Source organism: Hymenobacter algoricola, from assembly GCF_039539525.1.
Classification (GTDB): domain Bacteria; phylum Bacteroidota; class Bacteroidia; order Cytophagales; family Hymenobacteraceae; genus Hymenobacter; species Hymenobacter algoricola.
Map to the genome: position 1 here is coordinate 1 of NZ_BAABDH010000038.1, position 115,288 is coordinate 115,288.

General features: G+C 62.2%; 84 protein-coding genes and 2 tRNA genes. 40 read left to right on the forward strand and 46 right to left on the reverse strand.

Features of this window, described 5'->3' with window-relative positions; genetic code table 11:
- Nucleotides 1-106: 106 nt before the first annotated feature.
- The gene (locus ABD842_RS10435) at nt 107-985 is read right to left on the reverse strand and encodes a hypothetical protein (protein ID WP_345113229.1); all 879 of its coding nucleotides are present in this window, start codon (nt 983-985) and stop codon (nt 107-109) included.
- Between the two features lie 92 nt (nt 986-1,077).
- On the opposite strand from ABD842_RS10435, the gene ABD842_RS10440 reads away from it, so the two are divergent.
- Nucleotides 1,078-1,716 carry a hypothetical protein gene (locus ABD842_RS10440; RefSeq protein ID WP_345113231.1) on the forward strand — a complete coding sequence of 213 codons (639 nt, stop codon included), beginning with the start codon at nt 1,078-1,080 and terminating at the stop codon, nt 1,714-1,716.
- Between the two features lie 19 nt (nt 1,717-1,735).
- Here ABD842_RS10440 and ABD842_RS10445 read toward each other — a convergent pair whose 3' ends face one another.
- Both ABD842_RS10445 and ABD842_RS10450 read right to left on the reverse strand, forming a co-directional pair.
- Nucleotides 1,736-3,340 carry a glycerol-3-phosphate dehydrogenase/oxidase gene (locus tag ABD842_RS10445; RefSeq protein ID WP_345113233.1) on the reverse strand — a complete coding sequence of 535 codons (1,605 nt, stop codon included), beginning with the start codon at nt 3,338-3,340 and terminating at the stop codon, nt 1,736-1,738.
- 166 nt (nt 3,341-3,506) lie between these two features.
- Nucleotides 3,507-3,860: a HesB/IscA family protein gene (locus tag ABD842_RS10450; protein WP_073108987.1), complete on the reverse strand. Its 354-nt coding sequence runs from the start codon at nt 3,858-3,860 to the stop codon at nt 3,507-3,509.
- Nucleotides 3,861-4,012: 152 nt separating this feature from the next.
- On the opposite strand from ABD842_RS10450, the gene ABD842_RS10455 reads away from it, so the two are divergent.
- Complete coding sequence (locus ABD842_RS10455; RefSeq protein ID WP_345113236.1) at nt 4,013-4,549, forward strand: DUF7935 family protein; 537 nt, start codon at nt 4,013-4,015, stop codon at nt 4,547-4,549.
- Between the two features lie 167 nt (nt 4,550-4,716).
- On the opposite strand, the gene bshA is transcribed toward ABD842_RS10455, so the two are convergent.
- Together bshA and ABD842_RS10465 are read right to left on the reverse strand one after the other, a co-directional pair.
- A complete protein-coding gene (gene bshA, locus ABD842_RS10460; protein ID WP_345113237.1) occupies nt 4,717-5,853 on the reverse strand; it encodes an N-acetyl-alpha-D-glucosaminyl L-malate synthase BshA in 1,137 nt (378 codons plus the stop codon).
- A gap of 132 nt (nt 5,854-5,985) precedes the next feature.
- Nucleotides 5,986-8,901 carry a serine hydrolase domain-containing protein gene (locus ABD842_RS10465; protein ID WP_345113239.1) on the reverse strand — a complete coding sequence of 972 codons (2,916 nt, stop codon included), beginning with the start codon at nt 8,899-8,901 and terminating at the stop codon, nt 5,986-5,988.
- A gap of 323 nt (nt 8,902-9,224) precedes the next feature.
- Between ABD842_RS10465 and mutL the strand changes: the two genes are divergently transcribed.
- The 3 genes from mutL (at nt 9,225) to ABD842_RS10480 (ending at nt 12,951) form a co-directional block, all read left to right on the forward strand.
- The gene (mutL, locus tag ABD842_RS10470; protein WP_345113241.1) at nt 9,225-11,168 is read left to right on the forward strand and encodes a DNA mismatch repair endonuclease MutL; all 1,944 of its coding nucleotides are present in this window, start codon (nt 9,225-9,227) and stop codon (nt 11,166-11,168) included.
- Between the two features lie 89 nt (nt 11,169-11,257).
- Nucleotides 11,258-12,043, forward strand: a complete 786-nt coding sequence (locus ABD842_RS10475; RefSeq protein WP_345113242.1) for a rhomboid family intramembrane serine protease — start codon at nt 11,258-11,260, stop codon at nt 12,041-12,043.
- An 11-nt stretch (nt 12,044-12,054) separates the two neighbouring features.
- Nucleotides 12,055-12,951, forward strand: coding sequence for a rhomboid family intramembrane serine protease (locus ABD842_RS10480; protein ID WP_345113243.1), 897 nt, complete (start codon nt 12,055-12,057; stop codon nt 12,949-12,951).
- 83 nt (nt 12,952-13,034) lie between these two features.
- On the opposite strand, the gene ABD842_RS10485 is transcribed toward ABD842_RS10480, so the two are convergent.
- The 7 genes from ABD842_RS10485 to tilS all read right to left on the reverse strand — a co-directional run bounded on the left by ABD842_RS10485 (nt 13,035) and on the right by tilS (nt 22,173).
- Entirely contained in the window at nt 13,035-14,780 is a 1,746-nt protein-coding gene (locus ABD842_RS10485) for a S41 family peptidase (protein ID WP_345113245.1), read from the reverse strand.
- Between the two features lie 184 nt (nt 14,781-14,964).
- A complete protein-coding gene (mdh, locus tag ABD842_RS10490) occupies nt 14,965-15,903 on the reverse strand; it encodes a malate dehydrogenase (protein ID WP_345113247.1) in 939 nt (312 codons plus the stop codon).
- 124 nt (nt 15,904-16,027) lie between these two features.
- The gene (locus tag ABD842_RS10495) at nt 16,028-16,495 is read right to left on the reverse strand and encodes a hypothetical protein (RefSeq protein ID WP_345113249.1); all 468 of its coding nucleotides are present in this window, start codon (nt 16,493-16,495) and stop codon (nt 16,028-16,030) included.
- A gap of 124 nt (nt 16,496-16,619) precedes the next feature.
- The gene (locus tag ABD842_RS10500; protein ID WP_345113250.1) at nt 16,620-19,292 is read right to left on the reverse strand and encodes a carboxypeptidase-like regulatory domain-containing protein; all 2,673 of its coding nucleotides are present in this window, start codon (nt 19,290-19,292) and stop codon (nt 16,620-16,622) included.
- A 148-nt stretch (nt 19,293-19,440) separates the two neighbouring features.
- On the reverse strand, nt 19,441-20,271 hold the full coding sequence (locus ABD842_RS10505; protein ID WP_345113252.1) for a GLPGLI family protein: 831 nt from the start codon (nt 20,269-20,271) through the stop codon (nt 19,441-19,443).
- Nucleotides 20,272-20,330: 59 nt separating this feature from the next.
- Complete coding sequence (locus ABD842_RS10510) at nt 20,331-20,573, reverse strand: hypothetical protein (protein WP_345113254.1); 243 nt, start codon at nt 20,571-20,573, stop codon at nt 20,331-20,333.
- A 274-nt stretch (nt 20,574-20,847) separates the two neighbouring features.
- Nucleotides 20,848-22,173: a tRNA lysidine(34) synthetase TilS gene (gene tilS / locus ABD842_RS10515; RefSeq protein ID WP_345113256.1), complete on the reverse strand. Its 1,326-nt coding sequence runs from the start codon at nt 22,171-22,173 to the stop codon at nt 20,848-20,850.
- A 165-nt stretch (nt 22,174-22,338) separates the two neighbouring features.
- Here tilS and ABD842_RS10520 point away from each other — a divergent pair, with 165 nt between their 5' ends.
- From ABD842_RS10520 to ABD842_RS10555, 8 genes are all read left to right on the forward strand, one after another.
- A complete protein-coding gene (locus ABD842_RS10520) occupies nt 22,339-24,057 on the forward strand; it encodes an OstA-like protein (protein WP_345113258.1) in 1,719 nt (572 codons plus the stop codon).
- Between the two features lie 56 nt (nt 24,058-24,113).
- Nucleotides 24,114-24,941: an outer membrane protein assembly factor BamD gene (locus ABD842_RS10525; protein ID WP_345113260.1), complete on the forward strand. Its 828-nt coding sequence runs from the start codon at nt 24,114-24,116 to the stop codon at nt 24,939-24,941.
- A gap of 111 nt (nt 24,942-25,052) precedes the next feature.
- The gene (locus ABD842_RS10530; RefSeq protein WP_345113262.1) at nt 25,053-25,400 is read left to right on the forward strand and encodes a DNA-directed RNA polymerase subunit omega; all 348 of its coding nucleotides are present in this window, start codon (nt 25,053-25,055) and stop codon (nt 25,398-25,400) included.
- A 16-nt stretch (nt 25,401-25,416) separates the two neighbouring features.
- Nucleotides 25,417-25,965 (forward strand): flavoprotein, encoded by a 549-nt coding sequence (locus ABD842_RS10535; RefSeq protein WP_345113264.1) that lies wholly within the window; start codon nt 25,417-25,419, stop codon nt 25,963-25,965.
- A gap of 3 nt (nt 25,966-25,968) precedes the next feature.
- Nucleotides 25,969-26,622, forward strand: coding sequence for a phosphopantothenoylcysteine decarboxylase domain-containing protein (locus tag ABD842_RS10540; protein ID WP_345113265.1), 654 nt, complete (start codon nt 25,969-25,971; stop codon nt 26,620-26,622).
- Nucleotides 26,615-27,529: a type IX secretion system protein PorD gene (gene porD / locus ABD842_RS10545; RefSeq protein ID WP_345113267.1), complete on the forward strand. Its 915-nt coding sequence runs from the start codon at nt 26,615-26,617 to the stop codon at nt 27,527-27,529. Before ABD842_RS10540 ends, porD begins: the two co-directional genes overlap by 8 nt.
- Before the next feature lie 250 nt (nt 27,530-27,779).
- Nucleotides 27,780-29,453 (forward strand): DNA repair protein RecN, encoded by a 1,674-nt coding sequence (gene recN, locus ABD842_RS10550; RefSeq protein ID WP_345113269.1) that lies wholly within the window; start codon nt 27,780-27,782, stop codon nt 29,451-29,453.
- Between the two features lie 164 nt (nt 29,454-29,617).
- Entirely contained in the window at nt 29,618-30,442 is an 825-nt protein-coding gene (locus ABD842_RS10555; RefSeq protein ID WP_345113271.1) for an enoyl-ACP reductase FabI, read from the forward strand.
- Nucleotides 30,443-30,515: 73 nt separating this feature from the next.
- On the opposite strand, the gene ABD842_RS10560 is transcribed toward ABD842_RS10555, so the two are convergent.
- The 8 genes from ABD842_RS10560 to ABD842_RS10595 all read right to left on the reverse strand — a co-directional run bounded on the left by ABD842_RS10560 (nt 30,516) and on the right by ABD842_RS10595 (nt 45,549).
- A complete protein-coding gene (locus tag ABD842_RS10560; RefSeq protein ID WP_345113273.1) occupies nt 30,516-31,430 on the reverse strand; it encodes a carboxypeptidase-like regulatory domain-containing protein in 915 nt (304 codons plus the stop codon).
- Between the two features lie 68 nt (nt 31,431-31,498).
- Entirely contained in the window at nt 31,499-32,182 is a 684-nt protein-coding gene (locus ABD842_RS10565) for a metallophosphoesterase (protein WP_345113274.1), read from the reverse strand.
- Between the two features lie 90 nt (nt 32,183-32,272).
- The gene (locus tag ABD842_RS10570; RefSeq protein WP_345113276.1) at nt 32,273-32,971 is read right to left on the reverse strand and encodes a hypothetical protein; all 699 of its coding nucleotides are present in this window, start codon (nt 32,969-32,971) and stop codon (nt 32,273-32,275) included.
- Nucleotides 32,972-33,342: 371 nt separating this feature from the next.
- Entirely contained in the window at nt 33,343-35,064 is a 1,722-nt protein-coding gene (locus ABD842_RS10575) for an OmpA family protein (RefSeq protein ID WP_345113278.1), read from the reverse strand.
- A 616-nt stretch (nt 35,065-35,680) separates the two neighbouring features.
- Nucleotides 35,681-36,067 (reverse strand): hypothetical protein, encoded by a 387-nt coding sequence (locus ABD842_RS10580; protein ID WP_345113280.1) that lies wholly within the window; start codon nt 36,065-36,067, stop codon nt 35,681-35,683.
- 916 nt (nt 36,068-36,983) lie between these two features.
- The gene (locus tag ABD842_RS10585; protein WP_345113281.1) at nt 36,984-37,685 is read right to left on the reverse strand and encodes a hypothetical protein; all 702 of its coding nucleotides are present in this window, start codon (nt 37,683-37,685) and stop codon (nt 36,984-36,986) included.
- Nucleotides 37,686-39,078: 1,393 nt separating this feature from the next.
- Nucleotides 39,079-40,890, reverse strand: coding sequence for an ABC transporter ATP-binding protein (locus ABD842_RS10590; protein WP_345113282.1), 1,812 nt, complete (start codon nt 40,888-40,890; stop codon nt 39,079-39,081).
- Between the two features lie 393 nt (nt 40,891-41,283).
- Nucleotides 41,284-45,549, reverse strand: coding sequence for a T9SS type A sorting domain-containing protein (locus tag ABD842_RS10595; RefSeq protein WP_345113284.1), 4,266 nt, complete (start codon nt 45,547-45,549; stop codon nt 41,284-41,286).
- A gap of 347 nt (nt 45,550-45,896) precedes the next feature.
- Here ABD842_RS10595 and ABD842_RS10600 point away from each other — a divergent pair, with 347 nt between their 5' ends.
- Entirely contained in the window at nt 45,897-47,462 is a 1,566-nt protein-coding gene (locus ABD842_RS10600; protein WP_345113285.1) for a M28 family metallopeptidase, read from the forward strand.
- A gap of 6 nt (nt 47,463-47,468) precedes the next feature.
- Here ABD842_RS10600 and ABD842_RS10605 read toward each other — a convergent pair whose 3' ends face one another.
- Nucleotides 47,469-47,780 (reverse strand): hypothetical protein, encoded by a 312-nt coding sequence (locus ABD842_RS10605; RefSeq protein ID WP_345113286.1) that lies wholly within the window; start codon nt 47,778-47,780, stop codon nt 47,469-47,471.
- A gap of 224 nt (nt 47,781-48,004) precedes the next feature.
- Here ABD842_RS10605 and ABD842_RS10610 point away from each other — a divergent pair, with 224 nt between their 5' ends.
- Nucleotides 48,005-50,062, forward strand: a complete 2,058-nt coding sequence (locus ABD842_RS10610; protein ID WP_345113288.1) for a tetratricopeptide repeat protein — start codon at nt 48,005-48,007, stop codon at nt 50,060-50,062.
- A 16-nt stretch (nt 50,063-50,078) separates the two neighbouring features.
- Here ABD842_RS10610 and ABD842_RS10615 read toward each other — a convergent pair whose 3' ends face one another.
- The 4 genes from ABD842_RS10615 to ABD842_RS10630 all read right to left on the reverse strand — a co-directional run bounded on the left by ABD842_RS10615 (nt 50,079) and on the right by ABD842_RS10630 (nt 52,616).
- Nucleotides 50,079-50,936, reverse strand: coding sequence for a dienelactone hydrolase family protein (locus ABD842_RS10615; RefSeq protein WP_345113290.1), 858 nt, complete (start codon nt 50,934-50,936; stop codon nt 50,079-50,081).
- Nucleotides 50,937-51,028: 92 nt separating this feature from the next.
- On the reverse strand, nt 51,029-51,925 hold the full coding sequence (locus ABD842_RS10620) for a hypothetical protein (RefSeq protein WP_345113292.1): 897 nt from the start codon (nt 51,923-51,925) through the stop codon (nt 51,029-51,031).
- Nucleotides 51,926-51,978: 53 nt separating this feature from the next.
- Nucleotides 51,979-52,359, reverse strand: a complete 381-nt coding sequence (locus ABD842_RS10625; RefSeq protein ID WP_345113293.1) for a cupin domain-containing protein — start codon at nt 52,357-52,359, stop codon at nt 51,979-51,981.
- Between the two features lie 11 nt (nt 52,360-52,370).
- The gene (locus ABD842_RS10630) at nt 52,371-52,616 is read right to left on the reverse strand and encodes a Kazal-type serine protease inhibitor family protein (protein WP_345113294.1); all 246 of its coding nucleotides are present in this window, start codon (nt 52,614-52,616) and stop codon (nt 52,371-52,373) included.
- A 252-nt stretch (nt 52,617-52,868) separates the two neighbouring features.
- Here ABD842_RS10630 and ABD842_RS10635 point away from each other — a divergent pair, with 252 nt between their 5' ends.
- Both ABD842_RS10635 and ABD842_RS10640 read left to right on the forward strand, forming a co-directional pair.
- Entirely contained in the window at nt 52,869-53,303 is a 435-nt protein-coding gene (locus ABD842_RS10635; RefSeq protein ID WP_345113295.1) for a YtxH domain-containing protein, read from the forward strand.
- Between the two features lie 150 nt (nt 53,304-53,453).
- Entirely contained in the window at nt 53,454-53,819 is a 366-nt protein-coding gene (locus tag ABD842_RS10640; RefSeq protein WP_345113296.1) for a YtxH domain-containing protein, read from the forward strand.
- A gap of 318 nt (nt 53,820-54,137) precedes the next feature.
- On the opposite strand, the gene lysS is transcribed toward ABD842_RS10640, so the two are convergent.
- The 6 genes from lysS to ABD842_RS10670 all read right to left on the reverse strand — a co-directional run bounded on the left by lysS (nt 54,138) and on the right by ABD842_RS10670 (nt 62,254).
- Nucleotides 54,138-55,694 carry a lysine--tRNA ligase gene (lysS, locus tag ABD842_RS10645; protein WP_345113297.1) on the reverse strand — a complete coding sequence of 519 codons (1,557 nt, stop codon included), beginning with the start codon at nt 55,692-55,694 and terminating at the stop codon, nt 54,138-54,140.
- 171 nt (nt 55,695-55,865) lie between these two features.
- Nucleotides 55,866-56,906 (reverse strand): hypothetical protein, encoded by a 1,041-nt coding sequence (locus tag ABD842_RS10650; protein WP_345113299.1) that lies wholly within the window; start codon nt 56,904-56,906, stop codon nt 55,866-55,868.
- 241 nt (nt 56,907-57,147) lie between these two features.
- Nucleotides 57,148-59,298 (reverse strand): carboxy terminal-processing peptidase, encoded by a 2,151-nt coding sequence (locus ABD842_RS10655; RefSeq protein WP_345113301.1) that lies wholly within the window; start codon nt 59,296-59,298, stop codon nt 57,148-57,150.
- 330 nt (nt 59,299-59,628) lie between these two features.
- A complete protein-coding gene (locus ABD842_RS10660; protein WP_345113302.1) occupies nt 59,629-60,387 on the reverse strand; it encodes a hypothetical protein in 759 nt (252 codons plus the stop codon).
- A gap of 190 nt (nt 60,388-60,577) precedes the next feature.
- A complete protein-coding gene (locus tag ABD842_RS10665) occupies nt 60,578-60,946 on the reverse strand; it encodes a hypothetical protein (protein ID WP_345113303.1) in 369 nt (122 codons plus the stop codon).
- 117 nt (nt 60,947-61,063) lie between these two features.
- Nucleotides 61,064-62,254, reverse strand: coding sequence for a proline dehydrogenase family protein (locus tag ABD842_RS10670; protein WP_345113305.1), 1,191 nt, complete (start codon nt 62,252-62,254; stop codon nt 61,064-61,066).
- Nucleotides 62,255-62,422: 168 nt separating this feature from the next.
- On the opposite strand from ABD842_RS10670, the gene ABD842_RS10675 reads away from it, so the two are divergent.
- The 3 genes from ABD842_RS10675 (at nt 62,423) to ABD842_RS10685 (ending at nt 65,918) form a co-directional block, all read left to right on the forward strand.
- The gene (locus ABD842_RS10675) at nt 62,423-63,520 is read left to right on the forward strand and encodes a chorismate mutase (protein ID WP_345113307.1); all 1,098 of its coding nucleotides are present in this window, start codon (nt 62,423-62,425) and stop codon (nt 63,518-63,520) included.
- A gap of 38 nt (nt 63,521-63,558) precedes the next feature.
- Nucleotides 63,559-64,605, forward strand: coding sequence for a 3-dehydroquinate synthase (gene aroB, locus ABD842_RS10680; RefSeq protein ID WP_345113309.1), 1,047 nt, complete (start codon nt 63,559-63,561; stop codon nt 64,603-64,605).
- Nucleotides 64,606-64,826: 221 nt separating this feature from the next.
- The gene (locus ABD842_RS10685; RefSeq protein ID WP_345113310.1) at nt 64,827-65,918 is read left to right on the forward strand and encodes a 3-phosphoshikimate 1-carboxyvinyltransferase; all 1,092 of its coding nucleotides are present in this window, start codon (nt 64,827-64,829) and stop codon (nt 65,916-65,918) included.
- Between the two features lie 9 nt (nt 65,919-65,927).
- Here the strand turns inward: ABD842_RS10685 and ABD842_RS10690 are convergent, their stop codons facing one another.
- The 6 genes from ABD842_RS10690 to ABD842_RS10715 all read right to left on the reverse strand — a co-directional run bounded on the left by ABD842_RS10690 (nt 65,928) and on the right by ABD842_RS10715 (nt 73,400).
- Nucleotides 65,928-66,728 carry a helical backbone metal receptor gene (locus ABD842_RS10690; protein ID WP_345113312.1) on the reverse strand — a complete coding sequence of 267 codons (801 nt, stop codon included), beginning with the start codon at nt 66,726-66,728 and terminating at the stop codon, nt 65,928-65,930.
- A 112-nt stretch (nt 66,729-66,840) separates the two neighbouring features.
- Nucleotides 66,841-67,911, reverse strand: coding sequence for a M42 family metallopeptidase (locus tag ABD842_RS10695; RefSeq protein ID WP_345113314.1), 1,071 nt, complete (start codon nt 67,909-67,911; stop codon nt 66,841-66,843).
- A 35-nt stretch (nt 67,912-67,946) separates the two neighbouring features.
- Entirely contained in the window at nt 67,947-68,261 is a 315-nt protein-coding gene (locus tag ABD842_RS10700) for a hypothetical protein (protein ID WP_345113316.1), read from the reverse strand.
- Nucleotides 68,262-68,277: 16 nt separating this feature from the next.
- Entirely contained in the window at nt 68,278-69,846 is a 1,569-nt protein-coding gene (locus ABD842_RS10705; RefSeq protein ID WP_345113318.1) for an acyl-CoA carboxylase subunit beta, read from the reverse strand.
- A gap of 182 nt (nt 69,847-70,028) precedes the next feature.
- The gene (locus ABD842_RS10710) at nt 70,029-72,647 is read right to left on the reverse strand and encodes an ATP-dependent Clp protease ATP-binding subunit (protein WP_345113319.1); all 2,619 of its coding nucleotides are present in this window, start codon (nt 72,645-72,647) and stop codon (nt 70,029-70,031) included.
- Nucleotides 72,648-72,767: 120 nt separating this feature from the next.
- Nucleotides 72,768-73,400 carry a WbqC family protein gene (locus ABD842_RS10715; RefSeq protein ID WP_345113321.1) on the reverse strand — a complete coding sequence of 211 codons (633 nt, stop codon included), beginning with the start codon at nt 73,398-73,400 and terminating at the stop codon, nt 72,768-72,770.
- A 270-nt stretch (nt 73,401-73,670) separates the two neighbouring features.
- Between ABD842_RS10715 and ABD842_RS10720 the strand changes: the two genes are divergently transcribed.
- Entirely contained in the window at nt 73,671-74,552 is an 882-nt protein-coding gene (locus tag ABD842_RS10720) for a hypothetical protein (protein ID WP_345113323.1), read from the forward strand.
- Complete coding sequence (locus tag ABD842_RS10725) at nt 74,549-75,454, forward strand: lysophospholipid acyltransferase family protein (protein ID WP_345113325.1); 906 nt, start codon at nt 74,549-74,551, stop codon at nt 75,452-75,454. The genes ABD842_RS10720 and ABD842_RS10725 overlap by 4 nt, the downstream gene beginning before the upstream one ends.
- Before the next feature lie 173 nt (nt 75,455-75,627).
- Here the strand turns inward: ABD842_RS10725 and ABD842_RS10730 are convergent, their stop codons facing one another.
- Both ABD842_RS10730 and ABD842_RS10735 read right to left on the reverse strand, forming a co-directional pair.
- Nucleotides 75,628-76,260, reverse strand: coding sequence for an L-threonylcarbamoyladenylate synthase (locus ABD842_RS10730; protein ID WP_345113328.1), 633 nt, complete (start codon nt 76,258-76,260; stop codon nt 75,628-75,630).
- Nucleotides 76,261-76,448: 188 nt separating this feature from the next.
- On the reverse strand, nt 76,449-78,293 hold the full coding sequence (locus ABD842_RS10735) for a T9SS type A sorting domain-containing protein (RefSeq protein ID WP_345113329.1): 1,845 nt from the start codon (nt 78,291-78,293) through the stop codon (nt 76,449-76,451).
- A 323-nt stretch (nt 78,294-78,616) separates the two neighbouring features.
- Between ABD842_RS10735 and mltG the strand changes: the two genes are divergently transcribed.
- The 5 genes from mltG to ABD842_RS10760 all read left to right on the forward strand — a co-directional run bounded on the left by mltG (nt 78,617) and on the right by ABD842_RS10760 (nt 81,723).
- The gene (mltG, locus tag ABD842_RS10740) at nt 78,617-79,693 is read left to right on the forward strand and encodes an endolytic transglycosylase MltG (RefSeq protein ID WP_345113331.1); all 1,077 of its coding nucleotides are present in this window, start codon (nt 78,617-78,619) and stop codon (nt 79,691-79,693) included.
- 90 nt (nt 79,694-79,783) lie between these two features.
- A complete protein-coding gene (locus tag ABD842_RS10745; RefSeq protein ID WP_345113333.1) occupies nt 79,784-80,284 on the forward strand; it encodes an acyl-CoA thioesterase in 501 nt (166 codons plus the stop codon).
- A gap of 116 nt (nt 80,285-80,400) precedes the next feature.
- On the forward strand, nt 80,401-81,351 hold the full coding sequence (locus ABD842_RS10750) for a YihY/virulence factor BrkB family protein (protein ID WP_345113335.1): 951 nt from the start codon (nt 80,401-80,403) through the stop codon (nt 81,349-81,351).
- A 141-nt stretch (nt 81,352-81,492) separates the two neighbouring features.
- Nucleotides 81,493-81,579: transfer RNA gene (locus ABD842_RS10755), tRNA-Ser, on the forward strand.
- A 59-nt stretch (nt 81,580-81,638) separates the two neighbouring features.
- Nucleotides 81,639-81,723, forward strand: a tRNA-Ser gene (locus tag ABD842_RS10760).
- A 225-nt stretch (nt 81,724-81,948) separates the two neighbouring features.
- Here the strand turns inward: ABD842_RS10760 and ABD842_RS10765 are convergent.
- Entirely contained in the window at nt 81,949-82,242 is a 294-nt protein-coding gene (locus tag ABD842_RS10765) for a hypothetical protein (protein ID WP_345113337.1), read from the reverse strand.
- A gap of 501 nt (nt 82,243-82,743) precedes the next feature.
- Between ABD842_RS10765 and ABD842_RS10770 the strand changes: the two genes are divergently transcribed.
- From ABD842_RS10770 to ABD842_RS10820, 11 genes are all read left to right on the forward strand, one after another.
- Nucleotides 82,744-84,621: a cellulase family glycosylhydrolase gene (locus ABD842_RS10770; protein WP_345113339.1), complete on the forward strand. Its 1,878-nt coding sequence runs from the start codon at nt 82,744-82,746 to the stop codon at nt 84,619-84,621.
- 88 nt (nt 84,622-84,709) lie between these two features.
- The gene (locus ABD842_RS10775; protein WP_345113341.1) at nt 84,710-86,740 is read left to right on the forward strand and encodes a 7TM diverse intracellular signaling domain-containing protein; all 2,031 of its coding nucleotides are present in this window, start codon (nt 84,710-84,712) and stop codon (nt 86,738-86,740) included.
- 286 nt (nt 86,741-87,026) lie between these two features.
- Nucleotides 87,027-89,516 carry a beta-glucosidase gene (locus tag ABD842_RS10780; protein ID WP_345113342.1) on the forward strand — a complete coding sequence of 830 codons (2,490 nt, stop codon included), beginning with the start codon at nt 87,027-87,029 and terminating at the stop codon, nt 89,514-89,516.
- A 72-nt stretch (nt 89,517-89,588) separates the two neighbouring features.
- Nucleotides 89,589-92,687, forward strand: a complete 3,099-nt coding sequence (locus ABD842_RS10785; protein WP_345113344.1) for a SusC/RagA family TonB-linked outer membrane protein — start codon at nt 89,589-89,591, stop codon at nt 92,685-92,687.
- Between the two features lie 67 nt (nt 92,688-92,754).
- Nucleotides 92,755-94,254, forward strand: a complete 1,500-nt coding sequence (locus ABD842_RS10790; protein WP_345113346.1) for a RagB/SusD family nutrient uptake outer membrane protein — start codon at nt 92,755-92,757, stop codon at nt 94,252-94,254.
- A 20-nt stretch (nt 94,255-94,274) separates the two neighbouring features.
- Nucleotides 94,275-95,567: a PKD domain-containing protein gene (locus tag ABD842_RS10795; RefSeq protein ID WP_345113348.1), complete on the forward strand. Its 1,293-nt coding sequence runs from the start codon at nt 94,275-94,277 to the stop codon at nt 95,565-95,567.
- Nucleotides 95,568-95,606: 39 nt separating this feature from the next.
- Nucleotides 95,607-96,482: a glycoside hydrolase family 16 protein gene (locus ABD842_RS10800; RefSeq protein ID WP_345113350.1), complete on the forward strand. Its 876-nt coding sequence runs from the start codon at nt 95,607-95,609 to the stop codon at nt 96,480-96,482.
- Nucleotides 96,472-97,284 (forward strand): sugar-binding protein, encoded by an 813-nt coding sequence (locus ABD842_RS10805; protein ID WP_345113351.1) that lies wholly within the window; start codon nt 96,472-96,474, stop codon nt 97,282-97,284. Before ABD842_RS10800 ends, ABD842_RS10805 begins: the two co-directional genes overlap by 11 nt.
- A 134-nt stretch (nt 97,285-97,418) precedes the next feature.
- Nucleotides 97,419-98,834: a T9SS type A sorting domain-containing protein gene (locus tag ABD842_RS10810; RefSeq protein ID WP_345113353.1), complete on the forward strand. Its 1,416-nt coding sequence runs from the start codon at nt 97,419-97,421 to the stop codon at nt 98,832-98,834.
- 162 nt (nt 98,835-98,996) lie between these two features.
- A complete protein-coding gene (locus ABD842_RS10815; protein WP_345113355.1) occupies nt 98,997-100,307 on the forward strand; it encodes a sugar MFS transporter in 1,311 nt (436 codons plus the stop codon).
- Between the two features lie 160 nt (nt 100,308-100,467).
- A complete protein-coding gene (locus tag ABD842_RS10820) occupies nt 100,468-101,691 on the forward strand; it encodes a zinc dependent phospholipase C family protein (protein ID WP_345113357.1) in 1,224 nt (407 codons plus the stop codon).
- Between the two features lie 602 nt (nt 101,692-102,293).
- Here the strand turns inward: ABD842_RS10820 and ABD842_RS10825 are convergent.
- From ABD842_RS10825 to ABD842_RS10840, 4 genes are all read right to left on the reverse strand, one after another.
- Nucleotides 102,294-103,706, reverse strand: a complete 1,413-nt coding sequence (locus ABD842_RS10825) for a TolC family protein (protein ID WP_345113359.1) — start codon at nt 103,704-103,706, stop codon at nt 102,294-102,296.
- 65 nt (nt 103,707-103,771) lie between these two features.
- Entirely contained in the window at nt 103,772-106,861 is a 3,090-nt protein-coding gene (locus tag ABD842_RS10830) for an efflux RND transporter permease subunit (protein ID WP_345113361.1), read from the reverse strand.
- 102 nt (nt 106,862-106,963) lie between these two features.
- Nucleotides 106,964-108,133: an efflux RND transporter periplasmic adaptor subunit gene (locus ABD842_RS10835; RefSeq protein WP_345113363.1), complete on the reverse strand. Its 1,170-nt coding sequence runs from the start codon at nt 108,131-108,133 to the stop codon at nt 106,964-106,966.
- Between the two features lie 174 nt (nt 108,134-108,307).
- A complete protein-coding gene (locus ABD842_RS10840; RefSeq protein ID WP_345113365.1) occupies nt 108,308-108,811 on the reverse strand; it encodes a YciE/YciF ferroxidase family protein in 504 nt (167 codons plus the stop codon).
- Between the two features lie 141 nt (nt 108,812-108,952).
- Here ABD842_RS10840 and ABD842_RS10845 point away from each other — a divergent pair, with 141 nt between their 5' ends.
- Nucleotides 108,953-109,309: an MGMT family protein gene (locus ABD842_RS10845; protein ID WP_345113367.1), complete on the forward strand. Its 357-nt coding sequence runs from the start codon at nt 108,953-108,955 to the stop codon at nt 109,307-109,309.
- A gap of 8 nt (nt 109,310-109,317) precedes the next feature.
- Here ABD842_RS10845 and ABD842_RS10850 read toward each other — a convergent pair whose 3' ends face one another.
- Both ABD842_RS10850 and ABD842_RS10855 read right to left on the reverse strand, forming a co-directional pair.
- Entirely contained in the window at nt 109,318-110,715 is a 1,398-nt protein-coding gene (locus ABD842_RS10850) for a hypothetical protein (RefSeq protein ID WP_345113370.1), read from the reverse strand.
- A 33-nt stretch (nt 110,716-110,748) separates the two neighbouring features.
- Nucleotides 110,749-112,149: a hypothetical protein gene (locus ABD842_RS10855; RefSeq protein WP_345113371.1), complete on the reverse strand. Its 1,401-nt coding sequence runs from the start codon at nt 112,147-112,149 to the stop codon at nt 110,749-110,751.
- Between the two features lie 211 nt (nt 112,150-112,360).
- Here ABD842_RS10855 and ABD842_RS10860 point away from each other — a divergent pair, with 211 nt between their 5' ends.
- On the forward strand, nt 112,361-115,150 hold the full coding sequence (locus ABD842_RS10860) for a TonB-dependent receptor (RefSeq protein WP_345113373.1): 2,790 nt from the start codon (nt 112,361-112,363) through the stop codon (nt 115,148-115,150).
- Nucleotides 115,151-115,288 lie beyond the last annotated feature (138 nt).

Below are 115,288 nucleotides of genomic sequence, written 5' to 3' on the forward strand. Positions count from 1 at the left end.
ATTGCCGAAGTTGTGCGGGCGCTGCCGTGGAGTATTTGTCCCATAAGTGTGTACGAAATTCCAGCCCGGAAAATACACCATCTCTCCCTGGGACTATACAACTAGGCTACGCCAGCTCGAGCCCGCCCAGGCAAGCGGCATCGTGTAGCTCGGCCAACTGCCGGGCTTCGGGGCAGGAAGGAGCCAAACCATATTCTCCCACCCATTCGCAAACCGAGAAGCCTTGGCTGCGGAGGACATATTCCTGCTCCCAGTGCTGCTGCTGCTGCTGCTGCGGCGTATCGAACGGAAACGGGAGAGGCGGCCGGTGCCAGCCGATGCGCCAGGGCTTTGGGGTGAGCCGGGCGCGGTAGCAGTCTTGGGTCTGGCACAGACGCACGTACAGCAGGTCGGTGCGCATGGCCTCAAATATCCCCCGGGCTTCGGGGCTGTTTGGTGGCAGCAGTTGGTGCATGACCAGCAGCCGGAAGCCCAGCCGGGTGCGGTAAAGCCGGAACTTCCACTCGGGATGTAGCTGCAGCCAAGCGGCCAGGCGCAGCTGCAGCTGCTCGTGGGGAACGAGTGGCGGCGGCATGGGCACGGGCGTAAACAGGCCGCTAAAAAAGCGTTTCAGGCTAAACGGCTCTGCCGGGGCCGGCAGCGGACGCCGCAGGTCGGCGTCGTCCACGTCCAAGAACATCACGCGCGGCGCGTTGAGCACCAGGCTGCCGTACCGGTTACGTGTCAGGGCAGCCAGTAGCTCGCCCCGGCTGTCGTAGAGGCGTTGCTCCAGGTGCTCGCGCAGCGGCGCAGCACCGGTAGGGTATTCTCTCAAGGGCTCGTTGGCCAGCAGGTGAGCGTGTCGGGTGCGGAGCAGCGCCTGGCCGGCGGCCTGCGCGGCGGCTGGGCTTTCGTCGCTGCCGGCATAGGCTACCAAGTGGTAAGAGGCGCCCCCGGCATCTTGGCACGCCAAGGTAGTACGCGCCCAGTGGGAGTAGATCTGCATGAGAAGAAGTAGATGGAGGCGTAAGCGCGGGGTGTCCCATCTCTACCGTAAGTAGTAACTTGCCTGCGCTCTACTCCCAATTTTCGCTTCCTATGCTCTCCACCCAAAACCTGGCCGCCCTGCCCAAGGAGCTCGACCTGCAGCGCGTCTGCAAGGCGCTGGCCGTGCTCGACGCCATCATTTCGCCGGAAGAAGAATACCGCTACCACACCTACGACGCCAAGTGGGGCGAAGGGGAGGAGGTGTTTGAGCTCAACGACGGCGAGGGCGACCAGCTGCTGGTGCTGTTTGCGCCCGAAGGCGCCGTCATCAACGGCTACGCCGACGGCCTCGACCCCGCCGACAAGGCTCCGCTCACCCAGCGCCTGCCCCAGCCTTTCCACGAGTTTGTCTTCGGTGAGCCGGTCAATTCCATCGGCACCACCTTCTGCCTCTGGACCATCGACAACGAGCCCTGGCAGCTCGGCCCGGGCGCGGCCGAAGAAGATGGCTCCGACGAGCTGCTCCACCTCCTCGACGGCCACCCGCGCACCTACATCGACTGGGCCCAGGAGTACTTCGAGGAGGAGCGCCTCCCCAAGGATGGCCTGCCCCCAACTACCGTCGCCCAGCTGTACTACGGCGAAACCCTGACCCGGCCCATGGTGCTGGCCCTGGTAAAGCACATTGCCGACTGGGAAGCCCTGCGCCGGGACCTGGACGAAATCAACTACCCCTACGACTTCGATTAGCGGCGGCCGTTGCCATCAGCTACGCCACGGGCGGCGCCGACGGCAGGTAGTGCCGGGCCACCAGCTCAAAATCCGTGACCTGCTGCTGCTGCCAGGCGGCATCGCGGCCCAGCTCGGCGGCCAGCAGCGCGGCCACCCGGGGCGCGACGCGGATGGCGGCGGCAGCATCCAGAAACAGCACCCGCACCCGGCGGGCCAGCACGTCTTCTACCGTGCGCGCCATTTCGGCCCGCGCCGCCCATACCACCTCCGCCTGCAGAAACTCCAGCGCCTCGTCCAGCTTTTCGCCCAGCGCGGGCTGCCGGGCAATGAGTGCGAGCAAAGCGGCCTGGTCGGTGCCGTAGGCGGCCAGGTGGCTGCGCCGGTCGGGAGTGGGTTGGGCGCCGTGCACGGGCTGGTGGGCCGTCTGGCTGACGGCCGGGGGCAGCTTGCCCAGGGCAATGACCCGGTCCACGGTATCCTGGCCCATGCGGCGGTAGGTGGTCCACTTGCCGCCGGTGATGGTAACCAGCCCCGCCTCCGACACCAGAATCTTGTGGCTGCGTGATATTTCCCGGGTCTTGGCTGAGCCCCCGGTGGGCGCCGCCAGGGGCCGCAGCCCCGCGAAAATGCTCAGCGCATCCTGACGCCGGGGTGGTCGGGTGAGGTAGCGGCCCGCGGTGCGCAGGATAAACTCTATTTCCTCCTCCAGCGCCCGGGGCTCCGCACTGGTAGCCGACAGGGGCGTGTCGGTGGTGCCCAGCACCACGCGTCCGTGCCAGGGCACGGCAAACAGCACCCGCCCGTCGTCGGTCTGCGGAATCATCAGCGCGTCGGGGCCGGGCAGAAACGACTGGTCGACGACGATATGCACGCCCTGGCTGGGCTGGACCAGCCGCGGCGCGCCGGGCTGATCCAGCACCCGGATGTCGTCCACGAATACGCCCGTGGCATTCACCACCGCCCGGGCCTGCACCGGATAGGTGCGGCCCGTCTCGGCGTCGGTAGCCGTAACGCCCGTAATCTGGCCCTGGGCATCCTTGAGCAGCCCGTGTACCCGGCAGTGGTTGAGCAGCGTGCCGCCCCGCTCAATGGCCGTCTGGGCCAGGTTGATGGCCAGGCGCGCGTCGTCAAACTGGCCGTCGTGGTAGAGGACGCCGCCGCGGAGTCCCGCGGGCCGGAGGTTGCCGAGGCGGCGCAGGGTTTCGGCCTGGCTCAGGTGAACCGAGGCACCCAGGCTCAGCCGGCCGGCCAGCAGGTCGTAGAGCTTCAGGCCGATGGTGTAGAACGGGCCGCCCCACCAGGTGTAGCTGGGAATGATGAAGTCCTGGTTTTTGACCAGGTGGGGCGCGTTTTTGAGCAGCAGGCCCCGCTCGTACAGCGCCTCGCGCACCAGCCCTAGGTCGCCCTGGGCCAGGTAGCGCACCCCGCCGTGCACCAGCTTGGTGCTGCGGCTGCTGGTGCCCTTGGCAAAGTCGTCGCGCTCCAGCAGCAGGGTTTTGTAGCCCCGGCTGAGGCCGTCCAGCGCCACGCCCAGCCCCGTGGCCCCGCCGCCGATTACGACCAGGTCCCAGTGGGGAGTAGTGGTCAGCGGCCGCAGCAGCGCAGCGCGGGAAAAGAGGTGGGTAGGCTGGGAATCGGGCATAGCGGGGGGGGGCGCCTGCTGGGCAGCCGCTACGCTTACGCAGCCAACCGGAGTTCGGGCCGGCCGCCGCCGCCAATTCGGTTGGGAACTGGGGGCGGGCAACGCCTAAACGCAAAAGAGCCCCGGCCGTAAGACCGGGGCTCTTTCATCTGAACCGAGTCGGAAGCTACGCCGAAAACGACGTGCCGCAGCCGCAGGTGCTCTTGGCCTGGGGGTTGTTGAACACGAAGCCGCGGGCGTTGAGGCCGTCCTGAAAGTCGACTTCCATGCCCAGCACGTACATGGCGTGCTTTTTATCCATGATCAGCTTCAGGCCGTCGAGGTCATAGACCTCGTCGTTGTCCTTGGCTTTGTCGAAGCCGAGCAGGTAGCTCATGCCCGAGCAGCCGCCGCCCTGCACGCCGATGCGCAGGCCGTAGTCCTGGGGTACTTTCTTGTCTTCGATGATATTTCTTACCTCAACCAAAGCCCCCGGCGTGAGGGTGATGGGAGCAGTCTTGGTGGAAACGGCGGTAGCCATAGTACGTTCGGAGTTAGAAGAGGAAGCGCAAAGATACGAAGCCAGCGGTATACGCCGTTAGCCCCGACCCGTACACAACATCGGCATCCGGCATCCGGTTCAGAGAATATTTGCCGACCTTGCCGCCGCCAAAAAGCCCGTTTTACCCCCGCATGGATACTACCGCGTACGTTTTCGAACTGCTCAAAATCATTCTGCCCGCCCTCATCGTGGCCGGCTCCATCTTTTACCTGATCCAGCAATACCTGGACAAGGAGCAGCAGCGCCGCCTGATTGAGCTGCGCCTGCAGAGCACCAAGGAAACGCTGCCCCTGCGCCTGCAGGCCTACGAGCGGGTGACGCTGCTGCTCGAGCGTATCACGCCCAACAACCTGCTCGTGCGCCTGAGCAGCGCCGGCCTCACCGCCCCCGACTACCACCGCGTGCTGGTGTCGGAGCTGCGGGCCGAGTACGAGCACAACCTCAGCCAGCAGCTCTACATGAGCTCCGAGGTGTGGGAGCAGGTGAAATCGGCCAAAGAAGGCATCCTGACGATGGTCAACAAAGCCTACCACAGCTTGCCCGCGCCCCAGCAGGCCCGCGGTACCGACCTGGCCAAGCGCATCCTGGAAACCATCATCACCGACGATGCCGACCCGGTAGCGCAGGCGCTGCACGCCCTGAAGCGCGAAGCAGCCGGCCTGTTTTAAAGGGGTTTTTGGTTGGTTGTTTTTGGGTTTTGCCCTCAAACGTCATAGCCTGGCCTTCAAGCGAAAAGCCCGTCCAGAATTCCGGACGGGCTTTTCGCTTGAAGGCCAGCTAGTGAAAACTCAGGCCTAAAAAGCCAAAAACCAAAAACGACCAACCAAAAACCAGCTTACACCGAAGCCAGCACGGCGCTGATGGCGCGCTGGTAGCAGGCTTCATAGAGCGGCACGATCTTGTCGACCTCGAACTCCTCGGCCCGGGCCCGGGCGGCGGCCTTGAAGCGGGGCAGGTTGTCGTCTTCGAGCACGTAAAGGGCGTTTTTGACCATGTCGGCCACGTCGCCGATTTCGCTGAGCATGCCCGTAACGCCGTGCAGGTTCAGCTCGGGGATGCCGCCGGCGTTGGTGCTGATAACCGGCACTTCGCAGGCCATGGCCTCCAGGGCGGCCAGGCCGAAGCTTTCCTTCTCGGAAGGCATCAGAAACAGGTCGGCGATGCTGAGCACTTCCTCCACGGCTTCGAGCTTGCCCAAAAAGCGGATGTCGTCGCAGAAGCCGATGTCGCGGCAGAGCTTCTCGATGCGGGGCCGGTCGGGTCCGTCGCCGACGAGCAGCAGCTTGGCCGGAATCTGCTTGCGCACCCCGGCGAAGATGTTGACCACGTCGTCGACGCGCTTCACCGAGCGGAAGTTGGAGGTATGCACCAGCAGCTTTTCGCCGTTGGGGGCAATGGCGGCCTTGAAGTGGCCCTTATCCTGCTTTTTGAAGCGCTCCAGGTTGATGAAGTTGGGAATCACCTCAATGTCCTTCTCGATGGCGAAGTACTCGTAGGTTTCCTTGCGCAGGTCCGCCGACACCGCCGTCACGCCGTCGCTCTGGTTGATGCTGAAGGTAACCACCGGCTCGTAGCTGGCGTCCTTGCCCACGAGCGTAATATCGGTGCCGTGCAGGGTGGTGATAACCGGGATGGTAATGCCCTTGGTGCGCAGAATCTGCTTGGCCATGTACGCGGCCGAGGCGTGGGGAATGGCGTAGTGCACGTGCAGCACGTCGAGCTTCTCGTTCTGGGTGATGTCGACCATCTTCGAGGCCAGGGCCAGCTCGTAGGGCGGAAACTGGAACAGCGGGTAGGGCGGAATGTAGACCTCGTGGTAGAACAGGTTCTCGTTGAAGAAGTCGAGACGCACGGGCTGGCTGTAGGTGATAAAGTGCACCCGGTGGCCTTTGAGGGCCAGGGCCTTGCCCAGCTCGGTGGCCACCACGCCGGAGCCGCCAAAAGTAGGGTAACAGACAATTCCGATGTTCATGGCAGTGGGAGAGGCGGGGGGCACGGGAGAGAAAAGAAAGGAGAGGAAACGAAAATTGGCGGCCGGCATCCGTGAGAAATGCCCAACCGCCAATTGCAGGTCAGAAAGTCAGAGAGAGTTGCAGACAACAAATCATGACTTGACTAAGGACTTGTAAATAACGTCGTGGATGCGCGTGCGGATGTTGTACTGGCGCAGTTTGTTGTTGCCGCCGTCGGGATACACCCGGTTGGAAAGAAAAATGTAGAGGATTTTGTTTTCCGGGTCCATCCACACGCAGGTGCCGGTGAAGCCCGTGTGGCCAAACGTGCTTTCCGGCGACAGGTTCGAGGTCGGGCCTTCCGGCTTCTCGGGGTTGCCGTGGTCCCAGCCCAGGCCGCGGCGGTTGCCGGCCGTCTGGGAGCGGGCAAACTCGGTCACGACCGGCGTCTGGAAGTAGCGCTGCCCGCCGTAGCGGCCGTTCTGGAAGTCCATCTGCATCAGGATGGCCAGGTCGTTGGCGTTGGCAAACAGGCCCGCGTGCCCGGCCACGCCGCCCAGCAGGGCCGCGGTCTGGTCGTGCACAGTGCCCTGGAGCTGGGTTTTGCGGTAGTACGTGTCGTTTTCGGTGGGCGCGATGCAGGCCTTCGGGAAGCGCTCCAGCGGGTTGTAGGTCATCGACGCGAGGCCCAGCGGAGCGTAGAAGGTGCGCTGCAAAAAGGCGTCGATGGGTTCTTTCAGAATCTTTTCGCTCACCCGCTTCAGAATCATGAAGCTCAGGTCGCTGTACTCCACCGGGTACTTACCCTTCACCTTAGGCAGCAGGCTGCTGCGCGTAATCCAGGTCCAGACCGAGTCGCCGACGGCTTTGGTGCTGAAGGTGCCGGGGGCTACTTCGTTGGGGAACTCGTCGGAACGGGCGCTGGCGTAGAAGGTAGGCTTGAGGCCGGCTTTGTTCACGGTTTTCTCCCACGTCGGAATGCCGGGCTTCAGGCCGGCCTGGTGCAGCAGCACGTCGCGCACGGTCATGTCCTTCTTGTTGGACGTGCGCAGCTCGGGCAGGTAGTCGGCCACCTTGGCGTCCAGGTTCAGCTTGCCCTGATCCTTGAGGTACATTACCGCCTGCAGCGTGCCGGCCACCTTGGTTATCGACGCCAGATCGTAGAGCGTGCTGGCTTCCACGGGCCGCGACTTATCGTAGGTGCAGTAGCCGTAGCTCTTGTCGAACACCACCGCGCCATCCTTGGCCACGAGCACCTGGCAGCCCGGGGCTGCCGCGTAGGCCACCGACTCCAGCGCGATGTTGTCGATCTGGGCCAGCACTTTGGAGTCCAGCCCTTCGCTTTCCGGGGTGGCGTAGCGCAGGCGGTGGAAATCCGGGGTCGGCAGGCCCAGGCCGGCTTTCAGCTCCGGCGACACCGTGACGGGCAGCTGGCCCTTGGCGGGCAGCGCCCCGAACAGCACCTGCGGCACCACCAGCTGGGACGCGTAGTTGTCTTCGTAGCCGCAGACCAGCGTACGGGCCTCTTCGAGGTACTTCAGGCCGTAGGCGTTGCCCATGGCTACCACCACGGTTTTCAGCTTCGGGTTGGCCTGCAGATTTTTGATAAAGGTAAGCGCGCCGCTGCCCAGGCCGTAGCTGTGGGTGGGCGTGTTGTTCATGCCGTGCAGGCTGACCACCACCACATTATAGGGCGTCAGGCGGCTGGCAATTCGCTCGAAAGTCGAATCCGGGGCGTAGCGGTTATCCACGGCGTACACCGCCCCGCCCTGGTACTTGTTCATGATGGTGCCGAAGGTGCTGCCGGTTTCGGTGCCCACCGTGATGGTGGCAATGCGCAGCGTATCGAGGCGGTGGAAGGGCAGCAGGTCGTCCTGGTTTTTGACCACCGTCACGGCGTGCTCATAAATCTGCTGCTGCACCGTGCGGCTCATGGGCCGGTTCAGGTCCGCGGTCAGGGTGGCCTGGTCGATGGGCTGGTAGCGGTTCAGGCCGGCCCAGAACTTGGCCCGCAGAATCTTGCGGACCCGGCCGTCGATGTCTTCCTGGGTGATTTTGCCGGCGGCCACGGCCTCGCGGATGCGCTGCAGCCCCAGCGGCACATCCTCGGAAAACAGCAGCACGTCGTTGCCGGCCACCAGGGCCAGCGCATCCAGCTCGCCGGGCTTGTAGAGGTTCGTGACGCTCTTCATGTTCAGCGCGTCGGTGAACACCAGCCCTTTGTAGGCCATCTTCTCCTTGAGCAGCCCCGTCACCAGGTTCCGCGAAATAGTGGCCGACACGGAGCGGACCGTATCGAACAGCGGCATGTAGAGGTGGCCTACCATCACGCCCATCACGCCGGCCTCAAACGACTTCTGAAACGGGTACAGGTCCACGTTGGTCAGGCGGGCCAGGTCGGAGTTGATAACCGGCAAAGCCACGTGGGAGTCGGTATCGGTGTCGCCGTGGCCGGGAAAGTGCTTCACTACGGCCATAATGCCATGGTCCTGCAGCCCGCGGATGTACGACACGCCGCGGCGCGCCACCTGCTCCTTGTTCTCGCCAAACGAGCGGTTGCCGATGACGGGGTTATCGGGGTTGGAGTTGACGTCGATAACCGGCGAGAAGCTGATGTGGACGCCCAGGGCCTTGAGCTTAAGGGCAATTTCGCGGCCCATCTGGTACACATACTGCTCGTCGTCCATGGCACCCAGCGTCATCTGCTTGGCGAAGTGCATGCTGGAGTCGAGGCGCATGTCGAGGCCCCATTCGGCATCCAGGGCAATGAGCAGCGGCACTTTGGCCTGGGCCTGGTAGCGGTTGGTGAGCGTGGCCTGGCGGTGGGGGCCGCCCTGCAGAAACATCAGGCCGCCCACGCCATAGGTGCGCACCAGCTCGTCGATGCGCTGGGCGTGCTTTTTATCCTTGTTGGAATACGCCGCCACCATAAACAGCTGGCCCAGGCGCTGGTCCGGCGTCAGGGAGCTGAACACGCTGTCGACCCAGCTCTGCTCGGCGGCCGACATAGGCCGGGCGCCCAGGTCCCGGGGCGCCGCCGACGTGATGATCAGACCTGTAACGGCCAACAGAAGCAGTAAAAGTCTAATCCGGAAATCCTTGAGCATCGGCTCTCGTGGTATCGTCGTAAAGTTGAATCAGAGCGGAAATAGCCCTACTTTTGCGTGCCTCAGCGGGAGGTTTTCAGCCGGGGCGGCGACCGGTTTTGCTGGCCTTCAGCCCCCTGCTTCCTTACCTCCTAACGTGCCGGACCAGAATTTAGTCCGGCCCGGCGCACACTAAAGTTGGGCGCAAACTTACGGAGAAAATCCCGGGGCGTTGTTTCGACGGGCTGCGGGCAGCGAATTTTTCAGCGGCTAACCTCTTCATACTCAACTTCAGTTCGTGGCCGATGGCGGATGTGATTCAGTTGCTCCCCGAGTACCTTGCCAACCAGATTGCGGCGGGCGAGGTGGTGCAGCGCCCGGCATCGGTGGTGAAGGAGCTGCTCGAAAACGCCGTGGACGCGGGCGCCACGCAGGTGCAGCTTATCGTGAAGGATGCCGGCAAGCAGCTCGTGCAGATTGTGGACAACGGTACGGGCATGAGCCCCACCGACGCCCGCATGAGTCTGGAGCGACACGCCACTAGCAAGATTCGTTCCACCGAGGATTTATTCCGCATCCGCACCCTGGGCTTCCGCGGGGAGGCGCTGGCCTCCATTGCGGCCGTGGCCCAAGTGGAGCTGCGCACCAAGAAGCGCGACCAGGATACCGGCACACTGCTGCTCATCGAAGGCTCCCAGGTGACCAGCCAGCAGCCCGTGGCCTGCCCCGACGGCACCAGCATTGCCGTCAAGAACCTGTTTTTCAACGTGCCGGCCCGGCGTAATTTTCTTAAGACCAACGCGGTGGAGATGCGCCACATCCTGGACGAGTTCCAGCACGTGGCCCTGGCCAACCCCCAGATTACCTTCTCGCTCTACCAGAACGACCTCGAGGTCTTTAACCTGCCGGCCGGCAAGCTCAGCCAGCGCATTGTGGCCCTGCTCGGCAATGGCTACAAGGAGCAGCTGGCGGCCTGCGAGGAAGTGACGCCGTTTATCACCGTGAAGGGCTTTATCGGCAAGCCCGAGTCGGCCAAGAAAAGCCGGGGCGACCAGTTTTTCTTCGTCAACAACCGCTTCATCCGCTCAGCCTACCTCAACCATGCCGTGCTGGCCGCCTACGAGGGCCTGCTGCCCCGCGACACCTTCCCGTTCTACGTGCTGTTTCTGGAGCTGGACCCCAAGGCCATCGACATCAACGTGCACCCGACCAAGACGGAAATCAAGTTCGAGGACGAGAAAACCGTGTACGCCATCGTGCGGGCCGCCGTGAAGCAGAGCCTGGGCATTCACAACATGGCCCCGTCTTTGGACTTCGAGGGCGACGTGAACTTTGCGCCCATCCAACCCCTGCGCTCCTCGCCGGGCGGCAATTCCTTTGCCGACGACTTCCGCCCCGACGCGCTGGCTTCGGCGGCAGCCCGCGCGGCTTCGCCGAAAGGCCAGGCCGGGCAGCACCCGCGCAGCCCCGCGGCGGGCACGGCCCCGGCCCGGCCCACCGAGCAGGCCAAGCGCGACCTGGAAGAGTTTTACCGCTCCCTGGGCCAGACCGTCGTGCCCGACCTGCCGGCTGCCGCGCCCCAGATTCCGGACTTTGGCCCGGACCAGCACAGCGCGCCGCCGGTATCCGCCATTCTGGCCGCGCCCGAGCTACCGCTGCGCGAGGCCAGCAGCGGGCCGGGCAGCCGCGTGATTCAGGTCAACCAGCAGTATCTGCTGGTGCCGGTGAAGTCGGGCGTGATGCTGATTGACCAGGTGGCGGCGCGGGAGCGAATCCTGTACGAGCAGTACGCGCTGGGGCTGGAGCGCGAAAGCGCCGGCTCCCAGACGCTGCTGTTTCCGCGCACGGTCACGTTCACGCCCCAGGACTTCGCCATCCTGCGCGAGGTGTCCGACGATCTGCACGCGCTGGGCTTCCGCTTCGCCGAGTTCGGGCCCAACACCATTGCCGTGGAAGGCCTGCCCGCCGACGTGCCCAACCGCGACGAGAAGGAGCTGCTGGAAGGCCTTATCGAGCAGTTTCGCACCCACGCCGGCCCCGTGCGGCTCGACCGGCGCGAGAAAGTAGCCCGGGCCCTGGCCCGCCGCGTGGCCGGCAGCAGTGACAATGCCCGCCTGTCCGATAAGGAAATGGCCGCGCTGGTCGACCGGCTGTTTGCCTGCGCCGTGCCCAGCTACACGCCCGACGGCCGCCGCACGCTGGTGCTGCTGGAGCTGAGCCAGCTGCAGGATTTTTTCCGCAAACCCTAGCGCCGCCGCGCAGTTTGCGTACTATCGGCTCCGGCGCCGGCCGGCGCTTTCTTTCCCGCGGACACCCGATTCGCGCTACCTTGCACTCCATGTTTAATCTGACCCCCACGGTTCGGACGCTGCTTTTTATCAACATCGGCGTCTTTCTTCTGCAAACCCAACTGGCCAGCCGGATGAACTTTCTGGCGCTGTATCCCGTCGGCTCCGCCTACTTTCAGCCCTGGCAGTTCGTCACCCACATGTTTATGCATGGCGGCTGGGGCCATCTGCTGGCCAACATGTTCGGCCTGATTTCCTTCGGCCCGCTGCTGGAGCAGCGCTGGGGCGGCAACCGCTTTCTGGCCTTCTGGCTGATCTGCGGCCTTGGGGCCGGCGTGCTGTATTCGGGGGTGCGCTACTACGAGGTTAACCGCATGCGCCAGGATATTGAGGTCTTCCGCCAGCAGCCCACCGACGTGCACCTGCAGGATTTTGTGGAGCACAACATGCCGGAGTATGCCGAAGCCTTTGCGCCCAATATCCGGCAGCTGCACGCTACCCCCGACGACCAGCAGCTCATCCAAAGCGCTCTTGTTTCGCTGGAAGATATGTATGCCAGCAGCCTCAACTCGCCGATGCTGGGCGCTTCCGGGGCTTTGTTCGGCATTCTGTTCGCCTTTGCCTACCTGTTTCCGAATACGGAGCTGATGCTGCTGTTTTTCCCGTTTCCCATCAAGGCCAAGTACTTTGTAGCCCTGTACGCGTTGTATGAGCTCTACAGCGGCGTGTACCGCACGCCCGGCGACAACGTGGCGCACTTCGCCCACATCGGCGGAATGTTGATTGGGTTTATTCTGTTGAAAATCTGGGAGCGAGGCCGCGCCCGGTTCTACTGAGTTTCTGCCGCATGAGTATCGTAAACGACATCCGCGCTGCCTTCAGCCGCCGCGACAACGCGCTGAACCAGCTGCTGCTGATCAATGTGCTGGTTTTTGTATTTCTGGTGCTGGTGAAAGCCGTGCTGTGGCTGTCCGGCTTCTCGCCCTACTTCGCCAACGTGCTGCGCCAGTTCGTGCTGCCCTCGGATCTGCCTTCGCTGCTGCGCCACCCCTGGACGCTGCTCACCTACGCCTTTACCCACGAGGGCTTCTTCCACATCTTGTTCAACCTGCTCAACCTGTACTGGTTTGGCGCGCTGGTCCGGGAGTACCTCGGCGACCGGCGCCTGGTGAGCCTCTACATTCTGGGCGCCCTGGTCGGCGGAATCGTGTTCGTGGCGGCCTTCAACCTGATACCCACGCTGCGGCCGTATGCGGCGGCCGGCACGCCTTTGCTGGGGGCCTCCGCCGGCGTGACGGCCATCGTAATGGCGGCCGCCACGCTGCTGCCCGAGTACACGTTCAGTGTGGTTATCATCGGGCCGGTACGCATCAAGTACATTGCCGCCTTCGTCATCCTGATTTCGGTTATTGCCATCAACCAGGGCAATCCGGGCGGGGGCATTGCCCACATCGGCGGGGCCATTCTGGGCTATATCTTCATCAAGCAGCTGCAGGCCGGCCGCGACCTGGGCCGCCCCGTGCAGGCCATCGGCGACTGGGTGGGCAACCTGGTCTCGGGCCGGCCAAACCTGCGCGTAACGCACCGCAGCCGCGCGGCGGAGGCCCCGGCCACCAAGAAGGCCGTCCCCATCAAGCCCGAGCAGGAGGAAATTGACGGCATTCTGGATAAGATTTCCCGCTCCGGCTACGAGAGCCTGTCGAAAGACGAAAAGCAGAAGCTGTTCAAGGCCAGCCAGAAGTAAGGGGATGTTACAACCCAAAAGGCCCCGTCAACTGTAAGTTGGCGGGGCCTTTTGAGGTTTTTAGCGCGGGTAAATGAACGAGCTTACGGCTTGCTCTCAATCAGTTGGCGCGCTTTCTCCAGCAATTCATCCTGGCCTTCCCGCATGCCTTGAGCGGTAGGGCGCATTTCCACGTCCGGCACGATACCAACACGTTGGGTCTCACGGCCATCAGGGTAGTACACGCCTATGCCCGACATGCGGGTGGTCAGGTTACCCGGCAGTACAATGCGCGAAACGTCGCCATCGGCGCCAGCCGTTTGGCTACCCAAAATGGTGCAACGAGGCGTAGATCTCAGCGCCATGGCGTTGAACTCAGCCTGACTGAGCGTTGATTCATTCACCAGTACCACCAACTGGCCCGCATAGGTTAGAGTGCTATCCGGCGGTAAGGCCATGGGTGGTTCTTCGATGAAACGGCCCGGATACGTAGGATCGAAGGCCGTGAACTTGACGAACGGCGTGGGCTGCGTGATAAAGTAAGTGGACAATACGTAGCTGACAAATTCGCCCGGATAGTTTCGCATATCGACCACTATGCCCTTGGTCTGCTGAAAGGCTTTGAGAATAGCAGGAAGCTTGGCTTTGGTAATGCTGGCCATGGTGAAATACCCTACCGTTGGCGTCAGAAAGCGGTAAGTGGTGTCGTCCACGGCTGGGCGGACGGGTGGTTGGGTTCCAAGCTTAAAGCGCGGGGCCATGACGGTAAGCGGCTGGTTGGCGCGCAGTATTTTCAGCTGAACCTGTGGCGTGGCACCCCGCAACAACCCAGAGGCGATAGTGGCCAGCTGAGCGCCTGGGTTGGAGCCCGCCGCCCGTGGCAATCGTTGCTTGAGCAAGGCACCCACCGAAACGCCATCTACTTGTTGAATAATGTCGCCGGGCTCCAAGGGCGGCCGGACGACCAAACCATCCTTGCGCACGCGCACTACTACGGGTTGGCCGCCAATAAACTGCAAAGCCGCTGCTACTGCGTACTCCCCAGCATAGGCCGTGAGCAGCGGGTCGGGTATTACGGTCGCGTGGGTGTCGTGAATGCGGGCAAACAACGTCAGCGCCACCAGCCGATACTGCAGCGCATCGGTGGCCTCTATAAAACGGGGCAAAAACTCGGGGAGCACCTGCTGCCAGTTTTCTCCGATGGCGTATTTGTAAGGGAAGTAGTACTGAATGACGTTCCAATAGCGGTACAAGCCCAGGATGCGCAACCCAGCATCCGGATAGGTTTGCTGCGCACAAGGAGCTTCCTGGGGAAAGGTTGGATTGCCGGGGCCTCCTGGTACCACGTAGTAGGGCTTGCCCTGGTAGCGGTTGGCTTGGATGTGCTTCAGCTGCCGCTGCAAAGCCTTGCTGTATAGCTTTTTGTCCTCCATCCAAGTAAGGTCGGCTGCCATCCGTACGGGGTTGGCAGGCGCTGCGGCGCAAGGGGCACAGGCCGCCACCGGTCCCAGGCTCGTCACCCAGTTGCTTAGCGTTTCGCTCCGCTGTTGCTGGTTGGAGCTGGCCAGAACTTTGGGGAGCAACCGAAAAAGCTCCGCATCCCAATTGTACTGCCCACCGGCCACGGCCGGGTGATAGTACTTCAGAAAGCCCCACACCTGACCCAGGGCCGTGAGGTTTTTCACCTGTTGCGGCGTGAGCTTTGACAAGCGAAACCGGGAGCCGTTCTGGAAAGCCGTGTCTGGTGCCGTTTTCTCCAACGGGGTCGAAGAAGCCGCTGATTGGGCCAGAAGCAAGTGGCCCTGGAAGCAGAGCAATAAAACAAGTAACAGTAAGCGGGAACGAAGCATCAGGACGATAAAATAAGTAGCGTAAGAAAGATCTGGCAATACTACGCGAATTCGCACGGAACCTCAACGGGTGGAACAAAGCCCGCGCGTAGCCAGATGAACCTGTCAGACAGCACTAGGCACCAAGAAAAAAGGGCCGCTCTGCCCGGCAGAACGACCCTTTTAAAGAACTGGGGCGGAAGAATTAGGCGTTAGCCGTCATCTTGTCCAGAGCGTCCATCACTTCCTTCACGTGGCCGCGGGAGGTTTCGAGCAGCGCCTTCTCCTCGTCGTTGAGCTGGAGCTCAATCACTTTCTCGATACCGTTTTTGCCCAGGATAACCGGAGCACCCAAATACACGCCGTCGATGCCGTACTCGCCTTCGAGCTTGATGCACACGGGGAACACGCGGCGCTGGTCGCGTACGATGGCTTCCACCATCTGGGCCGCCGCCGCGCCGGGCGCGTACCAGGCCGAGGTGCCCATCAGCTTCACCAGCTCACCGCCACCCTGGGCCGTGCGCTGCACAATGGCGTCCAGCTCGGCCTTGCCAATCAGCTCCGTTACCGGAATGCCGCCCACCGTGGTGTAGCGGGGCAGGGGCACCATCGTGTCGCCGTGGCCGCCCATGAGTACGGCCTGAATGTCTTTCGGGCTCACGTTCAGCGCTTCGGCCAAAAAGGCGCGGTAGCGGGCCGTGTCGAGGATGCCGGCCATGCCGAATACCTTCTCGCGGGGCAGGCCCGAGGTGAGGTGGGCCTGGTAGGTCATCACGTCGAGCGGGTTCGAGACGATGATGATAATAGCGTTGGGCGAGTATTTCACCACCTGCTCGGTCACCGACTTCACGATGCCGGCGTTGGTCGAAATCAGGTCGTCGCGGCTCATGCCGGGCTTGCGGGGCAGGCCCGAGGTGATGACCACCACGTCGGAGCCGGCGGTGCGTGCGTAGTCGCTGGTGACGCCCACCGTGCGGGAGTCGTAGCCGATAATGGGGGCTTTCTGCCAGATATCCAGAGCTTTGCCTTCGGCGAAGCCTTCCTTGATATCAACGAGGACGATTTCGTTGGCAATTTCGCGGGTGGCCAATACATCAGCGCAGGTAGCGCCTACATTGCCAGCTCCAACAACGGTTACTTTCATCGGGTGGAAGATTGAGTTTGAAGAGTTAGAATCGGAGTTGTAAAAGTAAGCGAAAACGCGTAGCCCGCTAACACAACTTCCGGGAACGATGCCAGGGCGGGTTATTCCAGCTAAGGTTTGCGGATCAGCAGCTCCGGCACATACGTGTGTCGCTGCCCTCATACACTTTAGCCGCGTTATAAAACACCTGCAGGCTCCTGACCTCGGGCCGGTTGCAGTCGTTTTTGAACAGCTCGTACTCCACCCGCACCGTGTCCTGGTCGGTTCGCTTCAGATACAGGATAAACCGGCGGGTGGTGAGGGCATTCAGTTTCGGCGTCTGGTTACGTTCGAGCAGCAGAAACGCAACATTCTCGGCAGGTAAGGTAGGCCCGGATAACAGGGCAACGGTACTGCTCTGCTCGTCGAACACCCGTACGGAGTCGCGGAAGTAGCCCCTGGAAGGATTGAACAACGACTGGGTTCCGGCGGAGTTCAGCAGCCTGATGTTAAGAACGGTGCTGCCGGCATCCGCCGCGCCCTCACACTTATCATTGTTGCAGCCATACAAAAATACCTGGGCCCATACGGAGGCCAGAAGCACATATTTCATCTTGTAAGATAAAGGAAAAGGCCAAAGCCAAGGCGTACGGGCGCTTCGCCCTTATGCTCTGCTCTTGTCGGCTTAGATTCCTGAACGAACAAGAGCGGAAGGGACTTAAATAAGGCTTGGCCGCTTAAAACGAAACCCGCACCGACGCCAGGACCTGGCGGGGGCGGAGCCGGTAGTCCTCCTGAACCAGGATAAAATCGGTCAGGTAAGTGCTCTGGTAGTGCTGGATGTCGCGCAGGTTGCTCACCTTTATTTCCACGTCTACTTTACGGGCAACCGGCAGCGTGTAGCGGTAAGTGGCATCTACGAACGTGCCGCGCACCGGCATTCTCAGGCCGTTGCTCTGGTAATAATCGGCTGATACCAGCACCAGATGACCCGCGCCGGGATACCACGACAGGGCCAGCCGCTGCTCCTGCAGCGTGGTGCCGGCCCCGAAGCCACCCGACCCCACCCGGCTGCGCAGCCCGGTCAGGGCCGCTGCATACTCCAACCCTCCCCATACAAAGGTGCTCAGGTTGGCTCTGAGGCGCAGGGTGCCCGTCTGGTTGTAGGCAGTGGTTAGCCTGGCATTCAGATAGAGTGGCTGGGACCGGAAGCTGGCGTTGAGCTGCAGGTGCAGGTTGGTTTTCCAGTCGCGCACAAACTTACCCACGCTGCCCGCCACCGCATGGGTTTGACCCCGGTTGAACTGCGCCACGGCCACCGTCGTCAGCGTGCCGTCGGGCCGTACCACGCTACGCGACAACTGGTTGCGGGCCAAGGCGGTGGCGCTGTACGTAGCGCGGTAAAACCAGGAGGTCAGCGGGTTTTCATAGAACAGCCCGGCGTTGAAGTTCCAGCTGCGGGCCTGGGTGAGCGGAGCGTCGTTGCGTTGCAGGGTACGGTAGTCGCGCAGCAGGTAGGCGTAGGAAAGCGGCTGCGGAGAACCAAGCTCGTTGGCAAAGCTTGCTCCGCCCGTGGCGTGCCAGAGGCTGCTCAGCTCGTAGCGTCCCGAAAACAGCGGCTCCAGGGCCACGTAGCGCCGTTGCTGGCGGGCAGCCAGGGCCGCATCGGCGGCCGAAACCGTGCGGTAGCTGACCGGTACTTCCAGCTCCAGGTGCCAGCGGGTGGTTTTGTAGCCGATGCCGCCTTGCACGTAGTAGCGCCCCAGTTGGGCCGTAAGGGCGTTTTGCAGGGTGTCGGCGGACGGTGGCGGGCCAGTTGGCAGCAGGGTCAGCTCGGAGGTAAGGCGCTTCACTTCCCGGGTAAAGCCCACCGTGCCGGTATAGCGCCAAGGCTGGCGGCTGGCGAGCAATGCCACCGAGTTGGCCGTGTAGAAGGTGCCCGCGCGGGCCTGCTGCCGGGCCTGCGCATAGGCGTTGCCGCCGGTGAGCACCGCCGCCAGCGGACCGGGACTCACGGTGAGCTGTTGCGGAGTGGTGGCCAGCGTCAGCACCGAGCTTACCTGCACCGTGCGCTGCCCTCCCACGGGCCGTACCAGCCCCAGCCGGTTGGTGAGCGAATACACCGGGTTGATGGCGCGTTGCTGAATGGCCTGCTCCTGCGTCGCGCGTTGCACGCGGCCGTCCTGGGCCTCCCAGGTGCCGGCAAAGCTGAACGTATTTTTCAGGTAGTAGCGCTGCACATTGCGGATGTAGGCCAGATCCGTCGTCAGCTGGTTTACATACAGGGTGTTGGTTTTCTCTTCGTGCAGCGTCACGGCCTCCCCATCAGGCAAGGAAAAACGGGTGCGGGTGCTACCGGCCTGGGTTTGCTGGTCGTGGAGATAAGCAGCGTTCAGGCGCAGCTGCGACTCCTTGCCGAACGGAACCAGGTGGTTGGCGCTCAGTAGGTGAGCCCGGTTGAAGAGGTAGCGAGCGGAAGCCAGCGGGGGCAGACTCAGGGCCCGGATACCGGTGAGCTCGGGCTTACGGTTGCCGGGTTCGGTGAGCTGCTGAAAATCGTCGATTCCCAGCGGCTTTAGCTCAGCCGCTACGTCCTGGCCGGTATTGTTGGTCTGGTAAGTGTCGATGAGCTGCTGGCGCGGGACAAACAGCATAGGAGAGAGGTTTCCGTCCCACAGGGCCGGGGCCGCGCCTGCACCTACCCGCGCTTGCCCGGTGGCCGTGACCTTGTTTTTCAGCTGCAGGTTCAGCGAGGCCTGCTCCGTGGGCTGTACGTCCCGCAGGGCTTTCACCGGCTGGTGGCGCTTCAGTACCTGCACGTCCTGCACGGCCTCGGCGGGCAGGTTGTTGCTGGCCAGACTATACCGGCTTTCCAGCAGGTCGGCGCCGTTGATATAGAATTTCTGGATAGGCCGGCCTTCGTACAGAATGCGCCCGTCGGCTTCCACTTCAATGCCGGGCAGCTTGCGAAGCACATCGGCAATCACGCGGTCCTTCTGCTCGGTGAAAGCCGACACGCGGTAGCTCAGCGTATCGCCTTCGCGCCGGATGGGCGGGGCTTTTACCACTACTTCCCGCAAGGCCGTCGCGGCCGGCCGCAAGGCAAAGGCCACTATCTGATTCTGGTTGCGCACCCGCCGCACCTGCTCGGCATAACCCAGGGCGCGGGCGCTCAGCCGCAGAGAGTCGGCGGCAAGCTGAACGCGTAGGGAAAAGCGCCCGTCTTCGGCCGTTATGGCTACTGCCGAGGTGGAAAGGAGCGGGAGCGGCTGCACTTCTACCAGGGCGCCCGGTACTGCCTGCCCTTGCGCGTCGCGCACGATACCGGTGATAGTAGCCTGTGCCATCAGGCGGCGGCTGGTGCATATGAGCAGCAGGGTGATGCAGCACGTCAGCAGGTGTTTCAGCACGCTGAGGAATAAGACAACCGGCGGCGGTAGTACATGGTGTAAGCTAAAAGGATAGAACTAGTATCAGGTACCCAGACCGGTAATGGAGGCTCCCGACGCGTGGGAAGAAAGACCCGCGGCAATGCCGAAAAGCCAGGCTATGCGCCGCTTACCGCAGTTCCAGCGGGTTATTCCGTTTTTTTAGCTTCAGCTGGTATTCGCGGCGGTCCTGCTCCGACACCTGATGGCCTTTGGCGGCCAGCTTCTCAGTCAGAGTCGCCTCATAATCCCGCTTGCCTTCCCGAAACAGGGCTTTGGTAGTCCGGATAGCGGCATCCGCTGCGGGGAGCTCAATGGTTTCCGGCGTCGGCGGCGTCACCAGCCTGGTCAGCTCAAACACGTAGTAATGGCGCGTATCGCTGATCTTGACAATCAGCCCGGGCAGGCCGGAGAATTTGTACGGACCCTCGGCTACCGGTATTTCCCGCGTAAACCACGCCTCAAACTGCCGTCCGGCGAAGGTTGTGCTGGCCCGTTGGCAAGCATAGCCGGCGATGGTGCTGGTGGCTGAGGTGATGGTCCAGCGCAGCAGCGGTGCCGGCTCCTCATAGCTGTAGAGAGCCTGCCCGATTTGGTCATAGTAGTGCACCCGGCCACTGGCGGCTTGCTTGTAGATTTTGTACTTGAAGCCGGATTTAGGCTGAGCCATAAACCGGTTGCCTACACTCTGCATGTTGGCCGGGGTAGCCGGCAGCCAGCGCGCTTCCTTCGTGAGGGAGTCAGCCAGGTACGCACCCACACTCTCAAACCTAGACAGGGTCTTGCCAACCAGGAGCTGCATGGACTCGCTCCGCGTTTCAGGGGAAGTGGAATCAGGCTGATAAGTCAGCCGGTAGGTGACAACGAGCTTTGTTGGCTCAGCCGCAGGCAGAATAGGTTTCTGCGCCTGGCTGGTCCGGGTTGAAAAGGAAAGAAAAAGCAAAAGAAAAAAACAGCGCATTGAAATAAAAAAATGTCGTGGGGCAGGGCAATACTGCCCTGCCCCACGACAAGTTGAAACTAGCCGCAATACATATCACTCAGCATGTTTAGAATCTCCAAACAGCCATCTATGCCTTCACCACAGGCATTGCCTGAGTGCCCGCACATTGAATACTGATAGCAAACTTGTGGTGCCGGCAGAACGACTGCGGCAGAGGCTTTTTTAGCCATTGCCGGGTTGCTGCTACGCGAAACAATATTTGCCTGGGCAGACAGGGATGTCAGACAGACAAGTGCCAGGAGTGCAGTAATCTTTTTCATAAAATCAATGATTTAGGTGCATTGACACGTCAAAAGTGTAAAATTATCTGGTAATCACCAGTAATGCGGTAACGGACGAAAATTATTTTTTAGGCATTTTTATTATAGCGGTTTTACAAATAGTTGCCAGATTTTGTAGAGAAGCGACACTTTGTACCTTCTCGTCCGGGCCGTCATACGATGTCGTTCAACGTAGAGACGCGAAGGTACAAAGTGTCGCTTCTCTACACCGTTCTGGGAACCGTGGTAGCAGGTGTTTTCGGATTCTGTTTTCTCACATCCGCTTCACCACCAGTACCCGCTCGGTTTCCTCACTCACCTTAAACCGCTCGTCGGGCCGGAAGCCGACCACCCAGGCAATCTTGCCATCGGCGGACACCAGCACCCAAACGCTGTCCTTGAGGTTGAGCGGTACTTTCTGGTCGATGAGGAAGTCGGAGAGCAGCTTCTTGCCCTTCATGCCGATGGGCATAAACCAGTCGCCTTCCTGCCAGGGGCGCACGGTGAGCGGGAACTTGAGCTTGTCGGCGTCGAGGGCGGCCACGGCCTTGCCCTTAGGCACGTCGAAGCCGGCCGCCTCGGCCAGCTCCAGGCGCAGGTGGAGCCCATCGATTTTGAGCACTTCCTGCCCGGCCATAATCTGGTGGGTGCCGAACCTGGTCAGGCTGCGGCGGGTGATGACCAGCTGCTCCCGGTCCTTGACCAGCAGGTGCGTCGGCGACTCGAACCGGCGGCCGGAAGGCGCGGGGAAGGCCGCTACGATGTCCTTCACCACCAGGTAGGAGAAGCCAAACGGGCGCAGCAGCTCGTGGAGCACCAGGGCCGTGGCGGCCGTGGCCTGCAGGGTGGCAATGTTCAGATACGTTACCTCGCCTTCCTCGTGCCGGGCGGCGCGGGCGGTGTCGGCCACGTAGCGGCGCACGATTTCCTCGGCCCCGCCCACCCGCTCGGCGGTAATCTGCAGGGTGTGGTCGAGGCTGGGGTTTATTTCGCGCAGCACGGGCAGCACGTCGTGGCGCAGGCGGTTGCGCTGGTAGAGGGTGCTGTCGTTGGAGGCGTCTTCGCGCCAGATCAGGTGCTGCTCCACGAGGTAGTCGTACAAATCCTCTTTGCCCATGCCCAGCAGGGGGCGCACCACGCGGCCGTTTTTGGGCCGGATGCCGTGCAGCCCGGCCAGGCCGGTGCCGTGGGTAAGGTTGAGCAGCATGGTTTCGGCCGCGTCGCGCCGGTGGTGGGCGGTGGCCACGTAGTCGAGCTGCTGGGTGTGGCGGATCCGTTCAAACCACTCGTAGCGCAGCGTGCGGGCCGCCATCTGGGTCGAGATGCCTTCCTGCTCGGCAAAGGCTTTAGTCTGGAAGAACTCGGCGAAGTAGGGCACGTCGTACTTCTTGGCCAGCTTGCGCACAAACTCCTCGTCGGCGTCGGCCTCGGCGCCGCGCAGCCCGAAGTGGCAGTGGGCCATGGCAAACGGCACTTCCAATCGGTGCAGCACATCGGCCAGCACCACCGAGTCCATGCCGCCGCTGACGGCTACCAGCAGCTGGTCGGTAAGCGTGAAAAGCTCATTTTCCTGGATGTATTGGCGGACACGGTCAAGCATAGGAGGGAGGATAAGCTATAAGCTACAAGCTGCAAGCTGCAAGTCTCAAGTCACCGGCGTATAACCGGAGGCTTACAGCTTAAGGCTTGTAGCTTGCAGCTCCAAAAAGGCACTACAATGCAAAGATGGGCGTTACCGGCGGGCCTTCCGTACCTTTGCCTGGAAATGCCGTTCATAAAGTCACTTTTTCTGTTTCTGGCCGCGCTGCTGCCGCTGTGGTCTTTTGCCCAGCAGCGGCCCAAGCCTACTCCGGCCCCGCCCCCGAAGGGCCAGCGCATCGAGCTGCTGCCCGGCACCCGGGAGCTGGTGGGCGGCACCTTCAACGGCGTGGAAATCCGCAAGCTGCTGGGTAACGTGAGCTTCAGGCAGGAAAACACCTTTCTCTACTGCGACTCGGCCTACCAGTACCTGGACCGCAACGCCATTGAGGCGTTCAGCAACGTGCGCATCGTCGACAACGACACCATCACCATCACCGGCGACCGGGGCACCTACGACGGCGACACCCGCAAGGCCCGCATGACCGGCAACGTGACCATGCGCGACCCGCGCATGACGCTCACCACCCAGGTACTCGACTACGACCTGAGCAAAAACCTGGCGTACTACAGCACCGGCGGCCACCTCGTCGACCCCGAAAACACGCTCGACAGCCAGTACGGCTACTACAACACGACCAGCAAGGTATTCAGCTTCAAGCGCAACGTGCACCTGGTGACCAAGGAAAACGACATCACCACCGACACGCTGCAGTACAACACGGTGGCCAAGATTGCCTACTTCTTCGGCCCCACCCGCATCAAGGGCAAGCAGGGGAACATCTACGCCGAAAACGGGAATTACAATACCCTGACCAAGGTTTCCAACTTCCAGCGCAACGCCAAGATTGAAACCCCGAGCTACCTGCTCGGCGGCGACAAGCTGGTGTACGACGAGGTGCGGCAGTACGGCGTGGCCACCGGCCACGTGTCGATGACCTCCAAGAAGGACAACGTGGTGCTGCGCGGCGACGTGGGCCGCTACTGGCGGGCCCTGGGCCGCACCAAGGTGTACGGCAGCAGCCCGGTGATGCGCAACATCTCCGACGGCGACACGCTCTACCTGGCCGCCGACACGCTGATCAGCGTGGAGGGCCGGGCGCCCCAGAACGCGGCCGGTGTGCTGTACGCCTTTCCCAGGGTGAAGATCTTCCGCAAGGACCTGCAGGGCCGCTGCGACTCGCTCACCTACGACCGGCAGGATTCCATCATCTACCTCAACAAGCGGCCGGTGCTGTGGGCCGACCAGAACCAGCTCACCGCCGACAGCATGCAGCTGCGGCAGCGCAAGGGCAAGATTGACCAGATGCGCCTGTACGCCAACTCCTTTATCATCGGGCAGGATACGCTGCTGGACTTCAACCAAGTGAAGGGCCGCAACATGGTGGCCTACTTCGTGGACAGCAAAATAAAAAAAGTGAACGTGCTTGGCAACGCCGAGAGCCTCTACTTTGCTCTTGATGGCGACACGGCCGTGACGGGCATGAACAAAGCCGTGAGTGCCAACATGACCCTGCGCTTTGCCGACAGTAAGCTCCAAACCATTTCCTACCTGACCAATGCCGACGCCAGCTTCATTCCGCCCCACGAGCTGAAGGAGGAAGACAAGAAGCTCAAGGACTTCAACTGGCGCCCCACGGAACGGCCCACGCGCCGCCTGGTGTTAGGCAAGCACTTCGCCCTGCCGGCGAAAGCCAGGCGCAAGCCGAAGGCCAAACCCAGATCGACTTCCAAATCCAGACCCGCGCCGGCCAAAGCCAAGCCGGTGAAACGGAACGCGCCGGTCAAAGCTACGCCGCCCGCCCGCCCGGCCGCGCCGGCCAAACCCGCTCCCAAAACCCGCTAGCCCCGTTTTGGCTTACCTTTGATTCGGCTTCGCAATCCGTTACCTTTGCGCCCCTTATGCTGCAATTACGCCCTGCCCTTTTTATTCTGTTCCTGAGCACGCTGCTGCTGGCATCCTGTACCGGCTACCAGAAGCTGCTCAAGAGCGGTGACGTGACCAAAAAGTACGAAGCTGCCGTGCAGTACTACGAAAAGGGCGACTTTTTCAAAGCCGGCACCCTGCTCGAAGACCTCGTGCCGCTGCTGCGGGGCCGGCCCGAAGCCGAAAAGGCCCAGTTCTACTTCGCCAACACCAACTACCAGCAGCGCAACTACGTGCTGAGCGCGTACTACTTCAAGCTGTTTTCCGAAACCTACCCCAACTCCACCTACACCGAGGAAGCATCTTTTCTGTACGCCAAGTCCCTGTTCCGCGACTCCCCGGAGTTTGAGCTGGACCAGACCAATACGTACACGGCCATCGAGGCCATCCAGGATTTCCTGAACCGCTCGCCCGAAAGCAAGTTCCGGCCCGAGGCGGAAAGTATGTCGCAGGAGCTGCAGAAGAAGCTGGAGGACAAGGCCTTTTCCAGTGCCCGGCTGTATTACCAGGTGCGCTACTACCAGTCGGCCGTCACGGCGTTTTCCACGTTTCAGCAGCAGTTTCCGGCCTCGGCCTACAACGAGCAGGCTGCCTTTATGAAGCTCAGCGCCCAGTACAGCCTGGCCAAGGAAAGCGTGCCGGAAAAGCAGCTGGAACGCTACCGCGAAATCATCCCGCTCTACCAGTACCTCATCGACACGTATCCGCAGAGCAAAAACCTGAAGGCCGCCGAAACCATGTACGTGGCCGCCCAGGCCGAAATCGCCAAGCTGAAGCCGGCCGATACGGCCGCCGCCAAGTAATGCCCTGAGGGAGTAAGCGGCGGCGCAGGGGCTGACAGCTGCCCCGGCCCGCGCCGGACCCCGGAAAATCAGCCCATCAGCATCTCAACACATCAGTAGTACCTTCCCCTTATGAAAACTCCGAACAACGTATCCGCCTCCATCGTGACCCGCAACATGTCGGACTTCACCAACGAAACCGGCAATGTGTACGAGTCGCTGGCCATCATTTCCAAGCGGGCCAATCAGATTTCCGTGAAGCTGAAGGAAGAGCTGAACGGCAAGCTGGCCGAGTTTGCCACGACGGTCGACAACCTGGAAGAGGTATTTGAAAACCGCGAGCAGATCGAGATTTCCAAGCACTACGAGCGCCTGCCCAAGCCGACCAACCTCGCCATCGAGGAGTTTCTGGAAGGCAAAATCTACTTCAGCACGCCGTCGGAGTTCGACGAGAACGGCAACCTGCGCGTAGTCGAGTAAGCCGCCGGGTCTGCTGATGCCGCTGCAGGGCCGCAAAATTTTGCTGGGAGTATGCGGCAGCATTGCCGCGTACAAATCCGCCATGCTGGTTCGCCTGCTGATCAAGGCCGGAGCCGAGGTGCAAGTCATTCTGACGGCCTCGGCTTCGGCCTTTGTTACGCCTCTCACCCTGGGCACACTGTCCAGAAAGCCGGTGCTGACGGGCTTTCTGAAGGATGAAGCCGCCGGCGAATGGCACAACCACGTGCACCTGGGCCTCTGGGCCGACGCGCTGGTAGTAGCCCCGGCCAGCGCCAACACCGTCGCCCAGCTGGCCAACGGCCACTGCGCCAGTTTGCTGGAGGCCGTGTACCTGTCGGCCCGCTGCCCGGTGTTTCTGGCCCCGGCCATGGACCTGGACATGTATGCCCACCCGGCCGTGACGCAGAACTTTGCCCGCCTGCGCAGCTTCGGCAACCACGTGCTCGAATCCCCGGCCGGGGAGCTGGCCAGCGGCCTGTCGGGTCCGGGCCGTATGCTGGAGCCGGAAGCCATCGTGGCCGAGCTGGAACGGTTTTTCAAGTAACCCATGCGCGTCCTTATCACTGCCGGCCCCACCTACGAGCCCCTCGACCCGGTCCGGTTTATTGGCAACCACAGCACGGGCAAGATGGGCTACGCCCTGGCCGAAGCCTTTGCCGAAGCCGGCGCCGCTGTCACGCTCATCAGCGGCCCGACCAACCTGGCGGACCCCGCCCACCCACGCATCCAAACTACGCGCGTGGAGACGGCTGACCAGATGTACGCCGCCGCCGCCGCCGTCGCGCCTGCTGCCGACGTGTGGGTGTTTGCCGCCGCCGTCGCCGACTACAAGCCCCGGGAAGTGGCCCTGAACAAGATCAAGAAGGACGGCGACACGCTCACCCTGGAGCTGGTCAGGAACGTGGACATTGCCGCCACGCTGGGCCGCACGAAGCGGGCTGAACAATTTTCGGTGGGTTTTGCGTTGGAGACAAACAACGAGGAAGCCCACGCCCTGGACAAGCTGCGCCGCAAGAACTTCGACCTGGTGGTGCTCAATTCCCTGCGCGACCCGGGCGCGGGCTTCCGCCACGACACCAACAAAGTGACCCTGCTGGAAGCCGGAGGCCAAACCACTATCTTTGAGTTGAAGCCCAAGGCCGCCGTAGCCCACGATATTGTCCGCACCGTTTTAGCCCGCCTAGCCCATTCCCATGCGTAAACTTCTGATTCCGCTGCTGTTTCTGCTGCTGCTGGCCACGCCGCCGGCCCGGGCGCAGGAAATCAACGCGCTGGTGCAGGTGACGGCCGAGAATGTGGCCATAACCGACCGGCAGCTGCTGCAGCAGATGCAGAACGATATGCAGACGTTTCTTAACAACCGCCCCTTCACCAGCCAGACCTACCGGCCCGACGAGCGGATCAACTGCCGCGTGTTTATTGGCATCAACAAGATTCCGGAAAACGGCCTCTACGAGGCTACGGCCCGTATTATCACTACGCGTCCGGTGTACGGCACGGGCTACGAAACCAACCTGCTCTCCTTTGCCGACAAGAGCTGGGTGTTTCGCTATACGCCCCAGACGCCGATTGACTACTCCGAAAATGCCTTTGTGGGCAACCTGTCGTCGCTGCTGAGCTTCTACGCCTACCTCATCATCGGCATGGACCAGGACAGCTTTGCCCGGCTTGGCGGCTCGCCCTACTACGACCGGGCCCGCAATATTCTCAACAACGCGGCCTCGCAGAGCAGCACCAATGAGAGCGACAAGGGCTGGAAGGATACCGAGTCGAACAACCGCTACTGGCTGCTCAACAACCTGCAGGACCCCCAGCTGGAAGCCATGCGCTCCGGCAGCTACGCCTACTACCGCCAGGGCCTCGACGTGTTCATCACCAAGCCCGATGACGCCCGCACCAGCATCTTTACGGCGCTGCAGGGCCTGCAGCAGGCCGCCATCCGCCGCCCCGGCACCCTGCTGGCCCGCTCGTTCTTTACGGCCAAGGCCGAGGAAATTGCCAACATCTTCCGCACCACCCAGGACGTGCAGCAGAAGCAGCAGGTCGTGACGATGATGTCGGAAGTGGACCCCACCAACTCGGCCAAATACCAGGCCCTGCTGAAGTAGCGGGCCGCTCCATTGCCAGCCGCGTTCTGCTTCGGCCGGGCGCGGCTTTTTCGGGCCCAGGTGGTTTAGGGAATATAGCCGCCCCACGGCTGCATTTTGCTAAAATGCTTGGACGCTGTTTGCGATGTTATCGGGAATGACTAATTTTATTAGTCGAAATGCCTCTGGAAGCCGCACAAAGGCTTTGGCAGTTGCCGCAACGGCTTCTGCCCAGACCGATTGGGGCCTTACTCCCGTTAACTGACGAGCTATGCTGGTTGATCTGCGCATAAAAAATTACGCTCTTATTGAGCAGCTGGAGCTGCGGCCCTCGGCGCTGCTCAACATTATCACCGGCGAAACCGGGGCCGGCAAATCCATCATGCTCGGCGCTATCGGCTTGCTGCTCGGCAACCGTGCCGACTCCAAGATGCTGTTCGATACCCAGCGCAAGTGCGTTATCGAGGGGCAGTTCGACATTTCCAACTACCACCTCCAGGATATCTTCGAGTCGGAAGACCTGGACTACGACGCGCAGTGCATTCTGCGCCGCGAAATCAGCCCCACGGGTAAGTCGCGGGCCTTTGTGAACGACACCCCCGTCACGCTGGACGCGCTGCGGAAAATCGGGGCCAACCTGATGGACATTCACTCCCAGCACGACACGCTGCTGCTCGGCGACGCCGTATTCCAGCTCAACCTGCTCGACCTCTACGCCGGGCTGGTGCCCGCCCGGGCCCAGTACAGCAACGCCTACCGCCAGTACCGCAAGCTGGAAGCCGACCTGAAAGGGCTCGAAAACCAGGTGGTGCAGGCCAACAAGGAGCTCGACTACCAGAGCTTTCTGCTCAGTGAGCTGGAGGAAGCCCGCCTCGACGATGAGGACCAGGACGCGCTGGAGCAGGAGGTGAAGCAGCTGGAGCACGCCGAGGAAATAAAGTACAAGCTCACCCATGCTTTTCAGAGCTTGAGCGAAAGCGAGTACTGCGCCACGGGCAGCATGAAGGAGGCTGCCACCCTGCTGGGGCAGATTGCGGGCTACGCCGACCAGTTCGGGGTGCTGAAAGCCCGCCTCGACAGCTGCCTGATTGAACTCCACGACATTGCCGACGAGGTGGAGGCGGCCGAGCGGCGCACCGAGGGCGACCCGGCCCGCATCGACGAGCTGCAGGGGCGTCTGAACGTGCTCTACAACCTGCAGCGCAAACACCAGGTGCGCGACGCGGAAGCCCTGATACTGGTGCGCGACGAGCTGCGGCGCAAAGTGGGCTCGGTGCTGAACCTGGACAAGGAAATAACCCGCCTGCGCAAGGATGCCGAAGGGGCGCTGGCCACCGTGCAGCGGCAGGGCGCCAAGCTCTCGGAAAGCCGGCTGAAGTCGTTTCCCAAATTTGAGAAGGAGCTGGGCGGCCTGCTCGCGGAGCTGGGCATGCCCCACGCCCGCATCGTGGTGCAGCATGCGGCCGGAGAGCCCGCCGCCAGCGGCCTCGACGTTATCAGCATCCTGTTTACGGCCAACAAGGGCGCCCAGCCCCAGACGCTGAGCAAGGCTGCCTCGGGCGGAGAATTCTCCCGCCTGATGCTGTGCATTAAGTACATGCTGGCCGACAAAACCGCCCTGCCGACGATAGTGTTCGACGAGATTGACACCGGTATTTCCGGCGAAATTGCGGTGAAGGTGGGCCGCATGATGCAGCAGATGGCCAAAAAGCACCAGCTGATTGCCATCAGCCACCTGCCCCAGATGGCGGCCGCCGGCGACGCCCACTACTTCGTGTACAAGGAAGACCGCGCCGACCGCACCGTGAGCTGCATCCGGGAGCTGAGCACGGAGGAGCGAATCCGCGAAATTGCCCACATGATTGCGGGAGCCAAGCCCAGCGAAAATGCCTTCCAGAGTGCCCGCGAGCTGCTGGCTATGCGCGGCGAGGAATTGGTGGGGTAAAGCTGGTTTTTAGTTTTTGGTTTTTAGTTTTTGGTTATTCGTAAACTTGGGGCGCCGTAACGGTAAAGCCAATTTGCCTGAAACGGCTTGGTTGTTTGAACGGGCCAAAAACCAAAAACGACCAACCAAAAACCAATACCTAAAAACGAACAACCAAAAAAACAATGTCCAATAACCTACTTGCTGGCAAAGTCGGCATCATCTCCGGGGCGCTCAACGAAGATTCTATTGCCTGGAAAGTAGCGCTGAAAGCCTACGAGCAGGGCGCCCGCTTCGTGCTGACCAATGCCCCGCTGGCCATGCGGATGGGCGAAATCAACAAGCTCGCCGAGCAGTGTGAGGCCCTCATCATTCCGGCCGACGCCACCTCGATGGAGGATCTGGAGAAGCTGTTCAGCGGCGCCCAGGAGCACCTCGGCGGCAAGCTCGACTTCGTGCTGCACAGCATTGGCATGAGCGCCAACATCCGTAAGGGCAAGCACTACGGCGAGCTGAACTACGAGTGGTTCCAGAAGACGCTGGACGTGTCGGCGCTGTCGTTTCACAAGATGCTGGCCGTGGCCGAAAAGCAGGACGCCTTCAACGAGTGGGGCTCGGCCGTCGCCCTGAGCTACATTGCCGCCCAGCGCGCCTTTCTCGACTACACCGACATGTCGCAGGCCAAGGCCGTGCTCGAAAGTATTGCCCGCAGCTACGGGCAGCGCCTGGGCAAGCTCAAGAAAGTGCGCGTGAACACCATCAGCCAGTCGCCGACCAAGACCACGGCCGGCACCGGCATCAGCGGCTTCAACGCCTTCTACGACTACGCCGACAAACTCTCGCCCCTGGGCAACGCCCCGGCCGAAGCCTGCGCCGACTACTGCATCAGCCTGTTTTCGGACCTGACCCGCTACGTGACCATGCAGAACCTGATGCACGACGGCGGCTTCAGCACCACCGGCATTTCGGAGGAAATCGTGGAGGCCATTACCCAGTACAGCGCCGAGTAAGAAGTCCTTGCTGTATAAATAGAAAAGCCCGGCCGGATGGTCGGGCTTTTTTGTTGGAGGCCGAGCCAGCCGGCTAGTAAAAATAACGGCTGAGCGTCAGCGAAACTTCCTGGTAGCGGCGCAGCTGCTGGTAGCTGACGCCGGCGGAAAACTTACCAAACACGGCGCGGCTGGCGCTGCCCTGCAGTTGCCAGAAGTCCGGCCAGCGCGTGGCCTGCACCAGCACCAGCGCCCGGAGCGGATAGCCGAAGCTGCGGCGCAGCCCCACGATATAGCCGTAGCCGGTTTCCGCCGCTGCCTCCGGGCGTTGCAAGGTTTGGTAGCGGCTGTGGCCGGCTCCTACTAGCAGGTCCGGGACGCGTACGGAGCCAATGCGGTAGACGCCCAGCCCGACAGTAGCCGAGTAAGCCCGGAACTGCAGTTTGGCTGGTGCTGCCTGGAACTGCTGGTAGCTCACCTGTTCAGTGATAGTGAACTGATTGTGGCGCAGCAAGGGTGGCAGCTCCACGCCAGCTATAAACGCATGGTTTTGGCGCAGATTGGTTTGGTAATCGACGTGCAGCTTCAGGGAGGAGGGAATATGATGAGAGCCAAGAAAGTGGATGCTGGCCCCAAGAGGAGCGTAGCGCACCCCGGATGACAGCCCGGCTTTCCAGCTCGGATTGATAGTCAGGTCGCATAGGGTTTTATAGCTAACAGATAGTCCGAAGAAGACACTGTCCCCAACCTCTACCTGTCGTTGAACTGTCTCATAGCCGATAGAAGAAACCGTAAGTGTGACAATCTGCAGGGAACCGGGCACCGACAAGTAAAATGAGCCGTCAGCATTAGAGCTGACCCCATTCGTGGTGCCCACCTGTAGAACCGTACACCCGGAAAGCGGCTGACCATTTGCGCGGTCGGTAATGCGGCCCGTAATAACAACTTGCTGAGCTTCCGCGGACGAAGCTAGTAACAGGCAAAAGAGAAGCAGTAGAGTTGATTTCATCGGCCGAGTAAGAATTACTCTAGCCTGATGCCGTCAGTCCGCCTATTCCACACGCTCCCGAGAAAATATCAGCCCCGTCCTTTCACTCCCGGGTACAGGCCCGGCACCTCGTCGCTCTGCACAAACTCCTTGGTGCGCACGTTCAGCATACTCAGCCGGCCCGCATAGCCGGCGCCCTGATCGATGTTCCACACGTTGGTGCGCCGGGCCGGCTCCGTGCTCCACGACCAGGTGGGGGTGTGCCCGATAAAGCCTTCGGTGTAGCCCAAGGCTTCCCAGCCGTTTTCCCACAGGTCCCGCGACCAGATCAGGTCATAGGGCTCCTGCTGGGTAATGGGCGCGGTGGGGTCGTAGCCGGCGTGTACGTACAGGTTGTTGTCCTCGTCTTCGAAGTAGGGCAGCTGCTGGCCGAAAAAGGCGGTGAAGTGCCGGCCCAGCTGCTCGGGCGGGCTGCGCTGGTAGGCTTCGTAGGTCGCCTGCCCACCCTGGGTATACCAGCCCTGGTCGAGGTCTTCGGGCGGCAGGCGGGTGGCCAGCCACTCAGCCGTCCACCAGTCGTGGTTGCCCTGCAGCCAGATGCTGTTGGGAATGCTTAGCAGCCGCTCGACGCACTGGGGCGTGTCGGGCCAGCCGTCGGCCACGTCGCCGAGCTGAATGAGCCGGTCGATGCCGGGGCGGAAGGGGCTGCGCTCCAGCACCTGTTCCAGAGCGCGGAAGGCCCCGTGAATATCGCCAAGTACGTACGTTTCCATACCGGCAGTACGCAAAACTTCCGCGGGGCAGCCAGGGCTACCCCGCGGAAGTTTTGCGTACTGCCGCTCTAATGGCAGCAGTGTCGGAGCTTACTCGGCCTCGACGGCCGGCTCTTCGGCCTCCGTAGCGGCCTGGTAGGTGTCGGCATACTTGAAGTCATCGAGCCAGTAAGCCGAGCTGACGACGTCAAACGAAATGGCGTTTTCCGTCCTGGCACCGGGCTGCAGCTGCCAGATGATGTGCTGTGCTTCGGGGAAGCGGGTACCGGCCAGCTGCTCGCTGAACAGGCGCTTGAGCAAGGCATTGTCGGGCATGCCCTGGGCCAGCAGGCGCAGCAGCGGGGCCTCGGGCAGGGTATCGAAAATAGCCAGTCCGGCGGGGTCAGCCGCAGTAAGCTGCACCTGGAACTGTACGGCTTCGGCCCGCGGAAATTTGCCGTTATAAGCTTCGTAGAGCAGCTGGGTGGCTTTGAAAAAGCCCTGGTGGTGTTCCAGCTCGGGGTTTTCCTCCCACAGCTTTTCGGTGAGCATGTTGTGGGCCAGGTTCTGAATCTGACCGGCGTTGAGGTCGTCGGGAAACAGGTAGCCCAACACCAGCTCGGCGGCTTCGGTGGGTTCCAGGTCGGTGAGGGCCATCTGGCACATAGCCTTCAGTTCGGCCGGCTCAATGGCCTCAGGGCTGTCGAAGTTCAGCAGGCTGAGCAGGGCAAGGTAATCCTGGTTGGTCCAGGAGTTGGGCAGCTCACTGAGCGAGTTGAAGGAAAGGCGTTCTACGGTGAAGTCAGGCATGGTTGGGGAAGAAGTGGGCTGCCACCAGGGCAGCAGGCCGCGGCGGAAAGCCCGCGCGGCGTAGGGCAGTGTACGGCTGAGTAGGGCAAACGCGCATAAAGCCGCAAACTATTGTCGGGCTGAAGACCGTACCGGCATCCCACAGCACCGGGCCAACTGCCGCCTCATCGTCCGCGCTCCAGGCTCTAAATCCCGGTAGGCGCGCGCGCAGTGCCGCGTCATGCGGCGGCATTCCGCCGGGGTAGTCGGGCCTGGCTCTACCGGCAGCTGATCTTAGGGGCAGGTCCGCTATGGCCCGCCATCCCCGGGGTCGAGCTGACCTGTCGGGGTAGACGCCGCAGGCAGAGCCTAAGGGGCTCGAACAAGGCCTGCTACCGGCGGGAAGGCTTCTTGACCGGCGCTGCCGTGGCTCGTTGCTGCGGCGCTGCTCCCGGCTTGGCGGCAGGAGCGGCGGCTTTGGGGGCTGCTTTTAGCGCAGGCCGCTTTCTGACGGCGGCTTTCCGGACGGGGGCCTTCTTTTTATTCATCGCCGCTTTCAGGCTGGCCGCCGTTGGCTCGGGCCCGTATTTTACCTCGGCGGCATTCCGGTCCTTGGTGATGAACAGGTCGAATTCCACCCGGCGGTTGCGGGCCCGGCCGGCTTCGGCAGCGTTGCTGACCAACGGGTGAGTGGCACCGTAGCCGCGCAGCTGGAGGCGGCTTTCCGCGACGCCTTTGCTGAGCAGGTAGCGGCGGGCAGCTTCAGCCCGCTCCCGGGACAAGGCCAGGTTGAAGGCGACCGGGCCCCGGCTGTCGGTGTGGCCGGCGATGCTCAGGCTATGGTCGGGGTAAGCCGTCAGGATCGGGAGCAGGGCGGCCAGGGTGGGGTAGGAGGCGGGCAGCAGCGTGTCCTTGTTGGGCTCGAAGCTGATGGCGCGGGTAGCGTCCTGCAGGGTCTGACGGGTTTCGTCCTTGATGACCGGGCAGCCGCGGCGGCTGGCCGGACCCGGGCTGCCGGGGCAGCGGTCCTGGGCATCGGGCACCCCGTCGCCGTCATTATCCAGCGGGGCACTGGCGGCGAGGGCCGCCGGCGTAGCCGTGGTATCGGCGGGAGCCTCGGCTTTTACCGGGCAGCCCGTGAAGTCAACCGGGGTACCGGCGGCGGTACCGGGGCATTTGTCTTCCTGATCTACGATGCCGTCACTGTCGGTGTCAGGGCAGCCGCGCAGCTCGGCTTTGCCCGCCACCTCGGGGCAGGTGTCCTCGGCGTCGGTGATGCCGTCACTGTCTTTGTCGGGGCAGCCGAGCAGCTCGGCGGTGCCGGCCTCAGTAGGGCAGGTGTCGAGGTGGTCAGGCACGCCGTCGGCATCGCCGTCGAGCGGACAGCCCTGCAGGCTGACGGCAATGCCCTGAGCCGTGTTCGGGCACTTATCGAGGCGGTCGGTCACGCCGTCTTCGTCCGCGTCGTTGGCCTGGCCCATGTTGAAGTTCAGCCCCACGCTGTGCTGCAGAAACCGGTCGGCCCAGCGCGGGGTTTTCGGCTCCTGGGTGCCGTCGAGGTTGGCATTGAGCGGCAGGTGCTGACCGGTCTGCACAAACAGGCTGGTGCCACCGCCCAGCCGGAAGCTGATGCCGGCGGCCGTGAATACGTCGACGTAGCCCTTGTCCACGTCGGTGCGCCGGCCCATAAACTGGCTGGAGCGGCTGGCGTAGGTCCAGCCCGAGGCAGCCAGCAGGTAAGGCTGAAAAAAGGCGTTTTCCTTGAGGGCCCAGCCGTTATTGAGCTTGACCTTGAAGCCCAGGTTCAGATTGACAAGCGTGGTGACGAAGCGGGTGTCGGTGCCGTGGCTGCCCTCCAGCCGCCCGTAGAAGGCCTGGCTGTTCAGATCGAGGCCGCGGCTGAGGTACTGGTTGATGGCCAGCCCGACGGCGGGCCGGGTCGCGTCCTGCTGCCAGTAGTCGGAGCCGAAGTCGCCCTCATACTGCAGGCCGCTGCCGACCAGGCCCAGGCTGGTGCGGCGCTCCGCGGTTTGGGCAGTGGCTACGCCGGCAGGCAGGCACAGCAGCAAAGAAAGACCGGCCAGCAGCCGGAAGGGGGGTAGCAGTAGCGTCATTGAAGCAAGGCGGTGTGCCGGCGCACAAGGTGCCGGAGCGGGCAAATAAAATGGGGTGGCAGCCCGCGGTTCTACGAAAGCAAGGCTCTTATGATACGCTATCCGGCGGCGGTTGGCCCAGCCCGGGGCTAAAAATATTCGCAACGTATAGTCGCGGCCCGCGCCTGCCGCCTAAGCAGCGGCGCTGCTGCCCCACCGGCCGCTTTTCCACCCGTTTTTCAGGGTCATCCCGCCAGTGGCTCGGGGCGTCGGCCGCGGCCGCGGCGCCTGCCCAAACCAGACCCCAGCGCTAAAAGGTGGCTGAGGTTATTATGAAATAAAGGGCGGCCAGGAAAAGAAGGGGGATACTGGTTACGATGATTTTGGCCTTGGTTTCAGTCGTGGAAGACCAGATCAGTGCGATACCAACAACGTGAAGCGGAATGGTAAAGATGATGAGGTAAGGGCTGAGGCGAAGCAGGCAGGCAATGCTCAGGATTATAACGCCGGGTATAGGCCGCCGGCTTTGTTGTTTTGGCGCCATATTCCAGTGGGGTTTCTTCGCCGGTGCTGGCGCGGGATGGTCGCGCGGGAGCTGCCGGCAGGCGACTGTGCTGCCCCCAACCCGCACCCCCGGTTAGCGCAGCGGCCCCTTTTGCGCCGCCAGCAGGGTAGAATCCGGAATCAGCAGGAACCGCCGCTGCACGTAGCCCTGCCGGCGCGGGTAGCCTTGCTCGGGCAGAGACACCCGGCACCAGCCGTCGGCCTGCACCGTATGCAAATCTACCGTGCCGCCTGCGTACACCGTCTCGACAGCAACCGAAGCCCGGGCCGTGTCCGTGGCCAGGGAGAAGACGACCGCGCTTTTTGCCGTAACGGTTACCGGATGCCGGATAGGGCCCACCTGGTACTTAATCCAGAGCAGCAGGCCGGCGTTGAGCAGCAGCGTCCAGACGACCAGCTGCGGCCAGTTTACGCGCAATGCCCCATTGCGCAGTTCTACGGGGGTGATTTTAAGAGCCATGCCTGCTGAACGGGGTTGGAGTAGCAGCAAAACTAGCTGATCAGCACGGTAACTAGCTACCGGTGCTAAAAGCCCCAGTCACTGGGCCGGACCGGGCAACTGCAACGCGCGGCTTAGGCAGTCGGAAACACTATTTCCCCTGATCAGGCGCTTGGCCTCCGTCGGGTCGTCATCGAGGAAAGAGCCTTGCCTCCTCATTCCACACCCCTGGCTCAAGGAAGTATAGCAATTTCGTGAACGGTATACCCACCGGTCGGACGGCTTTTTCCGCCGTCCGACCGGTCGCTTCAACCACGATANTGGCACCGGGCACACCCCTGGCTCAAGGAAGTGAATGACTTGTGCAGGGAGTGAGGGGTAGGCTCCAGCAGTTGACTTGTTGTTTTGCGCTTGTCCGCTCCGTCTATTTTCACGACATGGGGCTTGTACTGCGGGCCGATCTAATGGTTCCAAACAGATTGCCGGCTTGATCTGAAAGAATAATTCTTACGGTCCGGCCTTTCAATGAACTCATCAGCAGCGAAGTGTAACGGAGTATCGTTGGTCGCATCGGATTGTCTGCTTGCTCCCGAAATACAGGGCCATGCTGAGGGTCGCCGAAACAGCACTGCGGCTTCGGTTGCTTTGATGCCAAGGCTGTGGCAGCAATGCTTCGTGCGGTACCCTGCATGAAGAAATGCCGTCTGCGTACTCAGCAGCCCCTGAGCCAACCGCTTTATCCCTGTCCGAGTACTCGGCAAGGACGGCATAGTTCCCGTCAGGGGCCGCCGAGCACGCAGAACTACTTTCCTGATTCCCCAGCGGCCTTTTCGAGTACCCGGCGGCCCCATCTGATTGTAAGAAAGCCGCTGCTGAGTACTCGGAGCCGACCATCTGCGACTGATACAACGGCTTGGGCACCGTGGCAGAGCTGCCATCAGGCCTCGGGCTGGGGTAGCCCGGAGTCCTGCTTCTTTTTGGAGGTAGTGTATTTATTCGCCTTCCCGAAATCAAAGAAGCTGTACACCTCCAGCGGGCTGTCGAACTTCAGCTCCAGCTGGGCCTTGAAGCGGCGCAGGGCGCGGGCCAGGGCCTGCCAGTCGGCGGCCAAGTGGATGCGGGCCTGGGAGATGCCGCCTTCGGTTTCGCTGCGGGTGGTTTGAGCCTTGGCCAGGAGCTGGTAGGCTTTCTGAGCCTCGGCCGCCAGGGTAGGGGAGCCCAGCGCCGTGGCGTGCTCGGTGTAGAGGGGCAGCAGCAGCTTGGAGTCGTCGAGCAGGCGGGTCTGGTCGCGGCCGGCGAGCTTGGTTTTGGTGTACTTCTTAAAGTCGGCGTAGATGGGAAGCTTACGCAGCCTGGGCGTCACGTAATCCTTCATGGTGTCGTCCACGAAGTCGAGCCACTTGGCGCGGGCGGCGCCAAATTCCAGCGTGTCGCCGCTGGTCGACTCGTTGGCGTCGCGCAGGCTCTCGTCGAAGCCGCCAAGGGCCGATTCGAGCTCGGTGAAAATAGACGTAAAGGCCGCGCCCAAATCGGCTTTGCGCCCCTTGGTGAGGGCGCTCGTGCCCAGGGCTTTAAAATTATGGCGCGACATGGGCAGCGTTGCAAAAAAATTGTCGAAGTAAGATTGGTAAGCGGGCATGATGAATGGAAATAATGATTAAAAGATAGCCCGGACCGTCGGGTGCGGGCCTGGGGTTAAGGTATTTAATTAAAGGGATAATAAAATATAAATGAATAAATAGTTGCGTTGCTGGCGCGAGTTTAGCGCAGCGTAACTCGTGCCGAACATTCGGGCGAGGCTGAGCCTCGCAGCACAACAACACGCTCGAACAAAAACGGGCGGCGCGGCTCCGGTTTGCCGCGGCTGCGGCAGGGGAGATACAATCTCCCCCTCATAACTGGTCACGAGTTACGCTACGCTAAGAGCCTGTTAAAAATTAGCGAAGTACTATGTTGCACAATGCCATTTATGGCGTCTAGTGACACTTTTGTAGCAGTGAGTCTATTGGGCTGACTACGAAAAATGGCTCTTTTTGTCTGTTTGAGCGAGGTAATCATTCAGAAACTCTAATTTTTAACAGGCTCTAAACTCGCGCCAGGCGCGGGGCCAGGCGCGATACTTCGCGTCTCCCCATCCGCGTCATTTGCACCGGGTTTGTTTAGAACAGTTTACAGAACGAGGTAGAGACGCCTACTTGCGTCTCGTCGTCCGCGCCATAGCCCGATTATCGTTCAACGAGGAGACGCAAGTAGGCGTCTCCACCTCGTCCGGGCAGCAGCGGCCGGCCCGACGTCGCTCGGCGGGGCCGCGAGAGTCCCGCGCCGGGTGGGGCCATTGTCTCGGCGCGGGCGGATTCGTAGCACAGCTGCTCAGTGCGTAGGCGTCACTCGGCACAGCCGAGCGGCGGGGTAGAAGAAAGCCGATATCATTTACATGAAACTCGAAAAGATTGCCAGAAGTTAGATTGGCTTTGACATTCCAATAATAGCTGCCCCCATGTATCGCGCCCTTGTATTGGTGCTTCCATGTTGTATCCTGCGCATACAAGTTTATTAGGTTGCCTATTCTTTCGGAGAGAGAATAAGGTTCCCAACTGGCGTTTATGAATATTATCTCCTCGTTGTTAACTGTGGTAAAACCGAAGTACTGACGTCGGTATTTGCGAAGTCTCCGATGAACGATAGGGGCTGCTCCTTGCCCTTGGTAACGGCTTCTGGAGTCTTCCTGTCGTAATTTTTTTTGTAGAATATACTCTGCTGATTCTATCTGGGCAAACGAGGGCGTGAACCGACGTGATGCCCCTTGTTTGGGTTGATCAAGAGATGGAAAGATGAACTCAGAACTATAGCCACTGGAGAAAATAGTGCCTTCAAAGTTGTTACCCTTGACATAGGTAGACGCTGAAGAAACTTTAGCAGAGGAGATGATACGCTGCCCTTTACAGATCTGAGCAGAGTAAAGACTTAGGATGACGACGCAGAGGAGTTTCTTCATGTAGGTTCAGATGCCAGTAGGCGGGCATTTCCACATCTTACCCCGCCGTATCCTCCACCTCATCCCCATCATCGACCATCACCTTGGCCAGCTTCTCGATGTTGAGGCTGCGGGCCGAGGCGTCGAAGATTTCGCGGTAGGTGCCGCGCAGCTCGTAGAGCTGCTCGTGGGTGCCGCTTTCCACCATGCGGCCCTGCTTCATCACGTAGATGCAGTCGGCGTCCACGATCTGGGCCAGGGAGTGGGAGATGATGACCACCGTGCGGCCCTGCTTGATGGCATCGAGCGAGTTTTTGATCTGCTCGGTGGCAATGGCGTCAAGCGAGGCGGTGGGCTCGTCGAGAAAGATGATGGGCGGGTTTTTCAGAAACAGCCGCGCAATGGCAATGCGCTGCTGCTGCCCGCCGCTGAGCTGCTGGGCATCACTCTGGTAGCCCTTGGGCAGCTCCAGAATCTGGTCGTGGAGGTAGGCCTGGCGGGCGGCAGCTTCAATCTGGGCCAGGGTGGCGTCCATCAGGCCGTAGCGGATGTTTTCCTCAATGGTGCCCTTGAAGATGTGGTTTTTCTGGAGCACCAGCCCGATGCGGTGGCGCAGGGCGTGGGTGTCGTAGGCGGCCAGGGGCTGGCCGTCGAGCAGCAGCCGGCCGCGGCCCGGGGCGTAGAACTTGCAGAGCAGGTTGATAATCGTGCTTTTGCCCGCCCCGGAGAGGCCCACCAGGGCGGTGGTTTTGCCCGCCTCGATGGTCAGGCACACGTCGTGCAGGGCCTGGATGCCGCTGGGGTAGGTGAAGTCCACGTTGCAGAGGTCGAAGGTGCCCTGTACCCCGTCGGGTAGCAGGGGGCCGGTTTTCTCCACCGCGTCGTCGGCGTCGAGGATGTCGAAGAAGCCCTCGGAGTAGGTCAGCGCCTCGTTCATCTCGTCGTAGATGCGGTGCAGCTGGCGGATGGGCGCCGACACGTTGTTGAACAGCAGGATGTGGAACATGATGGCGCCGATGGACATCTGCCCGCCCAGCACCAGATAGGCCGTCAGGATGATGATGAACACCACGCCCACCTGCTCGACGAAGGTTTTGAGGCCGTCGTAGAGGAAGTTGGTTTTGCGGGTTTCGAGCTGGGCGGCCTGCAGGTTCTGCTGCAGCTGGCCCTGCTTTTCCTCCTCGTAGGTTTCCCGCACGAAGCTCTTAATCACCACCGCCGAATCGATGATGTTCACCAGGCCCTGACTTTTCAGCTCGCGCAGGCTGCGCAGGCCACGGCGGGTGCCGTTGAGCTTGTCGGCCTGCCGGTAGCTGATCCAGAAGTACACCGGCAGCACGGCCACGGCCACCAGGCCCACGTACACGTTGGCCGTAAACATGACCACCAGGGCCACGATGGCGTTGGCAAACAGCGGCAGGATGTCGATAAAGAAGTTCTGTACCAGCTTCATCAGGCTTTCCACACCCCGGTCTACCCGGGTCTGGAGCTTGCCGGTCTGGTTGCCGCTGTCGGAGTAGAAGCCCAGCTCGTAGTTGAGAATCTTGTGGATGGCATCCTGAGACAGGGTACTGCTCACGCTGATGCGGATTTTCTCGCCGTAGAACTTCTGCCCGAACTGGATGAAGGTGTTGATGATTTCCTTGCCCAGCAGCAGCCCGCTGACCAGCAGCAGCAGGTCGGCGCCCTGGCGCAGGCCCTGGTTGCGGTCCAGCATGCTCTGCACCGTATCCACGGTGTAGCGCAGCACGAAGGGGTTGACCTGGGCGGCCAAGGAGCCCACCAGCGTGAGCAGCAGCGTGAAGAGGACGAGGCGCCGGTGCGGCAGCACGTAGGGATACAGGCGGCGGATAATCTCCCAGAGACTCATGAACAGCGGCAGGCGGACGGAGGATGTCCGGGTTAGACGCGGGGAGTGGGGGTGGGGTTATCCGAAAAGCCGTACCGCTCGACCACCACGGTTTTGGCGGCCTTGTCTGTGCCAGGCCCGCGCCGGCGTCAGCGGCTCTCCTGGTAGGTTCACCGCTTTGAGGCCCATCAGGTGCTGGCCCAGGCTGCCGGCATACGCCGTAGTTTCCATGAACGCGCTGTAGAGGATGTAAACCACCAGAGCCAGGTTGCGGATGAGGGTGCGCCGGACAAGAAAATTCTGGAACGCCGCGGGATTATGCCGGTCATTATTAATGGGCGCTGACTACCTGATTAAACCCAAAAAAGCCCCGGCATCGGGCCGGGGCTTTTCCTGAGAATACATAGTGGAAAACTATTCCAGCACCACTTTGCGGGTCATGATTTCCGGCCCGGCCTGCACGCGCAGGGTGTAGAGGCCAGCGGCCAGACCACGGGTCGAAACCTGCTGCTCAAGGGTGCTGGTCAGCGGCTGCCGGAGCACCGTCTGCCCCAGGGTGTTGACCAGCTCAGCGGTGCCGCTGCCGCCCAGTGTCTGGGCCAGGCGCAGCGTAAACTGGCCGCCAGCACTTGGGTTCGGGAATACCGACAGGGCCGCGGCGTTGAGCTGCGGCCGGCTGCTGAGCGGAATTGGGCTCAGGCTGATGCGGAAGGGACCCGTGGCATCATTGGAGCCGTTGCCCGATACGGCCACGTAATACTGCTGCCCACTGGTCAGGCCCGTCACCGTCACGGTGCCCACGTTCGTGTTGTTGATGCCGCTGGCAGCGCAGAAAACCGGGGTGAAGGGGCCGTTGGCGCAGCTCGCGCTGCTGAACACCCGAACCATGCCGGCCGGGGCGCCGCTGGTGTAGATGGTCAGGCTGGGGCCGGTAGCCGTAGCGGTAAACCACACGTCCTTGGGCGACAGCGCCGGCGAGCAGGCGGGCAGCACGATGCCGGGCAGGCGGGTGGTGGTGGAGCTGCCATTGGAAGCCGTCAGCACGGCCGGAGTCAGCACCAGGGCCGCGCAGGGCTCGTCGTTGGGCGGCGTCGGCTGGTCGAAGGTAATGGTCTGGCTGTTGTTGCTGGCGTTGCCATCGGCCTGGCCGTTGGGCAGGCTGCCGGTAACGGTGAGCGTGAAGGTGCCGCTCATCGTGAGCACCAGCGGCGCGGTAAACGTGAGCTGCTGGGTGGCGCCAGGGGCCAGCGTCAGGTTGCTGAACAGCTGGCTGACCGGCGTGCCGCTGGCCAGCGAGTGCGTCAGCGTGACGGAAGTCAGCACCGTGGTGCCGCCGTTGCGGATGGTTACGGCCACAACGTTGTTGCCGAGTACGGCCGGCGTAGTCGGCGAATCAATGCTGACGACGGCCACGTCGTTGGAGACGATGACCAGCTCGTAGGCGCCCAGATCGGGTGGATTGCTGCGGCTGACGCCGGCAAAGTCGAGCGGTACGCGGGTCAGCGTCGCCGGAGTGCCCGCCTCGTTCAGCAGCACGGAGGTCGGGTGCAGGTCGGAGGCGGGGTTGACAAACAGCGGGGCCGTCTGCAGGCTGTTCTGGTCGTAGGCGCCGTTGTTGGCGGCTTTCCAGGCGGCCAGGGTGGTGAAGTCGGTGACGTAGCGGCCGGTGAAGAAGTTGCTGCCCGTACCGAGGTAGAGGTCGTTGGAGTTCGAGCTGATGGTGGAGGCCGCCGTCGCGAAGTACAGCGCGTAGCGGTTGCCGGTGCCGCCGCGGGTCACGCTGATCAGGTTGTTGCGCAGCTCGATGCCGGTGGCGGAAGTAACCTGGTAGAAGCCGTAGCTGACGGCCGTGGCCGTGGCCGCCGTGTTGTCCAACGACACCGTGTTGTGGTAGTAGCGGACGAAGTCGGCGCTGGTGTTGTACAGGCCGTACTCCGTGCCGGCGCCGGTGAAGTTATACACCAGGTTGTTGACGATGTCATTCTCGTTGCCGGCCGTGGCGTCGCCCGAGGTGTAGATGCCATACGCGGCGGAGGTGCTGGTCGGAACGGCCGTGGCGTTGTCGTGAATGCGGTTATTTTCCACGGCCGCGCTCTGCGTGCCGAGCAGGTAGATGCCGTAGAAGGTGCTCACGGCCGCGCGGTTGGTGCGGTGCACGTTGTTGCCGATCAGGCGGGCGCCGCTGCTGTTTTCCACGTCGAGGCCGTAGAGGTAGAAGTCCCGGATTTCGTTGCCCGTCACGCGCACGCCGGTGCTGCGGACCGTGGTGCTGGTGCCGGTCAGAATCACGCCGTAGTAGCCGCCGCTGACCACGTTGTTGATGATGCGCACGTTGTTGGCGTCGCCGGCCGTCGTCGCCGAGGTGATGCTGCCGCTGGCGGCAATGCCGGCGCTGGTCGTAGACGTAGACGTCAGCGAAGCGCGCACCACGCAGTTGCTGATGCGGTTGTTGTTGGCCTGATCGACCAGCAGGATGCCGATGCCGGCCGTAACGCCGGCCGTGGCGTCAATGGTCAGGTTGTTCAGCGTCACGTAGTCGGTGCCGTTGAGCACTACGGCCGCCGGCTGGGCCGTGGTGCCGGAGTAGTTCAGCTCCTGCTTGCCGGTTCCGCCGTCGATTACAATCGTGTCGGTGGCGCTGACGCCGGGAATTACGCCCAGCACGAACTGCTCGGTGTAGGGGCCGTTCAGCACATTCAGGCGCAGCGAGGCCGTAATGCCGGCCGCATTCAGGGTTGTGGCCGCATCAGCGAAGCTGGTGAAGTTCGTGCCGCCCGTAGGCTGGCTTTTGTTGATGGTATAGGTGCCGGCCAGGGCCGTGTACAGCGTCGTGCTCAGGGTATTGTTGGCGGCGTTGGTGTCCGCGTTGCCGTTGGGCAGGCTGGCCGTTACCGTCAGCGTATTGGCGCCGCTCACCATCGTGCCCAGCGTAGCAAACGACAGGCTGCGGGTAGCGCCCGAGGCCAGGCCGCCGGCGAGGGTGAAGTTCTGCGTAACGGAGTTGCCGTTCAGCGTGTACACCAGCCGCACCGAGTTCAGGGGCGTGGCGCCGTTGTTGAGAATCGTCACCGTGATGGTTCGGGCGCCTACGGTCACCGGTGAAACCGGCGAGTCGATGCTGACCAGGGCTACGTCGTCGGAAGCCGGGGTGAATTCGTAGGCGCCGATGTCGGGCGTGGCGCCGCGCGCGGCCCCGGTGAAGTCGTCCGTCACGCGGGTCAGCGGCGTGGCCGCGCTGTTCAGCGGGGTGGCCGTGGGCCGCAGCGAGCCAGCGGCAAACTGTGGCGCCGCGTCAACGCTGTTCTGGTCGTAGGCGCCGTTGTTGGCGGTTTTCCAGGTGGCCAGCGTGGCGAAGCTCGTGCCGGTGTAGTAGCCCGTCACGAAGTCGGTGCCGCTGCCGCTCAGGTCGTTGAAGTTGGAAGCCAGCGTGCCGGTGGCCGAGCTCAGGTACAGCGCGTAGCTGGTGCCCGTGCCCGCGCGGCTGAGCTGCACGATGTTGTTTTTGAACTCCACGCCCAGGCCCGTGGTCTGGTACAGGCCGTAGGTGGCGCTGGCACTCGTGTTGGTCTGGTCGTCGATGCTGACCGTGTTGTGGTAGTAGCGGACGTTGCTGGACGAGCCGTTGTAGAGCCCGTACACGGCGCCGTTGCCGTCCAGGTCGTAGAGCAGGTTGTTGATGACCTCGTTGGGCGCGGCCGCGGTGGCGGCGGTGCCCGTGGTCATGTACAGGCCGTAGGTGGTGGAGGTAGCGGTGTTGTTGGCCGTGAAGGCCTGGTGAATACGGTTCTTCTCAATGGCCGCGCCGCTGACGCCCGTCGTCAGGTAGATGCCATAGAACGTAGTAATGGCCGCCCGCGTAGGGCGGGCAAGGTCGTTGCCGATCAGCTGGGGCGCGCTCAGGTAGCTGCCGTAGATGCCGTAGGAGTAAAACTCGCGCACCGTGTTGTTGCGCACGATGATGCCCGGGTTGGGAGCGGCCGTCGTGGCCCCAATCACGGTGATGCCGTAGTAGCCGCCCGTGATGGTGTTGCCGGTCAGGGTCAGGTTCTGGCTGGAAGCGGCGCCCGCCGTCGTCGAGGACGTGGTGGACGCACTCGAGACGATACCGGCGAAGTTGGTGCTGGTAGAAACGGTATTGGAGATGACGGTGCAGGCGTTGATAACGTTGTTATCGGCGTTGTTGACCAGCTGCATGCCCCAGCCATAGGTGGCCGTGGACGTGCCGCCCACCGTGGCATCCACCACCAGGTTGTTGAGGGTCACGAAGTCGGCGCCATCCAGCGTGACCACGGCCCGCTGGGCGGAGGTGCTGGAGCCAAACTGAATCGTGCGGCCGCCCCCGTCGAAGGTCACCCGGTTGGCGGCGCTGGCCCCGGTGATGGTCGTCAGCCGGAGTTGCTCGGTGAAGGGGCCGCCGGTTACGGTGAACGTGACGGGCCCGCTGACGCCGTTGGTGGTCAGGGCCGTGGCTGCTTCGGTGAAGCTGGCAAAGTTGGTACCGCCCGTCGTCTGGGCGCTGTTGATGGTGTAGGAGCCGGTCAGGGGCGTCGTCTGGGCCCAGGCACTGGCGCTGGTGAGCAGCAGCAGGAGCAGCACCCACAGGCTGGGCTGGCGGCCGGCGGCCCGGGGGCGGGGCCGGGACGGACGGCAAGGAAGACAAGCAAGTAAGGGTGTTTGCATTGGGCGGAGAAGGTGGAAAAATGGTGGAAAAACGGACTGTGCCTTCACCCCGCAGAAAAGCCGTAGCCTAGACTGGCTCCGGTAGGGCAAAGGCACGAAGAATGAAGAAGTTAGGCAGTGTGGGTGGCGCCTGACTCCAAGGACGGAATGCTCGGGCAAAATATGAAAAACACATGAACAAAACTGGTATACCATAATTTTCTCCGGAATCAGGCGGGGCAGTGCCAACGGGATATTGCCCGGCCGGAGGGGCCTGGCGGCGGACGGCGCGCCAATCTGGTGGGCCGCCGGCGCGCAACGCCCGCGCTATTTCGGTTACTTTAGGCAGGCCTAACCAACTTTAGCCGATGAACAGACTACTCCTGCTGACCCTGACCGGGGTCTTCGCCCTAAGCGCGCCCGCCTTCGCCCAGACCGCCGAAAAGCTGGACCCGGGGGCCATGGCCAAAATCAAGGATGAGGGCCTGAACCGCTCCCAGGTGATGGCCACGGCCTTTTACCTCACCGACGTGTGCGGCCCGCGCCTGGCCAATTCCGACGGCCTGAAGCGGGCCAACGAGTGGACCAAGAGCCAGCTCACCAAGTTTGGTCTCGCCAACGCCACCATCGAGCCCTGGGGCGACTTTGGCCGCGGCTGGGATATTGAAAAGTCGTACGTGGCCCTCACCGCGCCCTACTACCACGCCATGATCGGGGCCCCCAAGGCCTGGACGCCCGGCACGGCGGGTGCTCTGCGCAAATCGGTGGTGTATGTGAAGGCGACAACCGAAGCCGAGCTGGAGCAGTTCAAAGGTCGCCTGCGCGACAAGATCGTGGTGCTGCCCGTGCCTGTGGTGCCCAAGCCCAGCTTCGAGCCCGATGCCAAGCGCTACTCCGATGAGGAGCTGCAAAAGCTGGCCGCCGCCAAGCCCGCGGCCCCGGCGGCCGCCGCCGATCCGGCCGCCGCCGAGCGGCTCAGCCAGCGCCGTGCCCAGGCGGCGCTGCGCACCAAGATGGCCGAGTTCATCCAGAGCGAAGGCGCGGCCGCCGTGTTGAGCAACCGCGGTGGCACCGACGGCACCTTCAACACTTCCAACGGCGCGCCCTACGCCGCCGACGCCAAGCCTGCGCTGCCCGAAATTGAGATGTCGACCGAAGACCAGCTGCGGCTGATCCGGCTGGCCGAGGCCGGCGTGCCGGTAGAGGTGGAGATGGAAACCCGCACCCGCTTTCAGACCCAGGACCTGAAAGGCTACAACGTCATTGCCGAAATTCCCGGCTCCGACCGCAAGCTCAAAAGCGAGGTCGTGATGCTGGGTGGCCACCTCGACTCCTGGCACGCCGCCACCGGCGCCACCGACAATGCGGCCGGCTGCGCCGTGATGATGGAGGCCGTCCGGATTCTGCAGGCCAGTGGGCTGAAGCTGCGCCGCACCATCCGCATTGCGCTCTGGGGCGAAGAGGAGCAGGGCCTGCACGGCTCCCGCGGCTACGTGAAAAACCACTTTGCCGACCCCGCCACCATGGTGCGGCTGCCCGCCCACGAAAAGCTCAGCGCCTACTTCAACCTCGACAACGGCGGGGGCAAAATCCGCGGCATCTACGCCCAGGGCAACGAGGCCGTTGCGCCCATCTTCACCGACTGGCTCCAGCCCTTTGCCGACATGGGAGCCACCACCGTCACGCTGCGCAACACGGGCAGCACCGACCACATTGCCTTCGACGCGGTGGGCCTGCCCGGCTTCCAGTTTATTCAGGATGGCCTCGACTATGGCTCGCGCACCCACCATACCAACCAGGATACCTACGACCGGCTCGTACCCGAGGACCTGAAGCAGGCATCGGTGGTGGTGGCGGCCTTCGTGTACAACGCCGCCATGCGCGACCAGAAGCTGCCCCGCAAGGCGCTGCCCGTCGTGGCCAAGCCCCAGTAGCCGGAGCTATCTTCTGCCGTTCAGCTTCTTAACCCAGCTGCGGGGCATGGGAATCGAAAACATCACCGTGGGCGTCTCGTTCGCCTTTTTGCCCCGCTCGGTAAGGGCTTTTACCTTGTCCTGGTCCTGCGAGATAAGAATGGCGGTATAGTCCTTAATAGCGTCGAGGGCGGAGGGCAGAATCACGCGCACATTCAGCTCGGAAATATCGTTGTCCGCCGGGGCCGACTTGCGCTGGCTCTGGGCCCGGGAGCCCTGGCTACCGAGCAGGAAGGTAGCCAGCAGGATAACTGTTTTTAACGGAGTAACGGTAGACATTGAAGCTATAAGTAAGGCTCAAAGATGCTATTCTGGCCGTAGTTTCCCTAGCTTTTGGGCAAACAAAACCAGCCGGCCCAGGAATTTTTGCGCCAGTAGCTACCCGATTCAGCCCCGCCCGGATGCGGCTGGCGCGGCCCGGGCCGGCCGGTAACGGGGGCCACAGGAGAAATTATTGTTGAGCTGCATAACGGTTGGGCCGTGGGGGTTCTTTACTTTCGCACATGAAGCAAGTTTTTCCTGTTATACTTCTATTAAGTATCCTGCTGTCTGCCAGACCCCTTCTTGCCCAGAGTCCGCAGACGGCGAGGCTCAAGCAGGCCCTGGCCCGGGCCACCACCGATACCAGCCGGGTGTTGCTGATGGCCGACATCAGTGCTTCCTACCGCTATTCCCGCTTCGACTCGGTAATGGCGTACGCCTGGCGCGGGCTGAGTCTGGCCCAGCGCATCAACTACAAAAAAGGCGAAGGCCGCTGTCTGTCGCGCATCGGCATTCTGGTCAGTGAGCGGGGCAACCTGCCCCAGGCCCTGCGCATCGACCTGAACGCCCTGCAGCTCAACGAAGCCAGCCACGACTGGGAAGGCATGGCCCGCACGCTCAACCAGACCGGCCTGCTCTACCACGCGCTGGAAGATTTTCGCCCGGCCCTGGCGTACTTTTTCCGGGCCCAGGCCATTTATGAGCGCAACCACATCAAGGACGACTCGCAGCTGATCAGCGTGCTGGCCAACCTGGGAGCCGGCTATGAAGGACTGGGCAAGCTTGACTCGGCCGCCTATTTTCTGAACAAGGCCTGGGCGCTGAACCGGCAGTCGAAAAACGTGCACCAGAGTGCCTGGGGCAACCCGGCACCCTACGTGCTGCGGGAGCTGGGCCTGCTGCAGGCGGCCCAGCAGCACAATGCTGAAGCCCTGCAATACTACCGCCGTAGCGCCCAGGCTGCGGTGCCCGAAAACGACGTGCGCAGCGCCTGCCGGGCCTATCAGTACATGGCGGAGCTCTACGGCGCGCGCGCCCAGCCCGATTCGAGCGTGTACTACGCCCGCAAGGCGCTGCGGCTGGGCCAGCAGCTGCCCTTCGTTATTGCCGTGGTGCGCACCAGCAGTTTGCTGAACGAGGCCTTTCAGGCCCAGCAGCAGGCCGACAGCGCCCTGAAGTACATGCGCATCATGCTCACGGCCCAGGACAGCCTATACAATCCTCAGCGCATCAAGCAGCTCGACGCCATTGGCTTTGCCGAGCAGCAGCGCCTGCGGGAACTGGAAGCGGAGCGGCTGCAGTACACCGCCAGAGTATGGACCTATGCGCTGGTGGCGGGCCTGGCCGTGCTGCTGCTGGTGGCGCTGCTGCTGTGGCGCAACAATCATCACAAGCAGCAGGCCAACAAGCGCCTGCAGGTGATGAACGAGCAGATTACGGAGCAGAAAGAGGAGCTCACTACCCAGCGCGACAGTCTGGGGCGGACGCTGCTGGAGCTGAAAGCCACCCAGAACCAGCTGTTGCTGCGCGAGAAGATGGCTTCCCTGGGCGAGCTGATGGCCGGCGTAGCCCACGAGATTCAGATGCCCGCCCTGGCCATCAAAGACCTGGCTGGCATCAGTGTGGGGCTGTGCCAGGAGCTGAGCGAAGAGCTGGCCAAGGGCGCCTTCACCATCGACGACCTGGAGCTGATGGACGAAATGCTGCGCAACCTGAGTCAGTACCAGGCTAAGATCAGCCAGCACAGCCAGCGCGCCGACTCCATCGTCAGGGGTATGCTGGAGTATTCCAGCGCCACGCCAGGCCCGCGCCAGCCCACCGAGCTGAACGTGCTGGCCGAAGACTACCTGCGCCTGACCTACCACGACCTGCGGGCCAAAAACCGGCTTTTCAACGCGGCCCTGCTACCCAGCCTGGACCCCGCCGTGGGGGTGGTCGACGTGGTGCGCCAGGATCTGGGCCGGGCGCTGGTCAGCCTTTTTGCCAACGCCCTGTACGCCGTGCAGCAGCGGCAGCGCCTGGGCGAGGAAGACTACGTGCCCCAGGTAGCGCTACTCACCAGAAGGACTGCCGACGCCATCGAAATCCGGGTGCGCAACAATGGCTACGGCATTGAGGAGGAAGCCCGCGCCACCGTCTTTCAGCGGGTATACATTACCCAGACCGAAGGTGAAGCCAGCAACCTGGGCCTGGCGCTGAGCTACGACATCATTACCAAGGGCCACGGTGGTATGCTTACGCTGGAGCCCGCCACGGATGGCTTCACCGAATTTCTCATTACGCTGCCCGTACGCAGCTAGCCGGGCCCGGGCGGGCTTAGCTCAGCTTTTCCGCAAACAGCCGCAGCGTCCGGTTCCAGGCCAGCTTGGCTATTTCCGGGTTGTAGCGGGCCGGGGAAGTGTCGTTGTTGAAAGCGTGGTTGGCGCCTTCGTACACGTACAGCTCGTACTGCTTGCCGGACGCTTTCAGGGCCGCCTCGTAGTCCGGAATGCCGGCATTCACCCGCTCGTCGAGGCCGCCGTAGTGCAGCAGCATCGTGGCTTTGATCCGGGGAACCTGCTCGGCTTTGGGCTGGGTGCCGTAATAGGCCACGGCCGCGGCGAGCTGCGGGTCGTGCACGGCCAGCTGGTTGGCCATGGCCCCGCCCCAGCAGAAGCCCACGCAGCCGGTGCGCCCGTTGGAGTCGGGGCGCTGGCGCAGGTAGGTGAGGGCCGCCAGGTAGTTGTTCAGATTCTTGATCATGTCGAGCTTGCCAATCAGGGTGCGGCCCTCGTCCTCGTTGGCCGGAGTGCCGCCCGCGCCCGACAGCGCATCGACGCCCAGGGCCAGGTAGCCCGCCTTGGCCACGCGGCGCGTCACGTCTTGGATGTGGGGCGTCAGGCCCCGGTTTTCGTGAATGACGACCACGGCCCCGCGCTTCCTTTTTCCCTTCGGATGCGCCAGGTAGCCCTTCATGGTGAGTCCGTCGCCGGGCCAGGTCACTTCTTCCGTCAGCAGGTCATCATCCTTATCGGCAATGGTAGCCGCGCTGGCGTAGCCGGGCTCCAGCACCGAGAGGGCCGTCATGGCCAGGGCCATCCCGCCGGTCAGCTTGACGAGCTGCTCCATAAATTCCTTGCGGGAAAGCGGGCGGTGGGTGTACTCGTCGAAAAGATTGATGATGCGCTGATCCATGGGGCCGGAGGAAGACAAACGTAGAGCTGACGGGAATATACCGCGAAAAGCGCCGCGCCGCGGCTTGGGTTGGCCCAATGCCGAAATGCTGTTTACTGCCCGCCCGCCGGCGAGTCCGCGTCGCCGATAAAAACGACCTGTTTGGGGGGAAACAGGCGGCCCACCAGCTTCTCAAGCCGGTAGCGGGTGTTTTTCATTTTTTTGACCACCGGCACCGCCCGAAAGTCAAAGTCGGCCAGCGCGGCCGCCTCCTGGGCCACCGTGCGCCGGGTGAGGTGCGACTCCAGCAAAAACGCGGCAATCAGCTCATTCCACTCGTCCTTGTTGCTCCAGTAGTGCCCGATGTGGGGCCGGGCCGCCTGCAGGCCAAAGGTTTCGGCCAGTGCCACCGACAGCGCAAACTGCTCAATCAGCCGGGGCGTGACATGCTGCCGGCTGAGGTCGTCGCAGATGCGCAGCGCCAGGGCAATGGCTTCGGCCCCGCGCGCCGCCGGAATGCCCACCACGCCCGCGTTCCACATCACGTGCTGCTCCGTCAGGGCCACGCCGCCGTAGGCCTGGCCCTGGGTCTGGCGCCACATCAGCTTCTCGGTTTTGCTGCCCAGCGCCGACAGCCGGCCTTCCGGCTCGTGCATAAAAGCCATGCCGCTCCGCAGCGCCGCCTCCAACGCCGGCAGGGAGCCGTGCAGGAAGGTGTCGGTGTCCAGGTACAGAATCGGCACGTCGGGCTGCTGCCGGGCCACGTACTCCAGCGCCTTGATCTTGATGCGCCAGAAGAAGTTGAACTCGCCCTTCCACTCCTGCAACGTCGGCTCGTCTATCGGATGCACCGTCACGGCCCCGCCCAGGTGCTGGTAATAAGCCGGCGCGTCGGTTACGATGGTGATGCTGGTGAGCCCGGCCCGGTGCTTTAAAAAGGAAAGAATGGAGAAGTTAGCCTGGAAGTGGTTCTTAATGTTGGAGCCAAATACCAGATACAGCAGATTCATGGGTGGGAGCTAAGGCAAAGAAAGGGAAGTCCGGCACGGCGAAGGGCCCCTGGCTAGGCCGGGGCTTCGTCTTCGCGGTTTACCGAGTCCATGGTAAAGGCCGGCACGCAGATCGACCAGTACTCCACCTCCGCGTCGAAGGGGTTGGAGTAGCGCACCCGGGCCCCGGCTTTGATGAGCAGCGACTCGCCGGCGCCCAGCTCAATGACGTCGCCATCGACCTCAAACTGCTTGCGGCCCCGCACCACGATGGTGATTTCGTCGAACTCGGGGTTCTGGTGGGGCTCACCCCAGTGGGGCGGCGCCACCATGTGCGCCACGCTGTACTGGCTGGTCTGGGTGCTGGCCCAGCCGATGTGCTCCTCGATGAGCTTGCCATCGGTGGTGGGGACGCGGAAGGGACTCTGCTGGCGGAAATAGCGCTTTTCAGACATGGTAGGGAAAGTTACTTGGTTTTGCTGCCCGGGCACTCGCCCGGGGTAAAGGAGGTGACGCCAGCATTGGCAGCAGCGCAGGCGTTGCCGTACGTCTTGCCGTCGCAGCCGCACACGGGCGTGTAGTCCATGGGGCACATGGCGTCCTGGCGGATTTTGCTGGCGTCGATGCAAGCCGTGGCGGCCGGTGCCGCTTTAGGCGTGCAGGCCGGCAGCAGAAACAGGAGCAGCAGGGCGGAAAAGGCGGATTTTTTCATGGCCGAAAGAAAGGACTGGAGCGCAGTCATAACGTAAAGGTAGCCGGGCCGGCTGACGCGCCACGCCGCATATCTGGTTTGAACTATTTTTTAGCGCCCCGCTATAACCCCCGCCGCCTTGCTTCGTATAGGCAGGCATACCGGTTTGCTAGCGGACGAGCTTCCACTCATTGCTTCGCCAAACTTACCCTAATCCCGGGAGCCGGTCCAACTCACGCTGTTTTATCATTCACCCTTCTCTCCCTCAACACCATGTCCTATCACGAAGAAGACAACTCCGGTAAAATCCTCCTCGCTGTTCTTGCCGGTGCCGGCGCTGGCATCATTGCTGGTATGCTGATGGCTCCCGATAAGGGTGCTGCCACCCGCGAAAGCCTGAAAAATGCTGCTACCAAGTACAGCGGTACCCTCGGTGAGCAGCTGTCGAAGTACGGCGAAGAGCTGGACACCAAGTTCAAAGGCTACGTGAGCAAGCTCGAAGATATGGGCGTGACCATGCCCGGCAGCAGCCTGAACATGAAAGGCGACTGGAACGAATCTAAAGGCAAGCTGAAGCAGCAGTACGCGCAGCTCACCGACGAAGACCTGACCTATGCCGACGGCAAAGGCGACGAGCTGGTGGGCCGCCTGCAAACCAAACTCGGCAAAGCCAAAAGCGAAGTCGTGAAAATGCTGAACGACCTGTAAGCGTAACCGCTTACTATAAGCTTGAGCGGCCTCTTTTCTGCGGAAAAGAGGTCGTTTTTGCGTAAAACATTCGTTGGCACAAACCGTTACAAATAACCACTGGTGCCCGCGGTGCCGGTTTTTGCACCTTTCATTTTGCTTTTTCTTCCCATGAACGACACCAACGGTAAAGTCATTTTGTCCCTGCTGGCCGGGGCTACGGCCGGCATTGTGGCCGGTCTGCTGCTGGCCCCCGAAACCGGCGACCAGACGCGCGCGGGCCTCAAGAAATCGGCCACCAAATGGGGTGGCGACCTGAGCAAGCTTCTGAAAGACGGCCTGGGTAAGTTCGGCGAAATGCAGGGCGCTGCCAGCGCGGACCCGGCCGGCCGCAGCGCTGCCGACGACCTGCTCAGCGCGATGAATAAGGAGGCCAGTGGTAGCACCGCCAGCGTGGACCGTGACGACTACGACTCGGACTACGACGGAGTGGGCGGCGACGCCCGGCACTCGGCGCGGTATGGTCGGTCCCTGTAATTTTTTTCCGAAATTTTGTAACCCTATGAGGGCTTTGTCGTTAGAGACTGTACAACGCGCTTGAAAGAAGATTTGGAGAAACCGTTGAAGTAAAATTGCCGACAGTAGGAGCTTCTAATTCGAACAGGTTATCGTCGCTTTAGCAAAATCAGACTCGTCCATCGCACATTTCTTGAACGAACCCTAATCGGAAGGGTAAGCGAGTTGAAAAGAAAAGCCTCCCACGATGTACGCGGGAGGCTTTTTGACGTCTACTGTTTTCGTGCCCGTGCCAGGGGTGCGGCCGCCGGCGGGGCTAATCCGGCACGTAGGAAGCCCTTACGCTTCGGGCTTCGGCGCATTCTCCGACTTGGTGAACTCGGGCTTCATCTGCGGGAAGAACAGCACATCCTGAATTGAGTTGGAGTTGGTCATGATCATGCTCAGGCGGTCGATGCCGATGCCCAGGCCGGCCGTCGGCGGCATGCCGTACTCCAGCGCCCGCAGAAAGTCCTCGTCGAGCACCATGGCCTCGGTATCGCCGCGCTTGCCCAGCTCCAGCTGGTCCTCGAAGCGCTGCCGCTGGTCAATCGGGTCGTTGAGCTCGGAGAAGGCGTTGCAGATTTCCTTGCCGTTGCAGATGGCCTCAAACCGCTCCACCAAGCCCGGTTTCGAGCGGTGCTTCTTCGCCAGCGGCGACATTTCCACCGGGTAGTCGGTGATGAACGTGGGCTGAATCAGCTTGGGCTCCACGTGCTCCCCGAAAATCTCGTCGATAATCTTGGCTTTGCCCATGCTCGGGTCGAGGCCCACGTGCAGCTGCTTGGCCGCCTCGCGCAAACCTGCTTCGTCGAGGTCGGAAATATCCACGCCGGTGAAGTGCTGGATGGATTCGGCCATGGTGTAGCGCTTCCAGGGACGCTGGAAGTTGATCAGGTTGTCGCCGACCTGCACCTCGGTTTGCCCGTGCAGGGTCATGGCTACCCGCTCCACCATTTCTTCCACCAGATCCATCATCCAGTAGTAGTCCTTGTAGGCCACGTAGAGCTCCATCTGGGTGAACTCGGGGTTGTGAAACCGGCTCATGCCCTCGTTGCGGAAGTCCTTGGAGAATTCGTACACGCCATCGAAGCCGCCCACGATGAGCCGCTTCAGGTACAGCTCGTTGGCAATGCGCAGGTAGAGCGTCATGTCCAGCGTATTGTGGTGGGTGGTAAAGGGCCGGGCGGCCGCACCACCGTACAACGGCTGCAGAATGGGCGTTTCTACTTCCAGGTAGCCTTTGTCGTTCAGGTAGTTGCGCATGGCCTGCACCAGCTGGGTGCGCTTCACGAAGGTGTCGCGCACGTGCGGGTTCACCACCAGATCCACGTAGCGCTGCCGGTAGCGGGCTTCGGGGTCGGTGAAGGCGTCGTAGGTTTTCTTTTCGCCGGTCGCCTCATCCACGGCCTCGCGCACTACGGGCAGCGGGTGCAGTGCCTTGCTGAGCAGGGTCAGCTCCTTTACGTGGATGGACGTTTCGCCCACCTGGGTTTTGAACACGTAGCCTTTCACGCCAATAAAGTCGCCGAGGTCGAGCAGCTTCTTGAACACGGCGTTGTACAGCGTCTTGTCTTCGCCGGGGCAGATTTCGTCGCGGTTCACGTAGAGCTGGATGCGGCCCGAGGCGTCCATCAGCTCCGCAAACGAGGCCTTGCCCATCACCCGCACCGACATCAGCCGGCCCGCCAGACTCACTTCCTGGAAGTTGTTGAGCTCCGGATGGTAGTTGTCCTGAATTTCCTTGGCGTAGAAGTTCACGTCGAACAGCTCGGAAGGGTAGGGGTCAATGCCAAGGTTCCGAAGTTCATCGAGCTTGTTACGACGTATCTGCTCCTGTTCGCTGAGGTGCTGCATGGGAAGGGTCTTAAAAAGAGGCCGCAGGGGCCAGAAAAGTCAAGCTGCAAAAATAGGCTGATTCGGGCAGTGTTAAACCACGCCCACCGTAAAAACACAAAAAGCGCTGCTCCAGGGGAGCAGCGCTTAGGTCTATAGGCAGTAAGGCGTTGAAAAAAGGAGCGGGCAGCTTTAGGCTGCAATGCTCATCTGCTGAGCCGGCTCCTGGCCGGTGAGCTGGGGCTCTACGCGGGTGCGCAGGCGCTCAGCCACAAAGGTGTTCTGCAGATGCTTGGGCAGCTCTGCCACCAGCTGCTGGTAGCGCTCCAGGCCCATGGCCTTGGCAATGTAGGTTTCGTGCACCCCGTTGAGGTAGCTGACGATGTTGAGCAGCGACTGGTGAAAAAGCTTGAAGTCAATCTCCGCTTCCACATAGCGCTCAATCTCACGGCTGGTCTGGGAGATGCGCAGGCGGCCCAGCAGATCGAAGATGGTGGTATAACCCAGGCGCCAGGTAATCTGCTGCCAGTGCGAGGCGGTCCATTTGTCGAGGACTTTGCCGGTTTTCTGGCTGCGCAACGCCGTGTTGGGGTTGCCCTGCACCTGCTGCCGCGTCCATTGGGCCTTCATTTTGCGGGTAGTGCGCAAAAACTGGCCAATCTGGGCCTGGGCCTCAATCTCTTTGCCGGCAATGTGCAACCCGGGCTTGTAGCCGGCCAGCGGCAGCCGGTGGATGCTGAAGTCGCCGTGGGCGCCGGCCGCGTAAAACGATACCGGCCGTGGATACGCGTTGCGCACTACCAGCCGGCCCACCTCCCGCCGTACCAGCGAAGGGTTGTTGGATCGAACCCCCGTGGTGTACAGGAATCCCTGCAGCCCCGAAAGAATGGTATGGTAAGCCTGCGGAAACGTCCAGTGCAGGGCGTTGCGCAGGTATTCCTCGTCGCCCAGCTCGGCCGTGGCGCGCAAGGCGTACTCAGTGCTCCAGCACGAATGCAGCAGCTTGGTAATAGCCTGCACGTCGGTGTCGGTCAGCTCGGCCAGGTGAGCCCGGAAGAAGGGCAGATGCTGCAGGCCGCCGGTTGCATCGTCCTGCTCCTGGATGTGGTAGTTGATGGCAAAGAAGTAGTTGAGAAAAACCTGGGCGGGAATGGATTTACGCCACGTTTCCTCAGCTTGCTTCTGCTCGTCCGTCACGAGCGGGAAGATGTTGTTCTCGGTTGTCGTTGTCATGCTAATTAAACAGCGCAAGGTTAATTTGAGTTGCATGATTTGCTAAAAATATTCGCCAAATATATGGTCATTTAAAATGTTGATAATAAGAATTTTGCAATGTAATAATGCGGCGTTTTTAGTTAGGTAAAACAAGGTCTGTTTGCTAACGCTCAATGGGTGCGGTAGAAGTAATAAAAAAGCCCCTGCTCCGTAAGGGAAACAGGGGCTTAGCAAGCTGCCGCTTTGGAGCAGCGATAGGTTAGATCTGGTCTTTGATTACCGAAATGGCTTCGTGCAGGGTAATGTCTTTCTTGAGGTTCTTGGTGAAGCGCGAAGCGCGGTTGACCTGCACCGTATCGGAGCCCAGCAGGCGGACGTCAGCCATGAGCGGCGCAATATCGAGCGGGGTAGCTACCTTCTGCACGGCCTCGTATTTGTCCGACTCCATTTTGGCCTGCGTCTGCTCCGCGCGGAACTTGGTCAGGTTCAACGATACCATCGTCTCGTCCTTGCGCTTGCGCATCCGTTGCACCATCTCGTTCATCAGCTTAAAGCTCGGGCTGCTGGCTACGCGGGCCTGGCTGGCAGTACGGAGCTTGTCATAGGCCGGAGCGTTGCTCCAGGCGCGGTAGCGGGCGGGGGTAATTTCATCCCACTTCAAAGGGTAGTCCGACTCTTTTTCGCCCTGGTCGAGGTAGCTGTAAGCATCAGGAAGGATGATGTCGGGAACTACGCCCTTGAACTGCGTAGAGCCGCCGTTGATGCGGTAGAACTTCTGCGTGGTCAGCTTAAGCGAGCCAAAAGGCTTCAGGGAGTTGAAGTCGCCGAGCATGTCATCGAGGTCGACGATACGCTGCACGGTGCCCTTGCCATAGGTGCTGGCCGAACCCATCACCACGCCGCGCTTGTAGTCCTGAATGGCCGCGGCCAGAATCTCGGAAGCCGAAGCGCTGTACTTGTTGACCAGCACCACCAGCGGACCGGAGTACTGCACGCGCGGGTCCCGGTCGTTGAGGATACTGGGAGCACCCTGGCCCGAACGAACCTGCACTACCGGACCGCTGTCCACAAACAGGCCAGTCATGTCGACGGCGTCCTGCAAGGAGCCGCCCCCGTTGAAGCGCAGGTCGAGTACTACGCCCTGTACGTTTTCCTTGGTCAGCTTCTCGAGCTCTTTTTTCACGTCATCGGCCGAGCTGCGGCCGCCGTTGTCGTTGAAGTCGGCATAGAAGCCGGGCAGGCGCAGGTAGCCGATTTTCTTGCCGCCTTCGTTTACCACGGCCGATTTGGCGTAGGTTTCCTCAATCACGACCACGTCGCGAATAATTGGAATGACCTTGGTGCTGCCGTCGGGCTTGCGGATAGTCAGACGCACTTCAGTTCCTTTCTTGCCCCGAATCAGCACAATGGCTTTATCCAGGCGCCAGCCCTCCACCGAAACCGGTACTTCGGCGGCCTGAGCTACGCGCAGGATAACGTCGCCGGCTTTCAGCTCGCCCTGACGGTAGGAAGCACTGCCGGGCACGATGTCGGCCACTTTAATCTGGCCATCCTTTTCCTGCAGCGTGGCGCCAATACCCTCAAAGCGGCCGGTCATGGCCTGGTCGAAAGCATCTTTGTCGCGGGGTGCAAAGTACTCGGTGTGTGGATCGTAGGTATTGGCAATGACGTTGGCGTAAGTTGCCAGCCGCTCATTGGCGTCGGTTTGCTTGAGGTCCTTGAACTGGTCGTCGAAGTACTTCAGCACCCGCTTCCGGGCTTCCGCTTCCATCTCAGCGGGAGTCCGGGTGGGCGCGGTAATGACGGCCGACGATGGCTTGGCGGAAACGGAAGCCAGCGGCTTGTCTTTCTGCCTGGCCTGCTCGTCCATGATTTCCGACATGCGGATCAGGGTCTGGTACTTCAGATACTTGCGCCATTCCTCGCGCTGGGCGGCGGCATCGGCGGCGAAAGTCATCTTATCCGGCTCCGTCTCAAACGATTCCTGGGTCGTGAAGTCAAACGGCTTGGCGAGAATGTCGCGGTACAGGGCCTGCACATCCTCGGTGCGCTGCAGCATAAGCTTGGAGCTAAGGTCCAGGAACTCGTGCGTCCCGCGCTTCACCTCGTCGTCGATATCCGTCTGGAATTTGCGCAGCTGGGCAATGTCCGACTGCAGCAGGAACTTCTTGTTATAGTCGAGGCGCTTAAGACTCAGATCAAAAACCCGCTTGGAAAAATTATCATCGATTTTTTCGGGCTGGTAGTGAGCCGCGCTCAAACCCTGGAGCATGGCTTTGATGAGCACCTCGTCTTTCTGGGGCGAGCCGCTACCAGTATCACTGCGCCGGTACAGCTTGTATGATGCCAGTACGAAGACTACCATCACCAACGAGGCGTACAGGCCTATTTTCAGGCGGGGAGAAGACATGGAATCGGAATGAAATGGAGGAAAATCAAATGTAAGCAAAAGCCACCCTCAGGCTACGCGCCGCAACAGCCAACGGTTTTATCTGAAACGCCGGTGAAGCTAAAATAAGTGCCCCGACGCGCATTTCTGTTGCTATAAGGCACAAGCTGACTGCTAAAGGTTGCACGCATTTCACAATCCAAAGCCGTACTATCCTGCAAAACTTCTGCTACGTTCTGTATCGTGTTAACCAAGAACAAGGCAGCCAGACCGCAGAGCGTTGATGCTGAAAAAAGAAAAGGCCTTCTCTGGGCAGAGAAGGCCTTTTCTGACTACTTACGTGCTGGACTACTAGTAGCGACGAACACGGTCACCGTTGCTGCGACGGAACTCCTCTTCGAAGTACTTCGCATCTTCATCGTTACGGGGTTTTACGCCCATCACGATACCGCCGTTTTTCACGTCGCTCTCATATTCAGCAGCATGCTCTTCCGGAATGCCGGAGCCTACCAAAGCACCTACCAGACCGCCGGTCAGACCACCAGCACCAGCGCCAGCCAGAGCGGCAGCAATTGGACCGGCAATGATGAGGCCCAGGCCGGGCAACGCTACCGAAGTACCGATGGCAGCAATAGCGCCAATGATAGCACCAGCCGTGCCACCGATAGCGGAACCTACGCCGGCACCTTCCATAGCTTTGTCGCCGAGGTCAGAATGGGCCGTGTCATCACCGAAGTGGGTCTTACGAGTCTCATCCGACATCAGCAGGTTTACGTCTTCCTTGCCATAGCCCCGCGAAGAAAGCGAGTTGTAGGCGCGCTCAGCGCTGTCGCGGTCGCGGAACGAGCTAGTCAGCATGCCCGAGCCGGAAGCGTTGCGGTAAGGCTGACCGGTGGCAGCATGAGCCGTCTCGTCGGCGGCGTTCTGTACGGCATCGATGCCACGGCCTACTACGGCACCGGGAGTGCCAGCCATGGCAGCGCCTTTGGCAGTGGCGCTGAAGTCATCACCACCAGCATTACCGGAGCCGGTGCCAGTGTTAGTCGTGCCGTAGTTAGCGCCTGCGCCGGTACCAGTATTCTGCGGGTTGTTCGAATCGTTGGTGTTCATAGGAGTGGTTGAGTGGGGAAAGGAAGTTGATATTAAGAAGTGAAGCAGGTCCCGATTTGCACCGGATTGCTTCAGCTTCGAGTTCCTTAACGGCTCGACCGGAATAGGGGTTACAAAAAAATGGGTGACCATCCAAATTGTATTGCCCTTTATTCGATTAAAAATCGAAAACCAACATTCATTCAGGCGCTTACGCGAACTGCTGGTACTGCTGTTCGTCCTGCCAGAAAGCGCGGCATTCGCGCCGAAGGGTTTTCAGGAAGTCGGGGTCCTGTTTGAGCAGTCGCCATTCGCCCAGCCCCAGTCGTTCGCAGAGCTTGTAAAAATTATCTCCCTGCCCTTTGGAGCCTTCTACTTTTACCAGGCAGCTTAGCAGGGGGCGGCCGGCGCGGAACTCGGTTTCGGAGAGCTCCGCCAGCAGCTCATTGAGTCGGGCCTTTTCGTGGGAGATTTCCAGATTAAGGCCGAGTTCGGCTTCCTGCACGAGGTTCAGGTAGCTGGTAGTGCCGACCTGATGGCGGGCAAAGCGGATTAGATGGGTGCGGACTCGTCCGTTCATTGAGCTGGCGGCGTGGGAATAAGTGCGGAAATTAGCAAAAAAAAGCCCGCGGCCCCGGATTATGCTTCCAGGGCCGCGGGCGGCGGCGAGCTAAAATTATGCCGAGGCTGTAAAACGTTATTTATGAGCCTTGCGCCGCGCCATTTCTTTTTGGATCAGCAAAAACTCCCGGCTGCTCTGCCCGGATATGGCGGTGTTCTCGTCGGCCCGGCGCAGCAGGTAGGGCATTACGGCTTCTACGGGGCCGTACGGGACATATTTGGCCGTGTTGTAGCCGGCGTTGGCGAGGTTATAGCTCAGGTTGTCGCTCATGCCGTAAAGCTGGGCAAACCAGATGCGCGGGTCGCCGGGCCGCAGGCTATATTCCTGCATCAGCTCGGTGAGCAGCAGAGAGCTATCCTCGTTGTGGGTGCCGGCGCAGATGCTGATCCGGTCGGCCTGGGCCACGCAGTAGCGCAGGGCTTCGTTGTAGAGCTGGTCGGTCGCGTTCTTGCTGGGGTTGATGGGATTCTGGTAACCGCGCTGGTTGGCCGTGCGGGCCTCTTTTTCCATGTAAGCCCCGCGCACGAGCTTGCCGCCGAGAAAGTAGCCGCCTTTTTTAGCCGCCTCATACGCTTCCTTGATAGCGTCAAGGCGGTCGTGGCGGTATAGCTGGTAGGTGTTCCAGACGATGGCCGCCTCTTTGTTGTACTTGGCCATCATCTCGTAGGCGAGGTTATCGATGGTCTGCTGGAACCAGCTTTCCTCCGCATCGACGAACACGCGCACCCCGTACTGGTGGGCGCGGGCGCAGATGGCCTCCACGCGGGCCCGGGCGCGGTCGTAGCTGGCCTGCTCGGGCGCGGCAAGCGCCTTGCCGGCCTGCACTTTTTCCAGCAGAGCACTGTCGGCGACGCCGCTTACCTTGAAAACTGAGAAGGGAATGTGCGTCGAGCGGTGGGCCATGTCGATGGTGGCCAGGATTTCGTCGCGGGTGTGGTCAAAGCTCCGGTCGCTGCCTTCGCCTTCCACGGAGTAGTCGAGAATGGTGCCGATACGGTAGCGGCCCAGCTCCTCGATGACCGGCAAGCACTCGCGAATGGTTTCGCCGCCGCAGAACTGCCCGAAGATGGTTTCCTTGATCAGGAATTTCACCGGCAGGTTCCACTTCAGGGCCGCTTTCATCATGCCCCCGCCCAGCTTCACGAGCCCGTTGTTGTTCATGGCGGCGAACAGGGCGTACATCTTGCGCAGCTCCCCATCCGACCTGGAGGCGAAGGCAACGGCAGTGTCGTTGAAGGAAATGGGCGGGGCTTGGGTTAATGCCATGGGGGTGGGTAGCTTTGAGCAGCTGGTTGGGGAAGCAAAGATAAAGGTTAAACATCGTTTTGACCGGCGGAGTTACCTTGCTGCCCCGCTTTATGGCGCAGCCCGAACCTAACCGGGCCAGCCGTTGGGCCTGACTTCCTAGTTCCCCGTTATTCTTCTCCTTCTCGCATGGAAATTCCTGCTGCTATCGATACGTATTTCACCCGTCTGCTGGCGGCCAAGGGGCAGCCGCTGCTGATTGCCGGGCCCTGCAGCGCCGAAACGGAAGAGCAGGTGCTGGCTACCGCGCATGGGCTGAAAGCGCTGGGTAAAATCGATCTGTTCCGTGCCGGTATCTGGAAGCCGCGCACCCGACCGGGCTCATTTGAAGGCGTCGGCGCCGGAGGGCTGGCGTGGCTGCAGCGGGTACGGGCCGAAGTCGGGCTGCCGGTGGCGGTGGAGGTGGCCACGCCGCGCCACGTGGAAGAGGCCCTGGCCCACGGGGTGGACGTGCTCTGGATTGGCGCCCGTACCACCGTCAACCCCTTTGCGGTGCAGGACCTGGCCGACGCGCTGGCTGGTACCGGCGTGCCGGTGATGGTGAAAAACCCGGTCAACCCCGACGTGGCGCTGTGGGCCGGGGCGCTGGAGCGGCTGGAGCGGGCCGGACTGCACGATCTGGCCGCCATCCACCGCGGCTTCAGCACGTTTGCGCCCTCGCGCTACCGCAACGCGCCCACCTGGCAGCTGGCCATTGAGCTCAAAACACGCTTCCCGCACATTCCGCTGATCTGCGACCCCAGCCACATCGGCGGGCGCCGCGACCTGCTGCTGCCCATTGCCCAGAAAGCCCTCGACCTCGACTACGATGGGCTGATGATTGAAAGCCACCCCGACCCCGACCACGCCCTGAGCGACGCCGAGCAGCAGGTGACGCCCCAGCGCCTGGACGAAATTCTGCGGGAGCTGAAGTACCGCCGCCGCTCCAGCGACGACGCCAACTACCTGAACAAGGCCGAGGAGCTACGCCAGAAGATGGATGTGGCCGACCGCGAAATCCTGGAAACTCTGGCCCGCCGTATGGCGCTGGTGGAGGAGCTGGCGGGCTACAAGAAGGAGAATGACGTGAAAATCCTGCAGCTGGACCGCTGGAACGAGATTTTTGCCTCACGGCAACAGTGGGCCGGCAAGCTGAACCTGAACGAGAAGTTTGTGGCGGAGCTCTACAAGCTGATTCATCTGGAAAGCATCCGCAAGCAAACCGAGATTATGCAGGGGCCGCAATAGGGCCTGCCGTTCCCGCTTCCCAAGCCTTACCTTTGAGCATGACTGATTCCACCCTGTCGATTGGGCCGCAGAGCCTGCCCGCGCTGGCCGAGCTGCTGCGGCAGCCGGCCGTAAGCTACGTGCTGGTACTAGCCGATTCCAACACGGCCCGCCTGTGCTATCCGCTGCTGAAGCCCCACCTGCCGGCCGCGCACGAGCTGGTTGAGATTCCGGCGGGGGAAGAATACAAGACTCTGGCCACCTGCGAAACGGTGTGGGGCCACCTGACCGAAAAGCGTGCCGACCGGTTTGCGGTAGTTGTAAATCTGGGCGGCGGCGTGGTAACGGACCTGGGCGGCTTCTGTGCGGCCGTATACAAGCGCGGGCTGCGCTTTGTGCAGGTGCCCACCACGCTGCTCGCGCAGGTCGACGCCAGCGTGGGCGGCAAAACCGGCGTCGACTTCATGGGCTTCAAAAACCAGCTCGGCTTGTTTCAGGAGCCCGCCGGGGTGTTTATTGAGCCCGATTTTCTGACCACGCTCGACCCGCGCCAGCTGAAGTCCGGCTATGCCGAAGTCGTGAAGCACTGGCTGATTGCCGATGCGGCAGCCTTTGAAACCCAGCGTCACCAGGGCCTGTTCGTGGACGACTGGAGTGCCATCATTCGCGAGTCGGTGGCTACCAAGCAGCGCATTGTGGCCGCCGACCCGCTGGAAAGCGGGCTGCGCAAGGTGCTCAACTTTGGCCATACGGTGGGCCACGCCCTGGAAAGCTACCTGCTGCTGCAGCCCGGCCGCGAAGTGCTGCACGGCGAGGCTGTAGCCGCCGGTATGGTGTGCGAAAGCTGGATTTCGCACCAGCGCGGCCTGCTCAGCGACTTGGAGCTGGACCGCATCGAAACCTTCCTGTTTTCGACTTACGACAAGATTCAGTTCGTGACGCTGGAAACCGACGCCATTGCCGAGCTGGCCCTGCAGGACAAGAAGAACAGCGGCAGCACCATCAACTGCACGCTGCTCGAAGGTATCGGCCGCGCCATCTATGACCAGCCCGTGACCTTGGCTGAGCTGGCTGAGGCGCTGCGGTATTATCATCGCCTGTCGTAAAAAGCCTATTTTTCGGCTGTTATGCCGTTTTTTCTTCGCTTCAAACGCTTACGCTTATCAACGCTTCTTCGTCTCTGCTGCTGGGCTGGCCCGGTGGCCCGCTCCGGGGCATCGCCCAACTGCCCGCTTCCAAAAGTGAAAGCAACCGGGCCCTCATCATTCAGGCTCTGGCCGGCGGTGGGGAGCTGGAAAATCTGTCGGATGCCAACGATACGCAGCTCATGCAGCGCCTGCTGGCCAACCCGCGGGCGGAGGTGTTCAACGCCGAGGATGCCGGCACCGTCATGCGCTTTCTAACCGCATATCTGGCCGTTTCGGGCCAGCCAGCCCAGCTCGTAGGCACGGCCCGCATGTACCAGCGGCCCATCGGCGTACTGGTCGAGGCGTTGCGGCAGCTTGGGGCGGAAATCGAGTATGCGGGGCAAGAAGGCTACCCGCCGCTGCAGCTCAGGGGCTGGCACCCAAGGCTGGCTGCCGCCGAGCCCGACGAGCCCGCCGAGCTGACCATCCGCGGCGACATCAGCAGTCAGTACATTTCGGCGCTGCTGATGATCGGACCGGTGCTGCCCGCGGGCCTGCGCCTGTGGCTGACCGGTAAGGTCGGGTCCCGCCCCTACATCCGGATGACCCAGAGCCTGATGCAGCACTTCGGGGCCACCTGCCGCGACCTGGGCACGGTGCTCGAAGTGCGCCCCGGCGCCTACCAGCCCGCTAATTATACTGTTGAATCGGACTGGTCGGCGGCCAGCTACTGGTATGCTATGGTAGCTTTGGCCCCGGCGGGGTCCACCATCATTCTGCCCGGTCTGCGGGAGCATTCCTGGCAGGGCGACCAAGCCATTGTCGGCATCATGGACCAGCTGGGCGTGGCCACCGAGTTCTTCCCCGACGGCGTGCAGCTCACCCAGCAAGCGGTTTCGGCTCCGTTCGAGCAGGATTTTTCCGACTGCCCCGACCTGGCCCAGACCGTAGCCGTGGTGGCTGCCGCCCTGGGCGTACCCGTGGCCATGACCGGCCTGGAAAGTCTGCGCATCAAGGAAACCGACCGGATTCTGGCTTTGCAAACCGAGCTGGCCAAATTCGGGGCGGGGCTGGTCGAAGAAGGCGAGGAGCGGTTTGTGGTGCAGCCCGGCGAGTTTGAGGTCAGCGGGCAAATCATTGAAACCTACCACGACCACCGCATGGCCATGGCCTTTGCGCCCTTGGCTGTGCGCGGTCCGCTCACGGTGCTGGCGCCGGAAGTGGTGCGCAAGTCCTACCCGCGGTTCTGGAAAGAGCTGGAGCGCGCCGGCTTCACCACGGCCAATCAGTAAAAGCGCCGTTCAGGGCTGCAGCGTCCGAAAATAGGTGGCCGAGTGCAGCAGGCGGCTGCCGTACCAGCTGAACAGCTCCCCATCGACGATGTGCACGGCTGCCGCCGGGCAGATTGCCTGAAACTCGGCCACGTGCTTTTCACCGAACGGGTAAGGCTCCGAAGACAGCAGAATGGTGTCGGGCGCCGCGGCAGCCAGCTGGGCAGCCGTAACTTCGGGGTAGCGCGCTTGGGTAGCAAAGACATTCGTAAAGCCGGCCCGCCCCAACAAATCATCAATAAAGGTGCCGCCCGCGGCCACCATGTAGGGCTTGCGCCAGATAAAGTAGGCGGCAGAGCGGGGTAGGGCGGGAAGCTCCAGGTCGGCAAAAGACGCCTGGAGGGTAGCGGCCAGCTGCTCGGCCCGCGCCGGGGCGCCGGCCACCATCCCCACCTGCCGGATCATGCGCAAGGCCTCTTCCAGGGTAGCAATGTCGCTCATCCAAACGGCGTGCTTCTCGGCCAGCTGCTCGATACCCTCCCGGTAGTTTTCCTCTTTGTTGCCCAGAATAAGATCCGGCTTCAACGCGTCAATCCGGTCGAAGTGGAAGTTCTTGGTACCGCCGATAATTACGGCTTTGGTTCGCGCTGCCGCCGGGTGGATACAGAATTTGGTGACCCCCACGACTTTCTCGCCCAGACCCAGCTCAAACAGCAGTTCGGTTTGGGAGGGCACCAGGGACACAATGCGCTGGGGCGGATATGGTACCGCCACGCGCCGGCCCATCTGGTCGGTTACGGTGAGGGGTGGGAAGAGGGGTGGGAGCAGCATGGGGGAAACGGGATGTAACGCGAAATTGCCCTGCGCGACACGTTGAACGAAGCCGTTATTATGGCGCGTACGTGTCGCGAAGGGCAACTCCGCGTTACGGGCAATACATAGTTTATTTGAAATAGCGGAAGTCGTGCCCATCCTCGATGCGGAGCAGCGTTTCGTAGATCAGCTTGGTCACGTTTTCCACGTCGTCGCGGTGTACGGTTTCGACGGTGGTATGCATGTACTTCAGCGGCAGCGAAATCAGCGCCGCCGCTACGCCCGAGCCCGAGTAGGCGAAGGCGTCGGTATCGGTGCCGGTGGCGCGGGTAGCGGCAGCGCGCTGGAAGGGAATTTCCGTGGCCTGGGCCGTGTCGATAATCAGGTCGCGCAGGTTGTTCTGCACGGCCGGACCGTAGGTGATGACCGGACCTTTGCCGCAGGAAATGTCACCGGCGGTCTTTTTCTCGTACATCGGTGACTGGCTGTCGTGGGTCACGTCGGTGATGATAGCCACGTCGGGGTTGATGCGGTGGGCAATCATCTCAGCTCCGCGCAGGCCAATTTCCTCCTGCACGGCATTCACGATGTAGAGGCCGAAAGGCAGCTTTTTGCCGTTTTCCTTCAGCATGCGGGCCACTTCGGCAATCATGAAGCCGCCGATGCGGTTGTCCAGCGCCCGGCCCACGTAGAACTTCTCGTTGAGCACCATAAACTCGTCCTCAAACGTGACGACGGAACCCACGTGGATGCCCATTTCCTCTACTTCCTCCTTTGAGGCCGCGCCACAGTCCAGGTAGATGGTTTCGATGGTGGGCGCTTTATCCAGCTCCACTTTGCGCACGTGGATAGCCGGCCAGCCAAATACGGCCTTCACGATGCCCTTGGCGGTATGGATGTTGACCCGTTTGGAAGGCGCCACCAGCGCGTCGGAGCCGCCGTTGCGGCGCAGGTACAGGTAGCCTTCCTTGGTGATGTAGTTGACGAAGTAGCTGATTTCGTCGGCGTGGGCCTCAATAACCACTTTGTACTTGGCTTCGGGGTTGATGACGCCAACCACGGTGCCGTAGGTATCCACGAAATACTCGTCGATATAGGGCTTGAGATATTCCAGCCACAGTTTCTGGCCTTCTTTCTCGAAGCCAGTGGGAGAGGGGTTGTTGAGGTACTTCTGAAGGAAGTCGAAAGATTCGGCGCGCATAAAAGTCGATGAGTACGAGAGGTAAAAGGAGGTGGTTAGCGCTGGAACCGGCGGCTGCCCAGAACGCTACGCCCCACTAAAATCAGAGTTGCCAGAAAGAAGAGAAGGCTGCCCAAGAAGATATTACTCAGACTTACTAGACCAGCAGCTAGCTGCAGACCACCCAGGAGCAGCAAGTTATTCCCGCTCCAGGCGGCCAGTCCGGGTTTATCGGTGACGCTGTCGGCAGCGTAGCCCGCCAGGATTTTCATGTTGCCACTCCGCACCGAGCGAGCCAGCAACACTGCCAGTATTCCGACTACAATTAAAATGGCAGCGGGAAAAAAATGGAGGGTCGAGAAGAAGGTCATGGCTTCAACCTGAATGTTACAGCGGAATGTTGCCGTGCTTCTTCCGGGGTAGCACGTCTACTTTGTTTTCCAGCATCTTGAACGCCTTAATCAGCTTTTGCCGGGTCTGGGAGGGCAGAATCACTTCGTCCACGAAACCGCGGTGGGCGGCGCGATAGGGCGTGGCAAACTTCTGCTGGTACTCCGCCACCTTCTCCGCCAGCTTGGCTTCGGGGTCGGCGGCGGCGGCAATTTCGCGCTTGAAGATGATTTCCGCTGCTCCTTTGGCGCCCATCACCGCAATTTCGGCCGTGGGCCAGGCATAGTTCAGGTCGGCGCCGATGTGCTTGGAGTTCATCACGTCGTAGGCCCCGCCGTAAGCCTTACGGGTGATGACGGTGATGCGCGGCACGGTGGCTTCGCAGAAGGCGTACAGCAACTTGGCCCCGTTGGTGATGATGCCGCGCCACTCCTGGTCGGTGCCGGGCAGAAAGCCGGGCACGTCTTCCAGCACCAGCAGCGGGATGTTGAACGAGTCGCAGAAACGCACGAACCGGGCGGCTTTGGTGCTGGCATTGATGTCGAGTACACCTGCCAAAACGGCGGGCTGGTTGCCTACGATGCCAATGCTGCGGCCGGCCAGTCGGGCAAAGCCGACCACGATATTCTCGCCGAAATTCTTGTGCACCTCCAGGAAGGAGTCGGCGTCGATGAGGCCGTCAACTACTTCCCGGATGTCGTAGGGCTGGTTGGGGTTTTCGGGAATGATAGTATCCAGTACCGGCCGCCGCTCGTCGCCCACAGCTTCGTAGGGAAGCATCGGGGCCGTTTCCTCGCAGTTCTGGGGCATGTAGCTCAGCAGCTGCTTCACATTGGTGATGCAGGCTACCTCGTTGGCGCAGGAGAAATGGGTTACGCCACTCTTGGTGGAGTGGGTGCTGGCACCGCCCAATTCCTCACTGGTTACGTTTTCGTGGGTAACGGTCTTCACCACGTTCGGGCCCGTCACGAACATGTAGCTCGTGTTTTCCACCATCAGCACGAAGTCGGTAATGGCCGGCGAATACACCGCACCGCCCGCGCACGGCCCCATAATAGCCGACAGCTGCGGTACCACCCCCGAGGCCAGGGTGTTCTTGTAGAAGATGTCGGCGTAGCCGCCCAGGCTCACCACACCTTCCTGAATCCGGGCCCCGCCCGAGTCGTTGAGCCCGATGACCGGCGCGCCGTTTTTCATGGCCAGGTCCATGATCTTGACGATCTTCTCGGCGTGGGTTTCGCTCAGCGAGCCGCCAAATACTGTGAAGTCCTGGCTGAAAACGTACACCAGGCGGCCGTGCACGGTGCCGTAGCCCGTTACCACGCCGTCGCCGAGGTAGTACTCCTTGTCCAGCCCGAAGTCCTTGGAGCGGTGCATCACGAACTTGCCGATTTCTTCAAACGAGCCTTCGTCCATCAGCAGGTCAATTCGCTCCCGGGCCGTGAGCTTACCTTTGGTGTGCTGGGCATCGATGCGGGTCTGGCCGCCGCCGAGCAAAGCTTCAGCGTTCTTGTGGGCGAGAATATCGATTTTGGAAAGCTGGGCGTCGGCGTGCGGGTCGGACATTGAGAAACTAATGGGGTGAGTAGGAAACCCAAAGGTAACCGAAGGCGACAAAAAACGCTGCACCACATTTGGGCTGGTTTGCGCATGACGGCACCTACGAGGTACGGGTCGGGTTAGTACAAGGCAGTGAACAAAAAAGGCCGGCTCCCTCAGGGAGTCGGCCTTTTGCTAACAAAAATGAGTTACTCGCCCTTCTTCTTGGTATCCTTGGGCTCGTCGTCGGTCGGCTCGGGCGCTTCTTCAGGCCGTTCGTCGCTGGCCAGATTGGGCTTCTCACCGCTCTTCGATACGGCGAAGGTCAGTTCTTCGGCCCCGTCGGCGAAGTCGGCCGTGATGATATCACCCTGCACGATTTCAGCTTTCAGGATTTCCTCCGCAATCGGGTCTTCGATATACTTCTGGATGGCCCGGTTCAGCGGCCGTGCACCGTATTTCGGATCGTAGCCTTTCTCGGCCACGAAATCCTTGGCGGCTTCCGTCAGCTCCACCTTGTAGCCCAGCGTCTGAATCCGGCTCAGCAGCTTGGCCAGCGAGATGTCGATGATTTTGTGGATGTCCTTTTTATCCAGCGAGTTGAAGACGATAACGTCATCCAAACGGTTGAGGAACTCGGGTGAAAAAGTTTTTTTCAGGGCGTTGGTAATGGTGCCCTTCATCATGTCATCAATGCCATCAACCCGGGCTTTGGTCCCGAAGCCGATACCGGCCCCGAAGTCCTGCAGGTCGCGGGCCCCGATGTTGGACGTCATAATGATGATGGTGTTGCGGAAGTCCACCTTGCGGCCGAGGCCGTCGGTCAGAATGCCATCGTCCAGCACCTGCAAGAGCAGGTTGTATACGTCGGGGTGGGCCTTCTCAATCTCGTCGAGCAGGATGACCGAGTACGGCTTGCGGCGGATTTTCTCCGTCAGCTGCCCGCCCTCTTCGTAGCCCACGTAGCCGGGAGGTGCACCTACCAGGCGCGATACGCTGAATTTCTCCATGTATTCGCTCATGTCGATGCGGACGAGTGAGTCTTCCTTATCGAACAGGTACGTGGACAGCACCTTAGCCAACTCCGTTTTACCCACACCGGTCGGGCCGAGGAATACGAACGAGCCGATCGGCTTTTTCGGGTCCTTCAAGCCTACGCGGGTGCGCTGGATGGCTTTCACCAGCTGCTTGATGGCTTTGTCCTGGCCGATAACCTTGCCTTGCAGCTCTTCGCCCATATTGAGCAGCTTCTGGCTTTCGTTCTGGGCCACGCGCACTACAGGGATGCCGGTCATCATGGCAATTACCTCGGCCACGTTTTCCTCCTTCACCGTGTAGCGTTTCTTCTTGGTCTCGTCTTCCCAGTTCTTTTTGGCGGTGTCGAGCTGCTCCAGAAGCTTCTTTTCCTTGTCGCGAAGCTGAGCGGCTTCCTCGTATTTCTGCGACTTCACCACCCGGTTTTTCTCCGTCTTGATGTTCTCGATGCTCTCCTCAAGCTTGAGGATATCCTCGGGCACCACGATGTTGTTGATGTGCACGCGGGCCCCGGCTTCATCGAGAATGTCGATGGCCTTATCGGGCAAAAACCGGTCGCTCATGTAGCGGTCCGACAGCTTTACGCAGGCCTCAATGGCCTTGTCGGTGTACACGACGTGGTGGTGGTCCTGGTACTTGTCCTTGATGTTGTGCAGAATTTCGATGGTTTCCTCGGGCGTAGTGGGGTCCACCATCACCATCTGGAAACGCCGGGCCAGGGCGCCGTCTTTCTCGATGTACTGCCGGTATTCGTCCAGCGTGGTAGCGCCGATGCATTGAATCTCGCCGCGGGCCAGCGCCGGCTTGAACATGTTGGAAGCATCCAACGAGCCCGAAGCCCCGCCGGCGCCCACAATCGTGTGCAGCTCGTCGATGAACAGAATCACATCGGGCGACTTTTCCAGCTCGTTCATCACGGCCTTCATGCGCTCCTCAAACTGCCCGCGGTACTTGGTGCCAGCCACCAGCGAAGCCAGGTCGAGCGTGACGACGCGCTTACCAAAGAGAACCCGCGACACCTTCTTCTGGATGATGCGCAGGGCAAGGCCTTCGGCAATAGCCGTTTTGCCCACGCCGGGCTCACCGATCAGGATCGGGTTGTTCTTCTTGCGGCGCGACAGGATCTGGGCTACGCGCTCAATTTCCTTTTCGCGGCCCACAATGGGGTCGAGCTTATCGTCCTCGGCCAGCTTGGTCAGGTCGCGACCAAAGTTGTCGAGTACAGGTGTACGCGACTTCTCACCAGGCTTTTTGGGAGCAGCGCCAGCACCGGCTCCACTCTTGCCTGCGCCACCCCCAAAGAGGCGGTCGTTGTCGTCATCGTCAGTGTCGGGGGCGCGGTCGGTGGGGGCAGTGTTGCCATGGTAGTCCAGCGAGTCGCGAACGGCTTCGTAGTTCACGTTGAATTTGCTGAGAATTTGGGACGAAATATTGTCTTCATCGCGCAGAATCGAGAGCAGCAGGTGTTCCGTGCCGATGATTTCGCTTTTGAAGATTTTGGCCTCGAGGTAGGTGATCTTAAGGACTTTCTCGGTCTGTTTGGTTAGCGGGATAGAGCCGGTAATGCTCGTGCCCTGCGTGGCCGTGTTGCGAGTAGCTTGCTCGAGGGCGTACTTAAGCTCTTCCACCGATACGCCCAATTTCTTGAGCAGACCAATAGCCGTGCCTTCCCCTTCGCGAATCATGCCAAGCAACAGATGTTCGGTACCGATATAGTCGTGTCCGAGCCGGATGGCCTCTTCCCGGCTCAGGGAGATGACCTCCTTGACTCGATTTGAGAATTTAGCTTCCATGCAAATAAGGTAGTTAAGAAAAACGGAACCCCGCAAGGGCCGAAGTGCTGATTTCGCGGGTTTGGCCGATATAACCTGAAAACAGGCAGAGTCGGGCGAAGGTTCGGCGGCTACCGTAGGCTACGTAAGAAAACTGCCGGCGGCCGGACCCTGCATGAAAAGCAGGTCTAAGATGCTGAGGCCTGATACAAAATCTTTACCAAACGTCTGCGGGTAGGGCTTTGTGCCACCCCAGCCGGACGTAGTGTCAGGTTGGGGCCGAGTCAGAGCTTTCGGCGTCAGCCAATCGCGCCGGTCCAGAAGGGTCGGGTCGGGGTACGAAGGGGAATAGTGGGCGGTAAATTCCACGGGAATCGGCAGCCGCAGACAGCGCAGGTAGAAGTGAAGCAGCGCTAGGTTGAGATCAAACAGAAGCGGGATTTTCTGTACGTAAATGTCGTGCAGATAGTCGGCGTAGTACTCAAAGTACGGGGTGCCGCCGTAAGCGGTTTGCAGGCCCCGCCAATGGATATGCACCCAGTTCTGCCGATAGTCAATTTCCAGCGCCGAGGTCAGGACCTTCTCGCTGCGGTTGCCATCCACGACGGGTACCGTCAGCGGCTTCACGCCCTGATTGGTGAGAATCAGACAACGGTTGCGGTAGGTTTGTTTGCGGTAGTGCTCGTGCCGCTCCAGCCACAGGGCGTCGGCGCCGGCCAGGGCGGCAAAGAACGTAATGGGCGGATTGTACTGGGATTCAAACAGAACGGGCATAGGCGACGAAAAAAGGAACAGCCGGCCGGGGCCGACAGCCGTGATGTTAGCAGAAACGGCTGGGATAACCTGACGAAGGAGTAGATAATCTAAGGCTAGCCTGACGGCAGTGCCGGTATTGAAGTTTATTTAGGAGATAGTTTAACTATGCTCAGGAAAATAAGAACAGATTTGAAGTTTCTGGAGTAGGCGACGGTATCTGCTGAACCATTTCCAGGTTCCGTCAGCTTCTGAAGGTCGACAGTTAATAACTTCCGCCAAACTGACACTATGCGCCGACTTGCTTATCTGCTCACCCTGTTGTGGATTCTGGCCGCCGGTGCGGCCCAAGCGGCACTGCCCCCGCTGCTGGTACTCGATGTAGCCCGGTTCCGCAACGACGACCTGGCGGTGAAAGGCGGGGTGCTGGAAATCTATGCCACCGTGCCGGGGCAGGCCCTGACGTACAAGCGCCGGGCCCCCAAAACTTACCAGGCCGCCGCGACGCTTACGCTGGAGGTGATTGGGGCGGATGGTGCGGCCGTGTACCAGGAAACCATTACGCTGAAGCCGCCAGTCCTGAGCGACACGAGTATCAGCCTGAAGAACCCGGTCAGCTTCCAGAAGCGCGTGCTGGTGCCCGACGGCAGGTACACGCTGCGCGGGCAGGTGCGCGACCAGTACCGCGCCGGCCGGGTGACAGTGGTAGACCTGCCGCTGGTGGTCAACTGGGAAACGAAAAAACCGGTTTTCAGCGACCTCGTGCTGCTGGCGCGGCCGGCTGCCAAGTCGCTGGAGCAGAGTGCCTTTATTCGGAACAATTTCAGCCTCACGCGGGCTCCCGCCGGCCTGTACGCACGCGGTGCCGACCGGCTGTTTTTCTACGCGGAGCTGTATAACCTGGGCGTGGAGCAGGCCGTGAAGCTGGTGTACAAAGTGCGGCCGGTAGCGGGCCCCAAGGACGTGCTGACGGCATCGGCTACCGCAACGGGAGCCGCCGGCCGGGGGACGCCGGTGCTGGGAGATTTGGACCTCAGCAAGCTGCCGGCCGGGGAGTATACGCTAACCGTCGAGGCCCGCGACGCGAAAAATAAAGTACTTTCGAGCCAGATAACCCGCCTGCGCCGCAATCCGGCGAACTACGCCCCGGCCGGCGCGGCGCTGCCCCGATGACCCCAACCCTCAAAAAGTACCCCTGGTATTACCGCCCGCTGGAATGGCTGCTGCTGGGCCTGGCCCGGCTGCCGCTCCGTGTGCTGTACCTGCTGGCGGACGGCATCTACCTGTTTACTTTCTATGTTATCGGCTACCGGCGGCGCGTGGTGCTGGAAAACCTGCGCCACTCATTTCCGGAAAAGTCGGAAGGCCAGATTCAGCAGATTGCTAAAGCCTTTTACCTGCACTTTGCCGAAGTGATGGTGGAAACGCTGAAGCTGGCGGTGATGACGCCGGCCGAGCTGAAGCAGCGGGTGTTGTTCAAAAACCCCGAGGTGCTGGAGAAGTGGTACGCTCAGGGCCGCACGGCCCTCGGCCTCAGCTCCCACGCCGGCAACTGGGAGTGGGTGCTGACTTCAGGAGCCGTGTGGCTGTCGGCCGGTGCCCACGGCGTGTACAAGCCCCTGTCGAACCCATTTTTTGAGGATTTTATGTACCGGCTGCGCACCCGCACCGGGGCCCACCTCATCCCGATGCGTGAAACGCTGCGCAACCTGGTGCGCTACCGCGGGCAGCCGCGGGTAGTGAGCCTGCTGTCGGACCAGGCGGCGGGGCCCGAAGACCAGCCCTACTGGACCATGTTTATGCACCAGGAAGCCGGCTTCTACACCAGCGCCGACCGGCTGGCGGCCCAGTTTCATTTCCCGGTCGTGTACGTGAGCATCCGCCGCCGCCGCCGGGGCTACTACGAAATTGTGCTGACGGAGCTCTACGACGGCGACTCAGCGCTGGAGCCCGGTAAATTTGCCATAACCGACGCCTTCGTGCGGCAGCTGGAGCGCGACATCCACGCATTTCCGACCGACTACCTCTGGACCCACCGCCGCTGGAAGCACAAGCGGCAGCCGGCCGTTTCGTAGGAGCAGTCCTGGGGAGGAAGTAGGTGAAGTAATTCGCCTGCTGAACCGTAAAGAGCCCTGGTAAAGCAAAAAGCCCCGCCGTAAGCATACGATGGAGCTTTTTAGAGGCTGGTATTTTCTGCGTTGCTCAGGACGGACTCCTGCGGCTGGCGCCGGCCCGGCAAGGACCGGTTTTACAGATACTGCTCAATGTCGCCGGCGCCCTGCCGGATGAGCTCAAAGTCGTCGTTGGTACAGTCGATGATAGTGCTGGGGACGTTGTTGCCGAAGCCGCCGTCGATAACCAAGTCGACCAGGGAGCGGTATTTCTCGAAAATCAGGTCGGGGTCGGTGACGTACTCGTCGAGCGTGTTTTCGTCCTCGCGCACCGAGGTGCTGAAGATGGGGTTGCCCAGCTCTTTGACCAGCTGGATGATGATGGTGTTGTCGGGTACCCGGATGCCCACCGTTTTGCGCTTGTTGCCACCCTGGCGCGGGGCTTTGGCGCTGGCCTCAAAAATGAAGGTGAAGGGCCCGGGTAACGCCTTTTTGATGACTTTGTAGGTGGGCGTCGTAATGCCGTGGGCATAGTCGGCAATGTGGGAGAGGTCGGAGCAGATAAAGCTCAGGTTGGCCTTATCCGGGTTCAGGCCCTTGATGCGGCACAGCCGGTCCACGGCTTTGGCGTTATGAATATCGCACCCGATGCCGTATACCGTATCGGTCGGGTAAATGATGATGCCGCCTTTGCGAAGCACGTCCACTACTTGCTGAATACGATTCTGGGGTGGGTTGTCGGGGTGGATGCGAAGCAGCGTGGCGGCCATAGGAGCTGAGTAGAAAGTGAGACATCACCGCGCAGGGGCGGAGGGAGCGGGGCAAGGTAGCACGCCGCCAACATAACTGCCACTCATTCGCGGATTTTGTCGGTGGGGTTACGTTGGGAGGAAATTTAATGGCGCAAAAAAAAGCCCTGGCCAGCGGGCCAGGGCTTTTTTGCAAAACTAACTTTTCCTTACTGCTTCACGAAGGAGCGGGTTACCGTGCCCTCTTTGGTCGTGAAGCGGACGGCGTATACTCCGGCGCGCAGGCTGGCCACGTTCAGGGTTACTTCTTCCTGCGACGCCACGAGCTGCTGCACCCGCTGGCCCAGCATGTTGATGATTTCGATGGTAGCACCCCGGCCCTCGGTGCCCACGCGCAGGTTCAGCGTGGCCGTCGTGGGGTTAGGATACAGGCTCAGGCCCTTGGCGAAGGCCGGCTCCGAAGCTGCCGTTACCAGGGAAATGTCCCCGGCCCGGCGCAGCACCAGCTGGTAGCCTTCGGTGAAAGGCGTGGTATTGTCGAACTGGCCGCCCAGGCCGGTAGCGGTAAACGTGCCAGCGGGAGCCGGCATGTTGTAGGCCGTCGTGCCGCGGTTGATGCGCAGCTGGTAGAGCGTGCCGGCTGCCGTGCGCACGTCCACGTTGTAGCCCGTAGCGGTGGAAGTCGTCGTCCACTGCGTCGGGTCAACGCTGGTCACAGTGCCGGTGCGCACCAGCTCCGACTCGTCATTTTCGGTCAGGGCTGCCGTCAGGGGGCGGGGCTGGTAAATGCGGCGGGCCACACCCAGCGGGGTGATGCCGGTCAGGGTGATCTGAGTCAGGCCGTTGAACTGGGCCAGGGTGCCGGTTACCTGCACCGAGTCGCCCTCGGTCAGCACGATGGCCGGCGTGCCGATGTTGGCCGAAGCAAAGATGCCGACGCCGCCGGTGGGGTCGATAACCGACAGCTGATAGCCGGCGGTGCGGGTGTTGGTGCCGTAGATGGCGCCGCGCACAGTTACCGTGGTGCCGAGCAGCGTGGGTACGCCGGCCGCATCATTTACCGTCACGGCGGCTACGGTCGAAACCGTGGGACCGGTCGGGGTGTCGTTATCCTGAATGGTGAGCGTGTAGGTGCCCGTAGCCAGCGTTGCGCTGCCGGCCGGCGAAACGTTCTGCAGCTTCAGAATTACCGTCTCGTCGGATTCAGCTACGGCGTCGTCGGCAATGGTCACGGTCACGTTCTGGGTCGTGGTCGAGTTGGCCGGGAAGGTGACGGTGCTGGTGGCGAAGGTGTAGTCGGCGGGCGACGTGGCCGTGCCGGCGGGCGTAGCCAGGGCCACTTCCACGCTGATGGCCTGGGCGCTGGTGTTGCTCAGCGTCACGGGTACCGTGACGGTACCCGCGTTTTCGACCACCGTACTGCCGGCCGCGCCGAAGGCTACGGTGGGCGTGGTGCCGCCCGAAACGGCGCTGATCAGCCCGTAGGTGCGCACGTTGTCGATGCGCCAGCTGCCGGCGGCAGATTCGGCAGAGTAACCGTAGATGCGGAACTCAACCGGCGTAGTGAGGTTGGCAAACGGCGCCAGGGCAGTCAGGTCGATCCGCTTGTTGACGCGGGTGTCGGGGTTGTCGGGCACGGTCACCGTGATGATGTTGGCCGCGAAGTTGTCGAGGCTGGAGCGCACGGCCCAGGTAATGATGCCGGTGTTGGAGCGCCGCTCATCCAGCACGAGGCTGTCGAGGCGGGCTTTGAAGCCCGCGGCGGGCTGTACCGAGAAGCTGAAGTAGTCATTCGCGTCCAGGGCCGTCATGCTCCAGTCGGTAGCGGCAAAGGTGTTGGCCCCGGCCGAAGCCGTGACGCCCGTACCGCGCGACATGGCGCTGAACGCGGCGTTGGTGGGCTGGCCGTCGGCGGGGAAGGTGGGTTCCGCGCCCGTGGCGCCCGTGAAGGAATAGGTGCTCAGCGGAGCCTGCGCCTGCGCGGCCGTGGCACCAGTACCCAGGCCCAGCGCCAGCGCAAGCCGCAGAAGGGAAGTAGCGTAAGATTTTGACATGAACTCAGACGGAATTGGTGAAAGGCAGAAGGAAAGGGCCGGGGAGCAGCCACAACCGAAGGAAGGGCCGCCCGAAGAGGTTGTTACACGGGCCCCGGAAGTGTAAAGCTACAGCAAACCCCACTGCCGCCCAACTCCGGATCGGGAGCCCGCTATCTGCGCTTACCCGATTCGGAGCCGGAGGTTGCGCGGGGTGAAACTGAAAAAAGCAGGAGAGAAGCAGAACCCGTACTTTTGAAGCCGGTCCGGACTTTTCGGCCGGCGCCCGGCCCGTACCGGCGGGCGTGTGTTATCATTTGGCTACCTCTTTCCTTTCCCCGTCAATGTCGAAACCGTACCGCCCCGAGGCCAAAGCCAAGTCTGTCCGCCGGCGCAACCGCTTTGCTGCCGTCACGGCCATTTTAGGCGTGCTGTTCGTGAGCTTCTCCTACTATTTCTACCAGGTTTTCTTCACGCCCAACGTCGAAACCAAGGGCCAGCCGACCTACGTGCTGATCCGCAAGGGCCAAAGCTACAAGGCCGTGATGGACTCCATCGACGCGACCAACGTCATCGTCGACCGGCTCTCGTTCCGCTTCGTGGCCAAGCTCATGAAGTACAACCAGCTGGTGAAGCCCGGCCGCTACGAGCTCAAAAACGGCTATACCAACCGCCAGCTCATCACCGATCTGCGCGCCGGCCGGCAGTCGCCGCTCAAGCTCACGTTCCAGAACATCCGCCTGCGCGACGAGCTGGCCCGCAAGCTCAGCACCGCCATCGACACCCGCCCCGGGCAGTTCGACAGCCTGCTCAGCAGCCCCGCTTACACCAAAAGCCTGGGCTTCGACACGACGAACATCATGACCATGTTCATCCCGAACACCTATGAGCTGTACTGGAACTCCTCGGCCGACAACCTCATGCAGCGCATGAAAAAGGAGTACGAGAAGTTCTGGACGCCGGCCCGCGACGCCCAGGCCAAAGCCCTGAACCTGAGCCGCGCCCAGGTCAGCACGCTGGCCAGCATCGTGGAGGCCGAGCAGCAGCAGCACGCCGACGAGCGGCCCCGCGTGGCCGGCGTGTACCTCAACCGCCTGCGGCGCGGCATGAAGCTGCAGGCCGACCCGACGGTGGTGTTTGCCAACCAGGACTTCACCATCAAGCGCGTGCTCAACGTGCACCTGACCAAGGACTCGCCCTACAACACCTACAAGTACGCCGGCCTGCCGCCCGGCCCCATCAACCTGCCCAGCATTGCCAGCATCGACGCGGTGCTGAAGCCCGAGAAGCACGACTACCTGTACTTCTGCGCCAAGGAGGATTTCAGCGGCTACCATGCCTTTGCCCGTAATGAGCGGGAGCACCTCGTCAACGCCCGCCGCTACCAGGCCGCGCTGAGCCGGGCGGGGATTATGAAGTAAGGGGTTGGTTTTTGGTAATTGGTTTTTCGTTTTTGGCTTTCAAAAGCGAATCAACCGGCCCAAAAACCAAAAATTACCAACCAAAAACCAATGTACCTCCACGACACTCAGATCCGGGTCCGCTACGCCGAAACCGACCAGATGGGCTACGTCTATCATGGCAACTACGCCGCGTTTTTTGAGGTGGCCCGCACCGAGGCCTTCCGCCACCTGGGCATCCGCTACAAAGACCTCGAAGCCGACGGCGTAGGCATGCCGGTGGGTGAAATCCGCACCCGCTTCCGCCGCCCCGCCCGCTACGACGACCTGCTCACCGTGCGCCTGCTGCTCCGGCAGCCCGCCGAAGGCTCCCGGGTGATGTTCGAGTACGAAATCTACAACGAGGCCAACGAACTGCTCACCGAGGGCCACACGCTGATGGTATTCGTGGCTACCGCCACCGGCCGCCCCGTGCCCATTCCGGTCGATATTCAGGCCAAGCTGGCCCCGTACTTTTCGGAGGAGGAAATCACCAGCCCGCTCACGCCTCCCGCGCCCCGGCCCGCCGGCGACTCGCCGGCGCCGGCGGCGTTTATCAAGGGTAGCGAGTAGCTACGCCTGGGGCTGCGGTAACGCGAAGCTGCACTTCGCGGGGCGTGCGCGCCGATTCACCGATTGTCGTTCAACGTTTCGCGAAGTGCAGCTTCGCGTTACCACTTCTCCAAACCATGCATCTGCCCGTTCGCCGCTACCATCTGCCCGATGTGCGCCGCCGCCGCTCCTACCGCAAGTTCATCGTGTGGCTCAAGCAGCTGCGCTTTGCCGGCGGCCGGGCTTCGGTCTACGACGTGGTGGACCGCATGATTCAGGAGCTCAAGCTCGACAGCATCACCAAGCGGGCCAGCTACATGTCGTTCAACCTGACGGTGGCGCTGTTCCCGACCATTATCTTCCTTTTTACCCTGATTCCCTACATTCCGGTGCCCAACCTGAATGTGGACATCCTGCAGTTTCTGGGCGACCTGATGCCCAAGGAGCTGTACGCGGCCACGGCCTCCACCATCGAGGACATCGTGAACATCCCGCACGGCGGGCTGCTCTCGTTCGGTTTCGGCACGGCCCTGGTGCTCAGCTCCAACGGCATCATGGCCCTGCTCGACGCGTTTGAGAAGAAGTACCCGTGGTTTAAGCACCGCACGTATCTGCGCAAGCGGGTCATTGCCACCGTGCTCACCATCGTGCTGTCGTTGGTGCTGCTGTTTGCCATTGCCGGCATCTTTTTCGGCACCTACATCATCGATGCGCTGGTGTACTACGAAATCGTGCCCGAGACGCTCACGGCTCAGCTCATCAGCATTCTGAAGTACGGCTCGGTAGTCGGGCTCTTCCTGCTCACCACCTGCCTGATTTACTACTACGTGCCGCCCGTGCACGACAAGTGGCCCTTTGTGTCGGCGGGCGCCATTGTGGCCACGCTGCTCATTTTCCTGGTGTCCTTTCTGTTTATCCTGTACGTCAAGATTTTCGACTCGTATAATACTTTCTACGGCTCCATCGGGGCGCTGGTGGGCTTCATGGTCTGGCTCGACTTCGTGTGCATGACCCTGATTCTGGGCTTCGAAGTCAACGTGAGCATCGATGCCGTGACGGGGCGCCTGAAAAAGTCGGTAAGGGCGTAAGCGTGAAGTTGTAACGGCCGCCAAACCGGTGGGGGCAGTGCCGGCCGGGGCAGAAAGTTGAAATATTTGCGGCCCCTGGCTTGCGCCGCGCGAAAAGCCCTGCTACTTTTGCCGTCCCTAAATCACTCAAATTATCCTTTTAGAGAGGTGGCAGAGTGGTCGAATGCGACGGATTCGAAATCCGTTATACTTGCAAGGGTATCGGGGGTTCGAATCCCCCCCTCTCTACTCCAGGCTTCTTCTTTCGCGGGAAGAAGTTTGTTTTTTCTCCTTACGCGAGCCGTGTCAGAGAGCTGGCAGAGTGGTCGATTGCGGCGGTCTTGAAAACCGTTGAGGGTTAAACCTCCGGGGGTTCGAATCCCTCGCTCTCTACAATAAAAAAGCCTCGTTTCCAGGTTGGAAACGAGGCTTTTTTATTTTCAGAAGCTGAGCGCCAGACTACAGGCTCTCCGTCGTCTTGGCTTTGAGCTTGCCTTTCTCACCTTCTTTGGCCTTCCCCTTGCCATCCTTGATTTTGAGCTTGTCGGGGCTCTCCCCGCCGGGGCGCATACCGCCGCGCTGCTTGCGGCTGGCTTCCAGCTGGGGGTATTTGGCATACTAATCAGCCGCCAGCACTTCCCTGAACCGGGCCTCGTACTTAGCCCGGTTGGCCTTCATTTGCTCTTCCATCTGCTCCCGGGAGCCGGCGGTGGGCGTCTGGCTGCGCATGGCCTGCATTTCCTGGTTCCGGCTCAGCATGATCTGCTGGATACGGGCCGTCTGGTCGGCGCTCAGACCCAGCTCCTGGGTCAGGCGCTGGCTGCGCTGAGTGGCCTGCCGCTCGGGCGTACCCTGGGCAAAGCTGCGGGCATCGGCTGCCCCTCCGCCTGGGAGTGCCGGCAGAAAAGTCAAATGTCTGCCTGGTTTATGGGTTGTTTTTTAACGGCCGCGCTCGGCTGCTGCCCTTAGCTGCCGGGGGCATAACAGGGCAGAAAGACGTGTGCCGTAAGCGTATAAAAACGATGATTAACAGCCATAGACTGGGTTTTGGTGGGTGCCTGGCAATAAGCCAAGGCTTGTTTTTGGCGGCTGGATAACAATATATTTGGCTGTTCAGTAGGCCGCGCCCGTCCTGCTGCCAGGGGCGGCCGTCGGGATTTCGGCACCCACCAAGCCCAGTCGGGATTGGCTCACTCCGCAAACGCGGTTGGGGTGCCTTGCCGATGAGAACAGGCCGGGCTAAGCAAACGGAACTGGCGAGCCAGCCGCGACTCTGCCGGGTTCCCTGGCCACTGGCCCGGGCAGTGGCTCTCAAACGCCCACTCAGCCGGAAACCCCACCGATCAAGAGGGCGGCAGTCGTTGCGCCTTTCCACTAGTTAGCCTGTCACCGGGCCCAACCAAGCCGACCTACATGCAGAACACCGGGAGTCAGCCAGAAAACGGGGTGCGGATGCGGTGGCTGCTCCAAGCGTTGCTCGGACTGCTGCTGCTGGCTGGCTGCCCGGCTGCCGGGCAAGGATTGAGTATGCTGCACGCGCAGGGCAGCAAAATCCTCGATGCTACGGGGCAGGAAGTCGTGCTGCGCGGCTTTAACGTCGGGGGCTGGCTGCTGCAGGAGAGCTACATTCTCAAAACCGACACGCTGGATTCGCAGGCCCGCATCCGCCGGGCGCTGCTGCGCACAATGTCGGAGCCGGAGCTGGAGGAATTCTACGCGCAGTTTCGCGCCCGTTTTATCACCAAAGCCGATATCGACTTCCTGGCCGCCCAGGGCTTCAACTGCGTCCGGCTGCCGTTGCACTACGACCTGTTTCTGACCCGGGAGCAGCGCCGGGCCCGCACCCGGGCCGGCCAGAGCCCCCGCCACGTAGAGGCCTACGTGCAGGACCTGGCCCGGTGGTACGACCAGGACCAGCTCTTTACCGACGCCAAAAATCTGGAAGGCTTCCGGCTGATTGATGACGTGCTCAGCTGGTGCGCGGCCAAAAATATGTACGTGATTCTGGACCTGCACGCTGCCCCGGGCGGCCAGGGCCCGGACCGCAACATCAACGACAACCTTGTGCCGCTGGACCTGTGGAAGCGCCGGGACGCCCGGGGGCGGCTGATTTATCAGGATATCACCGTGCGGCTGTGGGAGCAGCTGGCCGCCCGCTACCGCCGCGACTCCCGCGTTGCTATGTACGACTTTCTCAACGAGCCCCACAAGGTGAACTCCGCGAACGGGCTGTCCGATGATAACCGGGAAATCAACGCTTTATATAGTCGGCTCATCAACGCCGTGCGGGCCCGGAACGATCCGCACCTGTTGCTGCTGGAAGGCAATGGCTACGGCAACGAATACACCAGCCTGACCCCGGACAAGCTCCGGATTGCGGACCGGACCAACCTGGTGTACAACGCGCACCGCTACTGGTGCTCCAACGGCCCCGGCGCTGCCGACCCTAATGCCAACCAGATCAACCTGATCCATAACCTGGTGGCCTTCCGCGACACGTGGCAGGTGCCGGTCTGGGTAGGGGAGACGGGGGAAAACTCCAACGAGTGGTTTGCCGGGGCAGTGCAGGGGCTGAACCAGGCCGGCATCGGCTGGTGCCATTGGACGCTGAAACGGGTGGAAGGCGCCACCAGCCTGCTGCGGGTACGGGCCTACGGCAGCATCCTGACGCCCGCGGGCCGGGCGGCCTTGCTGCAAAACTGCCAGTTTGCGGAATGCCTGCCCAACCGCGACGTGCTGGCTGCTTTTGCGCCCCCCACCGCCGGCCGCCAGCCTTTTGCCACCCTGACGCTGCCGGGCCTGGTGCACGCCACCGACTACGACCTGGGCCGCCACGGCGCGGCTTACCAGGATGAGTACGCCGAAAGAACCGATTACCGCAACCAGAAGGCCACCAACAGCGGCAATGCCTGCCGCAACGACGGCGCCGACATCTTTCCCGTCGACGACCAGGCGCCCAGCCGCGGATTTGCCCTGGGCAGCATGGCCGTGGGCGAGTGGCTCAACTACACGGTGCAGGTGCAGCAGGCTGGTCGGTATACCGTGCAGGCCCGGGTAGCCAATGACCAGGCCACGCCGGCCCGCCTGCTGGTAAAGCTCGACGGCGCGGTGATTGGGACTCTGCTGATTGGTAAAGGCGACAGTCCGGCCACCTGGACCACCGTTTCTGCCACTACTACGGCCATTCCAACGGGGCCGCACACGCTGCAGGTGTACGTGGAGCAGCCCGGGGCACAGCTAAGCTGGCTGCGGTTCAGTCCCGCCCCCGCCGTGGTGCAAGGCAGTGAATAAGTGTTCAACCACCAGCTGATGCACGGCTTGCCCGGCCCGGCGGCTCCCGGCCGGCAACCCGCATTAGTTTCCTTACATTAGGAGCTACATGAAGCGGCCTGCCACCCCCCCGTTATTCCCCGCGCATTTTCCCGCCTTTACCCACTGGCGGCGCAGCCTCTGGCTGTGCCTGCTGCTGCTGGGTACTGTTACGCTCGGCCAGGCCCAGTCGTGCGATAAAAGCCTGCGCGTCCACAGTGGCATCAGCCGGCTTTACATTAGTCCCTGCATGTACAGCCTGCTCGAGGACCCGTCCGGCCAGCTCACCATTGCCGATGTGCGCCGCCCCGAATGGAGCCGCCGGTTTCAGTCGGGAGAGGTAACCTCGGGAGGGAAGCCGGCCGGCAACATCGACAACACGGAATCGGCCTATTGGCTGCGGCTCATTGTGCGCCCCGACGACGACGAGCACCACTGGTACCTGGAGATGTTCGATTCCCACATCAATGACCTCACGTTTTTCCGCGCCAACGCGACGGGCCGCTACTTCGGCGTGCGCACCGGCGCCGACCTGCCCTTTGCCAGCCGGCCCTACGCCTACAAAAACTTTCTCTTCAACCTCTACCAGCGCCCCAACGAAACCCAGACCTACTACCTGCGGCTGAAGTCGGACTCCAAAACAAGCTTTCTGAGCGAGCTGCGCAACGAAACCATGCTGGCCTCCCACTTCCAGACGGAGTACGGCACGCTGGGCGGTTTTTACGGCGTGCTGCTGATCATGGTGGTTTACAACCTGCTGATCTTCCTCTTCATCGGTGAGCAGACCTACCTGCGCTACGTCGTGTATGTGCTGAGCTGCAGCTTGCTGTTCTTGTCGGAAGACGGGCTGGGCTTCGAGTACATCTGGCCGGCGCTGCCCTGGCTGAACCAGGTGGTGAATGCCGGGGCTCCCATTCTGCTGCTGCTCACCTTCAGCTATTACGCCCGTCATTTTCTGGATGCGCCCCAGCGGCTGCCGCGCCTCGACCCCTGGGTGCGGGCCGTGGTGCTGCTCAGTGCCGGGCTGCTGTTGCTGGACACCGTTTTCGTGAAGTCCGGCTTCAGCTTCTGGCTTTACCTGCTGCCTTACGGCATGCTGTACTTCGCGGCTTTCCTCGTGTACCGGCAAGGATTCCGGCCCGCCCGCTTCTTCCTGCTGGCGCAGGGGCTGGTAGCGGTGAGCCTGCTGTTTCTGATTACCCGAAAGCTGGGCGTCGACTTTTTCAACAACGCCTTCACGGTATACAGTATGAACATGGCCTTCGTCATTGAGGTAGTCGTGTTCTCGTATGCACTGGGCGAAAAGATCAAGACCATCAAGGACGCTACGCTGCGGGCCCAGGAGCGCCTGGTGAAGCAGCTGCGCAAAAAGCATCTCGTTCAGGACCGGCTGGTCGAGCAGCTGCACCAGAATCAGGAGCTGAAAGACCAGCTGAACACCGAGCTGGAAGAACAGGTAGCCCGCCGCACGGAAGAGCTGCGCCAGCAGAGCGAAACCATAGTGGTGCAAAACCGCGAGCTGCTGCAGGCCAACGGGCTGCTGGCGCTGCAGTCGGCGGCCATCGAAAAGCTGAATACCGACCTGCAGCGCGACCTGCAGCAGTCCCAGACCGCCCGGGTGTTGTCCAAGGAAGTGGACTTCGGCGAGTTCAGCCAGATCTACCCCAACAAAGATTCCTGCCTGAGCTACCTCGCCGATCTGAAATGGGCCCAGGGATACCGCTGCCGTAAGTGCGGCCACGAGAAGTACTGCGACGCCCGCGAAGCCCACGCCCGCCGCTGCACCAAGTGCCGCTACGTGGAGTCGGCCACGGCCTACACCATGCTGCAGAAATGCAAGTTTTCGATCATCAAGGCCTTTTACGCCGTCTTCCTGATTTACACCCACAAGGGCAACTACTCCTCGCAGGAGCTTTCCCGGGTGCTGGAGCTACGGCAGGGCACGTGCTGGAGCTTCAGCCAGAAGGTGTTGGAGGCTATGCGCCGGCGCCGTCAAGCGGCCGAGTACGACGAAAACGAAGGCTGGACCCACGTGCTGCTCGATGCCCACGGCGCCGTGGAAGAATCACAGCCAGTGGCCCAGGCCGAGCATTCCGGATAAAAATCGGCTACCCGATAGAGAATCTACTGATTGTATAAAAATATTTTAAAATAAACGGGCAAAAAGGCCCCTTTTTTCATTGTTTTTTAGCCGTAAGTGCAACTCAGCCGGGAAAGGGCGCTACTGGGCTTGGCAGCCACAAACTACCGTCCAGAACGTGTGTGGTAAGTGTATAAGCGGAATGTGTAGTAGACGGCAAAACGGCATTTAGGAGCTGTTTGAGGGGTTTTTGCTCTTGCATTTCCCGAACAAGGACTGATATATTTGGGCATTCCCCCTTGTCCCAATGACTACTTCCCGTCCTGCCCAACCTGCGCTGATCAGCGCAGCCGGAGCCTCCGTATTGAGTACTGCCGCTCAGGCCCGCCGGGTGGCGCGCACCTTTGCTTTGGGGGCCGCGCTTTGTCTTGCGGGCAGCTGTCAGCGCCCAGCCGTCACCACCCTGGCTTCGCCGTCGGCCCCGGGGGCAGCGTCCACTCCTACTACGTCGCCTGCGGTCAGCAGCGCTGCTCCGCCGGCTGTGGTGAGTGAGCGGGTAGCCGCGCTGCTGGCCCAGATGACGTTGGAGGAGAAGATCGGGCAGATGACCCAGCTCACGAACACGGTCATCAACACGACCGGCGTGCAGCGCGACGTAACGCTGGATTCGGCCAAGCTGGTCCCGCTGATCCGCGACTACCACGTTGGCTCCTTCCTGAACGGGGAGGCCGTGCCAGCCACCCAGTGGGTGAAGTACTCGGCGGCCCTGCAGCGCATTGCCCTGCGCGAGTCGCGCCTGCACATCCCCATCATCTACGGCATCGACCACATGCACGGGGCCAGCTACGTGGCCGGCACGGCTATTTTCCCCCATAATCTGAATCTGGGCGCCACGTTCAACCCGGAGTTTGCCCGCCAGACGGCCCGGGCCACGGTGCTGGAGTCGGCCGACCTGGGTCACCACTGGATTTTTGCCCCGGTGCTGGACCTGGGCGTGAATGCCTACTGGCCCCGGCTTTACGAAACCTACGGCGAGGACCCGCTGGTAGCCTCCGTGATGGGGACGGCCTTCGTGCGGGAAATTCAGGAAAACAAGGAAATAGCACCTTACAAGGTAGCTGCCTGCGGTAAGCACTTCATCGGCTACTCCGACCCGCGCAACGGCTGGGACCGGACCAACGCCATGATTTCGGACCAGCGCCTGCAGGAATTCTTTCGGCCCTCGTTCCAGGCGGCGATGGATGCCGGGCTGAAAACCATCATGATCAACTCGGGCGAGGTAAACGGCGAGCCGGTGCACGCCTCCCGCCGCATTCTGACCGACCTGCTGCGCACCCAGATGGGATTCAAAGGCGTCGCCGTTACCGACTGGGAGGATATTATCCGGCTGGTGCGCATTCAGAAAACGGCTGCCAACGAGAAGGAGGCCACGTTTATGGCCATCGATGCCGGCGTGGACATGGCCATGACGCCCTACACTACCACGTTTTGCCGCTACGTGAAGGAGCTGGTGCAGGAAGGGCGCCTGAGTGAGGAGCGCATCAACCTCTCGGCGGGGCGCGTGCTGCAGCTGAAGGTGGATCTGGGACTGTTTGAAAACCCCATGCCCCGCACCGACCGCCTCAGCCGCGTGGGCGACCCGGCCCTGAAGCAGCAAACGGTGGAAGCGGCCCGCGAATCGGTGGTGCTGCTCAAAAACGAGCAGAATACGCTGCCCCTGGCGCCCGCCAACATCAGGCGCCTGCTGGTTGTCGGGCCCTCGGCCGACTCGCGGGCCAACCTGGCCGGCGGCTGGACGCTGGCCTGGCAGGGCCGCAAGGAAGCAGAGTATCCCAAAGAGGTGCTGACCATCTACGCGGCGCTGCGCCGGGAATATCCCGGTGCCCAGGTCGAAACGATGCCGTATCAGGATGCGGCCGGCAGGTCGTTGCTGCCGGCAGTAGCGGCGGCGGCCCGCAAAGCCGATGCCGTGGTGCTGGCCATTGGCGAGCGGCCCTACACCGAAGGCCTCGGCAACACCAGCGACCTGACGCTGCCCGAAGACCAGCTGCTGCTGGTGCGGGCCGCCCAGGCCAGCGGCAAGCCCACGGTACTGGTCGTGATTGGCGGGCGGCCCAGCATTATCCGGGGCGTGGCCGCCAAGTCGCCGAGTATCCTGTGGGGTGGCCTGCCGGGCTTCGGCGGCGGCCAGGCCATTGCCGAGATTATCAGCGGCAAGGTGAACCCGAGCGGTAAGCTGCCCTTCACCTACCCGCAGTTTGCCGGCCACATTTCCAACTACCACCACGACAACAACGAAAACTCCCTGGAGCTGAGCGACTTCGGCGCCGGCTTCGAAAACCGCGGCCCCAAGTACAAAAGCGCCATGCTGACCGATTTTGGCGAGGGCCTGAGCTACAGCACCTTTCGCTACAGCAGCCTGCAGCTCAGCGACTCGGTGCTGAGCGGCAGCGGCACGGTGCGCGCCACGGTGCAGGTAACCAACACCAGCCGCCGCGCCGGCAAGGAAGCCGTGCTCTGGTTTCTGACCGATGAGGTGGGCCGCATCACGCGCCCCGTGCGCCTGCTCAAGCACTTTGAGAAGCGCGACTTCAAGCCCGGCGAAAGTCGCGAAATGGCTTTTGAAATCCAGCCCCGTCAGCACCTGACCTATCCCAATGCCCAGGGCCAGGCCCAGCTGGAGGATGGCTACTTCACCCTGCGCGTCGGCGACCAGGTACGGCGCTTCCGCTACGCTGGTCCTACGGCGGCCACCCCCGGCGCGGAGCGTCAGGGTGGCTCCGGCTCCCGCCCCTGAGGCCTGGGGGCCGCCTGGTGGCCCGGCTCAGGTTCTGCTCACTTGCTCCCCACACTTCCAATTCCTACCCGTATGGTCTCAAACAACTACGCACATTGTCTTATCCGGCGCTCGTTGCTGGTAGCGGCCTGCGGGCTGCCCGCGCTGGCCACGCCCGCCGTGGCCGCCGGCGCGGCTGGTTCGCCCGTCACGATGGGTCGGCACTTCAGGGCCGACGTGCCCGTGTCGGGCCGCGTGACGCAAAGCAACGGCGACCCGCTGCCCGGCGTGACGGTGCTGGTGAAAGGCACCACCATCGGCACCTCGACCAATGCCGACGGCACGTTTGCGCTGAGCGTCCCGGAGAACAGCACCCTGGTGTTCAGCTACGTGGGCTACGTGAAGCGGGAAGTGCCCGTAAGCAGCGGCCCGATTACCATCAGCCTGGACGAGGACCTCAAGGCGCTGAGCGAAGTAGTGGTGGTGGGCTACGGCACCCAGGAGCGGACCAGCGTGACCGGGGCCGTATCGTCGGTGTCGGGCCAGGAAATCCGCCAGCAGCCCATTTCCGACCCCACGCAGGCACTCCAGGGCCGCGCCGCCGGCGTCACGGTGACCCAGAACTCCGGGGCGCCCGGTGGCGCGGGCGGCACTTCGGTGCGGGTGCGCGGCGTCACGTCGTCGGGCTACAATGCCCCGCTCTACGTTGTCGACGGTTTCCCGCTGCCCTCCGGCGACGAAAACCAGCTGAACACCATCAGCCCGAACGACATTGAGACGATTGACGTGCTCAAGGATGCCTCGGCCACGGCCATTTACGGGGTGCGCGCCGCCAACGGCGTGGTTATCATCACCACCAAGCGGGGCAAGGCCGGCAAAAGCAGCATCACGGTGGACGCGTACCGCGGCGTGCAGCAGGTGTGGCGCAAGCTGGACATGCTCAACGCCCAGGAGTACGCCGTCATCAACAACGAGGGCCGCATTGCCGCCGGCCTGCCCATCACCCCCAAGCTGCAGAACCCGGCGGCCCTGGGCGAAGGCGTCAACTGGCAGGACCAGATCTTCCGCCGCGCCGCCATGCAGAACTACTCGCTGACGGCTTCGGGCGGCAGCGAAAAGGCCCGCTACGCCGTGTCGGGCAGCTACTACCAGCAGGATGGCACGGTGATAGGCTCCCGCTTCGAGCGTTTCACGCTGCGGGCCAACGGCGACATCGACGTAAACAAGTACTTCCGCATCGGCAACAGCCTCTCGCTCACGAACCTGAACGACCGGCAGGTGAACACCACCGACGAGTTCAACGGCATCGTGACGCTGGCCCTGCAGATGCCGCCCACGGTGCAGCCCTACACTTCCGACGGGCAGTGGAACATGCCCGACCCGGTGGCCGACAACTTCACCGAGCCCAACCCGCTGATTGAGGCCCTGCTGGACAATAAGAAATTTACCCGCAACCGGGTGCTGAACACGTTCTACGCCGAGCTGGAGCCGCTGAAGGGGCTGCGCATCCGCAGCAGCGTGGGCGTGGACCTGATTTTCGACTACAGCCGCTTTTTCCGGCCCGGCCTGACCAATATTCCCAAGTACGCCCTGCGCTCGGCCACGGCCGGCTCGGCCTACAATCCCAGCTTTCTGATTGAAAACACGGCCACCTACGACCGTCTCATTGCCGACAAGCACCAGCTAACGGTGCTGCTGGGGCAGTCGGGGCAGCAGTTCAACTACTACAGCACGGGCGGCGGCCGCGCCGGCTACGTGCGGTCCGACCTGCAGGAGCTGGATGCGGGCCCGATCAACGAGCAGCGCTACAACTACGGTACGAGCAGCGAAACCTCGCTGGCCAGCTACTTCGGCCGCCTGAACTACGAGTACGCCGGCAAGTACCTGCTGGCCGCCACGGTCCGCTACGACGGCTCCTCGGCCTTTGCGCGCGGGGAGCGGTTTGGATTTTTTCCCGGGGTGTCGGCCGGCTGGCGCCTTTCGGAGGAAGCCTTCTTGCAGGATAACAGCCTGGTCAGCAACCTGAAGCTGCGCGCCGGCTATGGCGTGGTGGGCAACCCGGCCAACGCCGGCCAGTTTGCCTCCCTGCCCACCATCAACACCGGCATTATCTATCCCTTTGGCGGCAGCGGCGGCACGGTAAACAACGGCGCGGCGCCGACGGGTCTGCCCAACTACCTGCTGATCTGGGAAAAAAATCAGCAGCTGAACGTGGGCGTGGACCTAGGCCTGTGGGGCAACCGCGTGGAAGCCAGCCTCGACGTGTACAACCGCAGGTCGCCGAACCTGATTGCGTCGGTGCCGCCCTCGGCCGTGACCGGCACCTACGAGGCCCCGCCGACCAACGCGGCTTCGGCTTACAACCGCGGCCTCGACCTGGCCCTGACCACGCGCAACATTGCCAAGGGCGACTTCACCTGGACCACCACGCTCAACTTTTCGACCTACAAAAACCGGCTGACTTCCCTCGGGGCGGGCCTGCCGTTTGATGGGGCCACTTACCGCAGCGGCTCGGTGGTGCGCTACGACCGGGGCTATTCCTTCGGCTACTTCCGCGGCTACGTGGCCGACGGCATCTTTCAGACCAGTGAGGAGGTGAAAAGCCACGCCACCCAGAACGGCGCGGCCCCCGGCGACATCCGCTTCAAGGACCTCAACGACGACGGCCTCATCAACGACCGGGACCGGACCCAGATCGGCAACCCCAACCCGGACTTCACCTACGGCCTGATCAACAGCGTGGCGTGGAAAGGCTTCGACCTGTACCTGTTTCTGCAGGGCTCCCAGGGCAACGACGTGTACAACCTGAACCGCTTCTACACCGAGGGCGGCCTGAACGGCAACGGCAACTCGACCACGGCCGTGCTGGACCGCTGGACCGGTCCGGGCACCAGCAACGTCGTGCCCCGCGCCATTACCGGCGACCCGAACAACAACCTGCGGGTGAGCAGCTACTACGTAGAAGACGGCTCCTACATGCGCATCAAAACGCTGACGCTGGGCTACGCGCTGCCCAAGGGCCTGATCAGCTACGTGGGCGGGCAGCAGGTGCGGGTGTACGTCAGCGCCCAGAACCTGCTCACGCTGACCCGCTACTCGGGCTTCGACCCCGAAGTGGGCGGCAACGCTGTGGACCGCGGCACCTACCCGCAGGCGCGCACCTTCCTGGCCGGCCTCAACCTGAGCTTTTAAGTATCGGCCGCCCGCGGCGGGTGTCTTTGCCCGCGACGGGTAGCCTTCCCCCAGACCTCTTCTTGCCATGCTACAGACCAAACGTATTGCCGGCGCCGCGCTGCTCGTGAGCTTACTGCTCAGCAGCTGCGGCGACTCCTTCCTGGACCAGTCGCCCCGCGACCGGCTCACGGAAGAAACTTTCTATAAAACCGAGACGGACGCCATTCAGGCCACCAATGCGGTGTACGGCGTGCTCACCCAGCAGGGCCTCTACAACGGCGCGCTCTGGGGCTTCGGCGACGTGATGGCCGACAACTCCGAAACCGGCGGCGGCGGCGGCGGCGACGGGGCCGAGTACACCCAGCTCGACAACTACACCATTCAGCCCACCAATCCGCTTATTTCGGCGCACTGGACGGCCTGCTACGTGGGCATCGGCCGGGCCAACATCGTGCTGGAGCGCGTGCCGGCCATTACCGACATGACGGAGACCATCCGCAAGCGCTGCCTGGGCGAGGCGCAGTTTCTGCGGGCGCTCTACTACTTCCACCTGGTGCGGGTGTACGGCCCGGTGCCCCTGATTGTGAAGCCCGCCAAATCGGCCGCCGAAGGTCTGCTGGCGCGCAGCTCGGAAGACGAGGTGTACGAGCGGATTGTGCAGGATCTCACCGACGCGGCCGCTAACCTGGAGGAGACGTCTTCGAGCGACAACCTGGGCCGGGCCACCAAGTGGGCCGCCACCGGCCTGCTGGCCAAGGTACACCTTACCCGGGGCAATATGTCGGCCGCCGCTACCGCCGCCCGCGCCGTTATCAGCTCCAACAAGTACAGCCTCTGGCCCGACTACGCCGACAACTTCAAGGTCGCCAACGAGAACGGGCAGGAGTCCATCTTCGAGGTGCAGTTCAAGTCGAGCGTGACGACCTGGAACGACAACGGCGTGGGCTTCAAGGGCAATGAGTTCTTTGCCCCGCGCGGGCAGGGCCTGACGCCCAACAACGGCTACGGCTTCAACGTGCCGACCCGGGAGTTTGCCCAGGGCTACGAAGCCGGCGACCGGCGCCGCCCCGCCACCATCTGGCAGCCCGGCGACGCGTATCCGGCCGGCACCACGGCCGGTACCGAGCAGCCTGGCTCGTTGCCCGGCTCGCCCAATGGCCTGAACGTGCGCAAGTGGTTTGTGGGCCGCGCCAACAACTGCTGCCACGACTCGGAGCTGAACATTCCGGTGCTGCGCCTGGCCGAGATGCACCTGATTCTGGCCGAAGCGGTGGGCAACAGCCCGGAGGGCTTTGACAACCTGAACAAGGTGCGCCGCCGGGCCTTCGGGCTGCCGCTGAACGTGGCTTCGCCCCGCGACCTGACCGCCGCCAACACCGCCGACTTCGCCGCGGCCGTGCTGCGCGAGCGGCGCTACGAGCTGGCCTTCGAAGATGACCGGTGGTTTGATCTGAAGCGCACCAAGAAGCTGGTGGCAACCATGCGGGCGGCGGGCAAGAACATCCAGCCCTTCAACGAGGTGCTGCCCCTGCCGCAGTCGGAGCGCGACATCAACCCCAAGATTGAACAGAACACCGGCTACTAACCGTCTTCCCCGCTATTCCCATGCATTGCTTCTCTTTCCCTCTCGTGCGCCGGCCCGCAGTGGCCGGCGGCCTGACCCTGCTGCTGGCCAGTGCGCTGCTGTTGGGCAGCTGCCAGAAAGACGGCCCCGACGGGCTGGACGGCCCCGCACCCACGGCCGCTTTTGCCACCCAGCTCAATACGAGCCAGTATCCGGTGGAGGTAACCTTCACCAGCAGCAGCCAGAACGGCTTCCTGGAAGAGTGGAACTTCGGGGACGGCTCGGCCCTGGAAACCCACACTGCCGGCGAAGTGGTCAAACACACCTACACCCGCGCCGGCGCCTACCAGGTGAAGCTCTCGGTGGCCGGCCGCGGCGGCACGGCCGTCACGCCCCTGCAAACGGTAACCATCCCGTCGTTGTGTACCGACGCCACCTTTGATGCCCTGACCGCCTGCACCGGTGGGAGCGGGGCGGCCTCTTGGCGCTTCAGCGACCAGCCCGGGGCCATCAAGCGCCTGTCGGCCAGCGGGACGGTCCTGTCCTCGTCGGCGGCGCCGCTGCCCGGCTGCCAGGGCGACGACCAGTTTTCCTTTGCCAACGTCTTCATCTACAGCTACGACGCGCTGGGCGGCACGTATGGCAACGGCACCTGCGGGCCGGCGCGCACCGCCAACTCTTCCTTTGTCTACAAGGTAGGAGGGCCTGCTCTCGGCCAGATCATCCTGCAGGGCAAAGGCGCGTTTATCGGGCTGCCCGACTCGGTGAACAACAAAACCTACGACATCGTGGAGGCTTCAGCCACCCGGCTCCGGCTGCAGGGCACCAACCCCGACGGCACCAAAACCGAAGTGACCCTGGTGCCCCAGCTGTCGGCCCTCGACATTGTAAAGCAGAAGCTGACCGGCGGCTCCTCGCGCACCTGGCTGCTCGACAACACCAAAGCTGCCACCATCGTGGTGGGCCCCGGCGACGCGGACCCGACGAGCTACTTTCCGGGCGGCGCGCTGGGCTCCTTGCCGCCCTGCCAGGCGGATGATGAGTTTACGTTCTCGACCACCAACGTGTACACCTACGACGCCAAAGCCGAGACGCTGGTGGCCACCGCCGGGTGCCAGGCACCCCGCTCGGGTACCTCCGGCTTTGTGTTCGGGCCCGCTACCGGCGCCGGGCAGGCGCAGTTCGACCTGACCACCCCCGGCACTTTCATCGGCATCACCGACGCCAACAACAACAAATACCGCATCCTGGAAATTACCGATCAGACCATGCTGCTGCGCGTCGGTCCGCCGACGGGGGGCGTGGTCCACACCATGAAGCTGCGGGTGAAGTAACCCGCGGCCTTTTTTCGCTTTTCAACCTGACTTGTCTGCATGAAAAATTTCCTGTCATTCTCCCGCCTGCGGCTCCGGCCAGCCTTCGGGCTGCTGCTGACCCTGGGCCTGCTCAACTGCACCAAGGACCCGGAGAAAATTCTGCCGGCCCCGCCCGGCACGCCGGTTACGCCCGTGCTCAACGAGGCCGACCGCGACTTTGCCCAGTACACCGAGCTGGCCTGGAGCGACGAGTTCGACGGCGGCCAGCTCGACCAGAGCAAGTGGACCTACGAGGTCAAGGATAGCTGGTTCAACAACGAGCTGCAGGCCACGACCAACTCGCCCAGCAACCTGTTTCTCAACAACGGCCAGCTCAACATCCAGGCCCGCAAGGAGAACTACAACGGCAAAAGCTACACCTCGGCCCGCATCATCACCAAGGGCAAGAAGGACTTCGGCTACGGGCGCCTCGACGTGCGGGCCAAGGTGCCGAAAGGCAAGGGTATCTGGCCCGCCATCTGGATGCTGGGGGCCAACGACGCCACGGTGGGCTGGCCGGCCTGCGGCGAAATCGACATCATGGAGCTGCGGGGCAGCACGCCCAGCGTCAACGTGAGTACGGTGCACTTCGGCACCAGCCCGACCGACCGCAAGCAGCTGGGCACCACCAAGACGCTGGCCAGTGGCGACTTCTCCCAGAACTTCCACACGTTCAGCTTCATCCGCAGCAAGGACAAGATGCGCTGGTACCTCGACGGGGAGCTGTACTACACCCTCACGTCGGGTCAGGTGTCGCCCTACCCGTTCAACAACCCGTTCTACGTGATTCTGAACGTGGCCGTGGGCGGCGACTTCGACGGCAACCCCGATGCCAGCACCACCTTTCCGCAGAGTATGCAGGTGGAATACGTCAAGTTCTGGAATGCCAGATAAACTGCATCTGGACGCGCTGCTGCGCCAGCGGGGCCGCGACCTGGCGGTGCTGGGCGGCGGCGTTCTGGGGGGCGTGGTGCTGAGTCTGGCGCTGCTGAGCCTGGCGGCTCCCGCCCGGCCCGAGTACCGCGCCCCCCGGGCGGCGGCTCCTCCCGTGGTTGATGGGCGGGCCACCGACGCGTGCTGGGCCGCGGCTCCGTGGCGGCCCCTGGATCAGCGCTGGGTGGGCCCGCCCACGTCGGCTACCGACTTCCAGGGGCGCTACAAGGTGGTCTGGACGCCGCAGCGGCTGTTTGTACTGGCTGAAATCACCGACGACCAGCTCAGCGATACGCATGCTAACCCGCTGGACAAGTGGTGGGACGACGACTGCCTGGAACTGTTCGTGGACCCCGACCATTCGGGTGGGCCGCACCAGTACACCTACAACGCCTGGGCTTACCACGTGGCGCTCGATGGCCACGTGGTAGACCTGGGCCCCGACCAGCAGGGCCACCTCTTCGACGACCACGTGCAGAGCCGGCACACCCGGCAGGGCACTGTAACCACCTGGGAAACCGCCGTGGCCCTGTACGCCGATACCTACGATGAGCAGCACCCGGCCGCCAACCAGCCCCAGCCGCTGCTTGCCGACCAGCCCATCGGCTTCGCCCTGGCCTACTGCGACAACGACGGCAGCCCGGAGCGGGAAAACTTCTTCGGCAGCGTGCCCGTGGCGGGGCCCGACAAAAACCGCGGCTGGATTGACGCCGGGATTTTCGGAACGCTGGTGCCGGTAGCCAGCAGTGAAGCCATCCGCTGAGTGGCGGTCAGCCCTGCGGATTCGGGCCTGCGAAGCCATGGGGCGGCGGCCGTGCATGCCAGGTCGACGACTGCCGAGCCAACACCCGCCGCTCGGGCGGTCATCTTTTCTCTCACCTCCTTAATGTGTGTAGTATGATGCAGCGTTTTACGAAAATCCTTCTGCTGGCCGGAATCCTGATTCTGGGTGGGCCGCCCGCCGTAGCGCAGGTGCTCTACGAAAACTTCGAGAACGTGCGGCGCGTGTCGTACCCGTTCGTAAACGGGGTGTTCAACCAGAGCGCGGCCAACCCCGCCGCCAACCCCGTGAACGGCAGTACCACCGTGGGCCGCTACGTGCGCGACGCCGGCCAGCAGTTCGACGTTCTCGTCATCAACCCGCTGGCCCCGCGCCTGGCCGACGCCTCGGCTTACCTGGCCGGCACCAAGAAGATTTCCCTGAAGATGTATAGCCCGGCCGTGGGCAAAGCCGTGCAGATTGTGGTGCAGAACAAGGCCAAGGCCGGCACCGGCTACCCTAACGGCAACCTGGGCGGCACCTTCAACGCCACCACCACGGTGGCCAACGCCTGGGAGAACCTGACCTTCACCTACTCTGCCGGCGGCCCCGGCGCCTTCGACCCCACGGTGCTCCCCACCGATGCCGACCAGCTGGTGCTGCTCATTGAGCCGGCCACCAATAGCGGCGCCACCTACCACCTCGACGACCTGATGGGACCCGAGCTGGTAGCGGCCGCCCCGGTGGTAGACCAGCTCTACGAAAATTTCGAGACGGTGCGCCTGCTCGACTACGTGCTCAAGAAAAGCAACGGCGGCTTCAACGCCGACACGCTGAACCCGGCGCCCTCGGCGGCCAACAACAGCTCCCGCGTGGGCCGCTACACCCGCAGCAACCTGCAGTTCGACGTGCTGGTGGTGCGGCCCCGGCAGCGGCCCGCCGACGTGTCGGCCTACCTGACCAACGCCAAGCAGATGACCATGAAGGTGTACAGCCCGGCGCCCGGCGTTCAGTTCCAGATTACCATGCAGGACTCCACCCGGGCCGGGGCCACCAACTATCCGCTGGGCCGGCATTCCGAGTACGTGGCTACCACCACGGCCACGGCCGGCTGGGAAACCCTGGTGTTTACCAACAGCAGCCGCCCGGACCCCACCATTTCCTCGACTTCGGTGAATGAGCTGGTGCTGCTGATTGCTCCCAATACCACGGCCCGCGGCCGCTACTACCTCGACGACTGGTATGGCCCCGCGCTGCAGACCGGCACGCCCACCCGGGCGGCCCGCCCGACGGCGGAGCTGGCCGCCAGCTGGCCGAATCCGGCGGCCGACCACACCACCATTTCCTTTGCCCTGACCAAGGCCTCGGCCGTGACGCTGAGCGTGTATGATGCCCAGGGCCGGCGGGTAGCTCCGCTGCTGCAGGCCCAGCCCCGGGCGGCCGGCGAGTATGCCGTGCCTTTTGCTACCTCCAGCCTGGCTGCCGGCCTGTACTACTTCCGCCTGGAGGCCGACGGCCAGACCCAGAGCCGGGCGCTGAGCATTGTGCGCTAAGCTTTTCGTTGCCAACCCGTAGTGCCCTGGCTCCGCCGGAATCATGCAGTCGGTGGACGGGGTGTTGAGGCCGGTTCCGGGACCTGATGGGCCAGCGGACCGGCTTCTTTGCGTATTATTAGGGGCTTTAACGCTCCCTTCTTTCCTTCTCAACTTTCCTTTATGGCGCTTATCAGCTCCCAGCCCCATTCCAATCCGGCCGCTGCCGCCAGCGGGGAACCGACGCCGCACTACACCTCGGCGCTGGCGTCGTTGACGGTGCTGTTCTTCATGATGGGGTTCATCACTGTCTTAAACGACATCCTGATTCCCTACCTCAAGGGCCTCTTCACGCTGGGCTACGCGGAAGCCAATCTGGTCAACTTCTGCTTTTTCGGGGCTTACCTGCTTATGGGCATCCCGGCAGGACGAGTGGTCAAGCGGTTTGGCTATAAGAAGGGGATGTTGTTGGGGTTCCTCACGGCCGCCCTGGGGTGTTTGTTGTTCTACCCGGCCGCCGAGAGCCGTACGTTCGGCCTGTTTCTGGGCGCGTTGTTTGTGCTGGCCACCGGCATTGTGCAACTGCAGGTAGCCGGCAACCCCTACGTAGCCATTCTGGGGCCACCCGAAACTGCCTCCTCCCGCCTGACGCTCACGCAGGCCTTTAATTCCGTAGCTACCTTTTTCGGGCCCTTGGTCGGATCCTACTTTATTCTGTCTCACCTGCCCGTTCTCAAGAACCTGTCCCCCGCCCAAGCCGCGGCCCTGGATGTAACGGCGGTTCAATACCTGTATCTGGCTATTGGGGCGGTACTGGTGGCTATCAGCCTGGCGCTGAGCTTTCTTAAGCTGCCGCACATCGAGCATGCCCCGGCCCCGGCCGGCGACACGCAGCGGGCCTGGCACTACCGGCACCTGCTGCTGGGCCTGGTCGGCATCTTCACCTACGTGGGGGCGGAAGTGGCCATCGGCTCACACATTGTAAGTTATCTGGAGCAACCCGAGGTCGTGAACATGGCGGCCCAGAAGGCCGGCTACATGGTCATGCTGTACTGGGGAGGCGCCATGGTGGGCCGTTTCGTGGGCATTGGGGTCTTGCGCCGCTTTCAGCCGGGCCGGGTACTGGCGTTGAACGCCGCCTTGGCCATTGGGCTGACCCTGATTTCGGTGAACACCACGGGCTATACCGCCATGTGGAGCCTGCTGGCCGTGGGGCTGATGAACTCGATCATGTTCCCCGTTATCTTCACGCTGGCCGTGGCCGGGCTGGGGCGGCACACCGAGGACGCGTCGGGGCTGCTGTCGGCCGCCATTGTGGGCGGGGCCATCATTCCGCCCCTGTTCGGCCTGATTGCCGACAGCCAGGCCGGCGGCGGCGGCGTGCACGCCCTGCGCCTGGCCTTCGCCCTGCCCATGCTCTGCTACGCCTACATCATCTGGTACGGCCTCAAAGGCAGCCGCCCTGCTGCCTCCACGACGGGTGCTGTAGCGTAGAGCTCTTGCTGTCTTTACCCTCGGAAGCTGAACCGGAGCCGAACAACTCCGGTTCAGCTTCCGGCGTACAGGGAAGGCTTCTGCCGCCCGACGCCGTAGTCCCGCGCCGACCCTTTTCTGCATGCTAAAATGGCTTTTCTGCGGCGCTATAGCGCTTTTTATGCTGCTGCCCGGCTCGTCCTACGGGTACTCGGTGCTAACCCATCAGTCCAACATCGATTCCACCTGGAAGCGCTGCCTGCTGCCGCTGCTGCAAAGCCGCTTCCCCAATGCTACCCGGGAGCAGCTGATTGAGGCGAAGAGCTACGCCTACGGGGGCGCCATCATTCAGGACATGGGCTTCTATCCCTTCGGCTCGGCACTGTTTACCAACCTGACTCACTACGTGCGCAGCGGCGACTTTGTGCGCAACCTGCTGCAGGAATCCACGGACCGCAACGAGTATGCCTTTGCCCTGGGTGCGCTGGGCCATTACGTGGCCGACATCAGCGGCCACCCCGAAGGCACTAACAAGGCTATGGCCTCGGTGTATCCGGAGCTGAAAGCCAAGTTCGGCGACAATATTACCTACGACCAGGCCCCCAAACAGCACACCCAGCTGGAGTTTGCTTTCGACGTGATGCAGGTGGCTGCCGGCCGCTACCGCACTGAGGACTACCACAGCTACATCGGGTTTCAGGTGAGCAAGCCGGTGCTGGAGCGGGCCTTTGAAAAAACGTACGGGCTGAAGCTGGGCCAGGTCATTGTGAACGTGGACCTGAGCATCAGCAGCTACCGCTTTGCCGTGAGCCAGCTGATTCCGACGGCCACCCGCGCGGCCTGGCAGAGTCAGCGCAAGGAAATAATGGCCCTGAGCCCGCGGGTACGGCGGCGGGAGTTTGTGTATGAGGAGAGCCCGCGCCGGTACCGCAAGGAGTACGGCAGCGACTACGAACGACCCGGCTTCGGGGCCCGGGTGCTGTCATTCGCCGTGCGGGTGCTGCCCAAAATCGGTCCGCTCAAGCCCTTTGCCTTCAAGCCGCCCACACCCGAAGCCCAGGCATTCTTTAAGTCCAGCTTCCAGGAGGTGCTCAAAAGCTACTGCGCCCTGCTCGAGCAGGTGCGCGACGACCCCAAGCTGCCCCGCCTGGTGAATGTCGACTTCGATACCGGCCACCAGACCAAAACCGGGGAGTACCCATTGGCGGATAAAACCTACGGGGAATGGCTGCGTCGGCTCTCCAAGGATAAATTTGAGGGCATCAGCGCGCCGCTGAAGCAGAACATCCTGGCCTTTTACGGGGATGCCCCCAAGCCTTCCCAGGAGGAGGAAGAAAAGGAGGCGGATACTTTCAGGGAAACCCAGCAGGCCCTGGCCGAGCTCAAGGCGCTGAAGGTGAGGTAACCCTTACGGGCTGTGCTGGCCGCCAGCAGCCAGGTCATGGCGGCGCCTTCGTCGTCGCCGAAGAGCGGCATGTGGCAGGGCCGCTCGGGAGCCGTGCCAAACGTGAGCTGGTACAGCCGGGCGTGGTAGGTGGCCTACCCGGCCAGGCGGGCAGGGGAGCCGAGCACGGCTAAGCGCCGCCAGCCCAGCCCGGCCCGACGGCACGCATCCCGCAGTCAGCGCGGACAGCCGCACTGCCGGGCTCTGGTCGGCAGCCTCTGAAAACCGGTCTGGAGCGCGGCTGCCGGCGCATCAGCCAGCGGGCCACCAGCGCCGCCAGCTCGGGGCAAATTCCCGCAGGGCCAGGTGGGCCTCCGGTCCCTTGGCCAAGGACGATTCGCGCAGCCGGCGGGCCGTCAGAATCGCCAGGTCAGGGCGGTGCTGCAGAGCAGGCAGCGTAGAATCGGGAGCGGGTATGTGGGGGAAGACAGGGGCGGCGAGGCAGCGGAATAATTCTGGCAACGACCCGTAGCGCCCCACCGGCAATGGCGCTCAGCATTGAGGCAGCTACCCGATCATGGCCGCCTTCTTGGTGGAGCAGACGGGCGCCGCTGGTTGGCGGGCTACTGCCCCGCGGGGCCGGCCTGCACCAGCCCGCCGCTCAGCCGCCGCAGGATGGTTTCGGCCTGCTTGGCCTGGAAGCGAATATCCAGCAGGCGCACTTCCGCTTCGAGCTGGGTGCGCTGGGCCTCGCGCAGGGCCAGGGGCGTAAGCAGCCCCAGGCGGTAGCGCTCCAGGGCAATAGCCACGTTTTCGCGGGCCAGCAGAATGTTGGCTTCTTCCAGCTCCAGCAGCTGCAGGCGGTTCTGGTACCGGGCGTAAGCCTGTTCGGCATCGGCGTCGAGCTGGAGCTGGGTCTGGCCGAGCAGCAGCTGGCTTTGCTCTTCGCCGATGCGGGCGTTCTGCGCCAGCCGGTTGCGGTTGAAGCCGTCGAAGATGGGAATGGAAGCCACTACGCCGTAGCTGGGGCCAAACACACGGTTGGTGTTGGAGCCCAGCACGCTGCCGTTGGCCGTGTTGATGAGAAAGGCGTTGTTGATGTTGCGGTTGAAGCCGTAGCCGCCCTGCAGCCCCACCTGCGGAAACCGGCTGGCCCGTACCAGCTTCCGGTCGTAGGTGGCCACGTCGGTGTTGAGTTTGGCCTGCTGCAGGCGCGGGTTGTTCTGCTCAATGCCCTGCACAATGGCATCGTGGTCCAGGCCGCGGCTTACTACGATAGAGTCGGCGGGGCTGAAGTCGAGGCGGGGCGTGCGGCCCAGCCGGTTGTTGAGGTTGATTTTGGCGGTAGTCAGGGCTTCCTGCTGCTGAATCAGCGCCGACTGGTCGGCGTTGTAATCCACGCGCGCCGTCAGCACCTCTACCTTGGCACTCACGCCCACGTCCACGCGGGCCTGGGTGAGGTCGATGCGGGCCTGCCCGATTTTCAGGGCTTCCTCAATGGACTTGATCTTGCCCGACTCGCGCACCACGGCAAAATACGCGTCGGTGATGCCCGCCACGGTTTCCTCCAGCGTGGCGCGGGTGAGCTGGCGCTGGCCCTGGTCGAGGGCCTTGAGCCGGTCGTAGGCGATGAACATGCCCAGCCCGTCGAAGATGGTCCAGGTAGCAGCTACGTTGGCATTCAGGGCATTGGCCCGGCCCCCGTTGATGACCACGGGGGTTGACTGCTCCCGCTGCTGGCGGGTGTTGTTGATGTTGAAGGTCCGCCCCAGGTTGCCGTTTACGACGGGCAGCTGGCCGGCATTGCCGCGGGAGACGTTGTTTTCGGCCACCTGCTCGTCGGTGCGCGACAGGCGGATGTCGTAGTTGTTCTGGATGCCGAGCTGGATGGCTTCGGCCAGCGTGAGCGGCGGCGCCGGGGCCACCGTGACGGGCCGGGCGGGCGGCTGCTGGGCCAGGGCGGCCTTGGGCAGCAGGGCCAGCAACACCAGGGCGGCAGCGTGGTGGGAGGGTAGCAAGCGGGCGGGAAACTGCATTCAGTGGGTTAATTGGGCCGTCCGGCATTGGCGTTACGCCCCGGACGTCCTTTTATCAGGTGGGACTAAGCCGTTACGGCCTTCTTCTTTTCCTCTTTCTGCTGCTTCTGACCGTGCTTTTTGGCCGTGGCGAAGTAGGAGTACATCACCGGCACCACGTACAGCGTCAGGCCGGTGGCGAAAAACAGGCCGCCCACCACGCCGATGCCCATGGCGCGCCGGCTCAGGGCGCCCGCGCCGGTGGCAATGGCAATGGGCAGAATGCCGAGAATGGCGCACAGCGAGGTCATCAGAATGGGGCGGAAGCGGGCCGTGGCGCCCTCAATGAGGCCGGTCATGTAGTCCTTGCCGTTTTCAACCTGCTGGTTGGCAAATTCCACGATGAGGATACCGTTCTTGGTCACCAGCCCCACCAGCATGATGATGCCGATCTGCGAAAACAGGTTCAGCGTCTGGTTGAAATACCACAGGCTGAGCAAAGCGCCCGACAAAGCCAGCGGCACCGTCACCATGATGATGATGGGGTCGCGGAAGCTTTCAAATTGCGCGGCCAGCACCAGATAAATCAGCACCAGGGCCAGGCCGAAGGCAAAAACCAGCGAAGACGAGCTTTCCTGGAAGTCGCGGGAGGCGCCGGAAAGCTCAGTGGAGAAGGTCTCGTCGAGGTTCTGGGCGGCAATGCTCTCCATGGCGGCAATACCGTCGCCGAGGGTTTTGCCCGGCGCCAGCGAGGCCGAGAACGTGGCCGAGTTGTAGCGGTTGAAGCGGTAGAGCTGGGGCGGGGTGCTGCTCTCGGTGAGGCGAATCACGTTGTCGAGCTGCACGAGCCGGCCGTCGGCGCCCTTCACCGACAGCAGGCGCACGTCGAGCGGCTGGTTGCGGTCTTCGCGGGCCACCTGCCCGATAATCTGGTACTGCTTGCCCTCGCGGATAAAGTAGCCGAAGCGCTGCCCGCTCAGGCCCGCCTGCAGGGTCTGCGAAATGCTCTGCACCGACACGCCCAGGCTCTGGGCCTTCTCACGGTCGATGTTCACGCGCAGCTCGGGCTTGTTGAACTTCAGGTTTACGTCCACGAACTGGAAGGTGGGGTCCTGGCGGGCGGCATCCAGAAACCTGGGCACGGCTTCCCGCAGCTTGTCGAAATCCTGGGTCTGGACGACGAACTGCACCGGTAAGCCGCCGCCGCCACCGCCGATGCTCTGGTCCTGCGACACGGAGGTGCGGGCGGCCGTCAGCTTCTTTACGCCCGCGCTGAGGGCATCGGAAACCTGCTGCTGGGTGCGGGGGCGCTGGTCGGCCTCCACCAGCAGCACGCGGGCAATGCCGGAGTTGGAGCCGCCGCCAAAGCCCGGCGAGGTCACCGTGAATACGCTGCTCAGGTTCTGAGGGCCGGTCGAGTCGACCGCTAGTTTGGTGAGGCGGGCCATGTACTCGTCCATAAACTCGTAGGAGGCGCCTTCGGGGCCGGTGGCATTCACGCTCACGCGGCTGCGGTCCTCCACCGGGGCCAGCTCGGAGGGAATCACTTTCATGAAAAACCAGATGCCCACGCCCGTGCCCACTACCACCAGCCAGGCCAGCCAGCGGTTGCGCAGAAAGGTTTGCAGGCTGTCCTGGTAGCCGCCGATCATCTTCACGAAGAAGGGTTCGGTTTTGCGGTAAAACCAGTTGTGCTTTTCCTGGCGCTTGAGCAGCACCGAGCACATCATGGGCGTCAGCGTCAGCGAGACGAAGGCGGAAATCAATACTGATCCGGCTACCACAATCCCGAACTCGCGGAACAGGCGGCCCGTGATGCCGGTCAGGAACACGACCGGCAGGAACACCGCCGCCAGCACCACCGTGGTACTGATAACGGCCATCAGAATTTCTTCGGAGCCCTTGATGGCGGCCGTTTTGGGGTCTTCGCCGTCCTCAATACGGGAGTAGATGTTCTCCAGCACCACAATGGCATCGTCGACCACGAGGCCGATGGCCAGTACGATGGCCAGCAGCGTGAGCACGTTGATGGAGAAGTCGAGCAGGTACATGACAAAGAAAATCCCCACCAGCGACACCGGAATGGCTACCACCGGAATCAGGGTTGAGCGCCAGTCGCGCAGGAACAGGAAGATGATGACCACCACCAGCACGAACGCCTCAATAATGGTGTGCTCGACTTCGGTAATGGAGTTGCGGATAAACACCGAGTTGTCGATGGCCGGTCGCAGTTCCAGGTCCTGGGGTAAGTCCTTGCCGTAGAGCTTGATGCGCTTGTTGAACTCGTCGGCGATATCAATCTGGTTGGAGCCCGGCTGGGGAATAACGGCCAGCGCCACCCCCGGCACGCCATTGACGCGGAAAATAGTCTGGTCGTTTTCGGGATATAGCTCCGCGTAGCCGATATCGGAGAAGCGCACCAGCGAAGAGGCATCCTTGCGGATAATGAGGTTGTTGAAGTCTTCTACCGACGTCAGCCGCCCCATGGTGCGCAGGGTGAGCTGGGTGTTCTGGCCCTGCACGGCGCCGCTGGGCAGCTCCACGTTTTCGCGGGTCAGGGCGGCCTGCACGTCCACGGGGCTCACGCCCAAGGCCGAGAGCTTCACCGGGTCCATCCACAGGCGCATGGAATACTTCCGCTCGCCGTATACCCGCACTTCCGACACGCCGGTAATGGTCTGCAGGCGTTCCTTGAGCGTGTTGTTGGCGTAGTCGGTCAGCTCCAGCAGGTTGCGCCGGTTGGAGCTGAGGTAGGTCAGCACGATGGGCTGGGAGTCGGCGTTGGCCTTGCTCACCACGGGCGGGTCGATGTCGCGCGGCAGGCGGCCCTGGGCCCCCGACACCTTGTCGCGCACGTCGTTGGCGGCGGTTTCCAGGTCGGCGTCGAGGTCAAACTCCACGGTAATCTGGGTGCGGCCGTCGCGGGAGTTGGACGTCAGGTTCTTGATGCCCGCAATGCCGTTCAGGGCTTCTTCGAGCGGCTCCGTCACCTGGCCCTGCATCACGTCGGCGGAGGCGCCGGTGTAGGATGCCGACACCGTAATAATGGGCGGGTCCACGCTCGGGTACTCCCGGATGCTGAGGTAGCGAAATCCGATGACGCCGAAAATCACGATGACCAGGCTCATCACGATGGCCAGGACCGGGCGGTTGATACTTGTTGAGGATAAGCTCATATGTTATTGCACGCAGTGTTTCGCGGTGGTAGGCGCAGGGTCCCGCAGTGAACGGCCACCGCGAAACCCTGCGGAAACCACTGCGGGACCCTGCGTGAAATGCTATTTGGTGGCCTTCACCGCGTCGCCGGGCTTCACTTGCAGAATGCCGGTGCGAATGACGGAGTCGCCCACGGCCAGCCCGTCGGTAATCTGCAGCACCTTGTCGGAGCGAATCCCGATTTTAACCTTTTTGGGCACCATCTTGCCGTTCTGCACGGTGTACACGCTGTAGCCGCTGGCCTCGGGAATCACGGCCTCGGTGGGTACCTGCAGCGCGTCGGTCGATTCGCCCAGCTGCAGGTTGACTTTCACGAAAGCGCCGGGGCGCAGCTCGTTGTTGGTATTGGCATAGCGGGCGCGCACCGGCTGGGTGCGGCTCACCGGGTCAATCTGCGGGTCGATGGCGTAGACTTTGGCGTCGTACTTCTTGTTGGTGCCCTCGTCGGTGATGCTGACCACGTCGCCCACCCGCACTTTGGTAGCGAAGCGGCCCGGGACGGCGAAGTCAATCTTAACGGGGCGCACCCGGGAAAGCGTCGTGATTTCGGCGCCGGGGCTCACGTAGGTGCCCACGGTGGCCGTAGTCAGGCCCAGCACGCCCGAAAACGGAGCCCGCACGTAGGCTTTGGCCAGGGAGGCCTGCAGGGCTTTCAGGTCGGCCTGGGACGTCAGGAGCTGGTTGTTGGCCTGCTCGTATTCCTGGGTGCTGATGTATTCCTTATCCAAGAGTGTGCGCTGGCGCTTTTCCTGGTCGCGGAAAAGCTGAATGTTGTACTGCTGCTTGCGGATGGCCGCCTGGGCCTCGTCGGCGTTGATGCTGAACAGCAGCTGCCCCTTGCTCACCGGCTGGCCTTCCTTGATGTTGAGGCTGGTGATTTTGCCCGACAGCTCACTCTTGATGACCACCGACTCATCGGCCAGGATGGAGCCCGTGGCGGCTACTTCATCGGAGAGGTTGGTCGGCTTCACCACGTATACCTGCACGATGAGCTTCTGACCGCCTTTGCCACCGGGGCCACCGGCCCCGCCGGGAGCTCCTTTGCCGCCCCCCGCCCCGCCCTTGCCCCCACCTTTGGCATCGGCGTTGGGAGAAGGAAAAAACTTGATTTTAACGAAGGCCAGGGCTGCTACCAGCACCAGGGCCACTACTATCCACCGGACGACGTGGCTCTTGCCCGCGGGAGTGTCGGCCGTGGCTACTTCTTCTCTTTCCTGTTCCTGAGTTTGCATATAATAAGCTACTTCCGGCCTGGCGCGGCCCACCATTGGTAAGTGGGCCGCAGTTCACAACGCGAATCATTCGCGTTGGGTTTGTTCCCCCGCAAGGCGGCGGGACCGATGGTGGGGGTTAGACACAAAAAAAGCCTGCGGGTTGCAGGCTTTTTTAGCGGGCCGTAAAACCGGTTAGCCGGCTTTCTCATTGATGTAGTTCTTGGCCAGGTCGTTGAGCTTGGTGTCGGTGCTTTGCTCTTCGTGCAGCGTCTGGCGGAGCAGGCCTGCGGCGGCGGCGTGGCCGGTGCGCTCGGCATAGTGGGCCGCAGTGCCGTAGCCGGCTATTTCGTAGTGCTCCACGCGCTGGGCCGAGGCAATCAGGCCGGCATCCTTCACTTCGTCCGAGGCATTTTCGTGCATCATGTCCTTGCCTTCTTTCAGCAGGCCTTCCATGGCTTTGCAGGTGTGGCCGCTGAGGTCAATCTTCAGGTCGCGGCCAATCTGCTCGAGGCGGGCAACCTGGTTTTTGGTTTCCTGCAGGTGGGTCTGGAAAGCCTGCTTGAGCCGGGCATCCTTGGCCGTGTCGGCCATGTCGGGCAGGGCTTTCACCAGCTGGCTTTCGGCGCTGTACAGGTCGCGCAGCTGCTCGTGCAGCAAATCGTCGAGAGAGTTGAGTTTATCCGAGAAGATTCCCATGGCGGACAGTGGTTGTGGTGAAAAGATAGAGGGGACGTTCAACCTACTGTACGGGCCGCCGCGCCCCGACGTTATGGCCGGGCTTGCGCCGGCGGCCGCGGGCTGGCTACCTTGCCGGCCGTTCTGCCCGCCTCTGCCGCCATGAGCATTCCCCGTAACCCCACCGAAGCGCACCGCAATTTCTTCCAGGAAGTCCACGAGGTGGTGCGCCTCGTGCCGCCGGGCCGCGTAACCACCTACGGCGCCATTGCCCACTACCTCGGAGCCCGGCACGGGGCCCGCATGGTGGGCTGGGCCATGATGGCAGCCCACACCGCCGGGAGCCACGTGCCCGCGCACCGGGTTATCAACCGGCTGGGGCTGCTTACGGGCCGCCAGCACTTTGCCACGCCCACGGCCATGCAGGAGGCCCTGGAGGCCGAGGGCGTACCGGTAGTGGATGACGAAGTGCAGGACTTCAAAACGCGGTTCTGGGACCCCAGCCGGGAGCTGGAGTAAGGCCAAGGCTAATGATGGTTTGCGCGCAGCTTGAGGTGGCGCAGGTGAAAGAGGCCTTCCTTGGCCGGCATAAGCTGCAAGGCGGGCTGCTCGCCGGCTTTTTTCTGGCTGTAATTCAGGTAGGTCGTCGTGCCAAACACCGGCAGAAAGGTGTGGCAGGTGTGCTGAGCGTCCTGCAGGCAGATGGTCATGTCGCGGCGTCGGTCACGCCAGGTCAGGGCCAGGTACTGCTCGGGCCCGAGGGTGCCCGCGTCTTTGCCATCGACGAGCACCTGCACCGGCGGCCCGAAGCTGGTCGCCACGCGGCGGTACAGGTATACTGCCGCCGTATCGGCGGCGGCCGCGAAGCCATCCGGGGCGCGCAGGGCCAGCAGGTTGCCGGTCGTTGGGCTCATCTCGTACTCCATCGGCTCATGGCCCCCGCCCGCAATGGCCGAGCCGATGGCGCCGCCCACGATGCCCCCGACCATGCTGCCCAGCACCAGCCCCGTGAGGGCCTCGTTGGGGTCAACGGGCGCGAAGCCCGTGAACGTGTAGCCCGCCGCCGTCGGCAGCAGCGGGAAGTAGCTGCCCCGCTGGAAAATATACGCGGTCTGCCCGTCTGATAGTCCCCACACGCCCCGCACCGATGTGCGCAGTCCGTTGGTGGTTGCCAGCAGCAGGGCGTCGATATGCGGCTGACCGTCCCACTGCTTGCCGGGGCGGGGCTTCTGCGTCATCTCGAAAGGCTTGGTGTCCTGGCCGGGGCTGTTGTTCTGAAATTCCTGGAACGTGCGGTAAAAGCCGCGCTTGGGCTCCCGGGTTTTCTGGATGGGAAACAGGTAGGGCTGGTACCCATCGCCGCGCTGCACCTGGGCCCAGGTGAGTGGGGCCGCGTCCGGGGCGGGCCGTTGGGTGGCGGGCAGCGCCGCCAGCTGGCCCAGGCAGTCGGTCAGGAGCTTGGCCAGGTTGCCGGCGTGCTGCCTGGTCACGTCCAGGCCTTTGGACTCTGTTCCGATTCCCACCGACAGCAGCGGGTAGTAGTGCTCATTTTCCTGGAGCAGGAAGTCGGCCATGATTTCCGCGTTGGCCCGCTCCGAGCTGGCCCGGGTTTCTTCCGCCAGCCGGAGCCGGTGAAGGCGCAGCACCACGGGCCGCGCCGCGGCGTCCGCGGGCTGTTGGCCCAAAAAGGACTGCAGCTCCGCCGCCAGGCTCTGGCCAAAGTTGGCCGGTACGCGGTGGTTGTCGAGGCCCTGCTGCACGTAGCCGAGCATCGTCCGGTCGGCGCGGGCGTCCACCACCTTTGCCACCCGAAACTGGCTGGCCGGAAGAGCCGGCACCGGGGGCAGCTCGATGGTAAATACCTGAGCCGCGGCCGGCTTAGTCAGCAGCAGCAGGAACAGGAGCGGGAGATAACGCAGCTTCACAACGGCAAGATTTAGCAAGACAAACAGATAGGATTACCTCGACGCTTCCGCTTCCGCGCATTCCTGCAGGGCGGCCGTACCCGTATCGGCCGAAACCAGGCGGAGCGTGGGCGCGGGCTGGGTTGCGGTACCCAGGTGGCAGTCGAGGTAGTTGGCCGCCCGCAGGTCGGGCCGGAAGCGGAAGCAGGCTTCGCGCTCGGTCTGGCCGCACACGCTGATTTCGGCCAGCGTACCGGCGGGCATGGGCAGGGTGAGGTACTCGCCGCTACGCAGCGCGCCCATTGGCTGGCCATTCAGCAGCACCTGCACCGTACGGGTGGGTGCCGCATCGGGCCGCCGGTACACCACCACGGTGGCGACGGCGGCCGGCGCATCGGCGCGGGTAGTGGGGGGCAGGTCTTCACTGGCGAAGCCCGTATCGGGCTGCAGGCGCAGCGTGGCCGCCACCAGAACCGGCGACTGGCGCACAAAGACTCCGCCGGGCGTATAAACGACGGCCGCACTCCTCTGGCGCGGGTCCAGGTACACGGGGGCCTGGTATTCGTAGCCGGCCGCGGTGCGCTGCAGCGGGTAGAAAGCGTTGCCGTGACGGATGTAGACCTGCTGGCCGTCGCAGAAGCCCCAGTATTCGCGCCCATCGTGCCACTGGCCGTCGGGCGTGTCGCCGCGCAGCTTCAGGCCCGTTGGCTGCGTGCCGCTGATCGGCGCCGCCCCCGGAAGGAGCGCCCAGGATTTGGTCTGCCATTCCACGCCCGCCCGCGGCGTATTCTGCTGAAAGTCGGCCACAGTGCGGTACACGCCGGCCGGCACGGTCTGAGCCGCCTGCACGGGATAGGCCGCGGCGGGGACAGCCCGCAATACCTGCTCCCACGTCAGGGCCGGACCGGCGGTGGCCTGCTCGGGGCGCAGGGTGGCCAGCGGGGCCAGGGCCTGCAGCAGCGCCCGGCCCAGGTTGTTGGCGTGCTGGCTGGTTACGTCGAAGCCCTGCCCGGTAGTCAGCTCGGTGGCGTGGTGCACGAGGTGGTAGCCGTCGGTGTGCTGGTAGTAGAAGTCCGCTGCCACTTCGGCCAGCGCATATTCCTGCAGCGGCGGGGCGGCCTGCTCGGCCAGCCCCAGCCGCCGCACCACCAGCACCAGGGGCCGGGCCTCGCTGGGGTGAATAATAAGGCTGAAAAAGCCGGTCAGCTCCTGCTCCACCCCCTGCGGGAAACGGGCCAGCTTACGGGTGTTGTCAAGTCCGTTGCTGAGCCAGCCCAGGCCACTTTTGCTGGCGCGGGCATCCACCACCCGCGCCACGTACATCGGCTGCGGCTTCAGGGCCTGCGCCTGCTCCGGGGCCAGCTTCACGTCGTAAAACAGCTGGGCCCGGGTGCCGGTGACGCACAATATGCTTAATACGGCCGCCAACAGGCCGCCCCGACGGAGAAATAGCATGGGAAAAAGCGCGTAAAAAGGGGAATAGACTACCGTTGAGGGAAATACAGACCCCTGCTGGGCTTAACTGTAACTGGCCGTTGCCGGCCCTGATAGGCCGAAAGATAAGGGCGAAACACCCGCAAAAGCTAAACTGGCCAGTCAGCTTTCCGGCTACCTGCCAATCCCTTATCTTTGCTTAGCGCAAACGCTGCGAATCCCACCGTACTGCATGAAACACTCCGTACTCACCTTTTTGCTTACCTGCCTGGTCGTGCTGACGGCGGCCGCCCAAAGTACCTTCTCCATCAAAGGCCGGGTGCTCGACAAGCTCACCGGCGAAGCCCTGCCCGGCGCGACGGTGCAGGTAACCGGCAACGGCATAAACACCGGCGCCGGCGCCGAAGCCAACGGCTCCTACATAGTGCCCAACCTGAAGCCCGGCACCTACAGCGTAAAAGCCTCCTTTATTGGCTACAAGCTCACTGAGCAGAAGGTCACCGTTGGCACCCAGAACGCCATGGCGACCTTCTCCCTGGCCTCCGACAACGCCACGCTCAACGAGGTGCAGGTAATTGCCTCCGTGGCCGTGGAGCGCGAAACCCCCGTGGCCTTCGCCGCGGTGAATGAGGTGAAGCTGCGCGAAACCCTCTCCAACCGCGACCTGCCGCTGATTCTCAACGAGACGCCCGGCGTGTATGCCACCCAGGGCGGCGGCGGCACCGGCGACTCGCGCATCAACATCCGCGGCTTCGACCAGCGCAACGTGGCCGTGCTCATCAACGGCGTGCCGGTCAACGACATGGAAAACGGCGCCGTGTACTGGTCCAACTGGGACCTGGGCGACGTGACCAAGTCCTTGCAGGTGCAGCGCGGGCTGTCGGCTTCCAAGATTTCGGTGCCCGCCGTGGGCGGTACCATCAACGTGCTGACCCGGGGCTTCGACGATAAGAAATCCTTGCTGGCGCGGGTGGAAACCGGCTCCAACAACTACCAGAAGTACTCGCTCATGCTCAGCTCGGGCCCGCTGAAAGGCGACTGGGCCTTCACCGCCTTCGGCTCGCGCCGCACCTCCGACGGCTGGGTCGACCACGCCTTTGACGATGCCTGGACGTATTTCGGCAACATCAGCAAGAAGGCCGGCAAGCACCGCCTTTCGCTCACCGGCATGGGCTCGCCCCAGAGCCACGGCCAGCGCGCGTTCCAGGTACCCGTGGGCGCCTATTCCGACGAGAAAATCCGGCTAATCGGCGGCAAGCCGATAACGAACGGCAACAAGGGCTTTCAGTACAACCCGAACTGGGGCCCGCTTACCCGCTACGCCTACGACCCGCTCACGCACACCCGCTCCAACTTCCAGCCTTCGGAAGACCTGAATGAGCGCTCCAACTACTACAACAAGCCCCAGGTTAACCTCAACGACTTCTGGCAGGTAAACGACCGGCTGTTCGTGTCGTCGGTGGTGTACGGCTCCTTCGGCAACGGCGGCGGCGTCAGCGGCCTGACCGACGGCAACTCCAGCACCATCCTCCAGAACTCGGTGACGGGCCAGACCGACTTTCAGCGGATCTACAATTTCAACGTCCGCAACTACCCTTATACTCTCGTTAGGCGGACTGGCACCACCATCAACGACACCATATTCACGCCTGGTACGGAAGCCAAGTCCACCCAGTTTCTGATCAACAACGTGAACAGTCACCGCTGGTACGGCTTCGTGGTGGGCGCCGACTACAACCTCAACGATAAGCTGACGCTGTCGGCGGGCATCGACGGGCGAAGCTACTACGGCATTCACTACCGCGAGGTGCGCGACCTGCTGGGCGGCGACTACACCACCAACACGGGCAACAAGAACGTGGATCCGAACACCCGCCTGCGCGTGGGCGACAAGCTCAGCTACAACTACGATGGCAAGACCCGCTGGCTCGGCGGCTACTCCCAGCTGGAGTACAAAACCCCGGTGCTGTCGGCTGTTATCAGCGCTACGGTTTCCGAGGTCGGCTACAAGCGCATCGACTACTTCAAAGCCAAGGAAGTCACCGTGGACGGTGTGAACTACCCGGTTCCCTTCGCCGGTCCGGGGGTCATCGTCAACGGGGAGGGCTATACCAACGCCGCCGGCCACACGGTGGAAACGTCCTGGGCGCGGTACACGGGCTTCAGCGTGAAGGCAGGAGCCAACTACAACATCTCGGAACACGACAACCTGTTTGTCAATGTCGGCTACAACCAGAAGGTGCCTTTCTTCAACTTCGTGTATGCCAACAGCGGCTACAAGTATGCCGATGTGAAGCCCGAGGGCATTTCGAGCGTGGAAATGGGCTACGGCATCACCTACCCGAGCATGAAGGCGACGTTGAATGCCTATTACACGCTGTGGGGCAATAAAAGCACCACCTTCACCACCAACCCGGATCAGACTCTCTTATACAACAACGTCCGCAACGTGAATGCCCGGCACGCGGGCGTAGAGCTGAGCGTGGCCCAGGACATCAGCCGGCGGGTGCAGCTGAGCGCCGCCATTGCCCTGGGCGACTGGCGCTGGACGGGTCAGGGCCTGCTGACTAAAACCACTGAAAGCGGCGAAGTGGTGGGCATGGTGGACCAGCCCGTGTACCTGGCTGGCACCCACGTCGGCGACGCCGCCCAGACCCAGTTTCAGCTCGGCCTGCGCTACGAGCCCTTCAAGCGCGCCTACATCCGGCCCTCGTTCCTGCTGTTCTCGAAGTACTACGCCGACTTCAACCCCGAGAACTTGGTAAACCCCGACACGCGCACCGACTCGTACCGCCTGCCGACCACCCGCAACCTGGACCTGCACTTCGGCTACGACTTTCCCAAGGTGGCCAAGGACCGCCTGCGCCTGGGCCTGAAGGCTTCCGTGCTGAACGTGCTCAACGAGTACTACTTCACCGACGTGTCGAACCGGAGCAACTCCAACGTCATCGATCCGGCCCAGCAGCAGGCTTTCTTCAACCGGGGCCGCACCTTCACCATCGGGCTGTCGGCCGCGCTTTAACACCAGAGCCCGAACAGCTCGGTTACGCTTCCATAAAAAAGGCCCCTCGATTCTTCGAGGGGCCTTTTTTTTGCGTTACTGTCGGGTCCGGAAATATGTTGACAGCTTTTCCAAAAGGTGTCATGAAAACCGAGTTTG

Bases quoted from the DNA above. Each gene is read 5' to 3' on its own strand.
- ABD842_RS10435 (WP_345113229.1), bottom strand. From the start codon at position 985: ATGCAGATCTACTCCCACTGGGCGCGTACTACCTTGGCGTGCCAAGAT.
- ABD842_RS10440 (WP_345113231.1), top strand. From the start codon at position 1,078: ATGCTCTCCACCCAAAACCTGGCCGCCCTGCCCAAGGAGCTCGACCTG.
- ABD842_RS10445 (WP_345113233.1), bottom strand. From the start codon at position 3,340: ATGCCCGATTCCCAGCCTACCCACCTCTTTTCCCGCGCTGCGCTGCTG.
- ABD842_RS10450 (WP_073108987.1), bottom strand. From the start codon at position 3,860: ATGGCTACCGCCGTTTCCACCAAGACTGCTCCCATCACCCTCACGCCG.
- ABD842_RS10455 (WP_345113236.1), top strand. From the start codon at position 4,013: ATGGATACTACCGCGTACGTTTTCGAACTGCTCAAAATCATTCTGCCC.
- bshA (WP_345113237.1), bottom strand. From the start codon at position 5,853: ATGAACATCGGAATTGTCTGTTACCCTACTTTTGGCGGCTCCGGCGTG.
- mutL (WP_345113241.1), top strand. From the start codon at position 9,225: ATGGCGGATGTGATTCAGTTGCTCCCCGAGTACCTTGCCAACCAGATT.
- ABD842_RS10475 (WP_345113242.1), top strand. From the start codon at position 11,258: ATGTTTAATCTGACCCCCACGGTTCGGACGCTGCTTTTTATCAACATC.
- ABD842_RS10480 (WP_345113243.1), top strand. From the start codon at position 12,055: ATGAGTATCGTAAACGACATCCGCGCTGCCTTCAGCCGCCGCGACAAC.
- ABD842_RS10485 (WP_345113245.1), bottom strand. From the start codon at position 14,780: ATGCTTCGTTCCCGCTTACTGTTACTTGTTTTATTGCTCTGCTTCCAG.
- mdh (WP_345113247.1), bottom strand. From the start codon at position 15,903: ATGAAAGTAACCGTTGTTGGAGCTGGCAATGTAGGCGCTACCTGCGCT.
- ABD842_RS10495 (WP_345113249.1), bottom strand. From the start codon at position 16,495: ATGAAATATGTGCTTCTGGCCTCCGTATGGGCCCAGGTATTTTTGTAT.
- ABD842_RS10505 (WP_345113252.1), bottom strand. From the start codon at position 20,271: ATGCGCTGTTTTTTTCTTTTGCTTTTTCTTTCCTTTTCAACCCGGACC.
- ABD842_RS10510 (WP_345113254.1), bottom strand. From the start codon at position 20,573: ATGAAAAAGATTACTGCACTCCTGGCACTTGTCTGTCTGACATCCCTG.
- tilS (WP_345113256.1), bottom strand. From the start codon at position 22,173: ATGCTTGACCGTGTCCGCCAATACATCCAGGAAAATGAGCTTTTCACG.
- ABD842_RS10520 (WP_345113258.1), top strand. From the start codon at position 22,339: ATGCCGTTCATAAAGTCACTTTTTCTGTTTCTGGCCGCGCTGCTGCCG.
- ABD842_RS10525 (WP_345113260.1), top strand. From the start codon at position 24,114: ATGCTGCAATTACGCCCTGCCCTTTTTATTCTGTTCCTGAGCACGCTG.
- ABD842_RS10530 (WP_345113262.1), top strand. From the start codon at position 25,053: ATGAAAACTCCGAACAACGTATCCGCCTCCATCGTGACCCGCAACATG.
- ABD842_RS10535 (WP_345113264.1), top strand. From the start codon at position 25,417: ATGCCGCTGCAGGGCCGCAAAATTTTGCTGGGAGTATGCGGCAGCATT.
- ABD842_RS10540 (WP_345113265.1), top strand. From the start codon at position 25,969: ATGCGCGTCCTTATCACTGCCGGCCCCACCTACGAGCCCCTCGACCCG.
- porD (WP_345113267.1), top strand. From the start codon at position 26,615: ATGCGTAAACTTCTGATTCCGCTGCTGTTTCTGCTGCTGCTGGCCACG.
- recN (WP_345113269.1), top strand. From the start codon at position 27,780: ATGCTGGTTGATCTGCGCATAAAAAATTACGCTCTTATTGAGCAGCTG.
- ABD842_RS10555 (WP_345113271.1), top strand. From the start codon at position 29,618: ATGTCCAATAACCTACTTGCTGGCAAAGTCGGCATCATCTCCGGGGCG.
- ABD842_RS10560 (WP_345113273.1), bottom strand. From the start codon at position 31,430: ATGAAATCAACTCTACTGCTTCTCTTTTGCCTGTTACTAGCTTCGTCC.
- ABD842_RS10565 (WP_345113274.1), bottom strand. From the start codon at position 32,182: ATGGAAACGTACGTACTTGGCGATATTCACGGGGCCTTCCGCGCTCTG.
- ABD842_RS10570 (WP_345113276.1), bottom strand. From the start codon at position 32,971: ATGCCTGACTTCACCGTAGAACGCCTTTCCTTCAACTCGCTCAGTGAG.
- ABD842_RS10575 (WP_345113278.1), bottom strand. From the start codon at position 35,064: ATGACGCTACTGCTACCCCCCTTCCGGCTGCTGGCCGGTCTTTCTTTG.
- ABD842_RS10580 (WP_345113280.1), bottom strand. From the start codon at position 36,067: ATGGCTCTTAAAATCACCCCCGTAGAACTGCGCAATGGGGCATTGCGC.
- ABD842_RS10585 (WP_345113281.1), bottom strand. From the start codon at position 37,685: ATGCCCGCTTACCAATCTTACTTCGACAATTTTTTTGCAACGCTGCCC.
- ABD842_RS10590 (WP_345113282.1), bottom strand. From the start codon at position 40,890: ATGAGTCTCTGGGAGATTATCCGCCGCCTGTATCCCTACGTGCTGCCG.
- ABD842_RS10595 (WP_345113284.1), bottom strand. From the start codon at position 45,549: ATGCAAACACCCTTACTTGCTTGTCTTCCTTGCCGTCCGTCCCGGCCC.
- ABD842_RS10600 (WP_345113285.1), top strand. From the start codon at position 45,897: ATGAACAGACTACTCCTGCTGACCCTGACCGGGGTCTTCGCCCTAAGC.
- ABD842_RS10605 (WP_345113286.1), bottom strand. From the start codon at position 47,780: ATGTCTACCGTTACTCCGTTAAAAACAGTTATCCTGCTGGCTACCTTC.
- ABD842_RS10610 (WP_345113288.1), top strand. From the start codon at position 48,005: ATGAAGCAAGTTTTTCCTGTTATACTTCTATTAAGTATCCTGCTGTCT.
- ABD842_RS10615 (WP_345113290.1), bottom strand. From the start codon at position 50,936: ATGGATCAGCGCATCATCAATCTTTTCGACGAGTACACCCACCGCCCG.
- ABD842_RS10620 (WP_345113292.1), bottom strand. From the start codon at position 51,925: ATGAATCTGCTGTATCTGGTATTTGGCTCCAACATTAAGAACCACTTC.
- ABD842_RS10625 (WP_345113293.1), bottom strand. From the start codon at position 52,359: ATGTCTGAAAAGCGCTATTTCCGCCAGCAGAGTCCCTTCCGCGTCCCC.
- ABD842_RS10630 (WP_345113294.1), bottom strand. From the start codon at position 52,616: ATGAAAAAATCCGCCTTTTCCGCCCTGCTGCTCCTGTTTCTGCTGCCG.
- ABD842_RS10635 (WP_345113295.1), top strand. From the start codon at position 52,869: ATGTCCTATCACGAAGAAGACAACTCCGGTAAAATCCTCCTCGCTGTT.
- ABD842_RS10640 (WP_345113296.1), top strand. From the start codon at position 53,454: ATGAACGACACCAACGGTAAAGTCATTTTGTCCCTGCTGGCCGGGGCT.
- lysS (WP_345113297.1), bottom strand. From the start codon at position 55,694: ATGCAGCACCTCAGCGAACAGGAGCAGATACGTCGTAACAAGCTCGAT.
- ABD842_RS10650 (WP_345113299.1), bottom strand. From the start codon at position 56,906: ATGACAACGACAACCGAGAACAACATCTTCCCGCTCGTGACGGACGAG.
- ABD842_RS10655 (WP_345113301.1), bottom strand. From the start codon at position 59,298: ATGTCTTCTCCCCGCCTGAAAATAGGCCTGTACGCCTCGTTGGTGATG.
- ABD842_RS10660 (WP_345113302.1), bottom strand. From the start codon at position 60,387: ATGAACACCAACGATTCGAACAACCCGCAGAATACTGGTACCGGCGCA.
- ABD842_RS10665 (WP_345113303.1), bottom strand. From the start codon at position 60,946: ATGAACGGACGAGTCCGCACCCATCTAATCCGCTTTGCCCGCCATCAG.
- ABD842_RS10670 (WP_345113305.1), bottom strand. From the start codon at position 62,254: ATGGCATTAACCCAAGCCCCGCCCATTTCCTTCAACGACACTGCCGTT.
- ABD842_RS10675 (WP_345113307.1), top strand. From the start codon at position 62,423: ATGGAAATTCCTGCTGCTATCGATACGTATTTCACCCGTCTGCTGGCG.
- aroB (WP_345113309.1), top strand. From the start codon at position 63,559: ATGACTGATTCCACCCTGTCGATTGGGCCGCAGAGCCTGCCCGCGCTG.
- ABD842_RS10685 (WP_345113310.1), top strand. From the start codon at position 64,827: ATGCAGCGCCTGCTGGCCAACCCGCGGGCGGAGGTGTTCAACGCCGAG.
- ABD842_RS10690 (WP_345113312.1), bottom strand. From the start codon at position 66,728: ATGCTGCTCCCACCCCTCTTCCCACCCCTCACCGTAACCGACCAGATG.
- ABD842_RS10695 (WP_345113314.1), bottom strand. From the start codon at position 67,911: ATGCGCGCCGAATCTTTCGACTTCCTTCAGAAGTACCTCAACAACCCC.
- ABD842_RS10700 (WP_345113316.1), bottom strand. From the start codon at position 68,261: ATGACCTTCTTCTCGACCCTCCATTTTTTTCCCGCTGCCATTTTAATT.
- ABD842_RS10705 (WP_345113318.1), bottom strand. From the start codon at position 69,846: ATGTCCGACCCGCACGCCGACGCCCAGCTTTCCAAAATCGATATTCTC.
- ABD842_RS10710 (WP_345113319.1), bottom strand. From the start codon at position 72,647: ATGGAAGCTAAATTCTCAAATCGAGTCAAGGAGGTCATCTCCCTGAGC.
- ABD842_RS10715 (WP_345113321.1), bottom strand. From the start codon at position 73,400: ATGCCCGTTCTGTTTGAATCCCAGTACAATCCGCCCATTACGTTCTTT.
- ABD842_RS10720 (WP_345113323.1), top strand. From the start codon at position 73,671: ATGCGCCGACTTGCTTATCTGCTCACCCTGTTGTGGATTCTGGCCGCC.
- ABD842_RS10725 (WP_345113325.1), top strand. From the start codon at position 74,549: ATGACCCCAACCCTCAAAAAGTACCCCTGGTATTACCGCCCGCTGGAA.
- ABD842_RS10730 (WP_345113328.1), bottom strand. From the start codon at position 76,260: ATGGCCGCCACGCTGCTTCGCATCCACCCCGACAACCCACCCCAGAAT.
- ABD842_RS10735 (WP_345113329.1), bottom strand. From the start codon at position 78,293: ATGTCAAAATCTTACGCTACTTCCCTTCTGCGGCTTGCGCTGGCGCTG.
- mltG (WP_345113331.1), top strand. From the start codon at position 78,617: ATGTCGAAACCGTACCGCCCCGAGGCCAAAGCCAAGTCTGTCCGCCGG.
- ABD842_RS10745 (WP_345113333.1), top strand. From the start codon at position 79,784: ATGTACCTCCACGACACTCAGATCCGGGTCCGCTACGCCGAAACCGAC.
- ABD842_RS10750 (WP_345113335.1), top strand. From the start codon at position 80,401: ATGCATCTGCCCGTTCGCCGCTACCATCTGCCCGATGTGCGCCGCCGC.
- ABD842_RS10770 (WP_345113339.1), top strand. From the start codon at position 82,744: ATGCAGAACACCGGGAGTCAGCCAGAAAACGGGGTGCGGATGCGGTGG.
- ABD842_RS10775 (WP_345113341.1), top strand. From the start codon at position 84,710: ATGAAGCGGCCTGCCACCCCCCCGTTATTCCCCGCGCATTTTCCCGCC.
- ABD842_RS10780 (WP_345113342.1), top strand. From the start codon at position 87,027: ATGACTACTTCCCGTCCTGCCCAACCTGCGCTGATCAGCGCAGCCGGA.
- ABD842_RS10785 (WP_345113344.1), top strand. From the start codon at position 89,589: ATGGTCTCAAACAACTACGCACATTGTCTTATCCGGCGCTCGTTGCTG.
- ABD842_RS10790 (WP_345113346.1), top strand. From the start codon at position 92,755: ATGCTACAGACCAAACGTATTGCCGGCGCCGCGCTGCTCGTGAGCTTA.
- ABD842_RS10795 (WP_345113348.1), top strand. From the start codon at position 94,275: ATGCATTGCTTCTCTTTCCCTCTCGTGCGCCGGCCCGCAGTGGCCGGC.
- ABD842_RS10800 (WP_345113350.1), top strand. From the start codon at position 95,607: ATGAAAAATTTCCTGTCATTCTCCCGCCTGCGGCTCCGGCCAGCCTTC.
- ABD842_RS10805 (WP_345113351.1), top strand. From the start codon at position 96,472: ATGCCAGATAAACTGCATCTGGACGCGCTGCTGCGCCAGCGGGGCCGC.
- ABD842_RS10810 (WP_345113353.1), top strand. From the start codon at position 97,419: ATGATGCAGCGTTTTACGAAAATCCTTCTGCTGGCCGGAATCCTGATT.
- ABD842_RS10815 (WP_345113355.1), top strand. From the start codon at position 98,997: ATGGCGCTTATCAGCTCCCAGCCCCATTCCAATCCGGCCGCTGCCGCC.
- ABD842_RS10820 (WP_345113357.1), top strand. From the start codon at position 100,468: ATGCTGCTGCCCGGCTCGTCCTACGGGTACTCGGTGCTAACCCATCAG.
- ABD842_RS10825 (WP_345113359.1), bottom strand. From the start codon at position 103,706: ATGCAGTTTCCCGCCCGCTTGCTACCCTCCCACCACGCTGCCGCCCTG.
- ABD842_RS10830 (WP_345113361.1), bottom strand. From the start codon at position 106,861: ATGAGCTTATCCTCAACAAGTATCAACCGCCCGGTCCTGGCCATCGTG.
- ABD842_RS10835 (WP_345113363.1), bottom strand. From the start codon at position 108,133: ATGCAAACTCAGGAACAGGAAAGAGAAGAAGTAGCCACGGCCGACACT.
- ABD842_RS10840 (WP_345113365.1), bottom strand. From the start codon at position 108,811: ATGGGAATCTTCTCGGATAAACTCAACTCTCTCGACGATTTGCTGCAC.
- ABD842_RS10845 (WP_345113367.1), top strand. From the start codon at position 108,953: ATGAGCATTCCCCGTAACCCCACCGAAGCGCACCGCAATTTCTTCCAG.
- ABD842_RS10855 (WP_345113371.1), bottom strand. From the start codon at position 112,149: ATGCTATTTCTCCGTCGGGGCGGCCTGTTGGCGGCCGTATTAAGCATA.
- ABD842_RS10860 (WP_345113373.1), top strand. From the start codon at position 112,361: ATGAAACACTCCGTACTCACCTTTTTGCTTACCTGCCTGGTCGTGCTG.